This window comes from Mesorhizobium sp. M1396 (assembly GCF_040317725.1).
GTDB lineage: Bacteria > Pseudomonadota > Alphaproteobacteria > Rhizobiales > Rhizobiaceae > Mesorhizobium.
Genome location: NZ_JAMYLA010000029.1, coordinates 1 through 84,673, shown reverse-complemented (window position 1 = coordinate 84,673; position 84,673 = coordinate 1). Strand labels below are relative to the sequence as shown.

Genomic DNA, 84,673 nt, shown 5'->3' with positions numbered 1-84,673 from the left:
CACGAACAGGATGGAAACGAATCTCCATCCTGCTCGATAGGTCTTACCAGATCCTCATCCAGCCCAACTTAAGTGAACTGCATTAGGCCTCGCGCCCGGCTTTTTTTGTGTCCGGATGATCACGCGGGAGATCGAATCGATCACCCGGGAGATCGGGGGATCAAGCGGATCACCCGGGTGATCAAGTGGATCACCCGGGAATGCAGGGCTTCAGTTCTGGAAATTTCTCGTCGAAGCGTGCCGCCCAGCGCGTCAGCCGGGCGCGGCCCTTCTCCCATTTTCCGGCAAAGCGCAATGAGAGATAGCCAAGGCAGGCGCGCAACGCCATCTGGCCGGCAGTGATCTTCTTCGGCAGCTTCGGCGGGTTGGCGTTGAGCAGATCGAGTGCCGCCGTGATCTTTCCCCATTGGCGGTCGAGCCAGGGCTGGTAGACCATCTCCTCAGGCCGCGTGCGCCGTTCATAGACCATCGACAGCGCACAGTCGCAAATGCCGTCCGCCAACGCCTCCAGCACTTCCGCCTCGAGCCGCTTGTCGGGATTGCGCGGAAACAACGCGTTCTTCGACAAACGGTTGAGGTGCTGGGTAATGGCGCGGCTGTCATGGATGGAGCGGCCGTCATCGAGCACCAGAACCGGGATCTTGCCGAGTGGGTTGGCGATCATCAAGTCGGCTGGCTTCTCGTCGGTCTTGATCGGCACCAGATCGACCGCGATGCCGGCATAGGCTGCCGCCATCCGTACCTTGGAACTGTAGGGAGAAGACGACGCGTAGAGCAGCTTCGGCATGGATCGGTTTCCTGTTTTGCAGGCGGGCAGTGTTGACCGATCGGGCGCGATGGAGCAATGGCCAGAAACGGAAAACCCGGCCGCCAGCGAGCCACGGGCAAGTCATTGGACTGTCGCAGAACTGCTGGGATTACGTGGCTCACGGCTTCCGCGCCGTCCTCGTCCGCTCTGCGAATCGTGAGATCCAAAGTCACTTCATCACCCAGGCAGCCGACCGGAATTCCGTACGGGGGCAGAAGATGACGGCACGCGGATCAGCCGGTCAACAACCAAGACTGAAAAGCCTCACGCCGACATTTGATCCGCCATCGATGATACAAAAAAACCCCACCGGACTTCGCCCTATGGCGAAGTCCTGGGAGCTGCGAAAAGATATCCTCCGTCCGCCTCTGTTCTCGCCTTCCGAATGCCGAAGCAACGAGCGGGGCGCCTGTCAGGCACCGCCCTTGACTGTTTCGACACTGCCCCCGGCGAGGGAGGACGCGATTACTTCTTGCCGGACTTCGCGGGTGCTGCCTTCGGCTTGGCCGCGGGTGCCGCTTTCTTCACCGGGGCTGAAGACTTCGCTGCCGCCGCCTTCTTTGCCGGCGCAGCCTTCGCTGCCGGTTTCTTGGCAGGCGCAGCCTTCGCAGCCGGCTTCTTGGCAGGTGCTGCTGCCTTCTTCACCGCGGGTTTTGCCGCAGCCTTCGCGGCCGGCTTCTTGGCCGGTGCCGCCTTCGCAGCCGGCTTTGCCGCTGCCTTGGCAGGTGCTGCCTTCTTCACTGCCGGTTTTGCCGCTGCCTTTGCCGCCGGCTTCTTGGCCGGCGCTGCTTTTGCCTTGGCCGCCGCGGCCTTCGGCTTGGCAGCAGGTGCTGCTTTCTTCACTGCAGCCGCGACCTTCGCCGTCGCTGCTTTTGCGGGTGCTTTCTTTGCCGGTGCCTTGGACGCCGGCGCTTTGGATGACTGCTTAGCCATGCGATGCCCCTTCCGTTGTGCCGACGGTCGTAATGACCTGGCGCGCTCATGCATATCTGACTCGCGGCTTGCTAGCCAGCGAAGCAATAGACTGATTTTCGCAGCTTAAGTTTTGGTTACGAATGGCACACGATCGCGCTGACCATCGTAAAAATCCGCTGCTGATCTTCGATCACTGCCTAGAGTGTGCAGCTGACATTCTCCACACCCTGCGACGGCGAAGCTGTGAAGATCAGCCGCCAGCTTTGCGCATCGATCTCCGGCTGCTGACATCATGACCTGCTGCTTTAACGGCGCGATCATCTCGTGCGAGCTGGCGATCTACACTTCAATGAGATGACCGATCGCTGCTTGACCTTGTCAAGCACGATCCCATCGCCCGGCCTGTTCGTGAATTGACAGACTACTCTACATCGCAGAGTATTCTGCAAGAGGAAAGGGGAGTGCTTCAATGTCGATCACGCAGGAGCGAGCGGCGGTGTCACTGTTCGAGATTGCCGAGACGGCGCCTCATGGCGGCAGCGTCGTTGGAGGTCTCCGGCGACGCCGCATCGGAGCTGACCGATGAGTGCCGACGAAATCATCCACCAGAGCACTCGGCTCAGGATCATGGCCGCCCTGAATATGCTGGAAAGGCGAGAAACGCTGGACTTCAGCCAGTTGAAGGCCATCATGGACGTCACCGACGGCAATCTCGGCGCGCATCTCGATACGCTGGCCAGGGCCGGCTATGTCGATATCGAAAAACTGTTCGTCGGGCGCCGGCCGCAAACGCGCATCAGGGCGACGACGAGCGGACGGCGCGCGTTCCGCGGCCACGCCGCGTTCTTGCGCAAAATTCTCGATCGGGCCGAGGCGGCGCCGCGCGGAAGATAGCGTGGCGATCGCACGTATCTCTCAGCGCGTGCGACCACGGCGACGCCGGCGCCGATCATTCACACCGCCCGCCGCGCGGTTCACCCGACGCATGATCTTCGGCGTGTGCAACAGGGAGCGGGCGCGACCAGCGAGGATGACATGGCCGCCGATCACCACGACCTCGACGGCCAGGACTATCATGATCAACACACCGAGATGATCCGCGTTGAGCGATGCGCCGACCACGTTGAGCAGCGGTGCCACGTAGAACAGCGGCATTTTCGGATTGGCAAGATTGAGCGCGATGCCGGTGGCAAAAATCGTCAGCAGCCCGTGTCGTCCGGAGACGGTTGCAGTTCTGCACGACGGGCACGGCGGTCCACAGCCTGATGCCCATCCAGATCAGATAGGCCGCTCCGCCTTAACGAAGCACCATCATGACGATCGCCATCTTCGCCGCGATGATCGACAGGCCAAAGGCGGCGAGGATCAGGAAGATGAGAACGCCAACCACCGTGCGTGCACCATAGGCGACACCCGAGGCGGCGCCGCTGGAGATGGTGCGCGCGACGATTGTCATGTTGTCCGGTCCGGGGCTGGCAGCGAAGACGAAGAAGGCAGTAGCGAAAGCAAGGATGGTGGCAAGGTCCATTAAGACCCCGAAAGCGACTGTTGCTCTCGGGCGTTCTGATTAGCCAGTTTGCCTGTCGGCGACATCAGGAAAATTCAGGATCGTCGCGATGCGGATTTTCCTCACGGCTGATAGCCAAGACAGATGGCGCCGAGGGCGACAATGGCACAGGCGCCGACCCGCCGCGGCGTCAGCATCTCGCCGAGGAACAGGCGCCCGATGAAGGCCGCGAAGACGACGCTGGTTTCGCGGATCGCGGTGATCGGGCCGGCCGGCCCGAGCGCGAAGGCCGCGACCACGACGCCATAGGCCAGAAGTGCGAACAGGCCGCCGCCCAGCGCCTTCCAGGTTTCCGGTGCCCGCGGGTCGACAGTAAGGCGGCCACGGCAGGCGACGAAGGTCGCCGATAGCAAGGCGCCGTAGATCAGCAGGACCCAGGCGGTATAGGCGCCGGCATTTCCCGCCGCGCGAACGCCGATCGCATCGACTGTCGCATAGGCGGCGATGATCGCGCCCGTTGCCAGCGCATAAAGGATCGATGTCGTGGCGGCCCTGCCCCTTCCGAGTGAAAGACACATTATGCCGCCGGCGACCAGCGCGACGCCGGCTGTTTGCGGCATGGTGAGCTGCTGGCTGGCCAGGAAAAATCCGCCGAGCGTGACAAGCAGCGGCACGCTGCCGCGAACGATCGGATAGACCTGTCCCAGCTCGCCATATCTGTAGGCGGCCACCAGAAACACGCTGTAGCCGACCTGCAGGCAGGCCGAGAGCACGATATAGAACCAGGCCGGCGCGGCCGGAAGGGCGTTGAAGACGGCGAAGGGAATGGCAAGCGCCGTGCTGGAAAGGCTCATGACGGTGACGGTCCACAACCTGTCGGTCCCGGTTCGCAGAAAGGCGTTCCAGGTCGCGTGCAGGATCGCGGCAAACAGCGCGAGCCCGATGACCAATGGGCTCATTGCGGCCTGCGCGAAGCAGCGATGATGCCCAGGGCCGCCTTGCGGGCGTCGCGAATGGCGGTGTCCGCCTGCCCCATCTGCGCCAGCAAGGTCGCCCCTTCGATCAGCATCAGCAGTGTCGCCGCCACACTCTCGGCGCGGCCGCGCGGCATTACCTCCTCGAGGATCGACCGCATGCGCCGCTTGAGGCCGTTCTTCTGCCTGGCGGCAGCCTTGAATACCGGATGCCCCGGATCGCCGAACTCGGCCAGCGCATGTGCAAACAGGCAACCATGAAAATCCGGGCTGCGGAACCAACGTTCATGCCAGCTGAAGATTTTTCCGATTTTCTGCTCTGGCGTGATGCCCTCCTGGGCGAGCCGGTCGAGCTGGCGGTCGAAACGCACGGCGCGGTAGTCGAGCACCTCGACGACCAACTCGTCCTTGCTCGGGAAGTGCCGATACATCGTCATCTTGGCCACCTCGGCTTCGGCGATGATCCGGTCGATGCCAGTGGCGTGAAAGCCGGCGCGCTTGAACAGCGCGTAGGCGGTTTCAATGACGTGCTGGCGTTTGTCGGAAGCAGGCGATGACGTCATGACGCTTACCAGTGATGAGACAGGTCTGTCTCATCGCTATGCGGCGGATCGCATCTTCTGTCAACACAGCACGGAAAAACGCCCGCGGCCGATCGGGCCGCGGGCGCGAAAAGTGATTGGAGACAGAAAGCGCCGCGTTCAGCGCAGGACGCGGCAGCGGCCGTTGTAAACCATCCAGCGGTCGAAGCCCGAGACGCAGAATTCGACATTGTCGCCGATCGAGGCGAAACCCTGGCCTTCCTCGATCAGGTACCAGATGGTGCGGTCACGGCCGTCGGAGAGACTGACGGTGGCGCCGCAGTAGCGGCGACCGATCGGCCAGGTATCGTTGGCCGGCAGATAGCGGTGCTGGTGGATGCGCTGGAAATCGGTGATCCGCACATCCGGCAGATGCGGCACGTGGTGCACCTGGTAGGAGAAGCGGCTGGTGATCTTGTTCAGCACCCAGGCTTCGCCGCAGATGCCGCCATCGTCGTCGGAATAGACGCCAAGGTCGGCCGCCTGCACGGCCTGGGTGACACCGAGAGGCGCGGCCAGCGGTGTGCAGAGCGAAATCAGGACAGCAAGTGCGGATTTGGCGAAGCGAGTCATGACAGCCTCTCAAGGTCGATTGCGCGCACTGTGCGGATTCGCTTGGCGGCGGTCAAGCGGTTGCGGAAACAATGGTTTCCCAGGTTGAAACCGCGTTGGCCAAAGCCGGATTAGCGCGAGCCCGGGTTGTTAAGGAGCCCGCCTTCTCAACCCTGCCGGAACGCGGGCATTTTCGCACCTGGCGCCGAATGGCGAGATCTGAAGCCCTTCACCGTCAAGCCTGCTCGCCTGCCAGCCATTCCAGCGACCAGTGCGCCGGCTTTCCCACGGCGAGCAGCCTGTGCAAAGCCGGCAGCAGCGTCCGCAGTTCGCCCTCCAGCGTGAAAGGCGGGTTGACCACCAGCAGGCCGCTGCCGTCGAGGCTGGGCTCCGAAGTGGCCGGCCTGATCTCGAATTCAATGTCGAGCAGCTTCGGGATGCCGGATTGCTTCAGCGCCTTGCGGAAGGCGATGATCGCCTTGCGGTCCTTGACCGGATACCACAGCGCATAGATGCCGCCGGGCCACCGCTTGTGCGCCCTTATGAGCCCGTCGACGAGGCGCTCGAACTCACCCGTTTCCTCGAATGGCGGATCGATGAGCACCAGGCCGCGCTTTTCCTTCGGGGGCAGATGCGCGCCAAGCGCCAGCCAGCCATCGAGCTCGATGATCCGGGCCTGGAAATCACCGGCAAAAAGCGTCCTCAGCTTCGCGACATCCTTGGGGTGCAGCTCGATCGCCGTCAGCCGGTCCTGCTTGCGCATGAGGTGACGCGCGATCAGCGGCGAGCCCGGATATTTCTGGATGCCGCCCTCGGGGTTGAGCGACCGCACCGTCTCCAGATACGGCGCAAGCAGTGCCGCCACCGGCGCGGCAAACTGGGCATCGATCAGCCTGCCGATGCCGCCTTGCCACTCACCGGTCCTCTGCGCTTCGACCGACGACAGATCGTAGCGGCCGATGCCGGCATGGGTGTCGATGACCCGAAACGCCTTGTCCTTCTGCTTCAGATACTCGAGCAATCGCGTCAGCACGACATGCTTGACGACGTCGGCAAAATTCCCGGCGTGATAGGCATGGCGGTAGTTCATGGTTCGGTGCCGTTATGCATGTCGTTGTCCCAAAACCGCTGCACACTTTGGGCGACTTGCATCAGCCCCTGCCCCAGCGCGGCGGTGGCGGCTGCGAGTTCGGATTTTCCGGCCGGCCGCCACGAGTGCGCAAAGTCAGCAAAAACCCGATCAAGCCGACCGCCACCAGCGAGAAGCCGACCGGCCGCGCACGGCTGTCGATCTCGCCGACACCGGAGCGCAAAATGAGATCGACCGCTCGCATCGGTATGTCGTCGGCATCACCCAGTCCAACGGTGAAGATATAAGGGCCTGGGCTGATGGTCTCGATCACGCCGGCCTCGTCGCGAAAGATCTTGTCTGGCAGCTGGGGGCTGGCCTGGCGCGGATTGTCGGAATGGTTGAACTGGAGCGTCGAGGCGAGCACCGTGCGGCCACTGCTGGCGGCGGTCAGCGTCAGCACGGTGCGCTGCTGCGAGACGATGCGTTCGGCTCTTGCGGTCAGGTCGACCAGCACCCGCACCGGCGCGTCGCGGCTGCCGAGCGGCACCGTCCGCGGCTTGAAGCGGCCCTGCTCATAGACCCGCCAGGTGCCGATCTCATGGCCGGAGAAATTGCTCATCGCCCAGGGATAGATGACACCGATGCCGGTGCCAGCGAGCAGGATCAGGACAAACAGAGAGCGCATTCATATCACCACAGGCTATCGTGACCTTGCCAATAGCGCCCCGACGATCAAAAGGCGATGGCCAGATGCCCCGGCTTTCGGGCCGCTGGAGCGCGCGACCGAGAAGACCCCAGAAGCGGATCACACGGGGCAGCAACCAGATCGGCGGCATGGCCGCACAACAAGGCAGACAAGGTTCTACCTATGCGCTCAAACGCAATTGCGATAATGACCGGCATTCTCCAATGAAATGAATGCGCGTGGACACTTTCTGGCAAGATGGGACCACTGGCTCGGGCGCGCGCCCCAGATCGTCTCACCGGTTCTTTTTTGGAATTCCTCGCTGCCAAGCTCTGAGTCTGCCTTAAAACGAGCATGCCTCGTCCGACTATCTAATTTGCGATGGTCGAGCCAATACGCTGATTTACAAAGAGAATCGTCCTTGGACGCCTATGGCTCGGCCTGGAGAAGCCGACATCGGCTTTATGATTAACCATTCGTAAACAGACATGATTAAGGAATTGCTAATTTAGTTGACTATAATTTCCACAGGTATATTTTTGATGCGTTGGGATGTGCAATTTGGGCGAGCAATCGACGATGATGGCACCAGACGTGTGATCGCGATTTCGGGGCACGGAGAATGCTGAGCGGCGGCACATAGATCGTGTAGCGGCACCAGCTTCGCGAACCCCAAAGGACAATTAAAGCACATCAGTGATGGCGATTCCGCGGATGCGGAGGTTTGCCGCGTTCTCATGGAAGTGGCTGGGCAATGCTTTGTCCGGCTGGGCGATAGCGTGTGCGATGCGTGCGGGGAAAGCATGAGTAAGCTCATCAAGGTTCTGAAACTGGAATCCGGCAGCCAAAGGGGCGCCAACCAAAACCGAAGTCGCGCCCTGGTCGCCGGAGGTGCTGGATTTCTAGGATCGCATTTATGCGAACGCCTTTTGCGGGACGGATACGACGTCGTCGCGCTGGACAATTTCCACACCGGCAAGAGATACAATCTCAATACCCTTCTGCGTAATCCGAGATTCATGTGTATCGAGCACGATATCGTCGATACACTGCCTTCGGGTCTTCAGTTCGATGAGATCTACAATCTCGCCTGCCCAGCCTCTCCGCCGCACTACCAGGCAGACCCGATTCATACCTTCAAGACGAGCGTGCTTGGTTCGCTGAACCTTCTGGAGCTCGCGCGCCAGAACAATGCCAAGATATTCCAGGCCTCGACCTCGGAAATCTATGGCGACCCCTTTGTGCACCCACAGCCCGAGAGCTACTTCGGCAACGTCAATACGCACGGACCGCGGTCCTGTTACGATGAAGGCAAGCGCTCGGCCGAAACCCTGTTCTTCGACTATTCGAGAACGTATGGCCTCGATATCCGCGTCGCGCGCATTTTCAACACCTACGGCCGCCGCATGCAGCCCGATGATGGACGCGTGGTTTCGAACTTCATCGTCCAGGCGCTGCAGGGCAAAGACCTGACCGTCTATGGCCACGGCCTGCAGACGCGTTCGTTCTGCTATGCCGATGACCTGATCGAGGGCTTTGTCCGGCTGATGAATACGCCGAGTGCGCCCACGCACCCGGTCAACCTCGGCAACCCCAGCGAATTCACCATCATGGAATTGGCGACACTGGTCATTGATTACACCAACTCCCAATCGAAGATCGTGCATCGGCCACTGCCGATCGACGATCCCAGACAGCGCAAGCCGGACATTTCCTTTGCCAGGGCCAATCTCGGCTGGGAGCCGAAAGTCGGCCTGCGCCAGGGGCTCGCACGTACCGTCGAGTATTTTGATACCCTGCTTTACGGAAGCCAGCTGGCCAAAGGAGCCACGGCTTCATGACCCGTGCGGCAATCCTGGTGACAGGTGGGGCCGGCTTCATCGGCAGCCACACCTGCAAGCTGCTGGCCGCCGCCGGCTATTTGCCGGTGGTTTTCGACAATCTGAGCCGCGGCAACGAGAAATCCGTCGCCTGGGGTCCGCTTGTCGTCGGCGACATCCGCAGCCAGACCGCGCTGCGGGCCGCGATGAAGACATATCAACCGACGGCGGTCATCCACTTTGCGGCGCTGGCCTATGTCGGAGAATCCGTTCACCAGCCGGCCGAATACTATTCGACCAATGTGACAGGCACCATCGCGGTGCTCGATGCGGCGCGTGCGAACTCAATCGAGAACATCATCTTCTCCAGCAGCTGCGCAACCTACGGCGTGCCGGAAGCGTTGCCCGTTTGCGAGACCTCCGCGCAAAATCCGATCAGCCCTTACGGGCGCACCAAGCTGATGGGCGAACAGATCATCTCCGACTATGCGTCCGCATACGGAATGAAATTCGTGATCCTGCGCTATTTCAACGCTTGCGGCGCCGATCCCGACGGCGAACTTGGTGAGTGGCATTCGCCGGAAACGCACCTTGTTCCCAGAGTGCTCATGGCCGCATCAGGCATCATCGACGAGATCGAGGTTTTCGGCACGGACTATGACACGTCGGACGGCACCTGCGTACGCGATTATATCCACGTCAGCGATCTGGCCCGCGCCCATCTGAAGGCCCTTATTTATCTCGAGGGCGGCGGACAAAGCCTGGCGGTCAACCTCGGCACAGGGCGGGGCGTATCCATCAAGGAGATTGTCCAGGCGGTCGGCCGTATGACGTCAAGATCCGTCCCGGCCGTGTTCAGGAACCGGCGCCCGGGAGATCCGGCGGAGCTTTACGCCGATCCGGGAAGCGCACGCGAACATCTCGGCTTCGTGCCGGAGCTCTCCGACATCGACACGATCGTCAGAACGGCTGCCCCATTTTTTGGGCTGGAGACAAAGCCGATGAAGCTGCCGCCGATCAAGGCGGCAGCTTCGGCCGCGGCTCGATAGATCAGAGATAGCGGGGGCGGCAGCTCGCGCGTTGGCCAAACCCGCTAGGGCTGCAGATATAAGGCGAACCGCTCAGGAACCTGCCGCCACTGCCCGGATTGAAAGAGACCTTCACCGGCGCCGGCGTGCGGACTTTGATCGGCGATGCAAAGGCGTAATCTCTTTCGGTCGTTCGAACTGTGCTGGTCATCAGGATCTGAGGCTCGGCTCTGAGCGAACGTACGAAGTATCCAGCTTGGACCGGCTGGACCGCGGGCTCGCTGCGGACCGCATGGACCACAGGCTTGATGAGAACCGAATTGGTTTCGGTCGCATCCATCCCCTGGCAACCCGCAACCATAAAGCTCATCACTGCAGCCGTAACAATAGATACGATATTTTTGCTTGGGCGAAACGCGCCCATTGCCGAATTGTTCATCATTTGTCCCTTGCTATCAAGTGTAATCCAAGAGCGCGTCGCGACATACCTATGCCTTCGCCGCTTTCACGCCGTATGAGTGACCCTTCGCACATCACACCTGAACATTAGACATCACTAATTATTAAATTTCATCAAAACCGTATGGTAGGCCCCACCATCTTGTCGTTCTGTCATATACGATTGGATGATATCAAGCGGCGGTCGGCGTGCCGACCGCACCCGCCGAACCGCGTGATGCTTCACCATAAGCGATTCGCCAGTTCCTTGACAGGCACTCCGGCATGAGCCGTCTGGATTGTCGGAAGCGGGTTGCGAGAGTCATTGGCGTCATGGCTCTTGCCGGCCATGCTGAACGGTACCACCAGGGACCAAGACTGGGGGAGCCTCCGGGGCGGGTCCGGCCGTGTCTCAGCGCGGCTGAACACCGCCTAATTCTTGGAATCGACCAGCTTGCGGGCCTCTTCGAACCGCGCGCCCTTCGTGTCGCCTGTTTCGAACTTCCGGTCTTCGTCGGAAAGACCCTCGGGGGATCGCTTAAAACTGTACCATTCCCCATCCGGATCCTTGCGTTTCTCGATGTTCCCGCCCTGGATCCGGTGGCTGTAGCAGGTGCGATGCTGCTTGCCGGTGTAGCCCTTCGACCGCCAGGCGAGCTCCATGCACATCTTGCCGCCGCTGGTCACCAGCCATCTGCCCTCCGCGACAGATGCCGTGTCCTGCCCGGATGTCCAGGCCTTGAGGTGTCGATCGCCCTGCGCGAAATAGGCCGCTCCGTTCTTCCATACCCATGTGCGGTCGGCATATAGAAGCTGCAGTTCGTAGGCTGTCGGAACAGTTGCGCTATTCGCTTGCGCGGGTGCGCTGTCCTTGGCGGCAGCCGCGTGCGCCGTTCCCGAAAGAACCGTCTGGCCGAAGAGGGCCAGGAGAAACAGAAACTGCGCGCAACTTGCGAACCGACGACGTTCCTTGTGTCGCCGACGGTCGACACCTGGCGGCGGCGATCTGGTCGGAGCTATCTGCACAATTGGCATTCGCATGTCTGTTTGACCCACGGCGGCGCTATCGGCGCGACAGCCATGCGAACTATTTAACAGCCGCGAGAACCGCGATGTCAACGTTCGCGAAGCCGACGACAACAACTATTCGAGACACGCATAGCCGCTGTCGTCAAAATTAGGGATTGCGTCGTATACTGCCGCACCTTTGACAATCGCGCGCAAAAACAAAATCCGCGGACATCAGAGAGGACGCGGTTTCAAATGACGGACGACCCGGAATTGGATCAGGCCGAAGTTCAGCAATACCTGCGGCAGTCGGCCGGCCGGGATACGGCTGCTCGCGACTACCTGAACCCCAACACGGCGATCTTGCTGGGGATCCTGTTCATTGCGGTCGTGTTCAGGTTCCACAACATAACCTTGCCGCTGGTCGACGCCTTCAGCTGGCGCGAGACGAGCACGGCAATGATGGCCGACAATTTCCAGCAGCACAGCTGGAACATTTTCTTCCCCGAGATCAGCTGGACCGGGCCCGGGCCAAGTTATCAGGGCCGCGAGTTCCAGATCGTCAGCTATCTGACTGCCCTGCTCTACCAACTCTTTGGCTGGCACGACTGGTTCGGGCGCATGGTCGCGGCCTTCTTCGGTCTGGTGACGGTGTTTTCGCTACACAGACTAACGGCGCTGTTCTGGGGCGAGACGCACGCCCACGCCGCGGCACTTGCCTACGCGCTGATGCCGGCGGCGATCATGATCGACAGCTCGTTTCTTCCCGACCCCGCGATGCTGGCCCTGGTGACGCTCGGCGTCTGGCTTTTCGCGAAATACTGGGCCGGCGGCAGCGGCTGGCTGTTGCCGCTCGCCACGGCCAGCTTCTCGCTCGGCGTGCTGTCGAAGCCGCCAGGCCTCGCCGCCGGCGCCGTCATCTTCTACCTGATGGTCTGCTGGATGCTGGAGAAGAAGTGGAAGCAGGCGACCAGGGTCTTCCTGTCGGGGCTTTTGAGCCTGGCCATCATCGGCGCCTATTTCAGCTGGGCGATCTATCTCGGCCGCAGCTATCCGCCGTTTCATGTCGCCGGCAGCGGCTATATCTGGGATTCCGGCTTCTGGACATTCTTCAGGAACAGCTTCTACTTCAAATCCGTATGGAACACGTCGGTCTGGTGGTTCTACGGCTATCCGTTCATGGTGCTGATCGCGATCGGCTTCTGGATGCCGCCCAGACCCGCCGAAGATCCAAAGCGACGCACCCTTTCGGCCATTCCCTATGTTTGGCTGGCCGCGGCCATGGCCGTCTACCTGGCGGCGGCGCGCGAGATCACCAGCAATCCCTGGAACTACCACATTTTCCATGTGCCGTTCGCGATGTTCTGCGGCCGCGGCGCGCTTCTCCTGGCAGCTCTTGCATCGGGAACCGTTCTGTCGCCGGCGGTCGTGCTGCGCTCGATCTGCATCGCGGCCATCGCACTCGTGTGGTCGACCTTTCCCCTCGTCAGGACAATGAAGACGCCGATCGCCATGAAAGGCAAGCTGCTTGGCGAGGAATTGGCGCGGTTGGCGCGCCCGGGCGACCTCGTCGTCGCTATCGCGCCCGAGGCCGGCGATCCCGTCGCCGTCTACTACAGCAGGGCGCGCGGCTGGGTGTTCCCGCCTGGCGGAGGCGATGTCGAATGGTCGAAATTCGTCGCCGACGACGCTACCGCGATCGCGCAGCTCGAGGAGTTGCGCGCGCAAGGCGCGGACCTGTTCGGCACGGCCAAGAACGCAGCCGACAAACAGGACCGGTTGTTCGTCGAGCATCATGACGGGGTCATCGACTATCTGGACAAGACCGCAACCAAGCTTGTGGATTCGGATGATTTGCTGGTCTATAGGATCACCCGTCCATGAGAGCCGCGACAGTCTGGGGCCGCGGGCCTCGGACAGGATATGGTCCCGACGTGTCAGCGGCCCCGCATTCGCCCGCGGAAGGCGGGCAAGGCGGTGGGCCAGGCAAACCGATCCCCGATGACGCCAGGGATATTCGGGCGCCACGCGATGCCGCCGCTGGAACTCGGCGGTGAAAACCGGCGGAGAATTGGTTGAAACGGGCAATCTCGATAGTCGTGACGTTGGCCCTGCTGGCCTGGCTGGCCAGCGACTCGCGCTGGCGCATGGTCGGCGACGCCTTCGACCGCATCACGCCCGGCACGTTCGCGGTGGCGACGATCGCGTTTTTCGTCACCTATGTCTTGCGTGCGCTGCGCGTCTGCGACGAGTTCCGCGACGAAGTGCATGGCCGCTTCGGCGCCTGCCTGCGCATTATCCTGATCCACAATGCGATGATCAACGTCGTCCCTTTCCGTGGCGGCGAGACAGCCTTTCCGCTCCTCCTGCGCCAGGTCTTCGGCGTACCGATCATGCGTGCCAGCGCCTCGCTGCTGTGGTTCAGGCTGCAGGATGCCTTCGTCGTCGGCGTGCTGGCCCTGGCGGTGTGGCCCGGCCTGCATCCGGCGATAAGGATTGCTGGCGTGGCCGCCTTGATCGCCGCGGCCTGGTACCTGCCGCGCTGGGCGCGCGCGCCGCATGACTGGGCCGGGCGCGGCAGGATCGTGGCCAAGCTCGGCCTGCTTCGCGACACCTTCACCGAGGCGACCGGGCGCTCCCGCTACGGCTGGTGGTGGACGATCGCCAACTGGTCGCTGAAGCTCACCGTGCAGGGATGGCTGCTGGCGCTGATATTGGGGACATCTTTCACCACCGCCTTTCCCGGCGTCGTCGGAGCCGAAGGCGCCGCCATATTGCCAGTGCAAGGCGTCGCCGGCTTCGGCACCTATGAAGCGGGTGCGGCGGCGGCGCTGCTCACATCCGGAATCGCGATGAAGAGCGGCCTGCAGGCGGCCCTGGCGCTGCACCTGTTCATCTTCTGCTCGGCTATCGCTACGGGCGCGATCGCCTGGCTGTTTCCCTCGAAATCGACGCTGCCGGGGAACCCGGCTGTCGGACCTGCAAGGAAGCCATCCCAATGAACGTATTGCCCATCCCAGCTTCGGGACTGCCTGACGGCGCGGTAATGCCGGACCATACGCTGTCCATCGTCGTACCCATGTACAACGAGGCCGACAACGTCGAGCCGTTGCTGGCACGGATTCACCAGGCGATGGAGCGCTACGACCAGCCGTGGGAGGTCGTGCTGGTCGATGACGGCAGCACCGACGCGACGGTGAGCGAGATCAGGCGCCTGGCAATGCATTACGGCCCGCATGTGCATGCGGTCGAGTTGGTGCGCAACTACAAGCAGACCGCCGCGATGCAGGCCGGCATCGACGCGGCGCGCGGCGACGTCATCGCCACGATCGACGGCGACCTGCAAAATGATCCCTTCGACATCCCGCGCATGGTCTACCGCCTGCTGAGCGAGGATCTCGACCTGGTGGTCGGCTGGCGCAAGGACCGCCAGGAAGGTTTTTTCATGCGCAGACTGCCCTCGCGCATCGCCAACGCACTGATCGCGCGTGTCACCGGCGTGCGCCTCAAGGACTATGGCTGCAGCCTCAAGGTCTATCGCGGCAACGTGATCCGCAGCGTCAAGCTCTATGGTGAGATGCACCGCTTCATCCCGGCCTGGCTGGCCACGGTGACGACCCCCAGACGCATCGCGCAGGAGGTGGTGACGCACCATGCCCGCATCCACGGCCAATCCAAATACGGCATTTCGCGCACCTTCAGGGTCGTGCTCGATCTGGTGTTCATGTATTTCTTCATGCGCTATCGCACACGGCCCGGGCATTTCTTCGGCGGCATCGGCATTGTGCTTGGCGCGCTGGGTTCGCTGATCCTCGCCTACCTGCTTTGCCTCAAGTTGCTTTTCGCGGAGGACATCGGAACACGCCCGATGCTGTTCACCGGCTTCTTCCTGCTCATCGCCGGGGTGCAGATGGTGACGTCGGGCGTCCTGGCGGAAATGCTGGCACGTGTCTATCACGAGGCGAATGGAGCATCGGCCTATGTCGCGCGGCCGCGGCCGGCATCCGGTGACAATGACGGCTGGCAACGCCCTAGCCGGCCATCGTGACCTGATCGGAACACCCTGGAGGTTCCATGCCGATTGTGATGACCGGCTCAGCCGGCTGCCAGGAAGGTGCCGACCGAGGAAGGGCTGGCAAGGTTCGTCGACTGGTGTCGCCAAGAATGGCGGTCGAGGGCAAGAGGCAAGGCGCAACGCATGCGCCAACCTCTCGCCCTCGACTTTCGCCCCCCGGCGAAGACCAGAGCGGCCGACTCTTCAGTCAAATCGCGCCGCCACTTTTGGGTTCGATTCTAGTAACGCGAACGGCAGCTGGCGCGCTGGCCGAAACCGCTCGGGCCGCAAATCCAGGGCGAATGACCCAGGAACGGGCCGCCATTGCCCGGCCTATAGGAAATCTTCACCGGCGCCGGCCTGCCGACCCGCTGCGGCCGCACGAAGGCCGCATAGGCCTCCTGCCTCGTGCGCGTCACGGTGGTCATTTGTGTGAGCGGTTTGCGGTTGATCAGATGCAGCCGCTTGTTCTTGATGTAGTGCACCTTCTTGCCGAGCGTATGAACCACGGGCTTGGTGCCGATCGAGCTGGTCGCATCCATGCCCTGGCAACCGGACACCATCGAGATCAATGCAACAGCGGCAAATGCACAGGCATATTTCTTGCCGATCCTTGCCCCGCTTTCCATAAATTTTTTCATCGCCTTCCCCTGCCACGAATACAAGTTGCTGGAGCGCGGAGATCTATTCTCTCTTATTTGCTTTTCCGCGCCACGTGAGCAGCCCATCGCCGCTCACATCGTGGCCAAATATTAGAGGAAGCTTATTAAAATTCGTGCAAGCGACATGATGAGCGCGGTCTTTCAGCGCTCGATCGGATATTATTAAAATTTGATCTTTTGAGCTCGCGCCCGCCACTGCCGCGGTCGCCGGCAGCCATCAAGCCAAATGCAATTCAGGAAGCTGCTTGCGCGCGTACGCCTCACGGCGTCAGCGGGGCGATCCCCAAGCTGGATCGAAGTAGAAATTGCGGGCACCGATGTCGCCCTGGCCGGCGCCGGAAACCACATAGGCGATCCTGACAATGCGGAGGCCGCCGGCGCCCTGCTGCAGGCCATAGACGCCTTCCATGCCGCGATCGTAGAAGCTCACGGCCGGAACGGCGAGCGCCAGCGTGGCAAGCGACGCCTGTAAGGCGACTTTCGCGGCATTGGCACGCAACGGGATCCTGTTCTCGATGACGTGCCTTACGACGATGACCACCACCAGAAGCCCGTAGAGGAAGGCGTTGAAGGCGGCGAACCAGTAGAAGCCGGTGGCGTCGAAGGGGTGATCCACGAGCAGCACGGGCAGCGCCGCGCCGATCGCCAGCGCCACATAGGGAGCGAGGGCGCGGGCCGGCAGCAGGTTCTTTGGGCCGCTGCCCTTTGGCGTGACCCGGAAATCGACGAACGATTTGGTCAGATAGTCGCGGATCGACGACAGCGTGCCGGCGAGCACCCAGGGCCAGCGCGCGAAGAAGAGGAACAGCGTGCCTTCCCAGCTGATCGTCTTGGCCGTCATCGGGCGCGAGAGGCCGAAAGCCTTCAGCATCATAACCAAGCCAACCAGGGCGACGGCGTTGGGCACATAGTGGACGAGGAAGTCGGCGTACATGACATTGGCGAAGTTACGCCCGGTGAACAGCGCATACATCGGCGTGACGTACATCAGCAGCGCAAAGACGGCGAACAGCGGATACCAGAGCTGGCAGAACAGGAACTGGAACTTCAGCCGCGGCGGAAGCTTGGGAAAATATGTGGGAGAATATTCGAGCAGGATCGTCACCAGGCTTCGCGACCACTGGAATTCCTGGGTGACGAGATCGGCAAAGGTCTGTGGCCCGTCGCCATGGGCGATGGCGTCGAGCGCGTGCACCCCGCGCCATCCGGCCGCGTTGATCAGCATGGAGGTGGAGTGATCCTCCGCCAGTTCCGGACCGAGACCGCCCGCCTGCTTCAGCGCCTTGGTCCGCACGGCATAATGCGAGCCGATGCAGAGCGGAGCTCCACCGCCCGTATGGCCGGACTGCAGGGGGCCGTGAAACATCCCTTCCGGAAACAGCCGGCCGCGCGCCGACCAGCTCTCGGCGGCATTGTTGTCGCAAATGCTCGGCGCCGAGACATAGCCAACCGAGGGATCGGCGAAGGGATAAAGGATTTCCCTGAGATAAGTCGGCGTCGGTACGTGATCCGCGTCCATCTGAGCAACGAAATCGTAACGCTCATAGCCATAGTGGTCATAGAAGAACGCCAGGTTGCCTTCCTTGCAGCGGGTGCGGCGCGGCCATGTCGTGCGGTGATAGTCTTCCCTGCCGCGCCGCGTCGAAATCAGCACGCCGTGAGCCTCGCACCAGCGAACCGTCTCCCCGGAAGGGTCCTCGTCCGCCAGCCAGGTGTCATGTGGGTAATCCTGCGCCAGCATCGCTTCGAGCGTGCGCGCAACCACGGCAAACGGTTCGGACGGGGCCTTGGTGACCACCATCGCGACCCGAGAACGCTTCGGGATCGTGTGAAGCTTGGACGGTTTCTTCGACGCATGCACATTCAAGAGGAAGTACAGCGGCATGAGCGTGAGCCAGAGCAGAATGAGCGTCGCGAATGTGTATGGCCCGACACGCTCGACATGCTCGGGCTTCAGCCACCAGATCCAGAAAAACCCGAGTGTGACGAACCAGAAGGCCAGCGCGAGTCTCAATATCCATTGCTGAGTGGCCGACAGAACGGGCACCAGAAAGGGCCCCTTCCGCGCAGTGGCGGCCAGAGCCGCTTCAGACCGATGCGCCCGTCTGCTCGTATGGCCGATGATGCGTGCCTGTACGGAAGCACTCATAACTTACTCGCCGCCACTTGGGCTTCCGCCGACAGAAGGCTGAAAGCTCTCAAACCCCGGCGGCAGAATCAGCCCGCACTTGCTTAGAGTCAACTAAATTAAGTATTCGTTAACTACGATCCCTGAGGCTTGGTTACCTGACGCCTTTGAATCGGGGCAGAATAATCGCAACCGACCAGCCCTGTCGGGACAAGCCGGCAAATTTTTCAGTGCCGGCTGACGGGGGCGAGGCTGCTCGGAGGGAACCGGTCCGCTAGCAGCGTTAACCATGTCGCGCGTGTTAAGGTTAAGCAACCGTTAATTGCACTTGACTCTTGGCCCTGACCGGCTCTTAAATTAGCTAGTGATGATATATCGGGATATTGACGCGAATTTGTGAGTATCGCGGCGAACTTCTCTCAGTAGCTCCTCGGTGTTGGTGCCGTGAGAGATAATTTGGGTGGGCTCTGTGCGAAGGCTCGCACACCCGCCGATGGTCGCTCCGAAATCCCGCAGATTGCGCCATTAGGGCTTATTGGTTTTGGATAGTCGTGTCGATCAAACATCGATGCGCACGGGCGAAGCTTTACTTCCGCGGGAAGTTGAAGCCATGGGAGGTCAGACATGAAACGCTCTGCAGCAAATGCACTTGCAATCGCGCTGGTATTGGGCGGGAGCGCCGCGTTCCCCACCGCAGGAGGCGCCGGCTCCGTCGCAGGGACGGACCCCGTTCAGACGAGCAGCGCCGCCTCCGCATTCGGATCTTATGATCCCTATGGGGACTTCAGCACCGACAAGAGTGCCAGCATCGAGGAGCTGTTCCTACCCTGGGAGGACGTCGATCTGGCGACGCTGCCACAGGCCGACGCCTATGCGCTGCAACGCGGCCGTTCGCTGCTGATCACGATTGAGCCGTGGACCTGGTCGAAGGACTGGCGCATCACCCCGCCCGAATTGCGCGACGGCATACTGGGCGGCAAATATGACGCCAACATGCAGGCGATCTGCGACCTGGTGGGACAGATGAAGAGCCCGGTGACCATTCGCTGGGCGCAGGAGATGGAAGACAAGAACGGCCGCTTCACCTGGGCCAACTGGGCGCCCAAGGACTGGATTTCCGCCTACAAGCGCGAAGTCGATCTTTGCCGCAAAGCCGCGCCGGCCGCCAAGTACATGTGGTCACCCAAAGGCGAAGAGGGCTTGGAAAAATACTACCCTGGCGACGGTTACGTCGATGTCATCGGCCTGTCGGTGTTCGGTCTGCAGAAAAAGGACAATAACGAGGCCGGTCATGACCGTACGTTCGCCGAGATGCTGAAGCCCGGCTATGACCGCGTGGCAGGGTTCAACAAGCCGATCGTGGTGGCGGAACTCGGCTATGTCGGAAAGCAGGACTATGTCTCGAAGTGGCAGGAAGATACCCGTAAATCCTATGCGGAGTTCCCAGCGTTGACCTCGGTCGTCTACTTCAACCAGAAGGAAGTGTGGCCGTGGCTGGATGGCTACGGTCTGCCCGACTGGCGGGTGACCCAGCACGTCCTGCCGTAGACGCATCGTGCCTACCCATCCCGACGTGATCGGGATGGGTCTCCATCTCCTTGTTTGATCGTGATCCTTCCCGAACCAGCGGTTCGGGAAGATGGTTGAGGCATGGCATAAATCAATCCGTGGAGGGGGTTTCGTGAAACGAATACTAGGAAATCGTCTCGGAGCGGCCTTCGCCTGCTCCGTTCTTGTTCTTGCCTTCCAGATCCCCGCGACAGCCAAAACGGCGACGAAAATCGCCGAGCAGGCGCAAAAAGCCACCGCGGTTCCCGACGAAGGCGTCTACCAGATCTATCAGAACCATTCGTGGCTGTGGGCCAAGAAGGGCGCCGGGTTCTTTGCCGTCAAACAGCGGCAGTTCGACGCCTGGACCCACGACAAAGGCAAGTCGGGCTATGGCGATGGCATGTGGTTCATTCCCGGCGGCGGCAAGTTGTGCTACCGCGCGCAATGGCACGGCTCGTGGGGTGTGAAGGGCTCGATGACCTGCTTCGAGCATCGCCAGGCAGGCAACGTGATCTACAAGCGTAAATCACCTGATGGCGAGTGGTATGTTTTCAGGAGTTCGCATCACAACCGGTCGGACGAGGCGATGAAATTGAAATACGGCGACTACGTCACCAGGGAAATGGACCGGATCAAGGCAAAGCAGTAGATACTGTCTTCCGCGACAGGCCACTGGTAAAGCGGGCCGACTTAACGGTCCAGGCGACTTGCTTTACTTTAGATCTTTGTTTTTATGCAGCCGCTCTCCCAAAACCGAGGCCATTTTTGGGCGGCATGTATATTAGGCCTTGCGCTCCCAGCGGCGGTCTGGCGTCTGTTGCCAGTAGGTGACGGCATGGCCGGCGTCCTTCATCATCTTCCAGTGTCCCCGCGCCGCTTCGACCTGGGCGGCATCGTGGCCGTCGAACAGGAACACCGCGCGCTCGTAGCCGCCAAGGTCGGGCGGCATCGCGCCGTCAACGAGGAACCTTATTTTGGCCTGATTGGGATTGCCGTCGCCGGTGGTCAGCAGGATCGGCTGTTCGCCGGGATGGACCTCCCGATCGGTTGCGTGGGCGAGGAACGTATCGTCACGGAAGGTCCAAAGATGCTGGTCGAGCGCATCGCGGCGTTCCTCGGTGCCGGTCTGCACCACGGCGCGCCAGCCACGATCGATGCTGCGCTCCAGGAGGCCTGGCAGCGCATCCTCGAGCGTCGATTCGGTCAGGTGGTAGAACAGGACGTCGGCCATCGCTTCGTTCTATAGTGATTGAATCCGCTCACTGCTCATAATTGTCGCGCACCAGCCGGTCGAGCAGCCTGACGCCGAACCCCGACGCCCAGGACTGGTTGATCTCGTTGGACGGCGAGCCCATTGCCGTGCCGGCAATGTCGAGATGCGCCCACGGCGTATCCTTGACGAAGCGCTGCAGGAATTGCGCCGCGATGATGGCGCCGCCATAGCGGCCGCCGATGTTCTTCATGTCGGCGTTCTTGGAATCGATCAGCTTGTCGTATTCGGCGCCGAGCGGCATGCGCCACAGCCGCTCTTGTGTAGCCTGCCCCGCCGCCGTCAGCCTTTCGGCCAGTTCGTCATTGTTGGAAAACAGGCCGGCATGGTGCTGGCCGAGCGCGACCATGACGGCGCCGGTCAGCGTCGCCAGATTGACCATGAATTTCGGCTGGAAGCGGTCGTTGCAGTACCACAGCGCATCGGCCAACACGAGGCGGCCTTCCGCGTCGGTGTTGAGCACTTCGATGGTCTGGCCCGACATCGAGGTGACGATGTCGCCGGGACGCTGGGCATGGCCGTCGACGGCGTTTTCGACCAGACCGATGACGCCAACGACATTGGCCTTCGCCTTGCGCGCGGCCAGCGCGTGCATCAAGCCGGTGACAGCGGCGGCACCGCCCATGTCGCCCTTCATGTCCTCCATGCCGGACGCCGGCTTCATTGAATTGCCGCCGGTGTCGAAGGTGACGCCCTTGCCGACGAAGGCAACCGGACTGTCCTTTGGCTTGCCGCCGTTCCACTGCATGATCGCCATGCGGGCGCCGCGCGGCGAGCCCTGCGCGACACCGAGCAGCGAGCCCATGCCGAGCTTCTTCATCTCCTTCTCGCCCAGGATCTCGACCTTGACGCCGAGCGCCTCGAGTTCCTTGGCGCGGGCGGCGAATTCGACCGGCCCGAGCACGTTTGCCGGTTCGTTGACGAGGTCGCGCGCCAGAAGCACCCCTTCGATCACCGCCTCGGCATCGGTGAAAGCCTTTTTCGCCGCGGCCGGATCGGCGGTGTGGATGGTCACCTTGACCGGCTTTTTTGGCTCGGCCTTGCCGTCGTCCTTGTCCTTCCTGGTCTTGTATTTGTCGAAGGAATAGCTGCGCAGGAGAATGCCCGCCGCAAGGCTTGCCGCATCCTTGCCACTTGGCGACGCGCCGGCGAGGTCGAGCACCACGGCCACGTCGGTCGCCTTGCGCAGCGACGCGGCAATGGTGCCACCAAGCTTTAGCCACGCATAGTCGTCGAGTCCCGACACCTTGCCGGCGCCTACCGCCACCAGCCTGTCGATGGACGCCCCCTGCGGCGCCAGAACTTCCACCACGTTGGCGAACTTGCCAGTGAACTCGGCCACCGGAAAGGCCCGCTCCAGTGTCTTGCCGGGATCGCAAGCCTTGGCTGCGTCGCTCAGGCCGCCCTCATCCGCCGAGAGCACGAAGACCGTGCCCTTCTTGTTCGACGCGGTCTGGGGTGCGGAGAATTTGGCGAAGGCGATCGACGGTCTTTGGCTCATCATGTCCTGCTTTCGGGGAATGCGCGGCTTTTGGGGAAGCGGTTCGAGACGATGCGCGACATTTGGTCGTTTTCCGGCATTTGGCAAGACTTTGCCGAATTCCCGTCCCATATGACCTACGGAATCGATAATGATTCTTCGCGGCACGGCCCCGCTTTTTGCCGCAACCTGTTGTTAACCATCGATGTTCTCCCTTTCTTATCCATTCCCGCCGACACTCCGGCCCGCCGGGGCGGCTGACTTGGGACGGGAACCGGGTCGAGCCTCTGTTGGAGCCAGTTGTGCGGGCGCCGCCGGACAGCTACCCTTGTGCGGTGGCATGATGCCGTTCGAGAAAATCGAGAAAAGCCTTCATGAAGGTCGTTGAACGCTACATCATGCGCCGCGCTTTCGTGGTCTTCTTGGCCGCGCTTGTCTGGACGCTGGCCATCGTGTGGACGACGCAGGTGCTGGCAAAGATCGATCTGGTCACCGACAGCGGCCAATCGGCGCTGACCTTCTTCGAGGTCGCCGCCCTCATTCTTCCGTCCATCATCCCGATCGTGGTGCCTTTTGCGCTGGTGGTGGCGGTCGCACAGACACTCAGTGTCATGAATTCGGATTCCGAGCTCGCCGTCGTCAACGCCGCGGGCGCCTCGCGCTGGACGATCGTGCGACCAATCATGCTTTTGGCGCTCGCGGCCGCCGTCTTTTCCTTTGCCGTCGACAACGGCATCGACCCCTATGCACGGCAGAAAAACCGCGCCCTGGTGGCGTCATCACGCGCGGATCTGTTGTCGCTGATCATCCAGGAAGGCACCTTCCGCAAGATCGAGGACGGGTTGTTCCTGCAGGTCGGCGAGCGGCTTCCCGACAATCGGCTGGGCGGCATCTTCGTCGCCGATTCACGCGAAGAAGGCGTCAACCTCGTCTATTACGCCAAGACCGGCAGCATCGTCGAACGCGGCGGCGAAAAGGTGCTGATGATGAATGACGGCGTCATCCATCGCAAAACGCTGACCGGGGATCTCTCCGTTATCCGGTTCACCTCTTATGCCTTCGATATGTCGGCCTTCATGGCGGCGGCTTCGGCGGTGACGCTCCTGCCGAAGGACCAGACGACCCAGTACCTGCTCAACCCAAGTGCCAACGACAAGAGCTATCAGCAGAACCCCTACGAATACCTGGCCGAGGTCAACCAGCGGTTTTCGGAATGGACGTATTCCATGGTCTTCGCGCTCATCGCGCTCGCGGTCGCCGGAGACGCCCGCTCGCACCGCGAGGCGCGTGTCAATCCGCTCATCACGGCCATAGGGATATCACTGTTCGTGCGCTGGCTGGGCTTTTTTGCCGCCAGCAAGGCCGATGACATCCCGCAATATGCCTATATGGTCTATGGCGTGCCGATCGTGGCTTCCGCGGTGGCGATCTGGTTCATCGTCTCCAACCGGACCATGGAACTGCCGGTGGCGTGGGCGGACTGGATGACAAACTTCGCCACCCACATCGGTGACAGCTGGAACGCTCTCAAGCTGCGTTTGTCCAGGCGCCGCACTTCAGGGCAAGGGGTCGGCTGATGGGCTGGACGCTGGGCCGCTATTTCTTCTTCCGCTATGTGACGATCACCATCTGGTTCTTCATCGGCCTCTTGGCGCTGGTGTTCCTGATCGATTTCACCGAGCTCTCCGGCCGCACCACCGGCCTGCCCGGCTTCACCTACGGGACGGCAGTGGCCATCTCAGGCCTCCGCATGCCGATGATCATGCTGCAGACAGTGCCGTTTGTCGGTCTCTTCTCGGCGATGGCGACGCTGGTGTCGCTCAACCGGCGCTACGAACTGGTCATCGCGCGTTCCGCCGGCGTTTCCGCCTGGCAATTCCTCTTGCCATGCTGCATCGGAGCCTTGCTGTTCGGCGTCCTGTCGGTGGGCGTCATCAATCCGCTCGCCGCACACGCATTCTCCTGGTCCGAGCAGATCGAAACCCAGCTGCGTTCCGGCAAATCGAACACGGTTTCGGCCGATGCCGCACCCTGGATCCGGCAGAAAACCGGTTCGGGGGACACCATCATCGGTGCGCGGGCCATCCTCAACCAGGGCATGGAGATGGCCGATGTCGTCTTTTTCATTCTCGACCCGCAAGGCAATATCGTCGAGCGCAAGGACGCCGCGCGCGCCTTCCTGCGCGACGGCTATTGGGACTTGCAGGACGTCAAGACGCTCAAGAGCGGCACGATCCAGGCATCGGCAAGCGATCGCGTGCCGACCAATCTGAGGCCCGAATTCGTGCAAGAGCGGCTGGCGCGGCCCGAAACCATCCCGTTCTATGAACTGCCCGGAAAGATCGAGGTTGCCCGCTCCTTCGGCCTCAAGGCAAATGCCTTTGCCATGCAGTTTGATTCGCTGGTGGCGTTGCCGTTCCTTCTCGTCGCCATGACGCTGATTGCGGCAACGGTTTCAATGCGATTTGCTAGGATGGGGCAATCGGCGACGATGATTCTGGGTGGCATCATCGCCGGCTTTCTGCTTTATGTCGTTTCGGTGCTGGTGAAGGCATTCGGCGTGGCGGGATTCGTGCCGACTGTCGTAGCCGCATGGGTGCCGGTCGTGGTGGCTATGTTCTTCGGGGTGACTTTCCTGCTATACAAGGAAGACGGCTAGTGAGGGAAGCGTTTTTGCCCAGCAACAGGCAGGCCCGTTTGGCGCGCCTCTATGCGGCGACCGCCTTGGCGTGCCTGTTTGCCAGCGCCGTCCCGATGCCGGCGTTCGCGCAGGATGTCGGCGACATGGCGACATCGGTTCCGTCCGGCTCGCAGATGCTGCTGGCGGCCGATACGCTGGTCTACAACAACGACAACCAGACGGTGACCGCCGTCGGTGGCGTCCAGATCGACTATGGTGGCAATCGCCTTGTCGCCCAGCGGGTCGAATACAACCGCAACACCAAGCGGATGGTCGCGATCGGCAATGTCGAAGTCATCAACAGCGACGGCACCAAGATCAATTCGGAACACATCGACATCACCGATGACTTCGCCGACGGCTTCGTCAACGCGTTGCGCGTCGAAACCATCGACAAGGCCTATTTCGCCGCCGAAAGCGCCGAGCGCATGGGCGGCGTGCTGACCACGTTCCACAATGGCGTCTACACCGCCTGCGAACCGTGCGAGGACAAGCCCGACAAAGCGCCGACCTGGCGCGTCAAGGCCAGGAAGATCATCTGGAACGGCGAGAAGAAGACGGTTCGCTTCGAGAATGCGAATTTCGAGTTCTTCGGTTTTCCGCTCGCCTATCTGCCTGCATTCGAGATTGCCGACCCGACGGTGAAGCGCAAGAGCGGCTTCCTGATCCCCGGCATCGTCTACAAGAGCGATCTCGGCGTCGGCGTAAAAGTTCCCTATTACTTCGCCTTGTCACCGACCTATGACCTGACCGTCACCGGCACCGGCTATACCAAGCAGGGCTTCCTCGGTGAGGCCGAGTGGCGCCAGCGTTTCAACAATGGCCAGTACAGTTTGAAGATCGCCGGAATCCACCAGCAGGATCCCGATGCCTTCCTCGACACGACTGCTTTCCCCAGCACCGCTGGCCACAATGTCGATTCGGGCTCAGCGGGCGATCCCAATAAATTCCGTGGCATGATGGGCACGCAGGGCCAGTTCGCCATCAATCCGCGCTGGAATTTCGGCTGGGATGTGCTGCTGCAGACCGACAAGAACTTCGCGAACACCTACAACATCGACAAGTATAGTGCCTCCGTCCATCAGTCGACGGTCTATCTGACGGGTCTTAACGGCCGCAACTATTTCGACGTGCGCGCAATGCACTTCGACGTGCAGGAAGATACACCCAACGACAACATCTCTGCGCGAAGCGGCCAGCAGCCATGGGTGCTGCCGTCGCTCGACTACGCCTATATTCCCGACGTGTCGGTCGCCGGCGGCCAGCTGTCGCTCAATGTCAACGCCCGCGTCATCAGCCGCGACGATCTCGACAAGACCTTCTACATCCCCACGCAGCGTGTTCCTGGCATCGAAGGCGAATCCGGACGGCTCACAGCCGAGGCCGAGTGGAAGCGGAGCTTCGTCACCGATGACGGACTGGTGCTGACGCCGTTGCTCGCGCTGCAGGGCGACGTGGACTACCTCAACGCGTCGTCGGCTTCGCTCGACGCCATCAATCAGATGGCAACAAATTTGGGCCAGCAGGACGACATGCGCTCGTCGTTTGCCCGCTTCATGGCAACCGCAGGCCTCGAGATGCGTTGGCCGGTGCTGTTTTCCATGGCCAGCGGATCCAATCACGTGATCGAGCCGATGGCGCAGGTCTTCATGCGCCCGAACGAGCAGTATGTCGGCGGTCTCGCCGTCCCCAACGAAGACGCTCAAAGCATGGTCTTCGACGCGACCACTTTGTTCGAACGCGACAAGTTCTCAGGTTACGATCGTGTCGAAGGCGGTTCGCGCGCCAATGTCGGCTTCCGCTATTCCGGCTCATACAACAATGGCTGGGGTACCAATGCGATTTTCGGCCAATCCTACCAGATCGGCGGCGAGAACTCCTTCGCCGCGCCGGATCTGGTCAATGTCGGCGCCAATTCCGGCCTCGACACGACCAAGTCCGACTATGTCGGTCTGTTCGGCATCAGCAGTCCCAACGGATTCGCTGCCTCGATCAGCGGCCGTTTCGACGAACAGACCTTCGAGAACCGTCGCACCGAGGTGAAGGCCGCCTATTCCGGCCTGCCGGTGTCGCTGAGCGCCAAATACGCTTTCATCCAGGCCCAGCCGCTATACGGGTTCACGACCGACCGCCACGAGGTCACGCTCGGTGCCTCGACGCATCTCGCCGAGAACTGGCGCGTCTTCGGCACCGGAACGTACGACCTGCAGGAAAGCGTGCTGGTCAAGGACGGCGTCGGCTTCGCCTACAACGATTCCTGCTTCACCTATCTGATGACCTACTCGCAGTCGCGCGACATAAATACCAAGGCGGTGTCGCAGAGCATCGGCTTCAATCTGTCGTTCCGCACCCTCGGCGACTTCGGCACGTCGACCAGTGCCATCGACACGATCCAGTAACAATCGGCGACATCGTTTCGCCGCATAGGGCTGGCACGGATTCGCGCACCTGGAGACGATAAAATTGGGCGGAACCGGGATAGGATTGGGATGCCAACGATGAGGAAATACCTCTTTTCAGCGGGTTTCGCGTTGCTTGTGGCGGCGACATCCGTGTCGATCACCATGATGACGCCACCGGCTTTCGCCAGCGAGATCAAATACGTCGTCAACGACATTCCGGTCACCACCGGCGACATCGCCCATCGCGCCGCCTTCCTGAAGCTGCAGCGCAAGAAGGGCGACGCCGGCCAGGAAATGATCGACCAGACGCTGCGCATGGCCGAGGCCAAGCGGCTTGGCATCCGCATCAGCGACGCACAGGTCGAGGCGGCGTATCAACGCTTTGCTTCGAGCAACAAGATGCAGCTCAGCCAACTCGACGGCGTCATGGAGAAGTCAGGCGTCGGCAAGAGCCACTTCAAGGAATTCATCCGCGCCCAGATGGCCTGGAACCAAGCCTTGAGCGCGCGCTACCGTTCCGGCGATGGCACTGGTGCCGTCAGTGAACAAGACCTGGTCAGGAAGATGCTCGAGAAAGGCGGCGCCAAACCGAGCGCTACCGAGTACATGCTGCAGCAAGTCATCTTCGTGGTGCCGGCGGCCGAACGCAGCGCTACGCTGGCCAAGCGCAAGCGCGAGGCCGACGCCATGCGTGCCCGCTTCAGCGGCTGCGACACGACGCGCGAATTCGCCAAGGGTCTGATCGATGTCACCGTTCGCGATCTGGGCCGGGTGCTGGCGCCGCAACTGCCACCGGACTGGGCCGAACAGATCAAGGCCACCAAGGTCGGCGGCGCCACCGTCACACGCGCGACCGAACGCGGTGTCGAATTCATCGGCATCTGCTCATCGCGCGAAGTGTCCGACGACAAGGTCGCCCAGATGGTATTCCAGAACGAAGGCTCCGGCGACAAGAACGCCGACGAGCTCAGCAAGAAATATGTCGACGAGCTGAAGGCGAAAGCCCGCATCGTCAAGCGCTGACGTGAGCAGCACAATGGTTGCGCTCGCGTTGAGCGCCGGCGATCCGTCCGGCATCGGGCCGGAGATCGCCATCGCCGCCTTCATGGCGCGCGAGGCTGCCGCCCTGCCCCCCTTCTATCTGCTCGCCGATCCGGCGCTGATCGCCTCCCGGGCGCGCCTCCTCGGCATTTCGCTGCCAATGGTCGAAACGACACCAGCACAAGCGGCGCAAGTCTTTGCCCGCGCCCTGCCGATCGTACCGCTGACTGCCCGCGGTATCGACAGCCCCGGCCGGCCGGACCCGGCCAATGCGGCCGCCACCATCGAGGCCATCGACCGTGCCGTCGCCGACTGCCTTGCCGGCGAAGCCTTGGCTGTCGTTACCTGTCCCATCGCCAAGAAGCCGCTCTACGATGCCGGCTTCCGCTTTCCCGGCCATACCGAATATCTGGCGCATCTGGCAGCCCGGCACAGCGGCGTCGAGGCGATGCCGGTGATGATGCTGGCAGGCCCGGACCTGCGCACCGTTCCCGTCACCATCCACATCGCGCTGGCGGAAGTGCCCAAGGCACTGACCACCGGGTTGATCGTCGCCACCGCGCGCATCACCGCCGCCGACCTCGCCAGCCGCTTCGGCATCGCAAGGCCGAGGCTCGCCATTGCCGGGCTCAATCCGCATGCCGGTGAAGGCGGCGCCATGGGCCTCGAGGACGAGCGGATCGTGCGTCCGGCGGTCGATATCCTTCGAGCCGAAGGTATCGACGCTTTCGGCCCGCTGCCGGCCGACACGTTGTTCCACGCCCGGGCACGGGCAAGCTATGACGTCGCCCTTTGCATGTATCACGACCAGGCGCTGATCCCGGCCAAGGCGCTGGCCTTCGACGAGGCGGTCAATGTCACGCTCGGCCTGCCCTTCATCCGCACCTCGCCCGACCACGGCACCGCCTTCGACATCGCCGGCAAGGGCGTGGCGCGGCCCGATAGCCTGATGGCGGCATTGAAGCTTGCCAGGCAATTGGCTGACACGAACACGAGGCCGGTTGCCGCATGAGACCGCAGGGATGAGCATCGACGGGCTGCCGCCGCTGCGCGAGGTGATCGAACGTCATGGGTTACAAGCCAAGAAGGCGCTCGGCCAGAATTTCCTGCTCGACCTCAACCTCACCGGCAAGATCGCCCGCACCGCCGGCGACTTGTCCGATGCAACCGTGATCGAGGTTGGTCCCGGTCCCGGCGGGCTGACCCGCGCCTTGCTCTCCAATGGAGCGCGCCACGTGATCGCCATCGAGCGTGACGAACGCTGCCTGGCAGCCCTTGCCGAAGTGTCCGATCATTATCCCGGCCGGCTCGAGATTGTGTCCGGCGATGCGCTGAAGACGGATTTCGCGGCACTTGCCAGTCGAGCGGCCGGGAGCGGCAGCCCGGTAAAGATCGTGGCCAACCTGCCCTACAATATCGGCACGGAGCTGCTGGTGCGCTGGTTGACGGTCAGCGATTGGCCGCCATTCTACACCTCGATGACCTTGATGTTCCAGCGCGAGGTGGCCGAGCGCATCGTCGCGCCCGCCGGCAGCGACAGCTATGGCCGGCTCGGCGTTCTTGCCGGCTGGCGAACGGAGGCGAGGATCGCCTTCGACGTGCCGCCACAGGCATTCACGCCGTCGCCGAAGGTCACGTCCTCGGTGGTGCATCTGGTGCCGCGCGTGGCTCCGCTGGCCGCCGAGGTGAAAAAACTCGGCCGCGTCACCGAAGCCGCCTTCGGCCAACGCCGCAAGATGCTGCGGCAAAGCGTGAAAAGCTTGGGGGGCGAGGCGCTGCTCACCCGTGCAGGCATCGATCCGACACGCCGGGCAGAGACGCTCAGCGTCGAGGAATTCGTGCGGCTGACCAACGCGGTGTAGTGCCGGCGGGTCTGGAAGCGCTTTGGTCGAGGCATAGATAATCTGGCCAACATGCCGGAGGATCAAAATGCCCGCCTATGTCATTTCCGATGTCACGATCCGCGACGAAGAGGCGATCGAGACCTACCGATCCCGCGCCGCAGCCTCCATCGCCCAGCATGGCGGGCGCTATCTGGTGCGTGGCGGGCGGGTAGAGACGCTGGAAGGCATGTGGCATCCCGAACCGCTGATCGTCGTCGAATTTCCAGACATGGAACGGGCCAGGCGTTGGTACGCCTCCGCCGAGTACGCGGCGGCACTGGACGTGCGCGATGCAGCGCTCAGCCGCAATCTGATCCTGGTCGATGGCATAGCGCCCTAAAGCCGGTCAGCCCGTCTTCTCGTCCAACAGTCCCGAGACGAAATCGAACAGGCCTGGCCGGCGATCGCGTCTTAGCCGCTCGGCGACGACGATGCCGCGCACTTCGGCGAAGGCGCGGTCGAGGTCGTCATTGACGATGACGAAATCATATTCCTTCCAGTGCTCGATCTCGTTGCGGGCGTTTTTCAGCCGCGTTTCGATCACAGCCTCCTGGTCTTCGGCGCGGCGCTTCAGCCGCGCCTTCAATTCCTTCATCGACGGTGGCAGGATGAAGATCGAGACAATGTCGGCGCGCATCTTCTCCTTGAGCTGCTGGGCACCTTGCCAGTCGATGTCGAACAGCATGTCGCGCCCTTCAGACAGCGCCAGTTCGGCTGGCTCGCGCGGTGTCGCGTAGCAATTGCCGTGCACCTCGGCCCATTCCAGCAGCGCGTCGGAATCGCGCAGCCGCTCGAACTCGCGCATCGTCCGGAAATGATAGTGGACGCCCTCGATCTCGCTGCCGCGGCGCGGCCTGGTGGTGACCGAGACCGACAGTTCCAGGCTGGAATCGCTTTCCAGAAGGTTGCGCGCGATCGTCGACTTGCCGGCGCCGGACGGCGACGACAGGACGAGCATCAGGCCCCGGCGGCGAATGCGGGACCCCAAATCCTTGGCAACCATCGGCTACTCCAGATTCTGGATCTGTTCACGAAACTGGTCTACCACCGCCTTCAGCTCCAGCCCGATCGCGGTGACGGCGGCGGCATTCGACTTCGAACACAACGTATTCGATTCGCGGTTAAATTCCTGTGCCAGAAAATCGAGCTTGCGGCCGACCGCGCCGCCGCCTTCAATCAGTGCCCGACCTGATAAAACATGCGTCTTCAGCCGGTCGATCTCTTCGCGAATATCGGCTTTGGTGGCGAGGAATGCCGCCTCCATGTGCAGCCGGGTGGCGTCCAGGTTGGCGGAAGCATCCATCAGCAGCCTGACCTGCTCGGCGATGCGTTCGCGGATCGCCGCCGTCTCGCGCGACGGGTCAGCCTCTGCCCGCAGCGTCAGCGCCTCGATTGTGTCGATATGGCCCGACAGCAGCAAAGCCAGCGCGGCGCCCTCGCTTTGTCGTGCCTGTTCGAGCCCAGCCAGGGCGATCTCGAGCGCGACCATGATCACGGCATCGAGCGCGGCCCTCGCCTCTTCGGTTTCGACAGTTTCGGGAATATCGAGCACGCCGCGCAGCGAAAGCAATCCGTCCGATGTCGCGGGAGCAACGCCGAATTGCTCCTGCAGCCGCTTGGCGAGCCCGGCCAGGTCCTTCAGGAAGGCTTCGTTGACAACCGGCTGCGCCTGCGCGCCGGCGGCGCGGCCGATGGTCAGCGTCGCCTGGAAATTGCCGCGTGCAAAACGCTTCTGAAGTGTCTGCCTGACGGCCGGTTCCAGCCGCTCGAAGCCTTGCGGCAGTCGCAGCCGGACTTCGACGCTCTTGCCGTTGACGGACTTGACCTCCCAGGCGATCGAGGTGCCTTCATGCTCGGCGACGGCACGTGCAAAACCGGTCATGCTCTGCAAATTCATATCGTCCACAAGTCCCTGGCGCATCACCCCGAGACCGGCTTTCCGGAGAGGAGCAAGTGCTGCTTGAAAATGACTGCGCCGCGGACACGTCGAAATCGGACGCGCGGCGCTCTTGCAAATGTCGGGGCGTCGCCCGGTGAGCAACGCCTTTCTTTATTCTACTGGGCAGCGCCCGCGTCGCCGCTATCGTCGGCACTGTCAGCGGGGCCGCCGTCAGCGGGCTTGTCGACATTGCTGTCGACGGCGCCGGTGGTGTTGGCGGCCTTGGCGGCGTCATCGGCCTGCTTCTTCTGCAAGGCGCGATAGCGGGCGACATTCTCGTTGTGCTCTTCCAGAGTCGCGGCAAAGACGTGCCCGCCTGTGCCATCGGCGACGAAATAGAGGTCGTCGGTCTTCGACGGATTGGCTACCGCCTCCAGCGCCGCACGACCCGGGTTGGCGATCGGCGTCGGCGGCAAGCCGTTGATCAAATAGGTGTTGTAGGGCGTCTGCTTCTGGATATCCGACTGGTAGATAGGCCGGTCCGCCGGCTTGCCCTTGCCGCCGAACAGACCGTAGATGATGGTTGGATCGGATTGCAGGCGCATGCCCTTGGCAAGCCGGTTCAAGAAGACGGCGGCAACCCGTGAACGCTCGTCACCCTTGCCCGTCTCCTTCTCGACGATCGAGGCCAGCGTAACGAACTCCTCGACGTTGGCCAGCGGCAGGTCCGGCGCGCGCCGCTGCCAGACATCGTCAACCAGCTTCTTTTGATCTGCCAGCAGCTTGTCGACCATCTGCTGGCGCGTCGCGCCGCGCGTGAATCGCAGCGTGTCGGTGGCGAGGCTGCCCTCCGGAGGAATGGTCGCCGGCATATCGCCACTCAAGGCAGTCTCGCCGGCGATGCGCTGCAGCGCCTGCTCGACCGTCAGCCCCTCTGGAACGGTCAGCGAATACATCACCGACTTGCCACTCTTCAAAAGCTCCATGATGTCGCGCATGGAAGCCCTGGGCTTGATCTCGTACTCTCCGGCCTTCAGCGCGGAATCATTGCCGAAGGCGCGCACGCCAAGGCGGAAGATCCGAGCGTCGCTGACCAGTCCGCGGCGTTCGAGTTGGTCGGCGATATCCTGGACACCGGTGTTCGGCTTGACCAGGAAGGTGTCGCCATTGGCCGAGGGGCCGGGTTCGGTGAATTCCTGCTTGCCGAAATAGACCGCGACGCCGGCCGCCAGAACCATCAGCATCACCGAGGAGATGACGAAGTTCATGAACACGACGACCTGGCTGCGTGATGCACGCGAGCGCTTCGGCGGCGGCGTGCCGGCCTCCGGCCGCAACGCCTCGCTGGCTGTTTTCGGCACGATCGGTCCGGATGTCGCCGGCCGCTGCCCGAATTCTCCGTTGCCTGCCGGATTTGTGTTCATTTCGCCCTACCGTTTGATCGCCCAACGAATCCCCAGCGGCAGAGTAGAGGCGAATATGGCAAAATTGACGGCACGCCAAAGCATCGTCCGGCAGCCGGACGATCAGCCATTGTAGCGCTGGAAGACCAGCGACGCGTTGGTACCGCCAAAGCCGAAGGAATTGGACAGCGCCACGTCGATCTGGCGGGCACGCGGCTTGTTCGGAACCAGGTCGATCGCGGTTTCTCGCTCCGGGTTGTCGAGGTTGATGGTCGGCGGCGCGACATTGTCTCTGATGGCGAGGATCGAAAAGATCGCTTCGGCGGCACCCGCTGCCCCAAGCAGATGGCCGATCGAAGACTTGGTGGACGACATCGAAATCTTCGACGCGGCATTGCCGACAAGCCGCTCGACGGCGCCGAGCTCAATCGTGTCGGCCATGGTCGAGGTGCCGTGGGCGTTGATGTAGTCGACATCGGCAGGAGTCAGCTTGGCACGGTTCAGTGCCGCCATCATGCAACGGAAGGCACCATCGCCATCCTCGGCGGGCGCGGTGATGTGATGCGCGTCGCCGGTGAGACCATAACCCGTCACCTCGGCATAGATCTTGGAGCCGCGCGCCTTGGCATGCTCGAGCTCCTCGAGCACGACAACGCCGGCACCCTCGCCCATAACGAAGCCGTCACGGTCCCGATCATAGGGGCGCGACGCCGTTTGCGGCGAATCATTGCGCTCTGTCGACAGTGCCCGGCACGCGGCGAAGCCGGCGATCGACAGCCGCGTCACCGGCGCTTCGGCGCCGCCTGCGAGCATCACGTCGGCATCGCCCCACATGATCAACCGGGCGGCATCGCCAATGGCGTGGGCGCCGGTCGAGCAGGCCGTGACGACGGCATGGTTCGGGCCCTTCAGCCCGTGCCGGATCGAAACCTGCCCGGAGACAAGATTGATGATCTGGCCCGGGATGAAGAAAGGGCTGATGCGGCGGGGGCCGCGTTCCTTGAGGATCATCGCGTTCTCGGCGATGCCCTCGATGCCGCCAATGCCGGAGCCGATCAGGACGCCGGTGGCGCATTGCTCGGCGTGCGTCTTCGGCTCCCAGCCGGAATCCTTCAGCGCTTCGTCGGCGGCGGCAATCCCGTACAGGATGAAGTCGCCGACCTTGCGCAATTCCTTCGGCTCGAGCACGGCCTCGGGATTGAAGGTGGCATTGCTGCCGTCGCCACGCGGAATAACGTGGGCGATCTTGCAGGCAAGATCTTCCACCTCGAACTCGGTGACGCGCTTGGCAGCGCTGCGGCCGGTCAGCAATTCCTTCCAGCTGTGCTCGAAGCCCATGCCGAACGGTGACAGCAGCCCAAGGCCCGTGACGACGACACGCCTCATCGCAGGTCCTCCCCGGTGATGACTGCGGAAAATGTCAGGCCGAAGCCTTGTCGATGTATTTCACCGCATCGCCGACGGTCAGGATCGTCTCGGCCGCGTCGTCGGGAATCTCGACGCCGAATTCTTCTTCGAACGCCATGACGAGTTCGACCGTGTCGAGGCTGTCGGCGCCCAGATCATCGATGAAGCTCGCCTGCTCCGTCACTTTGTCGGCATCGACGCCAAGGTGCTCGATGACGATCTTCTTGACGCGCTCTGCGGTGTCACTCATTTGGGCATCCTCGTCTTTTGTTTGTCTGTCTTCGTTAGCGGGCAGAATGCCGCTAATCAAGCTGAAAGATGGTCCTGCCGGAAACGCAACGGCTACGACCGGTTTTTGCCCGAACCGCCGGGGTGCGGGCCGCATTACACGAAAATCGGCTGAGGTCCAAGCCGAAATGGGCCTTCTCCGATGACTTTGAGCGGGTTCTGTCGCGACCCCCGCTCCATCCCCTCCGTCGCATGCGTGCCTGGCGTCCTGCAAAGGAAATTCCGCGAGAATGGTCCAGCAGGACGACCGACGCGGGTCGATTAGAGTCATTGTTCCAGACGCGAACCGGTCCGAAAACGGGCTTCCTGCGCATGCCAACGACAGCCAGATGAAAATCGACATTGGAGATAGGCCGCTAACTGAAAAGTTACTCGGCCATGATAGCGTTAATGATTCCGTCAAGAAATGGTGCCTCGGCGACGGTGGCGCTTTCTTGCGATAATAAGAAAAGGAGTGGACGCATGTCATCCTTGCTCAATAAAAGACGCCTGACGATCAAGCGCTGCCTAATCATCCTGGCGGTTTTCGCACTTGGCACTCTGCCTGCGCGGGCATTGGAATCCATAAAGCTCCCAGAACCGCCGGACACGGTTGCATTCAATATCCAGAAGGACGGTGAATCGACTCCGATCACGTTGAGGCAACTGGAGAAGCTCGGCCTCTATAGGATCACTACCCCAAGCCCTTTCGAAAGCGGCCAGCTTACATTTGAAGGCGTCCTGTTCAGCGATGTGCTCAAGCTGGTTGGATTGGAGGGCAAGGATTCCGTTGTTCTGCGAGCCGTCGACGACTATGTGCAGATAATTCCGAGAGAGGACTGGACCGACGGTCCTCTCCTGCTCGCCACGCGACAGGACGGAAAGTTACTGACCCGACGCACCCAGGGTCCTACCCGGCTCGTATACCCCCTCAACGACTATCCTGGTTTCGATACGCCGATTCGCAAACCACGATGGGTCTGGCTGATCAAGGCGATTGAATCCGGCAGCTAGTTGAGCTTCCGCGTGACCTTGATGGCAAGGCTTGGAAAGAGGGGCTGGCGAGTTCCGGTTACATACGGGACAGCCATAGCCGCGGCCGTGGCCTGTTCGGGCATCTTGATCACGATGTTGTTTCTCAGCATCAGCAAGATAGAGTCCTCGCTGCCCCGGTTCGGGTTTTTCGCCATCCGCGAATTCCACATCGCCATACGCGACGTGACGCATTTGCGAGATATGATTTCGCTCGCTCAAGCTGCTCCCACGTCCGCAGCAAGCCTCGATCAGTTACTGGCGGCAAATGACCTGGTTTATGTCCGCTTCGAGCGGGTCGACGGCAGTGGAACGAGTCGCGAAATTCCGGCCTACGCGGGGATCGTGCCGCGCGTCAACGACTCGGTGACGCGGATTGATGCGCTGATTGCGGCCGGGCTACCTCTCGATGGAATTAGATTGAAGGAAATGGGGCTGGAACTTGATCAGATCGTAGCCCGAATGAATGATGAGTATTATAAATTCGGCGAACAGGTAAACGCCGATCTCTACGCCTCGGAAATCAGCCTGAATAGATTTAATTATCAGATAGCCTTCGCGTTGGCGATTTTGTCGCTACTTGCAATCGGAACCGCCGTATTGCTTATTGGCCGTCGTGAGACCATAAAAAAACTGGAATTTCTGGCTTGGCGTGACGCGACCACTGGTTTGAAGAACCGTGCCTGGATGTCGGCCAATAGAGACGATTTGCTGGATCACGCAAAGCTAGCTGGCAAGCAACTCCATCTTTACCTGATCGACCTCGATCATTTCAAGAATGTGAACGATACGTTCGGCCATCACGTTGGCGATCTCCTACTGAAAGCCGTCGCCGAAATCCTGCAGTTGATCGAACGCCCCGACGATGTGTTTGCGGTTCGATTGGGTGGAGACGAGTTCGCCGTCATCGAGATTGGCGCAACGCATTCGGCCGAAAAAGGTCTCGGCAATCGTCTTCGGGAGCGATTGAATGGGTTTGCCGAGTTGGAAGGCCATCAAGTTCGAGTTGGCGCAAGCATCGGCATGGCCAGTTTTCCGGAGCATGGTGCGGACATTTCAACCTTGATGCGCAACGCGGATAGCGCTCTCTATGCCGCAAAAGCCCAGGGGCGGGCTGGCCTGGTGACGTTTTCGCCTGCAATCCTCAGTCAAATCGATGTGCAGCTTGGCGAAGAGGCCGCAATCAAGCGAGCGCTTAATTGCGACGAATTCTTCCTGGTCTGGCAACCACAATTTGAGTTGGCAACCGGCCGCATGACCGGCGCCGAGGCCTTGGTACGCTGGCGTGACCCGATCTCAGGGGCGATTCGGTCGCCGATGTCGTTTATTCCAACAGCCGAACGAAGTGACCTGATATTGGAACTCGACAAATTGGTCTTGAGCAAGGCTTGCCGGCAGGCAGCACAGTGGCTGCCCATTTGCTCGGAGGACTTTGTCTGCTCGGTAAATGTCTCAGGCAAGAGTCTTCAGAACGACGTGTACTTCACCCACCTGGTTGAAGTGTTGCGACAAACGGGACTGCCGACGTCACGTCTGCAACTGGAAATCACTGAAGGGGTGTTTGTCCAGAACAGCCGAAGCGCTTTGGATATCCTGACCGAAATTCGAAACATCGGAATCAGCTTGGCACTCGACGATTTTGGCTCTGGCTATGCGAGTTTCGGCTATCTCGCCGATTTCAACCTGGATCAATTGAAGATCGACCGGTCCTTCCTGAGCGATTTGGCATCGTCCCCGAAAAAGCAGAATGTCGTGCGAGGGATCATAGCGCTGGCCAATTCGCTCAGTCTGACAGTCGTGGCGGAAGGGGTGGAAAACGAAGCGCAGCTAGATTTTCTGATCGCCGAACAATGTCACCGCGCTCAAGGGTTCTTTATGTCGAAGCCCATCGAAGAAACCTTGCTGACAAACCATATGATTGCCCGGCGAGGCAGGACGAGAAGCGCGGGAAAATTCAAGCTGAGCCTCTCCGCCTAGTCATCGTGCCATGTCTGGTCAGATCATCGCCATGCCGCCATTTACATGGATGGTCTGGCCGGTGACGTAGGCGGCTTCGTTGGACGCGAGATAGGCGACGGCGGACGCGACTTCAACGCTGGTGCCCATGCGGCGCGTCGGGATCGCCGCCATGATCGCCTCTTTCTGCTTGTCGTTGAGCTTGCCGGTCATCGCCGATTCGATGAAGCCCGGGGCGACGCAGTTGACGGTGATGTTGCGGGTGGCGATCTCCTGCGCCAGCGATTTGGAAAAGCCGATCATGCCGGCCTTGGAGGCGCAGTAGTTGGTCTGGCCGGGATTGCCGGTGACGCCGACGACCGAGGTTATGTTGATGATGCGGCCGTGGCGGCGGCGCATCATCGGATGAGTGAGTTCGCGGGTCAGCCGGAACACGGCGGTCAGGTTGACCTCGAGCACGGTGTCCCAGTCGGCATCCGACATGCGCACGAACAGCCCGTCCTTGGTGATGCCGGCGTTGTTGACCAGGATGTCGACGCCTTCGAGATCGGCCTCCGCCTTCTGGCCGAGCGCCTTGACCTCGTCGCGGTTCGACAGATTGGCCGGGAAGAGCTTGACCCGGTCGCCAAGCTCGGTGGCTAGCGCTTCCAATTTCTCGACGCGGGTGCCATGCAGGCCAACGATCGCGCCTTGCGCATGCAGCACCCTGGCGATGGCCTCACCGATGCCGCCCGATGCACCGGTGACGAGCGCCTTGCGGCCAGTCAATTCGAACATGTCTCAATCCTCCTCTCAAATCGGACAGCCCGCGAATTGGCTATCTGTAAACGTCGCCGCGATGGCCTATCGTCACCACCAGAATTACGAGCCGGCTGGCCTGCACATCACAGATAATTCGACAATCCCCAACCCGATACCTCCAAAAGGTTGCAAGCGGACCCTTCAGCGGTTTGCCAGCCTCCCGTGGATTGTCGAGAGCGGCGATATGGTTCTCGATGAAGTCGCGAATTCGTTTGCGTGTCTGCGGATCCAACTTTTCGACGAATTTGCGCGCCGAGCGGGCATATTCAAGCGTCCAGGCCACGCCAGAAGTCCTCAGGCTTCACTACATCCTCCTCACCGCTTCTGATCCGTTCCAGGACCTCGGCCGCGAGATAATAGTCCTCTATGTCCTCAAGACCGCGTTCGATAAGCTCACGTAGATAGTAAGCTTTGCTCCGGCCGGTCTTGGTCGCGAGAAAATCCAAGCGTTCTTCGATTTCGGGAGCAAGTCGGATCGAGGTCGGCATACCGCTCTCCTTGTGAATACATGTATTCATGTATCGTCATGACGTCGGGATTTCAAGTCCGGTGTGTGTAGGTCAACTCAACGCTGCCAGCGCCGCGTCGACCTCGGCCGCCGAGCCGACCGACGCGGTGGCGATGTCGCGGTTGATGCGCCGCGCCAATCCTGAAAGCACCTTGCCGGCGCCGATCTCGTAAAGCGTGGTGACGCCGTTTGCGCCGAGCCATTCCACCGTTTCGCGCCAGCGCACGCGGGCGACCACCTGCTCGACCAGACGCCGCGCGATCTCGTCGGGGTCATTGGTCGGGGTGACGGTGACGTTGGAGACGATGGGCACCACCGGCGCGGCCTTCGTCACGCTGGCCAGTGCCTCGCGCATGATCTCGGCCGCGGGCGTCATCAGCGCAGAGTGGAAGGGCGCGGACACTTGCAGCATCAGCGCGCGCTTGGCGCCTTTCTCGGTGCAAAGTTTCGCCGCCAGTTCGACCGCGGCTCTTGCACCGGAAATGACCAGTTGGCCACCGCCATTGTCGTTCGCCACCTGGCAGACAGAGCCCTTCCCGGCCGCTTCGGCGGCCTCGGCGCAGGCAGCTTCGACATCGGCCTGTTCCAGTCCGATGATCGCCGCCATCGCGCCCTCGCCGGCCGGCACCGCCGCCTGCATGGCGTTGCCACGGATGCGCAAGAGCCGGGCGGCATCGGCAATCGAAACGAAGCCAGCAGCGGCTAACGCCGAATATTCGCCCAGCGAATGGCCGGCGACATAGGCGACCTTGCCTTTCAGCGACAAACCACGCGATTCCAGCGCCCGGATCGCGGCGAGCGACACCGCCATCAGCGCCGGTTGCGCGTTTGCGGTCAGCGTCAACGTCTCTTCCGGCCCTTCCCAGATCAGCTTCGACAGGTTTTCGCCGAGCGCGTCATCGACTTCCTGGAAAATCCCGCGCGCCTCCGGAAAGGCGTCGGCGAGATCCTTGCCCATGCCGACAGCCTGGCTGCCTTGTCCAGGAAAGGTGAATGCAACGGCCATGCGAGGGCTCCCAAGGGTTGGTTTTGCTTGCCTGGTAGACGAGTTTTGCTTGCCTGTGACGCAAGGCGGGCCGCCAAGTCAAGCCACTTCAACCCTTCCTGACGGCAGTGTCACACGCCGAGTGCCTGTTCCGAAAAGCTTTTTGGCGATCACTCCTGATGAAAACCGCTCACGATTCGTTTGCTGGCTCTTCTTATTTTGGCCACAGGCGCTAGCATTGGGTGACAGTTCCATGACAACCGAGTGACGTGTTTGTCGCTGGGTGGGGAAATCAAAAGTGGCAAAGAGTTCGAAACGCGCCGGTAAGGCCGCGCCGCAGTTCCTGGAAGACGACCCCTCCACCGGCTACCTGCCGGGCAGGAGATGGCCGGTCGTGCGCTATGGGCTGGTCAGCCTGGCGATCGCTGCAATCCTGGTGTTTGCCATCGAGCTGATCGTGCGCGGCGACTTTGCCGGCACGATCTCCTTCTTCCTGCAGCCACTCAAGCCGGGCTGGACCACCATTGTCGTGTTTGCGCTGATCCTGATCGGCCTCGATGCGGTGCTTGGGCGCAGCCACCAGAGCCTGATGATCGTCGCGCCGCTGACGCTTTCCCTTGCTTTCGTCGGTCACCAGAAGTCGCACTATCTCGGCGATCCGCTCTATCCGACCGATTTCCTCTATGCCCGCCAGATCTTCGCGCTGTTGCCGCTCCTGGTGCGCGACCGGCCGATGACCGCGCTCGCCATGGTCGCAGGCATCGTCGCCGGCCTGTCGCTGCTCGTCTACGGCTGGCGGCTGTGGCGCCGCAAGGTGCCGGCGCTCAGCCGCAAGGGACGCCTTGCCCGGCTGACGCTGGCAGTGCCGCTGCTCGCCTTCTTCGTCTCGATCATGGACTACGCCACCTTCTCCTGGACCAGGGACAGGCTGCAGATCATCCCGATCATGTGGGACCAGAAAGAGAACTATGCCTCCAACGGCTTTGCGCTGGCCTTTGCCCTCAATGTGCCGATGGCGCATGTCTCGGCCCCGCCGGGCTATTCCGACAAGGCGATCGCGGCGATCGGCAGGCCTGATGTGACCGCCTCGGTGCCGGCCGAGAAGCCCGACATCATCATCGTCATGAGCGAATCCTTCTGGGATCCGACCAAGTTGCCCGGCGTCACCATCAAGCCCGATCCGATCCCCAATGTGCGGGCGCTGCGCTCGGGCTCGATGTTCTCTCCGGAATTCGGCGGCATGACCGCCAACATCGAGTTCGAGGCGCTGACTGGCTTCTCCAACGCGTTCCTGCCGGCCGGCAGCATCCCCTATCAGCAATATGTGCGCACGCCGACGCCTTCGCTGGCAACCTTCCTCAAGAGCCAGGGTTACCGGGCGCGCGCCATCCACCCCGGCACGAACTGGTTCTGGAACCGTGGCGCGGTCTACGCTGATTTCGGCTTCAACGACTTCAAGTCGGAAGAGACGCTGCCGCCGATGCAAAAGCGCGGGCCGTTGGCATCGGACGCGGCGATGACCGACGAGATCATCGGCGAGGCCGACGCCAGCGACGAGCCGGTGTTCTTCTTTGCGGTCAGCCTGCAAAACCACGGCCCCTACGAGCCGAACCGCTACTACAATCCGACGCATACGGTGCAGGCGCCGATCAGCCAGTGGGCGCGCGAATCGCTGCTCAGCTACGCCGAGGGCTCGGCCGACGCCGATCGCGGCCTTGAACGCCTGGTCGAATGGGCAAAGAAACGCTCTCGCCCGACCGTGATCGCCTTCTTCGGCGACCATCTGCCGCCGCTAGGGCCGGTCTATGTCGAAACCGGCTTCCTCAAGGACAATGTCGCGCCGCGCAAGGAAGCGTCGCCCGAGGCGGCCCTCGAACACCACGAGACGCCGCTGGTCATCTGGTCGAACCGCACCGGGCCGGCTGAAGACATCGGCGCCGTCAGCCCGGCCTTCCTGCCCTATCATATCCTGAAGACGGCCGGCATCACTCATTCCTACTACACTGGCTTCCTGGGCGAGATGAGCGAGCGCTACCGCGTCGTCGACCGCAACCTGTTGCTGACGCCGGCTGGCGAGGCCACGCCCGATTGGGCGCGGCAGAAAGAGATCGATCCAGCGATCCGCGATTTCCGCCTGTTGCAGTACGACATGATGTTCGGCAAACGCCACGCGGCGCCCGACTTCTTCCCCGAAACGGTCGACAAGGTTGTCGCTCATACGAGTTGAACAGACTGGCGAGTTGAACAGACTGGCGAGTTGAACAGACTTGTCCTTCCGGACCCGGTTCGACCGTTCGGTCGGGCGTTCATTTCGTCAATTGCAGCTTCGTGAACTTGTTGGCGATCCAAGGAACACGTTCGGCAATTTGGTCGGATCGTTTACGGCATAATAGTCGCTCGGATTCGAAGCACAGGCGCTGTAAAGCGTGCGGCTGCCGGTGGGGGCTCAACTCCGCACAACCTGATAGTGCGGTTAAGCCGTGGTTTGCCGCCACAAACCTTGCCGTTGTTGCTGCTTGATTTTTTCGCCGCCTGCGACACGGAGGACGTCGTCTGCCCTTGCTTTGCCGCCGGATTGCTATATAGACGCCCGCAATCTGCCGGTCCTAGCTGGGGGCTGAACGGAGGGCCGGAGGTTTTTTCGAAAACCTCCGTGTGATGCCAGAAGTGCTTCCGCCTCCCGTGTCTCCGCTCTCGACCGTCTCGTCATGCTCCTTTCTTCCCCGATTTTGCGGGTCAGAGAAGTTGCAGAGGCTTTTGCCGCCGGGAACCGGGAGAGAAACGAAGAAAGGCATAAGACATAATGGCTCTTTACGAACATGTGTTTCTTGCCCGGCAGGACCTCTCGCAGCAGCAGGTCGATGCGCTTGTCGAACAGTACAAGGGTGTCATCTCCGCGAATGGCGGGTCCGTCGGCCGGGTCGAGAACTGGGGACTGAAGTCCCTCACCTACCGGGTCAACAAGAACCGGAAGGCTTACTACACGCTGATGGACCTGAATTGCCCGCCGGCCGCGCTCAACGAGATGGAGCGCCAGATGGGCCTGTCCGAAGACGTGCTGCGTTTCCTGACCATCAAGGTCGAGGCGCATGAGGAAGGCCCGTCAGCCATGATGCAGAAGCGCGAAGAGCGCTCGGAACGCGGCGGCTTCGGCGATCGCGACCGTGGCGATCGTGGTCCACGCTCGTTCGGCGACCGTGATCGTGGCGACCGTCCGCCGCGCTCGTTCGGCGACGCCGGTGCCGATCGTGGTCCGCGCCGTCCGCGCGAAGGCTTTGAAGGGGGTGCAGAATAATGGTCGACATCAATCAGATCCCGACCCGGCGCCCGTTCCATCGCCGTCGCAAGACCTGCCCGTTCTCCGGCGCCAACGCGCCCAAGATCGACTACAAGGACGTGCGTCTCCTGCAGCGCTACATTTCCGAGCGCGGCAAGATCGTGCCGTCGCGCATCACCGCGGTCAGCCAGAAGAAGCAGCGCGAACTCGCCAAGGCGATCAAGCGCGCCCGTTTCCTCGGCCTGCTGCCCTACGTGGTTCGCTAAGACTTTTAGTTTGACCATGATCTCTGGACAAACGGTTTCCGTTTGTCCGAGAAAACCGGTATCCACTTTTCGGGATCATGATCTAGCATGCGGGCGGTTCGCCGCCCGCTCTTCTCCCACGGCGACGGGCGCCGCAGGGTTGAACGTCAAATCCCGGGTTGAGGTCAAAAACCTCTAACTGCCGCGACAGGCAGGACAGCGACACCAGCGCCCCAGGCGCTCAAGCTTCCTGACCTGTTCCAGATACATTCGGCGTCGACCTCATCGATCGATTGGCGCCCAACCAAAGGAACAAAACCATGGAAGTCATTCTTCTCGAACGCGTTTCCCGCCTCGGCCAGATGGGCGATACCGTCAAGGTCAAGGACGGCTTTGCCCGTAACTTCCTGCTGCCGCAGGGCAAGGCGCTGCGCGCCAACGAAGGCAACAAGAAGAAGTTCGAAGGCCAGCGCGCCCAGCTCGAAGCCCGCAACCTCGAGCGCAAGTCGGAAGCTGCCCAAGTCGCCGAAAAGCTCGACGGCAAGAGCTTCATCGCCGTTCGCTCCGCTGGTGAAACCGGACAGCTTTACGGTTCAGTGTCGACCCGCGACATCGCCGATCTGCTGACGGCGGAAGGTTTTTCGATCAACCGCAACCAGATCCTGCTCAACCAGCCGATCAAGACCATCGGCGTCACCAATGTGGCAATCGCGCTGCATCCGGAAGTCGAAGTCACGATCACGCTCAACATCGCCCGCACGGCCGACGAAGCCGAACGCCAGGCCAAGGGCGAGACGCTGACCACCGCCGAGGCCATCTATGGCGAGGACATCAACGACAATGCCCGGCCGGAAAACTTCTTCGACCCGAACACCGAATTCGAGGGTGGCGAAGACAACGCCTGATCATACGTCGCGGAGGTTTGGAGCTGTGCTCTGATCACGATCGGAGCTGTGCTCCGATCACTTTGCCGGCATCCAGCCATACTGGACCAATGCCCGGGCCTCTTGCCCGGGCATTTTTGTGCCAAATGGAACTTTTCGAACCCCTATATATTGTTGCAGACTATAGCGTCGCGCGTCCTTTGGTCGCGCAAGTGACGTTGTGAACTTTGGCTCGGCGCAAGGCTCCTCGAAATCGATTCTGATTTTCGCGGTTACGCGCCAAGACAGCCTGTCTGGCCGAGAGGGGACATTTGGTCATGAATATTCTGTTGAAGCGCGTTCTCGACCGCCTGGTGCGCACCGGCAATCTCAAGGTAACCGGCGCCAAGGGCGCGACGGTGGTTTTCGGCGACGGCAGCGGCGAACCGGTGCACATGCACATCAAGACCGCGCATGCCGAGCGCGCCATCACCTTAGATCCGATGCTGGCGGTTCCGGAATCCTACATGGACGGCGAACTCGACATTCTCGAAGGTGGCGTGCTGGGCGTGATGCGCATCGCCTTCCAGAATATGGGCAGCGGCGGCATCGACGCCACCTGGTCGAAAGCCATAGAAGGCCTGCGCCACGCCTTCCGCCGCCTGCAGCAGATCAACACCGCTTCGCGCTCGCGCCGCAACGTCCAGCGCCACTACGATCTGTCAGGCGATCTCTACCGGCTCTTCCTCGACGACGACATGCAGTATTCCTGCGCCTATTTCGAACAACCGGACATGACGCTCGACGAAGCGCAGGCCGCCAAGAAACGCCATATCGCCGCCAAGCTCAGGCTGAAAGCCGGCCAGACGGTGCTCGACATCGGCTCCGGTTGGGGCGGGCTCGGTCTCTACCTCGCCAAGGCGTTCGACGTCGACGTGCAGGGCGTGACATTGTCGACCGAGCAGCACGGCGTCGCAACGGACCGGGCGCACGCGCAAGGGCTGGAAAGCCGCGTACATTTCGAGCTCAAGGACTACCGCGAGCTCAACGAGCGTTTCGACCGCATCGTCTCGGTCGGCATGTTCGAACATGTCGGCGTCAACCACTACCGCACCTTCTTCGACAAGAGCGCGACGCTGCTCAAGCCGGACGGCGTCATGCTGTTGCACACGATCGGCCGTTCCGGCGTGCCGTGGGCGACCAGCGCCTTCATCCGCAAATACATCTTCCCGGGCGGCTATATACCCGCGCTTTCGGAAGTCATGCCGGCGATCGAGAAATCGGGCCTGGTCGTCACCGACGTCGAAATCCTGCGGCTCCATTATGCCGACACGCTGAAGCACTGGGGCCAGCGCTTCGCCGCCAACCGCGACAAGGCCAAGGCGATTTATGACGAACGCTTCTGCCGTATGTGGGAATTCTACCTGGCGGCCTCGGAAGCAGCCTTCCGCTGGCAGGATCTGGTCATCTTTCAGATCCAGATCACCAAGAAGAACGACACGCTGCCGATGACACGCGATTACATGGCCAAGTGCGAAAAGGCGCTTGAGATGCGCGATATGGGGCATCGCGAAACGGCGCCGGTCAAAAAGAGCCCCGCCGCCAAGCCAGCTCGCCGCCGCAAGGTTGCGGATCCGGAATAAGCATTGCCGCTTGCCATTGTCGGCGCCTGCACTGAAAAAGGTCCCGTGATCGTCTCGGGACCTTTTTCATGACCTATGTCCTCTATGCCGCTGCCGCCCTGGCCGAGATCGCCGGCTGCTTTTCGTTCTGGGCCTGGTGGCGATTGGAAAAGTCGCCGCTTTGGCTGCTCTCCGGTCTCGCCTCGCTCGCGCTGTTCGGCCTCCTGCTGGCGCTGGTCGACACGAACGCCGCCGGCCGCGCCTACGCCGCCTATGGCGGCATCTACATCGCGGCGTCGCTTGGCTGGCTGTGGCTGGTGGAGGGTGTGCGCCCCGACCGCTGGGATTTTACCGGAGCGGCGCCCTGCATTGCAGGCGCTTCGGTGATCCTTCTCGCCCCGCGGGGCGCGTGAGATGGAACTGCCGGCCCAACTTCGCCAAGGTGTCGAGCGTCTGCTCGAAAACATTCCGCTGGCGGTGCTCAAGCAAGCGGCAAAGATGCTGTCCGACCGCTACCGTGCCGAGTTGCGCGACGGCCGCCTGCATATGGCCGAGGATCTGGCGGTGAAGGCCTATCTGGCGACGCGGCTTCCGGCGACCTATGCCGCGATCCGTGCCAGCCTCGACGCGCTGAGCGACGCCAGGCCCGACTTTCAGCCCAGGAGCCTGCTCGATGTCGGCGCCGGCCCTGGTACGGTGCTTTGGGCCACGACCGACCAGTGGCCCGATCTCGAACAGGCGGTGCTGCTGGAAGCGAGCGCGGCGGTGCGCAAGGTGGGCGAGGCGCTAGCGGGCGACGCGATTTTCGCCCAGACCAGTTGGCTGGCCGGCGACGTCACCATCGATCTTGCCGGCCTCGAGCCAGCGGATCTGGTGACGTGCGCCTATGTGCTGGATGAAATTGCCCCGGCCTCGCTGCAGAAGCTCATCGACCGGCTCTGGCAGCTCACCGCCGACACGCTGCTGATCGTCGAGCCGGGCACCCCTGCCGGATGGCAACGAATACTTGCCGTGCGCCGACAGCTGATCGAGGCGGGCGCGCATGTGCTTGCCCCTTGCCCGCATCAGGCGCCCTGCCCGCTCGCCCAGCCCGACTGGTGCCATTTCTCCCGCCGCGTCGCCCGCTCGCGCCTGCACCGGCTGGCCAAGGACGCCGACGTGCCTTGGGAAGACGAGAAGTTCATCTATGTCGCGGCTTCCCGAGACGCGCCCACTTCACACCAGGCACGCGTTCTTGCGCCGCCGAAATCCGGCTCCGGCAAGGTTCTGCTCAAGCTTTGCAGGGAAGACGGCACTGCCGCCGAGCGCTTGTTCACCAAGCGCGACGGCGCCGACTTCAAGCTCGCCCGGCGGCTTGGCTGGGGCGACAGGCTGGACAAAGCGGCAACATGAACGGCGAAATCGTTCTTGCTTCGTTCTGACGAGTCGGATACGAATCATCGCCTTGTCGAGTCAATCGGAATCGGGGCGCGGGCATACTCTCCTGTGGACGATTGGTCGTTCCTGTGAACAACGGGCATCGAGGCTCTTTGGTCGCGCAGTGATGCAGAAAGGTCAGCATCGACTCGTCTCGTTCTGATATCGAAGGTCGGGATCAAAATCGGGGATATCATGGCAGAGGCAGCGCGAAAATTCGGCGTCGCGGAAACACCGCTTTATCGTGAAGCGCCAAACAATATCGAGGCCGAGCAGGCGCTGCTCGGCGCCATCCTCGTCAACAACGACGCCTTCTACCGCGTCTCGGACTTCCTCAAGGCCAGCCATTTCTACGAGCCGCTGCACCGCAAAATCTATGAGGTGGCGTCCGAGTTCATCCGCATGGGCAAGGTCGCGACGCCGATAACGCTAAAAACCTTCCTGCCGGCCGATGAGAAGGTCGGCGACATGACGATGGCGCAATATGTCGTGCGGCTGGCGGTGGAGGCGGTGACCGTCGTCAACGCCACCGATTATGGCCGCGCCATCTATGACCTTGCCACGCGCCGCGCGCTGATCACCGTCGGCGAGGACATGGTCAACATCGCCTATGACGCGCCGGTCGACATGGCGCCCGGCGAACAGATCGAAGACGCCGAACGCCGCCTGTTCGAGCTGGCCGAAAACGGTCGCTACGATGGCGGGTTCGAAAGTTTTTCCGATGCGTTGAAGAATGCCGTCGACATGGCCAGCGCGGCCTATATGCGCGACGGCCACCTGTCCGGCATTGCCACCGGCCTGCGCGATCTCGACCACCGCATGGGCGGCTTGCAGCCATCGGATTTGATCATCATCGCCGGCCGCCCGGGCATGGGCAAGACGTCGCTGGCCACCAACATCGCCTACAACATCGCTGCCGCTTATGAGCCGGCCCAGCAGGCCGACGGTTCCGTCAAGGCGGCCAATGGCGGCGTCGTCGGCTTCTTCTCGCTCGAAATGTCGTCCGAGCAGCTGGCCACCCGCATCATTTCCGAGCAGACCGAGATCCCGTCGTCGAAGATCAGGCGCGGCGATTTGACGGAAGCCGATTTCGGCAAGCTCGTCGCCTACACTCAAGAGAACCACAAGCGGCCGCTTTATATCGACCAGACGGGCGGTATTTCGATCGCCCAGCTCGCGGCCCGCGCCCGCCGCCTCAAGCGCCAGCGCGGGCTGGATCTGATGGTCATCGACTATATCCAGCTGATGCAGGGTTCATCCGCCAAGGCGTCGCAGAACCGCGTCCAGGAAATCACGGAGATCACCACCGGACTGAAAGCGCTCGGCAAGGAGCTTGGCGTGCCGATCATCGCCCTCTCGCAGCTCTCGCGTCAGGTCGAAAGCCGCGACGACAAGCATCCGCAGCTGTCGGACCTGCGCGAATCGGGCTCGATCGAGCAGGACGCCGACGTGGTGCTGTTCGTGTACCGCGAGGAATATTACATCAAGAACAAGGAACCGGAGAAAGGCACGCCCGAGCACCTCGCCTGGGAGGCGAAGATGATCGAGGTCCAGGGTAAGGCCGAAGTGATCATCGCCAAGCAGCGCCACGGACCGACCGGCACCGTCAGCCTTGCCTTCCAGGGCGAGTTCACCCGCTTCTCCGACCTTGCCGAGGAGCATCATCTGCCGGAAAGGTTCGAGTGACCTATTGAGACAGGCCTCGTTCCTTCGCGCCCCCCTGTGTCCTGCCAGACATCGGGGGGCATAAATCTGATGGCCAAGTCGCGCGTACAATTCATCTGCCAGAGTTGCGGATCGGTGCATCAGCGCTGGGCCGGCAAATGCGATGCCTGCGGCGAGTGGAACACGCTGGTCGAGGAAGGTACGTCCGGCGGCATCGGCTCGGGTCCGGCCAATACACGCAACGCCCGCAAGGGCCGCGCGGTGGTGCTGACCACGCTGTCCGGCGACATCGAGGACGCGCCGCGCATCATTTCGGGCATCGGCGAACTCGATCGCGCCACCGGCGGTGGTTTCGTGCGCGGTTCGGCGCTTCTGGTCGGCGGCGACCCCGGCATCGGCAAATCGACGCTGCTCACCCAAGCGGCGGCCGCTCTGGCGTCAAAAGGCCACCGCATCGTCTATGTCTCGGGCGAAGAGGCGGTCGCGCAGATCAGGCTGCGGGCGCAGCGGCTTGGCGTTGCCTCCTCTCCGGTGGAACTTGCCGCCGAGACCAATGTCGAGGACATCCTCGCCACAATAGCCGACGGCAAACGGCCGGATCTCGTCATCCTGGATTCGATCCAGACGCTGTGGACCGACCTTGCCGATTCGGCGCCCGGCACCGTCACCCAGGTGCGCGCCGCCGCCCAGGCGATGATCCGTTATGCGAAATCCACGGGGGCGGCGATCGTGCTGGTCGGCCATGTCACCAAGGAAGGCCAGATCGCCGGGCCGCGCGTCGTCGAGCATATGGTCGACGCCGTGCTCTACTTCGAAGGCGAAGGCGGCCATCATTACCGCATCCTGCGCACGGTGAAGAACCGTTTTGGACCGACCGACGAAATCGGCGTCTTCGAAATGTCGGACAAGGGCCTGCGCGAGGTTGCCAACCCATCCGAGCTTTTCCTTGGCGAACGCCATGCCAAATCGCCGGGCGCGGCGGTTTTCGCCGGCATGGAGGGGACAAGGCCGGTGCTGGTCGAGATCCAGGCGCTGGTGGCGTCCTCCTCGCTCGGCACGCCCCGCCGCGCCGTCGTCGGGTGGGATGGCGCCCGGCTGTCGATGATCCTGGCGGTTCTCGAAGCCCATTGCGGCGTGCGCTTCGGCAGCCACGATGTCTATCTCAACGTCGCCGGCGGCTATCGCATTTCGGAGCCCGCGGCGGATCTGGCGGTGGCGGCGGCCCTGGTTTCCTCGCTCACCGGCCTTGCCCTTCCCGCCGATTGCGTCTATTTCGGCGAAATCAGTCTTTCGGGCGCAGTGAGGCCGGTCGCGCATGCGCAACAGCGCCTCAAGGAAGCCGAAAAGCTGGGTTTTGGAAGCGCGGTCCTGCCTTCGGGCAGCGGGGAATTGGCCGGGGGGATCGGGGCCGGTTCTTTCCAGCCGACCGAGCTTGCCGACCTCGTCGCGCGCATAGCCGGCTCACGCCGAAGCCGCGCGGACGAGGAAGATTAGGGCATCGGACCCGAAGGCGGGAACCGGTTTGGGAAAATCCGATGCTCCGCGCTATAATGCAGCTCATGGAGTGGGGCGAAAGACATGCCGATTACGCTGCTTGACGGAATTCTCGTCGGCTTCACTCTGGTCTCGGCGATGCTCGCCATGGTTCGCGGCTTCTCGCGCGAAATCCTGTCCGTCGTCTCTTGGGCAGCAGCGGCGGCGGCGGCGTTCTTCTTCTACAAGCCGGTTGTGCCTTACCTCGCGCCCTACATCGAGAATGAAAAGATCGCCATGGCGGCCGCCGCCAGCGTTGTCTTCGTCATCGCGCTGATCGTCGTCTCGGTCATCACCATGAAGCTTGCCGACTGGATCATCGATTCCAGGATCGGCGCGCTCGACCGCACGCTTGGTTTCCTTTACGGCGCCGCGCGCGGCATCCTGGTCGTCGCCGTCGCACTTCTGTTCTTCAACTGGCTGGCCGGCGCCAAGGCACCGGCCTGGGTCACGGAGGCCAAGTCGCGGCCGCTGCTCGAGCAGATCGGCGCCAAGCTCGAAAGCCTGCTGCCCGAGGATCCGGAAAACGCCATCCTGAAGAAGCTCAATCCGAATCAGCCGGCTACCGAGACGCCCGCTGCTCCGGACGCACCGGCAGCGGATGCTCCGGCGGGTGGGGACGATGCCAACACGCCGGCGCCTGATGATGATTCTGCAACACCGCCGGCGGACAACACCCCGGCCAATCCAGCACCGGCTGCACCGGCAAACTGACGCCGGAAATGGGCGCTGGGACTTGACGATGGTGTGAATGGCTGCGCGGCGCGCGTTGCTTTCGACGCGAACCCGCATTATATGGCGATTTTAGCGGAGCTTAAGATGGCAGACGCAGACGACGTGCTTTCCGCCGAGGCCGACGACCATTTCCACGACGAATGCGGTGTGTTCGGCATTTTCGGCCGGCAGGATGCCGCGGCCATCGTCACATTGGGCCTGCATGCGCTCCAGCATCGCGGCCAGGAAGCGGCCGGCATCGTTTCCTATGACGGCAGCCAGTTCCATGTCGAACGCCATGTCGGCCTGATCGGCGACACCTTCACCAAGCAGCGCGTCATCGACAGTCTGCAAGGCAACCGCGCCATCGGCCACACACGCTACGCCACCACCGGCGGCGCCGGCATGCGCAACATCCAGCCTTTCTTCGCCGAGTTGGCCGATGGCGGCTTCGCCGTTGCCCACAACGGCAATCTGACCAACGCCATGACCGTGCAGCGGGCGCTGCAGAAGCAAGGCGCGATCTTCTCCTCCACCTCCGATACCGAGACGCTGTTGCACCTCGTCGCCACCAGCAAGGAGCGCGATTTGAACTCGCGTTTCATCGATGCGGTGCGGCAGGTCGAAGGCGCCTTCTCGCTGGTGGCGATGACGGCCAAGAAGATGATCGGCTGCCGCGACCCGCTCGGCATCCGGCCGCTGGTGCTCGGCGATCTCGACGGCGCCTGGATCCTGGCCTCCGAAACCTGTGCGCTCGACATCATCGGCGCGCGTTTCGTGCGCGACCTGAAGCCCGGTGAGATGGTCGTCGTCACGTCCAAGGGCATCGAAAGCCTGTTCCCCTTCGAGCCGCAGAAGACCCGCTTCTGCATCTTCGAATATGTCTATTTCGCGCGGCCGGATTCCTCGGTCGAAGGCCGCAATGTCTATGAGGTACGCAAGCGCATCGGCGCCGAGTTGGCGGTCGAAAGCCCAGTCGAGGCCGACATTGTCGTGCCGGTGCCGGATTCGGGCACGCCGGCGGCGATCGGCTTCAGCCAGGCGGCCGGCATTCCCTTCGAGCTCGGCATCATCCGCAACCATTATGTCGGCCGCACCTTCATCCAGCCCGGCGATTCGATCCGCCACATGGGCGTCAAGCTGAAGCACAATGCCAACCGCCGCATGATCGAGGGCAAGCGCGTCGTGCTGGTCGACGACAGTATCGTGCGCGGCACCACCAGCCAGAAGATCGTGCAGATGGTGCGCGACGCCGGTGCCAAGGAAGTGCATATGCGCATCGCATCGCCGCCGACACGCGCCTCCTGCTTCTACGGCGTCGACACACCGGAGAAGTCGAAGCTTCTGGCATCGCGCATGTCTGTGGAAGAAATGGCCGAGTTCATCCGTGTCGATTCGCTCGGCTTCCTGACCATCGACGGACTTTACCGCGCCGTCGGCGAGGCCAGCCGCGACAACGACCAGCCGCAATTCTGCGACGCCTGCTTCACCGGCCAGTACCCGACCCGCCTGCTCGACTTCGAAGGCCACGACAATGTGCGCACGCTGTCGCTGCTGGCGACGAGCGGGACGTAGGGCCTTGCTGCAACCGTGAATTTCGCCGGTTTGCAAATTTCGCCGCGATCACTTTGTTGCGGCCTCCTCGAAGCAGCCGATCTCCCCCCTTGCGGGGGAGATGCCCGGCAGGGCAGAGGGGGGTGCTGTCCCTCCATCCTGTCGATCAATTCCAGCCGCGCGCTTGGCCGGGTTCTCTCTCGGGGTCGGATCATTTCGAAAATTGGCGATCCTTCACACCCCCTTCTGTCCCGCCGGACATCTCCCCCGCAAGGGGGGAGATTGCGCTCCCACCTCCGCTTTCGCCAAATATGCAGGCTGACGAGGCAGAGCCAAGTCCGAGTTAGAACGCTAGCCCTCGGAGTTGCCCGTTGACCCGTCCCCTCGACCTTACCGGCCGCGTTGCGGTCGTCACCGGCGCCTCGCGCGGCATCGGCTATTTCATCGCCAAGGAATTGGCCGCCGCCGGCGCGCATGTCATCGCGGTAGCGCGCACTGTCGGCGGTCTGGAAGAGCTTGACGATCAGATCAAGGCGGCCGGCGGCCAGGCGACACTGGTGCCGCTCGACCTCGCCGACATGGCAGGCATCGACCGGCTGGGCGGCGCCATCCATGAGCGCTGGGGCAAGCTCGACATTCTCGTCGCCAATGCCGGCGTGCTCGGCGTCATCTCGCCGATCGGTCATGTCGAAGCAAAAACCTTCGAGAAGGTGATGACCATCAACGTCACCTCGACATGGCGGCTGATCCGCTCGGTCGACCCGCTGCTGCGGCTCTCCGACGCCGGGCGAGCGATCATCCTGTCATCCAACGCGGCACACTCGGCCCGCGCGTTCTGGGCGCCCTACGCAGCGTCCAAGGCGGCGGTCGAGACCATGATGCGTTCCTGGGCACATGAGACGCAAAGCCTGCCGCTGCGCGTCAACGCCGCCGATCCCGGCGCCACCCGCACCGCCATGCGGGCGCAGGCGGTGCCCGGCGAGGATCCGGCGACGCTGCCGCACCCCTCGGAGATCGCCAAGCTCATCGTGCCGCTGGCGAGCCCCGACTTGAAGGAGACCGGGCTGATTTTCCAGGCCAAGCACAACCGCTTCGTCGCCTATCGGCAGCCGGAATAGCCGCACTCGCGCGAGCGGCAGCGTGACAAACCCGCCGCCTCATCACGCGGCTGTGATGTGACGGCTGGAGGCTGCGCGGCGGCCATGCTTTCGTCACTTCCGTGGAGTTGGTAGGATCATAGCGACTCCCACAACAACCGCCCAACTGGCAGAACGAGGAAATCCCATGGCAACGACCGCAGCGTTGGTCTGGTATCTGGTAATCGCCGGCCCGCAAGGCGGCATGGTCGTCCTGCCCAGCACCTTCGACAAGCGCGAACAGTGCACCGCCGCCATCGCTGAGTATCAGAAACAGCCGACACCGGCCGGCTGGTCGGTGCAATGCGTGCCGAGCGCCTCGCCCTTCACCGACGAGGGCGACGCCGAAGAACCGTCAGCGCAGTAATGAGCGTAATCTCGCCCCTTGAGGGGGTTGAGGAGTGGTCCGCACAGCGGACGGAAAGCCAATTGCTTGGCTTTCCGAACGACGAACGGCCGGCAGGCCAGAGGGGGTCGCCGCGCGTCGAGCGCTAACCTCCTCTGCCGGCGGAAGAAGGTCGCGTCCCGTCGTTCCGACCCGCTCTGTCGCCTTCGGCGACATCTCCCCTCAAGGGGGAGATCCTCAGCGTCGAGCTGAAACCGTCAGTTCCGGCTTCTGGTTGATGGTCTGGAATACCACGCAATAGCGCTCGGTCAGCTTCAGCAGTGACTCTACCCGCTCCCGCGGCTCATCGGTGTCGAGGTTGAAATTGAGCCGAATGGCGCGAAAGCCGACCGGCGCATCTTTTGCCACACCGAGCGTGCCGCGAAAATCGAGGTCGCCTTCCGCTTCCACCGTGGCGGCGCCGAGCTTGAACTCGAGCGCCGTCGCCACCGCCTTCAGCGTCACACTGGCGCAGGCCACCAATGCCTCCAGCAACATGTCGCCCGAGCAGAGCTCAAGGCCCGAGCCACCTGTTGCCGGATGCAGCCCGGCGATGGCGAGCGCCCTGCCCGTCTCCACCTTGCAGGCGACCGACTGGTCGTCGATCGAGCCCTTGGCGCGAAGCGTGATCAGGGCCTGCGAAGCATCGTCACGATAGGCCTGCTTCAACGGCGCCTGCATGGCCTTCAGTTCGGTCGCATCCATCCGCTCTCCCCTTTCGTCGGCTATTTCGTGCGGTCGAGATTTGCGCCGATCACTACGGGAAGGCAATGCTGTTCATCGCCACCGCATACGGGCGAGCCGCCAAGACGCGGTTGGAGCCAGCAGCCCGCTCGCAGGAAGAAGGGAGAAGGAACGGCAGCGGCAGTTGTTCAACCATACAGCCATTTCCTTTGACTTCGATCATCTCGGCCATACCTATGCGGGAGTCGTTCTCGCGGAGCCATCATGCCGGTCAAGCTGAAACTGATCTTCCTTATCCTGCCGATGCTTGCCGCCCTGGCGCAGCCCCTCCTGGCTGAAACGGTGGAGCGGCCGGGCCCCTCGGGCGGCGTGCTGTCCCTGCTGCCGCCGCCGCGGACCACCAACCATTCGATCACCCTCGCCGGGCGCAAGCTGGATTATCAGGCAAAGGCCGCCACCCTGTCGCTGCTTTCCGGCAAGGGCGACGTCACGGCGGAGATCTTCTATGTCGCCTACACGCTGGAGCCACCGGCAAGCATGGCCAAAGACCCGCAGCGGCCGATTACCTTCGTGTTCAACGGCGGCCCTGGAGCAGCGTCCGCCTATCTGCATATCGGCGCACTCGGTCCGCGTATAATCGCAACGGGAGCCGACGGCGAATTCCTGCCCTCACCGCAAAGACTTATCGACAATCCGGATAGCTGGCTCGACATGACCGATCTCGTCTTCGTCGATCCGGTCGGAACCGGATATAGCCGCGAGGCACCCGGCCAGGACACGCACGACTTCTGGGGCGTCAATCAGGATGCCAGCTCGATAGGCGCCTTCATCCGGCTCTATCTCGCGCAGAACGGCCGCACCGGATCGCCGTTGTTCCTCGCCGGCGAAAGCTATGGCGGGTTCCGCGCGGCGCTGCTCGCCAGGACATTGCAGGAAGACATCGGCATCAGTCCGAACGGCATCGTGCTGATCTCGCCGGCGCTGGAGTTCACGCTGGTGCAACCCGACGAATTCGAGCCGCTGCACTGGGCGCTTGAACTGCCTTCACTGGCGGCGGTGCGCCTGCGCGCCGAAGGCGTCAGCGGCGATGCGTTACGGGAGAAGCTGGCCGAAGTCGAACATTATGCGATGGGCGATTACCTTACGGCGCTCACCAGCGGACTGGAGCAAGGCAGGCGGCTGGCGAGCCAACGCGTGGCTGACATCACCGGCCTGCCGCTCGACCTCGTGCAGCGGAACTCCGCCCGCATCCCGACCGGCCTGTTCGCAAGGGAGTTCGCCCGTGCCAGCGGCAAAGTGCTCAGCCCATATGACGCCATGATCGGTACGGCCGACATCGCGCCCGAGAGCGCCCGCATCGCCGGCCCGGATCCAGTGCTCGACCGCAGCGTACCGGCGTTGACGTCGGCTTTCGTCGGCTATATCAGCGACGAACTGAATTTCCGCACCGACGTCAGCTATCGGCTGCTCAATGGCGAAGTCAGCCACAATTGGGATTACGGCACCAGCGCCTCGCGGCAAGGCTATGCCGGTGTGATGGACGATCTGCAGCGAGCACGCTCGCTGAACCCGTCGCTCGGCGTCGTGATCGTCAACGGCTACACCGATCTGGTCACGCCTTACCTCGCCTCGCGCTACCTGGTGAGCCAGATCTCGTCGCTCGCCAACGCCAAGCCTATCCGTCTCGATGTCGTCGAGGGCGGCCACATGATGTACTTCAGATCCGATGGTCGGCGTGCCCTGAAAGAGGCCGCTTCGGAGCTTTACCAAGCGACGCAATAAGCTTTGCGAGAGCGCAGATCGCCATGGGAACTGGGGCGGCGTGCCGCGCCGCGAAGTCTTCCCGGGTGCTGCCTGATCATTGCTGCCGGCCTGCTGATCGTCGGCGGCGAGCATTTTCGCAAACGGCTATGACTGGCGCGGCTTTGTCGGCGCGATCCTGATCAGCCTCTACGTGCTGTGGCGCCGCCGCCGCTCCGGCAACCGCGAAACGCCGCGCCTTGGCTGGCGCGGCTGGCTGCTGGCGGTGGAAGGCGCGCTGGCCAGCATAGCCTTCATCTCGGCGTTCAAGTTCACCTTCGTCGCCAATGTCGCCGTCATCTATGCCACAGCGCCTTTCGTCACCGCGCTGCTGGCCTGGGTTCTGACGCGCGAGCCGCTTCGACTGCAGACGATGGTCGCCGCCGCCGTATCGCTGTGCGGCGTGGCGATCATGGTCTGGTCCGGCTTCGGCAGCGGCAATCTGTTCGGCGACGGGCTGGCATTGCTGATGACCGTCGGCAGCGGCCTCTACATGATCATGGTGCGCGCCTTCCGCGACACGCCGGTGGTATGGGCCGGTGCGGTTTCAGCGTTCCTGCTGTTCGTGCTCGGCTGGTTCGTCACCGATCCGCTAGCGGTTTCGCCAAGGGATGCCGTTCTGCTCGCCACTTTCGGCGCGTCCTTCGCGCTGTCCTCGATCCTGTGGACGGAAGGCGCACGGCTCATTCCGCCCGCCGAATCCGGGCTGCTCGGCTCGGCCGAAGTGCCGTTCGCGATCCTGTTTGCCTCCCTGTTCCTGGGCGAGATTGCACCGGTCGCCAGCATGATCGGCGGCGCTATCGTGCTGTGTGCGGTGTTTGCCCATGCGGGGCGGGATTGGCTGATGGTCCGCTCGCAACGCGTGGCGTCAAATATTTCTTAAAAAAGTGACGCAGTCACGGAACCATCATCGTGGTCAGACATTATTGGTGTGACGGGCCATCCCCAAGTCCCCCCAAACCCCTCGGCCCGTCCTACTCTCAAGCCGACCGTAAGGTCGGCTTTTTCTTTGGCATTCAGCCAGCCGACAAGGCAAGGTTGCCGCTGAGCAGTGTCGCGAGGTCGCTCGCCGGACCATCGGCGCCGACGCGCAGCCGGATCGCGAACTCAGCCATTGGAACTTGCGGCAGACCAAGCTCGCGCGGCGCCTCGACGATGCCGGAATGGGCAAAGCGGGCCGTTCGCAACGTGAGCGCGACACCGGCGTTCACCGCCGTGCGCAGGCCGGCCAGACTGGCACTGCCGGCAGCGATGCGGTAGCGGCGACCGGCAGCATCGAGTGCGGCAAGTGCCGCTTCGCGAAAACCGCAATACGGATCGAGCAGAGCCAGCGGCACTTCCTCCTGCCGCGAGGCCAATCCTTTTTGCGAGCACAGCCATATCATCGGCTCACGCAGCACGCCGACTTCGTCCGGCACCGCGGCCTGGCGCATGACGATCGCCAGATCGAGGCCGCCGGACTGCAGCGCCTGCGCCAGTTCGGCGGAGCGGCCGACCCGCAGTTCTATCCTGACGCGCGGATGACTGACGGCGAAGGCACGCAGCAGGTCCGGCAGGCCGCTGTCGGCGAAATCCTGGGTCGTGCCGATGGCGACGCGCCCGGCAGCCCGTGCGCCCTTCAGTGCCAGCCAGGCCTCGCGGTGGGCAGCAAGGATGCGCCTGGCATGACCGACGAGATCCCCGCCTGCAGGGGTCAAACCTCGGCCCCGGCCTTGCGGCGCCAGCAGCGGCTCGCCGACGATTTCCTCCAGCCGCTGCATCTGGGCGGTCACCGCCGAGGGCGAACGGCCGACGCTTGAAGCCGCCTGGGCCAGCGAGCCGCTGTCGACGAAAGCAAGGAAAGTCCTGAGCAAATCGGGATCGAGAGTTTGCATAATTCGACAATATCGAACCTTCAATTTAAAACAATTCGATTTTTTGATTTAATGGTGATGGTATGGTTCTTTCGACGACGATTAGACGCCGCTCAAACCAAGGAGAAGCGAAATGCCCATCATCACCGTAAGCGTCACCGGCAGGCCTGACGCGGCTCTTTCCGCTCGCATCGCAAAAGAGGTCACCGAAATCACCGCGACGCAGTTGCGCAAGGATCCGACGATCACAGCCGTCGCCGTATTCTACATCGATCCGCAGCACTGGTTCGCCGGCGGCAAGTCGCTGGCCGAGCATGGCACCAATACGTTCTGGCTGGATATCAAGGTGGTCGACGGCACCAACACCAAGCTCGAACTGGAAGCCTATCTGAAAGCGATATTCGCTGCCTTCGGCCGTCTGCTGGGCAGCGTGCACGAGGAAAGCTATGCCTTCGTGCACGAAGTGCCGGCAGCAGCCTATGGCTATGGCGGCAAGACGCAGGAATTCCGTTTCATCAGCGGACGGTTGAAGGCGGCGTGAACACAGACCTTACCTTCTGGCTCGGGGCAAGAAGGTAAGCTTGCCCTCATCCGCATTGACGTTGCTCCCACATGGTCTAGGTTCTGGCCGAAGCGGCCGCAAAAGAGCCGAGATGATAAAATCGTTGGGAGAGACGCGGCATGGTCCTGACACTGGCGCTGCTTGCGGGTCTTGTTCTGGCCTGGCTGCTGATCGGCGTGGCGGAAAAATTCCGCCTCGGCCTGCGCTTCACCCAGGCGCTGCTCTATGTGCCGTTCAAACTCGCCTACCGAATCGCCGACACCCGGGTCAAGATCGCCCGCAAGGCGCGGGCCCCGGTCATCTACGTCATCTCGCATCAATCGCGTTTCGAACCGGCTCTGATGCTGTCGCTGCTGCCGGACGACACGCTGCATATCCTCGACGAGGTCTCGGCGCGGTCGCCTTGGCTCGAACCGTGGCGCGAGCTCGGCCGCACCATCGCCTTCAACGCCGAACATGTCTTCGTCAGCCGCCGGCTGGTGCGCGTCCTCAAAGGCAAAGGCCGGCTCGCCGTCTATCTGCCGGATGCGGTCGAGCCTGACGTCAAGACGTTCCGGCTGTTTCGTGCCGTCACGCGCATCGCCATGCAGGCCGAGGCCAGCATCGTGCCGATCTTCGTCAGCGGCGCGCGCAGCCTGCCGGTGTCGTTGACGCCCGCGGACAAGGCACCACGGCACTGGTTTCCACAGCTGTCGATCAGCGTTCTGGAGCCGATGACCATCGCCGAACTGGTGGCGCGCAACCCCGACCAGGCCTCGAACACCAATGCGTTGTTCGACCGTGTCGCCGAGGCCCGGCTTTTCGGTACCAACCTCGATCGCGGCCTGTTCCTGGCCATGCGCGATGCCGCCGACCGAGTCGGCGCTTCGCACACGATCATCGAGGACGTCATCTCCGGCGCGCTGAGCTACCGCAAGATGTTCATCGGCGCTCGCGTCCTGGGCAGGCGCTTCGAGGCGGTCACTGCGCCGGGCGAAGCGGTCGGGCTGATGCTGCCGAACGCCAATGGCGTCGTGCTGTCGCTCACTGGCCTTCTGTCGGCCGGCCGGGTGGCGGCGATGATCAACTACACGGCCGGGCCGGCAAGCGTCACCGCCGCCGTGCGCACCGCGGTGATAAGGACCGTGATTTCCTCCCGCGCGTTCGTCGAGAAGGCCAGCCTTGCCGATATCGTCGAGGCGGTCGAGAAGGGCGGTGCCAGGCTGCTTTGGCTGGAGGATGTGCGGGAAGGCGTCACGGCGCTGGACAAGCTTGCCGCCGCCTTGCTGTGGCGCTGGCCGCTGCAACGGCAGGATGCGGCCAAGCCAGCGGTGATCCTGTTCACCTCGGGTTCGGAAGGCACGCCCAAGGCGGTGATCCTTTCGCACAAAAACCTGCTGGCCAACGCCATGCAGGCCGAGGCACGCATCACCATCTCGCCCGCCGACATCCTTCTCAACGTGCTGCCGGTGTTCCACTCGTTCGGGCTGACGGGTGGCACCATCCTGCCGCTGGTCACTGGGGTAAAACTGTTCCTCTACCCCTCGCCTCTCCACTACAAGATCATCCCCGAGGTCGCACGCAAGGTGAAACCGACCATCATGTTCGGCACCGACACGTTCCTCGCCAACTATGCGCGCACCGCCAAGGACGGCGATTTTTCCAGCCTGCGCTTCGTCGTCGCCGGCGCCGAGGCGGTGAAGCCGGAAACCCGCCGCGTCTATCGCGAGCGCTTCCAGGCGGAGATCATCGAAGGGTTCGGACTGACCGAGGCAGCACCCGTGGTTGCCGTCAACACCGCCATCCATGGCCGCGACGGCACCGTCGGCCGGCTGCTGCCGGCCATGCGCATGAAGCTGGAGCCGGTCGAGGGCATCTCCGACGCCGGCCAATTGTGGCTCGACGGACCGAACCTGATGATGGGCTACATGACCGCGGAGCGTCCCGGTGAGTTACAGCCGCTGACCGGCTGGCACGACACCGGCGACATCGTTGCCGTCGACCGTGAAGGTTTCATCACCATTCGCGGCCGCGCCAAACGCTTCGCCAAGATCGCCGGCGAAATGGTGTCGCTCGGTGCGGTCGAGATGCTGGTGCAATCGCTGTGGCCGGAGGAACGGCACGCGGCGGTGGCGGTGCCCGACAAGCGGCGCGGCGAGCGCATCGTGCTGGTCACCACCGCCGACGACGCCAATCCCGACGAGTTGCGCAAATTCGGCAAACAGGCGGGTGCCGCCGAACTGATGGTGCCGAACGACATCGTCAAGGTGGAGGAAATCCCGGTGCTAGGTTCCGGCAAGACCGACTATGTCTCGACCCGCAAGCTGGCGATCGACAGGCTGGGGCTCGGCGTCGCGGCGTGAGTCAGATCAAGGACTTCGGCGTATCTTCTAACCTATATCCGAAGGTGGCACCTTCTCACCCTCCAGCTTGGCGCGCTTCGAATAGGCGCGCACGCTGAACGGCAGGAAGATCAGATAGCCGGCGACCGAAGCCGTCAGCGTGTACCAGGGATAGGTCATCAGCAGGAGCACGTAGAGCACGACGCCAAGGATGATCGGCAGCACCTTGTCGCCCGGGATTCTCAGGCTCTTGCCGGAATAGACCGGCAGCCGGCTGACCAGCAGGAAGGCGACCAGGATGGTGAAGCCGGTGGCGACGAAGGCGGCTGGACGACTGGGCTCCAGCCCTGTGCGCAGGAAATAAAGATAGAGCGGCAGCATCACCAGCACGGCGCCCGCCGGCGCCGGCACGCCGACGAAATATTCGGACTGCCATATGGGGCGATCGGTCTTCTCGTCGTCAAGCACGTTGAAACGGGCGAGCCGCAGGCCGCAGGCGATGGCAAACAGGAGTGCGGCGATCCATCCCGGCGAGCCGGCGCGGTCGAGCAGGAAGGCATAGAGCACCAGAGCCGGTGCGACGCCGAAATTGACGATGTCGGCCAGCGAATCCATCTGCGCGCCGAATTTCGAGGTCGCCTTCAGCATCCGCGCCAGGCGGCCGTCGATGCCGTCGAGGAACGCCGCGAGCAGCACCATCACCACCGCCGGCTCGAAGCGGCCTTCGAAGCCGAAGCGGATGCCGGACAGGCCGGCGCAGATGGCCAGCACGGTGACGAGGTTGGGCAGTACCATGCGCATAGGAATTTCGCGGATGCGCGGGCCGCCGCTGGCATGGGCCTCGAACTTTTTGTATTGCGTGCCCACGGGTCAGGAAATCCGAACAAGTGGCGTGCCGGCGACACCGCCGAATTCAGCCAGCACGGTTTCGCCCCCGACCGCCGTCTGGCCAACGGCAACACGCGGCGTGGCGGTCAAAGGCAGGAACACATCGACGCGCGAGCCGAAGCGGATCAGGCCGAAGCGCTCGCCGATGGCGATCGAGCCGCCGGCCTCGGCCCAGCAGACGATGCGCCGCGCGACCAGGCCGGCGATCTGGACGGCGGCAACCGTGCCGTTGGGGCTCTCGATGACCAGGCCGTTGCGCTCGTTCTCGGTGCTTGCCTTGTCGAGTTCGGCATTGAGGAATTTTCCCGGCCGATGTTCTATCCTGGCAATACGGCCGCGCACCGGCGCGCGGTTCACGTGGCAGGAGAAGACGTTCATGAACACCGAGATGCGGGTCATCTCGACGTTGCCTAGGCCAAGCTCGCGCGGCGGCACGGCCGGTCCGACCGCCGAGATGATGCCGTCTGCGGGGCTGACCACGAGGTGGTCGTCGACCGGCGTGACGCGCTCGGGATCACGGAAGAAATAGACGCACCAGGCCGTCAGGATAAGGCCGATCCAGAACAGGATCGAGGAGAAATAGCCGAGGAAAAGCGTCGCCGCGCCAAAAGCCGCGATGAAGGGATAGCCTTCGCGATGGATCGGTACGAACGCGTTCTTGACCGTATCGACAAGGCTCATCGGGTATAAACTGGCTCCGTTTCAAGTCCGGCCTCAATAGCCGAAAGCCCCCCTCGCCGCAACGCAACAATCGGCAAGGCCACATTGGGCGCGACCGGCGTGCTTGCTTGTCGGCGTCATTGTCGACAGAATTTGGGGTAGCACCGGTTTTAGGCGCGGGAAAGGCCGACCGCCCATGATCCGAAACCCCGACAAGGCGCAGCTCATTGCCTGGTCCGCCATCGGTACAGTTATGGTCGCATGGCTGGCAGCGAACGGCAGCGCATTCGCGCAAGCAAAGCCGTCCTTCGACTGCGCCAAGGCGACAAGCGTGGCGGAAAAGGCCATCTGCGCCGATCCTGCCCTGGCGCAAGCCGACGCCGATGTGGCGAGGAGCTATGCGGCATTGCTGAAGACGCTTGATCCTCGCGCCGGCAAGGCCTTGCGAGGCGACCAAGGCGATTTCATCTTGTATCGCGACCAGATCGCCGGCTTCAACGAGAACACGCCCAAGGACCAGCAGACTTTCGATCTCAGCGAGTTTCTGCGCTACCGCGCGACCTTCCTCGCCGCCATCCGCAAGCCCGCGGACAGCGGCCTCATCGGCACATGGAGCAGCAGCCGCGGCTCGGTCGAGATCAAGGCGGCAGGCGCCGGCAAGCTCGAAGTGTCGGAAGATGTCGCCAACCCTGTCTCCGGCGGTGCGGAGTGCGACATCGGCGGCACGGTCAAGGCCGGCGAGGAGTTGCGGCTGGTCGATACCCGATGACAACGACAAGCCGACCGGCTTTGTCTTCATCTTCCACCGCGATGGCGATGCGCTCGTCGTCGAGCAGAGCGGCACCGGCACGGATGACCGTTCGGAACCGCCATCATGCGGCGCCAGCGGCCATGCCGATGGCTATTTTTTTCTGAGCGAAAAGCAGTAGGGCTGTTATCGGGAACAGCGCTAGTCGCCAGTTCCGTCCGAGCGGACATCTTATTCGCCGGCGGCTGCGGTCAAGTCGAAATATTCCTCAAGCTCAGTTCGATGAGCCTCCACCAGACTTTCCTCATTGTCACCACGCAACAGTGCACAGCGATCTCGGGATGACTGGAAGAGAAATGCGTGACCGCCGGCCATTACCACCCAGCTGACAACCGGCCCTCCCTCGCGCTGCACGATCGAGTTCGCCGAAACGATAGCTTTGGTTGGATCGATTCCGGCCTTGCGCAGCAGAAGGTCGACGGCGACCGGCGCGTGATGTTCCTCAGCCAGTTCGATCACCTTTGCTATTGTTTGAGCATCGACTTGCCCGAGCTTGCGGCCGACGCGAGGCACGCCAGCGGCCAATGGATTTTCACCCGCGCGCGCAATCGGCGGGTCCTCCGGAGCAATGGATTCATAGACCGCCGCATGGGTGTCTGTGGCGACGCAGAGACGAACCTCCCCTGCATTGGTGCGCAGTTGAAAAGCCAATTGCTTTTCGCCCTCGACATCCAACATCCTCGCCATACCGAGCGATAGTTTAACTTCGGGCGGCAGCGCGTCCGCACAGGCAAGACCAACCCCGACGTCGCGCCGGCGAAACATCTGGCCGACCAGCTCGGCGACCGATCGGTGGAGAAGCCGGGATTCGCGCCGGGGATTGGCCATTGCCAATTGGCGGATGGCTTCATCGCAGTCATCGTCGTCGACAATTTGCAGATCGGGCCATGACGCGACCCAGCGCGCCAACAGGTCGAGCATCGGCGCCGCCTCGTCAGTGTCGTAGAAAGCATCATCAAGCGTGTCGAGAAAATCGTCCCGACCACCCTCAAAGCCGGTCTGTTCTTCGGCTTCGGCGGGATGCTCCGTGACCCAGACGGACATCTTTTCCAGAGTCGCTAGCTGCCCATTCGCACCAGCCGCAGTGAGACCAGCACGGGCGTTGGCGACCATAGTATCGAACTCCCTGCCGGCATTGTGGACGAACTGACTATGGCCGCCATTTTTCACCTCAGCGGAATACAAATCGGCGTGGAAGACCTGCATGGCCTTCGGACTGATCTCCGGATAGTAGTAGAGCCCTTGGGAAACCATAGCGTGGATGAATTTGTCGACAGCGAAGACGAGCTCAAAGGGCCGTTTGACCGCATCTTCCACGGTTGAGCGAGGCACGATTACCGGCACTAGCAGCCCGGTTTTCGATAAGTGCCCTGTGGCAGGAGGCGAAGCACCAACCGGCTTCTCGGAGATTTTCTTGGACTTGCGCGAAAAGAATCCGAACATCCAAAATACTTCCCTGCATCGTACAAGAACTGGTGCGAGTTAGTGCCGACGAAGCAATATCATCGATGCAAGGCGATAAAAAGCGTCCTAGCTTGATCTGTCGCCGGCTCCTCGAGAGAAAATTGCCAATGACCATGTCGGCGTGTCATCCCTTCATTCGTCCTTGGGATAGTGCTTCGCTGGGCAAAGGGCCGGTGGAGCGACTAATCCGGGAGCCAAGCATGCAGTCGTCGAAGTCAGCATCGCGCATCGCCAACGTCGTAACCAGCGGCCTCGCCTTCGGGGAATCGCCCCGCTGGCATGACGGACGCCTGTGGCTCTGCAACTGGGGTGCGGGCGAGGTCATCGCCGTCGATGCCGATGGCAACAAGGAGATCGTGCTGACCGTGCCAGCCGTCCTGCCCTACTCCATCGACTGGCTGCCGGATGGCCGCCTGCTCGTCGTCTCGGGCCGCGACGGCTTGCTGCTGCGGCAGGAAGCCGATGGGCGGCTCGTCACACACGCCGATCTGCGCGACCTGTCGAAAAGTCCGTGGAACGAGATTGTCGTCGATGGGCGCGGCAACATCTATGTCAATGGCGGCGGACCGGCGCCGGTGCCCGGTGAGCATTTCGGTCCCGGCACCATCGTGTTGATCACGCCTGACAGTGCGGTCCGGCAAGTTGCGGAAAACATCGCCTTTGCCAATGGCATGGCGGTGACCCCGGACAACAAGACGCTGATCGTCGCCGAATCGCATGCCAACCGGCTGACCGCCTTCGACATCGCAGCCGACGGCACCCTGTCCAATCGACGCGTCTGGGCCGATCTCGACGGCTATCCCGACGGCATCAGTCTCGATGCCGAAGGGGCCGCCTGGTACGCGGATGTGCCCAACAAGCATTGCGTGCGGGTGCGCGAAGGCGGTGAGGTGTTGCAGACGGTCACCGTCGATCGCGGCTGCTTTGCCTGTATGCTGGGAGGTGCGGGCCGGCAAACCTTGTTCATCGTCGCCGCCGAATGGCGCGGCTTCGAGCATATGGTCAGCGATGCCCGCACCGGCCAGGTGCTCAGCGTTGAAGCGCCGGCACCTGGCGTCGGCTGGCCAGGCTAGAGCCCGGGGATCCGCTGATAGTTGGCGATGTCGGCTCGCACGCCAAGCCGGGCGATCGTCTCCTGCCGATTGAAACCGGCACGCGCATGCTCGGCCGTGACGATCGGCACGACCCGGTCGATAGCCGCCTGGTTCTCCCATTCGACGATGGTGACGAGGTTGAATTCGCCCGGCCCCGAGAATTGCTCGAGCACGAAATCCTGCACGAAGCCTTGCTGCAGGCGCAGCAATTCATGTGTTGTCCTGACCTTGGCCAGTATCTCCTCGCGGGCGGCGGCGGGGACGACGAACTTGTCCACCCTGAACACGCTGCCACCATTAACATTCTGACTTGTCTTGCTCATTTCGATAATTCCGTTCTTGGACCATGTTGCTTCCGGGCTCCAAAAACGGCGTACGATCTCAACTTAAGTTGAGGTCAAGCGGTTTTTCCTTCTCCCTCGTATCCCCTTGTGAGAGCAGCAAAGCGGCGTCAATTCACCTCGGACATCCGGCGGCGAACGATGACGCCAAGTTCGTCGCCCTCGCGGGCGATCCGCAGCCGCTCCTCGGCCTCGGTTGCCTCGCGCTGGCGATCCCACATCGATGCGTAGAGGCCACGCTTGTGCATCAGTTCGGCATGCGTGCCGCGCTCGGCGATCTGGCCGTCCTGCAGTACGATGATCTCGTCGGCCGTAATCACCGTCGACAGCCGGTGGGCGATGACGATGGTGGTGCGGCCACGGCTGACCAGATCGAGTGCCGCCTGGATCTCCTGCTCGGTGTGGCTGTCGAGCGCCGAGGTTGCTTCGTCCAGCATCAGGATCGGCGGCGCCTTCAGGATGGTGCGGGCGATCGCCACGCGCTGCTTTTCGCCGCCCGAAAGCTTCAGCCCGCGTTCGCCGACCATCGATTTGTAACCATCGGGCAGCCGCTCGATGAAGGGGCCGATCTGGGCAAGTTCGGCAGCCTTGCGCATATCCTCCTCGCTGGCGCCGATGCGGCCGTAGCGGATGTTGTAGGCGATGGTGTCGTTGAACAGCACGGTGTCCTGCGGCACCATGCCGATCGCTCCGCGCAGGCTTTCCTGCGTCACGTCCCTGATATCCTGGCCGTCGATCAGCACCTCGCCGTCCTGCACGTCGTAGAAGCGGAACAGAAGGCGCGAGATGGTCGATTTGCCGGCGCCCGATGGCCCGACAATGGCGACCGTCTTGCCGGCCGGCACCTCGAAGCTGATGCCCTTCAGGATCTTGCGGTTCGGGTCATAGGAGAAATGCACGTCGCGGAACTCGACCTTGCCGGCGCTGACAGTAAGTGGTTTCGCGTTCGGCTTGTCGACGATCTCCTGCGGCACATCCAAAAGGTCGAACATCTGCTCGATATCGGTCAGCCCCTGGCGGATTTCGCGGTAGATGAAGCCGATGAAATTCAGAGGCACCGACAGCTGCATCAGCATGGCGTTGATGAAGACGAAATCGCCGACCGTCTGCGTGCCGGCCTGCACTTCCAGCGCCGACATGCACATGACGATGACGGTGCCGAGGCCGAAGATGATGCCCTGGCCGAAGTTCAGCCAGCCGAGCGAGGTCCAGATGCGCGTCGCGGCGATTTCGTAGCGCGCCATCGAACGGTCGAAGCGCTCGGCCTCCATGCCTTCGTTGTTGAAATACTTGACCGTCTCGTAATTGAGCAGCGAGTCGATCGCCTTGGTGTTGGCGTCGGTGTCGCTGTCGTTCATGTCGCGGCGGATCGAGATGCGCCAGTCGCTGGCGCGCACCGTGAACCAGACATAGACCCAGACGGTGACCGCGACGACGGCCACATATTTCCAGCCATAGGTGTAGGCGAAGATGCCGGTGGTCAGCCCGAATTCGAGGATGGTCGGCGCCGTGTTGAGCATGATGAAGCGCACGATCGTCTCGATGCCCTTGGTGCCGCGCTCGATGATGCGCGACAGGCCGCCGGTGCGCCGCTCCAAGTGGAAGCGCAGCGACAGTTGGTGCATGTGGACGAAGGTGCGGAAGGCGAGCTGGCGAACGGCATATTGGCCGACGCGGGCAAACAGCGCGTCGCGCAGCTGATTGAAGCCAAGCTGCACCAGCCGCACGACATTGTAGGCGACGACCAGCATGACGGGCGCCAGCAGAAAGGTCGGCAGCGGCGGCACCGATTTGGCGTCGCCGGCCAGCGCGTCGGTCGCCCATTTGAAGAAATAGGGACCGGCGACCAGCGTCAGCTTGGCCAGGACCAGCAACAGCGTCGCCCAGGTGACCCGGGCTCTCAGATCAGCACGATCCGTCGGCCACATGTAGGGCCACAGGTTGAGCAGGGTCTTGAAGGTCGAGGAATCGGAGACGGTTTTTTCGGCCATTTCTTGTGCCTTCTTCTTATGTCTTTTTGACAATGATCTTGTCCGAAAACCGGGCTCCACTTTTCGGGATCATGGTTCTAGCGGCCGGAGCAGCAGGAATTGACGAGGGCGGTCAGCGACGCCGAAACGTCGGCGAGCGCGGCGTGGTCGATCGCATAGCGCGAGCGCTGGCGATCAGGCTCGAACCGGACCAGCCCGGCTTCGACCAGTATCTTCAGGTGTTGTGACACGGTGGACTGCGCCAGATCGAAACGATCGACGACTTCGCGGCAGCAACAGGAGCTGCTGGCCGACAGGTATTTCAGGATTTCGATCCGCGCCGGGTGCGAAAGCGCTGCCAACCGGGCGGCCACGGCGCGGCTGTCCGGGGCTTCCGACGTGGAGCGGAGTCTATGGATTTCGAAGGGGCTGTCGCTCATCGTCCATCGGCGATAAACGATGGCTGGCGCCGCCGCAAGCTACTCTTCTGGGCAGACCAGATAGCGGCTAACGCTGTGAGCTGGACTTCTCGATCCCCGGGATGTCGGCAATCCGTTCGGCCAGGAAGTCGACCAGCAGGCGGACCCTTGCAACGCCCGAGCGCTCCGGGACAATCAGCATGTTCAATGGGGCGGACGGCAGCGAATAATCATCCAGTATCGTCTCGAGCAGTCCCGCCGCCAAAAGATCGTCGACAAGCCATCGGTGGGCCGGTGCGACCCCTCGACCCGCGACCAAGGCCTCGCGCGCGGCAAGCCCATGGTCGACACGCAGTCGCCCCGCGAAAGGCACCATATGGCGCTCGCCCCCGACACCCTGCAAAGCAAGAGTTTCACTGCCCGCCACGTTCGACATCCGGATGCCCTCATGTCCAGACAGGTCCGACGGGACAGCCGGTCTGCCTCGCGCCGCCAGATAATCCGGCGATGCCACGAGCAGGCGCCGTGATAGGCCGAGGGCCCGCAACCTCAATGAGCTGTCCGTTAGCGGACCCAAGCGAAGCGCGATATCGACGCCTTCCCGGACGAGATCGACACGCTCATCGGTGAGGCTGAGGTCAATTCCGATGTCGGGATATCGGTCCTGAAAGGCGAAGATGAGCCGGCTGGTGTGCAAGACCCCGAAAGCGGCCGTACAGGATATCCGCACGGTGCCGGCCGGCGCGCCACGTGCGCCCCGCGCTTCGTCGCCGGCCTGCTCGACAAGGCGCAGGATCTGGACGCTGTTAGCATAGTACCGGCTGCCCTCATCGGTCAGCGTGACCCGCCGGGTGGTCCTGCTGAGCAAAGGCACACCCACTGCCTCTTCAAGCTCTTGCAAATGCCGCGTAACCGTCGATTGCCCGATGCCCAGTTCGCCGGCAACCAACGACAGACTGCCCCGTTCCGCAACGCGAATGAAGGTGCGCATGCGTTCGAGGGTGATATCTGATTTATCCATTATTCGGCACAATCTTATGCATTACGAATGCGTAGCGGATTATGTCGATATTGCCTAGCTAAGGGACCAGTTTTTCAATCCAAGGAGTCCCCGCATGAAAATTCTACTTGTCTTCGCTCATCCCGAATCGCGCTCGCTCAACGGCGCGCTCCGCGACGTCGCCATTAGAGAACTCGAGGCACAAGGCCACGAAGTGCGGGTGACGGACCTTTATGCCCAAGGTTGGAAATCAGCGGTTGATCGGGCCGACTTTCCGGTTTTGGCGTCTGATGCGCGGCTGATGCCTGCCGCGGCTTCCAAAAAGTCTTTCGAGGCCGACGCGCTGACAGAGGACGTCAAGGCCGAGATCGCAAAGCTGCTGTGGGCGGATGCCCTCATTCTCCAGTTTCCGCTCTGGTGGTTTGCCATGCCGGCGATCCTCAAGGGCTGGGTCGACAGGGTCTTTGCCTACGGCTTCGCTTACGGTGTGGGCGAACATAGTGACAAACGATGGGGCGACCGCTACGGCGAGGGAACCTTGATGGGCAAGCGCGCAATGTTGATCGTGACCGCCGGCGGCTGGGAGGAGCACTATGCCCCTCGCGGCGTCAACGGACCAATCGATGATCTGCTGTTCCCGATCAACCACGGGATTCTCTACTACCCGGGCTACGACGTCCTTCCGCCGTTCGTAGCCTATAGCGTCGACCGCTTCGGCGAAGCCGACTTCGAGCCCACTGCCGAGCGCTTGCGCGAGAGGATGAGGACGTTCGCGACCACGCAACCCATCCCCTATCGCCGGCAGAATGGCGGCGACTATTTGATTCCGAGCATGAAGCTACGCCCCGACCTGAGCGATCCGAACTTGATCGGATTCAAACTGCACCTGAGCGGCTCAACAAACTAGCTGACGTCGACCTTTGGAGGGCCTTGGACTCTAATTGGTCTTGGCCGGCGCTGTCGTTGCCTGCTCGCCCATCGCCTTGAGGTCGGCGGCTTCGCCTTCCTTGGACTTTTCCGGGACCTTGAACACCTGCCCCGGCCAGATGCGATCAGGATCGCTGATCTGATCCTGGTTGGCGAGGTAGATGGTCGAGAAGCGCACGCCATGGCCATAGACGCGTCGTGAAATCCGCCACAGCGTGTCGTTGCGGCGGATGATGATAGCACCGTCGGCATGCTCGAGCTTGGGCGCAACGGTCTCCGGCACATTGCCTGGCGGCGGGGCCGCTGCCACAACGGCCGGCGCCTCGGTGGCGGGAGCGGGCGCGGTGGCCGGTGCCGTTTCAGCCGGTACCCCGGCAATGGCCGGCGCCTCGGTTGCCGGTATGGCAGGAGCCGGTGCCGGTTCCGCTGGGGCAGCCGCGACAGCAGCGGGCGCGGCCGGCTTCGGGTCGGCAGGCTTGGGCTCCGCGGGCGCCACGGCGGCGATCGATTCACCCGGCTCGCGCTCGAATGGCACGGCGGCGCGGGCCACCACTTTCACGCCGTCGGCATCGAGACCGTCGACATGGATGGTATAGCTGCCGACCGGGATGTCGCGCATCGCCTCGACCAGGAAATGGCCGTCCGGCGATGTCCGCGCGTCACCGAGCAGGATATCGTTGGCATAGGCGCGCACCTTGCGGCCCGGATCGGCGAGGCCGGCGACAAAGATCTTGTTGCCGTCGATCTCGACCGCCTCGACGACGATCTTGGGTTCGGCCACGGCTGCGGCGGGCGGCGTCGCCGGCGCTGCTGGAGCCGGTGCTGCTTCAACCACGGCTGGTGCCGGTGCGGCTGGTGCCGGAGCAGCGGTTGCGGGCGCTTCGGGGGCCGGAGCGGCAGCCTGGTCGCCGGCAACCGGTGCGGCTGGCTTTGTCTCGGGTGCGGGAACGGCAAGCAGTTCCGCCGGCTTGCCCGGCTCCTCGACCATGGCAAGCACCTGGCCGGCCGCATCCTTGGGAACCGAGACGACAGCGGTCTGCACCGAGGGTGTCACGACATCGCCGGTCGTCGCACGCAGCGCGATCGTGTAGTCGCCGGGCTTCAGCGGATCATCGAGAATAATAACAAAGGCGCCATCGGGACCGGCGACCGTCGAACCGAGCACGGCCGTGCCGTTGAGTATTTCGACCTTTGAATTGGGCGCCGCATTGCCGGCGATAACGATGGAGCCATTGCTCTCGACGCGCACGACATCGAAGGACGGTGCGATCGGACCTGCCGGAGCCGCCGCATCCGTTGCCGGTGCGGCCGGTGCCGTTGCCTGGGGCACCGCGGCGGGAGCGGCTGGGACCTCAGCTTGAGGCAGCCGCGCTTCCGTATCGGGATCAGCCGGTTTCGGCGCCGCGGGCGGCGTCAAGGCAGCCACCTGCGCCGGCGGCGTCGGATTAAGATACGGGTCGAGTGCGCCCGATACATAGGCGGTTCCCGCGACCGCAACGGTCCCACCCGCCGCGAACAGGAACGCCTTCAATGGATTAATTGCCATATTTCCCTACCCCTTAGCCACCTAACGCCGGTCTAACCTGTTTTGCCAAAGCCGACAAGAAAAAGCCCGGGCTTGTTCACCCTTGGGGCTTGACCCAGCTTTCAGACCCAATCACCAATCATCGGCATGAACACGATTCGATCCGTCTGCGTCTATTGCGGCTCGTCTCCGGGCCGCGATGAAATCTATATCAAGGCCGGACACCTGCTCGGGCGCTCGATTGCCAAAGCGGGCCTGCGGCTGATCTATGGCGGCGGCACCAAAGGAATCATGGGCGCCGTCGCCGAAGGCGCCTTGCGCGCTGGCGGCAAGGTGACGGGCATCATTCCGCGCTTCCTGATCAACAAGGAAGCGACCGAAACCGCGCTTGGCCGGCTCGACGAGCTCTTGATCACCGACAACATGCATGAGCGCAAGCACAAGATGTTCGAGAAATCCGACGCCTTTGTGGCGCTGCCGGGCGGCATCGGCACGGTCGAGGAGATCGTCGAGGTCATGACCTGGGCGCAGCTCGGCCATCACCGCAAGCCGATCGTCTTCGGCAATGTCGGTGGTTTCTGGGATCCGATGCTGGCATTGCTCGATCACATGGCCGCCGAGGGCTTCATCCACACCGCGCAACGGGTCAAGCCGCTGGTCGTCGACGACCCCGAAGCGATCGTCGCCGCCATCATGGTGGCTGGATCCTCCGTCGACGCCCCGACCGAGGGCGTGCAGTCGGTGATAGACAAGATGTGAGGCAGTAGGGAATAGGGCGGTAGGCAGTGTGAATGCCGGGGGACGGCAACCCTACTGCCTACTGCCAGGGCAACGAACTCGGCTTAACGGGTTCCTTCGCTGCCTTCGCCTGCGCATTGGCTGACGGAGCATCAAACGAAAAACCCGCCTGTGCGGCGGGTCACTGGCGCAAATCAGCACCATGGACGAATATGTACCATAGCTGAGATCACGGAATCAAGAAAAAATTCCTATTACCGGCACAAAAGCCGACACCGCCGAACTGTCGTCAGGTCTTTGTTAACCTGAGTGCGGAGCCCTAGCCTACTGCCTACTGCAGCTGCCTGCCGCAAGCCGGCGATCACCGCGCGGCGGTCAGGGACGACGCCAGGCAAGATAGATGGAAACCGTGCGCTCGAACCATGGCAGATCGCGAAACACTATCCGCGAGGAAGCGCCGGCACGCAGACTGGCCTGCACCGTTGCCAGGCCGAGACCGGCGCTAACCAGACCGAGCGAGGTCAGCGGGTCCGCCGTCTCATAGGCGATGTCGGGCAGAAAACCGGCTTTGGCGCAGGCGGCAAGGAATTGCCCGCGGTTGGTGTCATCGGGCTGGCGCACGACCGTGATCCAAATGCGGCCGTCAAGGTGATGCGGCCCGATCTCCGATATTTGGACAAGCGGATCATCTTCGGGGATCGCCAGCACCAGCGGCTCGTCCCCTGGTCAAGGCCGGCATGATGGATATAGCCGCAATCGTGCTCGCTTAACCCTTACCCTGGGTTCGGCCCGAAGCGTTGAGAGGGCGCAATCCGGTGGCGGCGAAAGCGTCACCACCGGATTGACGTCAGTGATCGACAGACTGTGATCGGCCGTCAAGAAACCGTCACACGAAACCGGGTTCGCCCGTGCTAGACATCAAGGGTCAGGCGGCCGCCATGCGGCGCCATGTTCGAAACCTGCATCTGGCACCGCGCCCATGGATATCGCTCTCGCCCCGGATGGCACCGACCTGTCGCCTTACCTGCCCGACGAGCACGGGTTGTTCTTCATCTATCACTTCACCGCAGAGGGCGTGCGAGCCAGGGACGCAGCCGCCGCGCACTGGACATGGCGCAGCTATCAGATCACCGACCTGCACGCACGCCAGGAGATCGGCGCCGAAAGGGCTTTGCCGGGGCCGGTGCGCGAAGCTTTCCTCTCCGCCACCCATGGCTGTCACATCGACCTCGAGGATGACTGGCTCTACGGCGACCTGCCGGACCTGCGACATGACTATTCGGCGGAAGCAGGCGGGCTTGGCCATTTCCGCTTCGCCCTCAACGACACCATGCTGATCGGCGCCCGCAAGCAGCCGCTGCAGTCGGTCGACAACATCCGCAAGGCGATCGAGAACGGATCGCGCAAGTTCCGCTCGCCGGCCGAGTTGATCGAGGCGGTCGTCGGCCAATCGTTCGACGGCATGGTGGCCGAACTCGCGGCACTCGGCGACAGTCTCGACGGCATCGAGGATCGCATCGTCTGCGACGCATGGCACAATGAGCGGCAATCCCTCGTCGATGCTCGGCGGCACCTGGTGGTGATCCACCGGCAAATGGCGACGCTGACCAATCTGTTTCGCCATCTCGATCATTCGCACCGCAACGACCTGCCTGACACAATCAACGACATGGCGGCGCGGCTGTCGCACCGTGCGCAGACGCTGCACTATGACGGCGAACAGTTGCAGGCGCGCGCCCGGCTGCTGCAGGACGAGCTGATGGCCAAGCTGACGACGCAGTCGAACCAGTTGCTTTATGTGCTGTCGGTGATGACGGCGGTGCTGTTGCCGATGACCATCATCTCCGGCCTGTTCGGCATGAATGTCGGCGGGCTGCCCCTGGTCAACACGCCGATGGGGTTCTGGGTGGTGTCGGGCGTGTCGATGGTTGTCGCGGCGGGTACCTATTTGTTCGTACGGCGCCTCGGGCGGATGTAAGCGCTCAAACCGCGCGAAAATCCTCGATGATGGTGCCGGCGGCGGCGACTTCCGCTTCGTGGTCGGGCTCGCGCCAGGTCTCGGCAAGGCCAGCCGCATACCATTCGCGCATCGCCGGCAGGGCAAACAACTGCGCCGGATAGGCTGTAGCCGCACCGTCGAAAGAGAGCCCATAGGACTGTGCGCGAAACGCCACCGGGGCAAAGAAAGCGTCGACGGCGGTGAAATGAGCGCCGGCCAGAAACGGCCCGCCGAAACGAGCAAGGCCATCGTTCCAGAGGTCGCCGAGGCGAAAGAGGTCCTGCTTCAGCGCATCGGACATCGGAAACGGTTTCGCGCGCAGGCCGCAGCTCATCGGACAGGCGCCACGCAGTGCGGTGAAACTCGAATGCATCTCGGCGGCGGCCGAACGCGCCCAGGCGCGTGCCTTGGCCTCGACAGGCCACACACCATGGTGGCGCTCGGCGAGATATTCGGCGATCGCCAGCGAATCCCAGACCGCCCAACCGTCGTCGATCAGGCACGGCACCCGGCCGCTGGGCGAGAACGACCGATAGAGGCTCCAGCTCGAGCCGGTCGGGAATGGCGTCAGCCGCTCCTCGAATGGGATATCCAGCTCTCGCATCAACACCCAGGGCCGCAACGACCATGAGGAATAGTTCTTGTTGGCGATATGCAGCAAGTACATCGAAACTCCTTACCGGGCAGAAGCCTTGCGCGCTGTCGTCAACATCGACCAGGAATACACCGCCAGTGCCGCCCAGATCAGTGCAAAGGCGACGGCCTGGGTGGTGCCGAAAGGCTCATCGAAGATCAGCACGGCGATCAGGAACACCATGGTCGGCGCGATGTATTGCATGATGCCGATGGTGGAGAGGCGCAGCAGCTTGGCGCCGAAGGCGAACAGCAAGAGCGGCACCGACGTGACCGGACCGCAGCCAATCAGCAGCGCCGTATCGGTACCGCTACTGGATACGATGTGGTCCTGTCCGGTCGCGATCAGGTAGACGATGTAGCCAAGGGCCGGCACCGACAGCAAAAGCACTTCGAGCAGAAACCCTTGGCTCGGGCCGATCGGCAGCGTCTTGCGGAAGAAGCCGTAGGCGGCGAAGGAAAACGCCAAGGCCAGCGACACCCAGGGCAGCTTGCCGCCCTCGATGGTCAGCACGGCGACGGCGACGGCCGCCAGCACCACGGCCGCAATCTGCAGACGGTCGAGCCGCTCGCCCAGCAACAGCGCGCCGACGACGACGCTGACCAGCGGGTTGATGTAATAGCCGAGCGCGGTCTCGACGGTGCGGTCGACGGCGATCGCCCAGACATAGATGCCCCAGTTGACCGAGATCAGCGCCGCCGTCAGCGCGGCCATGGCGATGGTGCGCGGCGAACGCAACGCCGCCTTGAAGTCCGCCGTGCGGCCAGCCCAGATCAGGACGGCGGCGGCGATCGGCACCGACCAGACGATGCGATGGGCTATCACTTCAGCAAGCGGCAGATGCGCCACGGCCTTCATGTAGAAGGGCAGCATTCCCCACAAGAGATAGGCGCCAAGCGCCAGCAAAAAGCCGCGCCGTGCCTTCGAGTCCGCGTCCAGGGTAATCGCTTCAGTGGCCATGGCCCAACGCTATGGCCCAGCCATCTTGCCAAGACCATCGCAAAGTTCTGATGGATCAATGGACTTTCGCTGATGGTTCAACCCTATTCGGCCGCCACAAGGCCGGCCATCTCGCGGTTCTTCATCAGCTTGTAGACGATGGAATCCATCAGCGCCTGGAACGAGGCGTCGATGATGTTTTCGGAAACGCCGACTGTCCACCAGCGCGCGCCGGTGCCGTCATGCGATTCGATCAGAACGCGGGTGATCGCCTCGCTGCCGCCATTGAGGATACGCACCTTGAAGTCGGCAAGCTCCATATCGGCGATCTCGCCCTGGAATTTGCCAAGATCCTTGCGCAGCGCGATGTCGAGTGCGTTGACCGGGCCGTGCCCCTCGGCCACCGACATCTTCTCCTCGCCGTCGACCAGCACTTTCACGATCGCTTCGGACACCGTCTTCAACTGGCCGTTGGCGTCGAAGCGGCGCTCGACCATGCAGCGGAACGAGGTGACGTTGAAGAACTCCGGCAGGCCGTGCAGCATCTTGCGCGCCAGAAGCTCGAAGCTGGCGTCGGCACCCTCATAGGCATAGCCCTCGGCCTCGCGTTCCTTGACCACTGATATCAGCGCGTCGAGCCGGTGATCGTCCTTCGGCACGTCGATGCCGCGCCGCTTCAGCTCGGCGAGGAAATTGGCCTTGCCGCCCTGATCCGAAACCATGACGCGGCGGCGGTTGCCGACCGTTTCCGGAGGCACATGCTCATAGGTCGCCGGCTCCTTGGCCAGCGCCGAAGCATGGATGCCGGCCTTGGTCGCGAAGGCTGATGCGCCGACATAGGGCGCCTGCGCTTCCGGGGCGCGGTTCAAGAGTTCATCAAAGGCGCGCGACAGGCGCGAAATACCGGTCAGCGCCTCAGTCGAAATGCCCGTCTCGAAACGATCGGCGAAAGCCGGCTTCAGAGCCAGCGTCGGCATGATCGAGATCAGGTTGGCGTTGCCGCAGCGCTCGCCGATACCGTTGAGCGTGCCCTGTATCTGGCGCACGCCGGCCTCGACCGCGGCCAGCGAATTGGCCACGGCCTGGCCAGTGTCGTCATGGGCATGGATGCCGAGATGATCGCCTGACATACCGAAGGCGATGACGCTCTCGACAATGGCGCGGACTTCCGACGGCTGCGTGCCGCCATTGGTGTCGCACAGCACCACCCAGCGCGCGCCGGCATCATAAGCGGTCCTGGCACAGGCCAGTGCATAGTCGGGATTGGCCTTGAAGCCGTCGAAGAAATGCTCGCAGTCGACCAATGTCTCCTTGCCGGCGGCGATCGCCGCCTCGACGGAGGCCTTGATGGCGTCGAGGTTCTCCTCATTGGTGCAGCCGAGCGCGACGCGGACATGGTAGTCCCAGCTCTTGGCGACGAAGCAGATGGCGTCCGATTTCGACTGCACCAGTGATGCAAGGCCGGGATCGTTGGACGCCGATACCCCTGCCCGCTTGGTCATGCCGAAGGCGACGAATTTGGCGCGTGCCGTGCGCTTCTCCTGGAAGAAGGCCGTGTCGGTCGGGTTGGCGCCGGGATAGCCGCCCTCGACATAGTCGAGGCCGAAGGCGTCAAGCAGTTTGGCGATGGCGATCTTGTCCTCGACGGAAAAGTCGATGCCCGGCGTCTGCTGGCCATCGCGCAACGTGGTGTCGAAGAGATAGAGGCGCTCGCGGCTCATGGTCATTTGCCTGCAAACTTGTCCGTCGCGCGGATCAGCCGGTCAAGGATGCCCGGCTCCGAATACGCATGACCGGCGCCCTCGATCAGATGGAAATCCGCCTTCGGCCAGGCCTTGTGCAGCGCCCAGGCATAGCGCGCCGGGCACGGCATGTCGTAGCGGCCATGGACGATGGTGCCGGGAATATCCGCAAGTTTGTGCGTATCGCGCAACAGCTGACCTTCCTCCAGCCAGCCGGCATGGACGAAATAGTGGTTCTCGATGCGGGCGAAGGCGACGGCATAGTCGTCTTCACCAAACGGACCGCTGGTTTCGGGCTCCGGCAACAGCGTGATGGTTTCGCCTTCCCACAGACTCCAGGCGCGGGCGGCTTCGATCCGCGCCTTGCGATCGCTGCCGACCAGCCGCTTGCGGTAGGCGGCCATCATGTCGCCGCGCTCGGCCTCGGGGATCGGCGCCAGGAAACGCTCCCATTTGTCCGGGAACATCTCCGAAACGCCGAACTGGTAGTACCATTCGAGTTCGGCGCGCGTCAGTGTGTAGATGCCGCGCACCACCAGTTCGCTGACGCGTTCGGGGTGCGTCTCGGCATAGGCGAGCGCAAGCGTGGAGCCCCAGGAGCCGCCGAACACCAGCCATTTGTCGAAGCCGACCATTTCGCGCAAACGTTCGATATCGGCGACCAGATGCCATGTCGTGTTGGCTTCGAGCGAGGCGTTGGGCGTCGATTTTCCGCAGCCGCGCTGGTCGAACAGGATGACGTCGTAAAGCTTCGGGTCAAACAGCCGCCGATGTTTTGGCGAGATGGTGCCACCTGGCCCGCCATGCATGAACACGGCCGGCTTGGCGCCCTTGGTGCCGGAACGCTCCCAGTAGACCTGATGGCCGTCGCCGACATCGAGCATGCCGGAATCGAACGCCTCGATCTCGGGGTAGAGCGTACGCAATTGACTGCTCATAGTTGCAAACCTTTGGTCGGCCAGTCCGCTGTTTCATGGTCGGGATGCTGGAAGGAGATGATCTGCTCCTGCCTCGCGTAGTAGTCGGGGTCCTGATGAACGGGCTGATCGAAGATCGTCTCCACCCAGGGCAGCCGCGCTGCGTAATTGATTTGGATCTGCGGGGCGAGATCGGAACGGTCGTCGAAGGCGCCGATGGCGATCTCAAGTCCGCCGGGCTGCCGATAGGTCAGCGGCGTCCCGCATCTGGCGCAGAAACCACGATCGATGTTGACCGACGATTGGAAATAGCTCGGCTCTTCATGGGTCCACTCGACGCCATCCCTGGGCACCGTCACCAGCGCACCGAAAAACGAGCCGAATTGCTTCTGGCACATGCGGCAATGGCAGATGGAGGGGCGGCCGAGCGCCCCATGAATGCGGAAACGCACGGCGCCGCATTGGCAGCCACCGGTTCTAACTGTCTCGGTCATGGCTTTTCCTCTGGCGGCCATTGTTCGGTGTCGTGGTCTGGATGCTGATAGGAGACGAGATCGGCCAGGTAGGGGGCCGACGACATGTCGGCCATGGTCTCCTCGCCCGGCAATTGCGGGATCGTATCGACATAGGGCAGCTTTGCCTCCGTGCCCCACTGGATCAGCGGCGCGATCTCCGCCGGATTGTCGAACGCACCGATCGCCAGCCCGACACCATCCGGCGCGGTGAAGGTCAGCGGCGTGCCGCAATTGCCGCAAAAACCACGATCGACATGGTTGGATGAGCGAAAATATTTCGGCTCGCCACGCGTCCAGTCGAGCTTCGCCTCGCGCACTGAAACCAGCGGCGCGTAGAACGAGCCGAACGCCTTCTGGCACATGCGGCAATGGCAGATCGAAGCGTCCCCCAACGCGCCTTCGACGCGAAAGCGCACCGCGCCGCACTGGCAGCCGCCGGTGTAGATCGGCCGGTTGTCGAGGCTCATCGCCGCTCACTCCGGGGCATGGCAGACGGCCTCGACATTGTTGCCGTCGGGATCGAAGACGAAGGCGGCATAGTAGTCCGGGTGATAGTGCGGACGCAGGCCCGGCCCGCCATTGTCCTTGCCGCCGGCGGCAAGGGCCGCGGCATGGAAGGCATTGACCTCGGCGCGGCTGCGCGCGGTGAAGGCGACGTGCTGGTGGTCATTGGGTTTGTCCTTGCCGGTACTCAGCCAGAACACCGGCCGGTCGCGGCCATAGCCACCGACCTTGGCGCCGCCGGTGTATTCCAGGGGCACCATGTACAGCAGCGCGGCACCAAGGGGCGCCATCGCCTTGTCGTAGAAACCCTTCGAAGCGTCGAAATCGGCAACGGTGATGCCGAGATGGTCGATCATGAAACGGACTCCCTTGCTGGTTCGGGTACTGGCTTTTCAGCGCCGGCCAGGCCAGCTTCGATAACGATGTGCTGGCAGACATTGTCGATATCGCGAATGACGTCGTCGTTCCAGAAGCGCAGGATGGTCCAGCCGAGCGCTTCAAATATGCGCTGCGTGTCTCGTCATGTTGTAGATTTTCGCTATCCGCATGTTGGCTACCGTCGACCTCGACAACGAGATGATAGGCTGAGCAAGCAAAGTCGACGATGTAAGGTCCAATCGGCACCTGCCGCCGAAAGCTCATTCCCATCAGCCGATGAGCGCGCAACTCATTCCAAAGTTTCAACTCCGCATCGGTCATAACGCGACGCATGGATTTTGCATTCCGGCGGTGTCGTTGCGGAACAAGATCGTGTCCCATCAAACACCCCTTCGCCGGCAACTAGCGAAATCGGCGACTAGGGCCGATCTCCCTCCTTGCGGGGGAGATGTCCGGCAGGACAGAGGGGGGTGCTGTCCCGCCCGCTTATCAACTGGAGACCGCTGCCTTTTCGGAAAACGGTCGAAACGAGAGTGGGCAAACAGAAACGCTGGCGTTCCTTCACACCCCCCTCTGTCCTGCCGGACATCTCCCCCGCAAGGGGGGAGATCGGCTGTCGCCAGCGTCTTCGCCAACCTTGCAAAAGTGTTTCGCGCCACCCTCACCGCTTCACCTCCCAAGTGGTGATGCGTTCGCCGGTGACCGGATCCTTGCCGTCCTTCAACTGTATACCTTGTGCCAACAGTTCGTCGCGGATGCGGTCGGCTTCGACCCAGTTCTTGGCGGCGATGAATGCGAGGCGCTTGGCGATGGCCTTGGCGACGTGGTCTTCATCAACCTTCGCCGAGGCGACATCGAAGCCGAAGAACAGCAGCGACGCCTTCAGTGCGGCCGCCGCATCGTTGCCGTCCGCTGACTCGCCGGCCAACTGGGTCAAAAGCTGGAAGGCGGCATAGGTGGCGAGATCGTCCGACAAGGCATCTATAACCTCCGCGGGCAACTGACCTGCCGCAGCCGGCGCCAGGTCGGCCGCCCGCTTCCATTTGCGCAGCGTGTTCTCGGCCTCTTCCAGCTTGCGCACGGAAAAGTCGATGGGCTCGCGATAGTGCGTCATCAGCATCGCCAGCCGCAGCACCTCACCCGGCCATTTGCGGCCACCGAAGGTCTCGGTCTCCAAGAGTTCGTTGATCGAGTAGAAATTGCCGAGGCTCTTCGACATTTTCTGGCCTTCGACCTGCAGGAAGCCATTGTGCATCCAGATGTTGGCCATGACATCGGTGCCGTGGGCGCAGCGCGACTGGGCGATCTCGTTCTCATGATGCGGGAAGATCAGGTCGAGACCTCCGCCGTGGATGTCGAACACCTCGCCGAGATAGGCGGCCGACATCGCCGAACATTCGATGTGCCAGCCGGGCCGGCCCCTGCCCCATGGCGAATTCCAGCCGGGCTCCTCCGGTGACGACAGCTTCCAGAGGACAAAATCGCCGGGGTTTTTCTTGTGCGCGTCGACGGCGACGCGAGCGCCGGCCTGCTGCTCGTCGAGATTGCGTTTCGACAGCTGGCCGTAGTCAGGCATCGACGCTGTGTCGAACAGCACTTCGCCCGCGGCAACATAGGCATGGCCGCGTTCGATCAGGCTTTGAATCAGGGTGATCATGTCCACCTTGCCATCAGCGCGGGGCTCGACGAATTCGGTGGCGCGCGGCTCGACCGTCGGCTCCAGGCAGCCAAGAACCGCCACGTCGCGGTGAAACTGATCGGCGGTCTTTTCGGTGACCCGCCGGATCGCTTCGTTGAGCGAAAGCGTGCCTGAAGCGACCTCGCCGCCAAAATCCCGCAAGGCGCGCGCGTTGATCTTGTCGTCGACGTCGGTGATGTTGCGCACATAGGTGACGTGCGTCTGCCCATAGACATGACGCAGCAAGCGAAACAGCACGTCGAAGACGATCACCGGCCTGGCATTGCCGATATGGGCAAAGTCATAGACGGTCGGGCCGCAGACATACATGCGCACATTGCGCCCATCGATCGGGACGAAATCCTCCTTCGCTCGCGTCAGCGTGTTGTAGAGGCGCAGGCCCTGCGATGCGTCAGACATTCGTGCCTTCCCGGTTCAGAACTTTTTGTTTGGATGGAACCTGTCTTGCGCCGAGGCGCAAATCGGATTCCAGCCTGCTGGCCGGGGCGTTTGTCCAATCTGGGGAAGATGAGGCGAAAACGTCCGGACCAGCGCGAGGCTAGCCAATAATGCAAATGCCACAAATGGCGAAAGACGTTTTCATGGGCGGCTTTATCGCCTTGGCTTGTGTTGCCGTCAAGTCGCTAGTTTCGGCAAAAACATCGCTGGATCACAGGTAATGATGCACTGAAACATTTTATTAAACATGTCGGCACAGTCATGAAACATTCGTCGGCTAGATCAGCGGGCGTCACGATTTGGTCAGAATCGGCCATCAAACGCGGACACGAAAATGTTACCTGGGAAGAGAGACATGCCTCGCAGCAAGCAGGAATCCAACCGCGCCAAGCAACCGGCGCTGGCCAACCACTACCGCGCAATCGGTCCGGCCGCGATCGTCGCCGCCCTTCTCCACACCGCGAAGAAGAAGAAGCCGGCACAGAAGATCGTATCGCCCCGCGCTGCCTGAAGGCGGTGTGCGGCGGGCGCAAAAGGCGCCTGGCATGAGGGCGCTGACATGCACCTATGAAGAACAGCTGAGCTAGGGCCTGTTGAGATTCAGGATTCCACTTTGAGCCTGATTGTGATTCAAGCTTTGAATGGCGCGATTTGTACTGACGGACGC

82 protein-coding genes and 3 pseudogenes are annotated in these 84,673 nt (G+C 62.4%); 41 read left to right on the top strand and 44 right to left on the bottom strand.

Annotated features, from left to right (window positions below):
* Positions 1-190 precede the first annotated feature (190 nt).
* On the bottom strand, positions 191-787 hold the full coding sequence (locus NKH02_RS19850; protein ID WP_352880873.1) for a glutathione S-transferase family protein: 597 nt from the start codon (positions 785-787) through the stop codon (positions 191-193).
* A 486-nt stretch (positions 788-1,273) separates the two neighbouring features.
* On the bottom strand, positions 1,274-1,741 hold the full coding sequence (locus tag NKH02_RS19845; protein ID WP_352868093.1) for a hypothetical protein: 468 nt from the start codon (positions 1,739-1,741) through the stop codon (positions 1,274-1,276).
* A gap of 564 nt (positions 1,742-2,305) precedes the next feature.
* On the opposite strand from NKH02_RS19845, the gene NKH02_RS19840 reads away from it, so the two are divergent.
* Positions 2,306-2,617, top strand: coding sequence for a transcriptional regulator (locus tag NKH02_RS19840; RefSeq protein ID WP_352868094.1), 312 nt, complete (start codon positions 2,306-2,308; stop codon positions 2,615-2,617).
* A gap of 29 nt (positions 2,618-2,646) precedes the next feature.
* Here the strand turns inward: NKH02_RS19840 and NKH02_RS19835 are convergent.
* From NKH02_RS19835 to NKH02_RS19810, 6 genes and pseudogenes are all read right to left on the bottom strand, one after another.
* Positions 2,647-3,251 (bottom strand): annotated as a pseudogene (locus NKH02_RS19835) (LysE family translocator); the annotation flags it as partial.
* A 101-nt stretch (positions 3,252-3,352) separates the two neighbouring features.
* The gene (locus NKH02_RS19830; RefSeq protein ID WP_352880871.1) at positions 3,353-4,189 is read right to left on the bottom strand and encodes an EamA family transporter; all 837 of its coding nucleotides are present in this window, start codon (positions 4,187-4,189) and stop codon (positions 3,353-3,355) included.
* Complete coding sequence (locus NKH02_RS19825; RefSeq protein WP_352880869.1) at positions 4,186-4,767, bottom strand: TetR/AcrR family transcriptional regulator; 582 nt, start codon at positions 4,765-4,767, stop codon at positions 4,186-4,188. Before NKH02_RS19825 ends, NKH02_RS19830 begins: the two co-directional genes overlap by 4 nt.
* Positions 4,768-4,905: 138 nt before the next feature.
* Positions 4,906-5,358: a hypothetical protein gene (locus NKH02_RS19820; RefSeq protein WP_352868102.1), complete on the bottom strand. Its 453-nt coding sequence runs from the start codon at positions 5,356-5,358 to the stop codon at positions 4,906-4,908.
* Between the two features lie 214 nt (positions 5,359-5,572).
* The gene (locus NKH02_RS19815; protein ID WP_352880867.1) at positions 5,573-6,427 is read right to left on the bottom strand and encodes a 23S rRNA (adenine(2030)-N(6))-methyltransferase RlmJ; all 855 of its coding nucleotides are present in this window, start codon (positions 6,425-6,427) and stop codon (positions 5,573-5,575) included.
* Positions 6,428-6,488: 61 nt separating this feature from the next.
* Positions 6,489-7,094 carry a hypothetical protein gene (locus NKH02_RS19810; RefSeq protein WP_352880865.1) on the bottom strand — a complete coding sequence of 202 codons (606 nt, stop codon included), beginning with the start codon at positions 7,092-7,094 and terminating at the stop codon, positions 6,489-6,491.
* A gap of 803 nt (positions 7,095-7,897) precedes the next feature.
* Between NKH02_RS19810 and NKH02_RS19805 the strand changes: the two genes are divergently transcribed.
* Positions 7,898-8,935, top strand: coding sequence for a UDP-glucuronic acid decarboxylase family protein (locus NKH02_RS19805; protein WP_352880881.1), 1,038 nt, complete (start codon positions 7,898-7,900; stop codon positions 8,933-8,935).
* The gene (gene galE / locus NKH02_RS19800) at positions 8,932-9,963 is read left to right on the top strand and encodes a UDP-glucose 4-epimerase GalE (RefSeq protein WP_352880863.1); all 1,032 of its coding nucleotides are present in this window, start codon (positions 8,932-8,934) and stop codon (positions 9,961-9,963) included. The genes NKH02_RS19805 and galE overlap by 4 nt, the downstream gene beginning before the upstream one ends.
* A 1-nt stretch (position 9,964) precedes the next feature.
* Here galE and NKH02_RS19795 read toward each other — a convergent pair whose 3' ends face one another.
* On the bottom strand, positions 9,965-10,384 hold the full coding sequence (locus NKH02_RS19795; RefSeq protein WP_352868113.1) for a hypothetical protein: 420 nt from the start codon (positions 10,382-10,384) through the stop codon (positions 9,965-9,967).
* 428 nt (positions 10,385-10,812) lie between these two features.
* Positions 10,813-11,499, bottom strand: coding sequence for a DUF995 domain-containing protein (locus NKH02_RS19790; protein ID WP_352880861.1), 687 nt, complete (start codon positions 11,497-11,499; stop codon positions 10,813-10,815).
* 144 nt (positions 11,500-11,643) lie between these two features.
* Here NKH02_RS19790 and NKH02_RS19785 point away from each other — a divergent pair, with 144 nt between their 5' ends.
* From NKH02_RS19785 to NKH02_RS19775, 3 genes are all read left to right on the top strand, one after another.
* Positions 11,644-13,272: an ArnT family glycosyltransferase gene (locus NKH02_RS19785; protein WP_352880859.1), complete on the top strand. Its 1,629-nt coding sequence runs from the start codon at positions 11,644-11,646 to the stop codon at positions 13,270-13,272.
* 191 nt (positions 13,273-13,463) lie between these two features.
* Positions 13,464-14,390: a lysylphosphatidylglycerol synthase domain-containing protein gene (locus tag NKH02_RS19780; RefSeq protein ID WP_352868119.1), complete on the top strand. Its 927-nt coding sequence runs from the start codon at positions 13,464-13,466 to the stop codon at positions 14,388-14,390.
* A 44-nt stretch (positions 14,391-14,434) separates the two neighbouring features.
* Entirely contained in the window at positions 14,435-15,436 is a 1,002-nt protein-coding gene (locus NKH02_RS19775; protein WP_352880880.1) for a glycosyltransferase family 2 protein, read from the top strand.
* Positions 15,437-15,681: 245 nt separating this feature from the next.
* Here the strand turns inward: NKH02_RS19775 and NKH02_RS19770 are convergent, their stop codons facing one another.
* Positions 15,682-16,083, bottom strand: a complete 402-nt coding sequence (locus NKH02_RS19770) for a hypothetical protein (protein WP_352880857.1) — start codon at positions 16,081-16,083, stop codon at positions 15,682-15,684.
* Positions 16,084-16,372: 289 nt separating this feature from the next.
* Positions 16,373-18,253 (bottom strand): glycosyltransferase family 2 protein, encoded by a 1,881-nt coding sequence (locus NKH02_RS19765; protein WP_352880855.1) that lies wholly within the window; start codon positions 18,251-18,253, stop codon positions 16,373-16,375.
* A gap of 603 nt (positions 18,254-18,856) precedes the next feature.
* Between NKH02_RS19765 and NKH02_RS19760 the strand changes: the two genes are divergently transcribed.
* Both NKH02_RS19760 and NKH02_RS19755 read left to right on the top strand, forming a co-directional pair.
* Entirely contained in the window at positions 18,857-19,780 is a 924-nt protein-coding gene (locus tag NKH02_RS19760; RefSeq protein ID WP_352880853.1) for a glycoside hydrolase family 26 protein, read from the top strand.
* 133 nt (positions 19,781-19,913) lie between these two features.
* Positions 19,914-20,432 (top strand): DUF995 domain-containing protein, encoded by a 519-nt coding sequence (locus NKH02_RS19755; RefSeq protein ID WP_352880851.1) that lies wholly within the window; start codon positions 19,914-19,916, stop codon positions 20,430-20,432.
* A gap of 132 nt (positions 20,433-20,564) precedes the next feature.
* Here the strand turns inward: NKH02_RS19755 and NKH02_RS19750 are convergent, their stop codons facing one another.
* Positions 20,565-21,014, bottom strand: a complete 450-nt coding sequence (locus tag NKH02_RS19750) for a DNA polymerase III subunit chi (RefSeq protein WP_352880849.1) — start codon at positions 21,012-21,014, stop codon at positions 20,565-20,567.
* 28 nt (positions 21,015-21,042) lie between these two features.
* Positions 21,043-22,554 (bottom strand): leucyl aminopeptidase, encoded by a 1,512-nt coding sequence (locus NKH02_RS19745; RefSeq protein ID WP_352880847.1) that lies wholly within the window; start codon positions 22,552-22,554, stop codon positions 21,043-21,045.
* Between NKH02_RS19745 and NKH02_RS19740 the strand changes: the two genes are divergently transcribed.
* The 8 genes from NKH02_RS19740 (at position 22,546) to NKH02_RS19705 (ending at position 30,879) form a co-directional block, all read left to right on the top strand.
* Complete coding sequence (locus NKH02_RS19740; protein ID WP_352880845.1) at positions 22,546-22,794, top strand: hypothetical protein; 249 nt, start codon at positions 22,546-22,548, stop codon at positions 22,792-22,794. The two genes, NKH02_RS19745 and NKH02_RS19740, sit on opposite strands and share 9 nt — an antisense overlap.
* A gap of 113 nt (positions 22,795-22,907) precedes the next feature.
* The gene (lptF, locus tag NKH02_RS19735; protein ID WP_352880843.1) at positions 22,908-24,110 is read left to right on the top strand and encodes an LPS export ABC transporter permease LptF; all 1,203 of its coding nucleotides are present in this window, start codon (positions 22,908-22,910) and stop codon (positions 24,108-24,110) included.
* The gene (lptG, locus tag NKH02_RS19730) at positions 24,107-25,192 is read left to right on the top strand and encodes an LPS export ABC transporter permease LptG (RefSeq protein WP_352880879.1); all 1,086 of its coding nucleotides are present in this window, start codon (positions 24,107-24,109) and stop codon (positions 25,190-25,192) included. The genes lptF and lptG overlap by 4 nt, the downstream gene beginning before the upstream one ends.
* A complete protein-coding gene (locus NKH02_RS19725; protein ID WP_352880841.1) occupies positions 25,192-27,612 on the top strand; it encodes an LPS-assembly protein LptD in 2,421 nt (806 codons plus the stop codon). Before lptG ends, NKH02_RS19725 begins: the two co-directional genes overlap by 1 nt.
* A 90-nt stretch (positions 27,613-27,702) precedes the next feature.
* The gene (locus NKH02_RS19720; RefSeq protein WP_352868144.1) at positions 27,703-28,638 is read left to right on the top strand and encodes a SurA N-terminal domain-containing protein; all 936 of its coding nucleotides are present in this window, start codon (positions 27,703-27,705) and stop codon (positions 28,636-28,638) included.
* A gap of 13 nt (positions 28,639-28,651) precedes the next feature.
* Positions 28,652-29,668, top strand: coding sequence for a 4-hydroxythreonine-4-phosphate dehydrogenase PdxA (pdxA, locus tag NKH02_RS19715; protein WP_352880839.1), 1,017 nt, complete (start codon positions 28,652-28,654; stop codon positions 29,666-29,668).
* 10 nt (positions 29,669-29,678) lie between these two features.
* The gene (gene rsmA, locus NKH02_RS19710; protein ID WP_352880837.1) at positions 29,679-30,518 is read left to right on the top strand and encodes a 16S rRNA (adenine(1518)-N(6)/adenine(1519)-N(6))-dimethyltransferase RsmA; all 840 of its coding nucleotides are present in this window, start codon (positions 29,679-29,681) and stop codon (positions 30,516-30,518) included.
* A gap of 67 nt (positions 30,519-30,585) precedes the next feature.
* A complete protein-coding gene (locus tag NKH02_RS19705) occupies positions 30,586-30,879 on the top strand; it encodes a DUF1330 domain-containing protein (protein WP_352880836.1) in 294 nt (97 codons plus the stop codon).
* A gap of 6 nt (positions 30,880-30,885) precedes the next feature.
* On the opposite strand, the gene gmk is transcribed toward NKH02_RS19705, so the two are convergent.
* The 5 genes from gmk to NKH02_RS19680 all read right to left on the bottom strand — a co-directional run bounded on the left by gmk (position 30,886) and on the right by NKH02_RS19680 (position 35,478).
* Complete coding sequence (gmk, locus tag NKH02_RS19700; protein WP_013532512.1) at positions 30,886-31,542, bottom strand: guanylate kinase; 657 nt, start codon at positions 31,540-31,542, stop codon at positions 30,886-30,888.
* 3 nt (positions 31,543-31,545) lie between these two features.
* Positions 31,546-32,436, bottom strand: a complete 891-nt coding sequence (locus NKH02_RS19695) for a YicC/YloC family endoribonuclease (protein ID WP_352880834.1) — start codon at positions 32,434-32,436, stop codon at positions 31,546-31,548.
* A gap of 158 nt (positions 32,437-32,594) precedes the next feature.
* The gene (gene mltG / locus NKH02_RS19690) at positions 32,595-33,842 is read right to left on the bottom strand and encodes an endolytic transglycosylase MltG (protein ID WP_352880832.1); all 1,248 of its coding nucleotides are present in this window, start codon (positions 33,840-33,842) and stop codon (positions 32,595-32,597) included.
* Positions 33,843-33,944: 102 nt separating this feature from the next.
* The gene (fabF, locus tag NKH02_RS19685) at positions 33,945-35,207 is read right to left on the bottom strand and encodes a beta-ketoacyl-ACP synthase II (protein WP_352868162.1); all 1,263 of its coding nucleotides are present in this window, start codon (positions 35,205-35,207) and stop codon (positions 33,945-33,947) included.
* A 34-nt stretch (positions 35,208-35,241) separates the two neighbouring features.
* Positions 35,242-35,478, bottom strand: coding sequence for an acyl carrier protein (locus NKH02_RS19680; RefSeq protein WP_006203723.1), 237 nt, complete (start codon positions 35,476-35,478; stop codon positions 35,242-35,244).
* A gap of 500 nt (positions 35,479-35,978) precedes the next feature.
* Here NKH02_RS19680 and NKH02_RS19675 point away from each other — a divergent pair, with 500 nt between their 5' ends.
* Positions 35,979-36,509: a putative pterin-binding protein gene (locus NKH02_RS19675; protein WP_352880830.1), complete on the top strand. Its 531-nt coding sequence runs from the start codon at positions 35,979-35,981 to the stop codon at positions 36,507-36,509.
* Positions 36,510-36,530: 21 nt separating this feature from the next.
* Complete coding sequence (locus NKH02_RS19670; protein WP_352880877.1) at positions 36,531-38,504, top strand: putative bifunctional diguanylate cyclase/phosphodiesterase; 1,974 nt, start codon at positions 36,531-36,533, stop codon at positions 38,502-38,504.
* A gap of 18 nt (positions 38,505-38,522) precedes the next feature.
* Here NKH02_RS19670 and fabG read toward each other — a convergent pair whose 3' ends face one another.
* The 4 genes from fabG to fabD form a co-directional block, all read right to left on the bottom strand.
* Positions 38,523-39,260: a 3-oxoacyl-[acyl-carrier-protein] reductase gene (gene fabG, locus NKH02_RS19665; RefSeq protein WP_352599135.1), complete on the bottom strand. Its 738-nt coding sequence runs from the start codon at positions 39,258-39,260 to the stop codon at positions 38,523-38,525.
* A 40-nt stretch (positions 39,261-39,300) separates the two neighbouring features.
* On the bottom strand, positions 39,301-39,567 hold the full coding sequence (locus NKH02_RS19660; protein ID WP_352880828.1) for a type II toxin-antitoxin system RelE family toxin: 267 nt from the start codon (positions 39,565-39,567) through the stop codon (positions 39,301-39,303).
* Positions 39,551-39,772, bottom strand: a complete 222-nt coding sequence (gene relB / locus NKH02_RS19655; RefSeq protein ID WP_352880827.1) for a type II toxin-antitoxin system RelB family antitoxin — start codon at positions 39,770-39,772, stop codon at positions 39,551-39,553. Before relB ends, NKH02_RS19660 begins: the two co-directional genes overlap by 17 nt.
* 72 nt (positions 39,773-39,844) lie before the next feature.
* Positions 39,845-40,798: an ACP S-malonyltransferase gene (gene fabD / locus NKH02_RS19650; protein ID WP_352868176.1), complete on the bottom strand. Its 954-nt coding sequence runs from the start codon at positions 40,796-40,798 to the stop codon at positions 39,845-39,847.
* Positions 40,799-41,075: 277 nt separating this feature from the next.
* Between fabD and NKH02_RS19645 the strand changes: the two genes are divergently transcribed.
* From NKH02_RS19645 to NKH02_RS19585, 13 genes are all read left to right on the top strand, one after another.
* Positions 41,076-43,004: an LTA synthase family protein gene (locus tag NKH02_RS19645; RefSeq protein ID WP_352880826.1), complete on the top strand. Its 1,929-nt coding sequence runs from the start codon at positions 41,076-41,078 to the stop codon at positions 43,002-43,004.
* Between the two features lie 576 nt (positions 43,005-43,580).
* Complete coding sequence (rpsF, locus tag NKH02_RS19640) at positions 43,581-44,072, top strand: 30S ribosomal protein S6 (protein ID WP_352868182.1); 492 nt, start codon at positions 43,581-43,583, stop codon at positions 44,070-44,072.
* Positions 44,072-44,320: a 30S ribosomal protein S18 gene (gene rpsR, locus NKH02_RS19635; RefSeq protein WP_006203718.1), complete on the top strand. Its 249-nt coding sequence runs from the start codon at positions 44,072-44,074 to the stop codon at positions 44,318-44,320. Before rpsF ends, rpsR begins: the two co-directional genes overlap by 1 nt.
* A 299-nt stretch (positions 44,321-44,619) precedes the next feature.
* On the top strand, positions 44,620-45,204 hold the full coding sequence (gene rplI, locus NKH02_RS19630; protein ID WP_352868186.1) for a 50S ribosomal protein L9: 585 nt from the start codon (positions 44,620-44,622) through the stop codon (positions 45,202-45,204).
* A 296-nt stretch (positions 45,205-45,500) separates the two neighbouring features.
* Positions 45,501-46,805: a cyclopropane fatty acid synthase gene (locus NKH02_RS19625; protein WP_352880825.1), complete on the top strand. Its 1,305-nt coding sequence runs from the start codon at positions 45,501-45,503 to the stop codon at positions 46,803-46,805.
* A gap of 68 nt (positions 46,806-46,873) precedes the next feature.
* Entirely contained in the window at positions 46,874-47,197 is a 324-nt protein-coding gene (locus tag NKH02_RS19620; protein WP_352880823.1) for a YnfA family protein, read from the top strand.
* A 1-nt stretch (position 47,198) separates the two neighbouring features.
* Positions 47,199-48,176: a small ribosomal subunit Rsm22 family protein gene (locus NKH02_RS19615; protein ID WP_352880822.1), complete on the top strand. Its 978-nt coding sequence runs from the start codon at positions 47,199-47,201 to the stop codon at positions 48,174-48,176.
* A gap of 219 nt (positions 48,177-48,395) precedes the next feature.
* Positions 48,396-49,886 (top strand): replicative DNA helicase, encoded by a 1,491-nt coding sequence (locus tag NKH02_RS19610; protein ID WP_352868197.1) that lies wholly within the window; start codon positions 48,396-48,398, stop codon positions 49,884-49,886.
* 69 nt (positions 49,887-49,955) lie between these two features.
* Positions 49,956-51,359 (top strand): DNA repair protein RadA, encoded by a 1,404-nt coding sequence (radA, locus tag NKH02_RS19605; protein ID WP_352880820.1) that lies wholly within the window; start codon positions 49,956-49,958, stop codon positions 51,357-51,359.
* A gap of 84 nt (positions 51,360-51,443) precedes the next feature.
* Positions 51,444-52,112 carry a CvpA family protein gene (locus NKH02_RS19600; RefSeq protein WP_352880818.1) on the top strand — a complete coding sequence of 223 codons (669 nt, stop codon included), beginning with the start codon at positions 51,444-51,446 and terminating at the stop codon, positions 52,110-52,112.
* Positions 52,113-52,217: 105 nt separating this feature from the next.
* Positions 52,218-53,687 (top strand): amidophosphoribosyltransferase, encoded by a 1,470-nt coding sequence (purF, locus tag NKH02_RS19595; RefSeq protein ID WP_183453881.1) that lies wholly within the window; start codon positions 52,218-52,220, stop codon positions 53,685-53,687.
* Positions 53,688-54,037: 350 nt separating this feature from the next.
* Entirely contained in the window at positions 54,038-54,784 is a 747-nt protein-coding gene (locus tag NKH02_RS19590) for an SDR family NAD(P)-dependent oxidoreductase (protein ID WP_352880816.1), read from the top strand.
* A 166-nt stretch (positions 54,785-54,950) separates the two neighbouring features.
* Positions 54,951-55,169: a hypothetical protein gene (locus tag NKH02_RS19585; RefSeq protein ID WP_023761619.1), complete on the top strand. Its 219-nt coding sequence runs from the start codon at positions 54,951-54,953 to the stop codon at positions 55,167-55,169.
* 216 nt (positions 55,170-55,385) lie between these two features.
* Here NKH02_RS19585 and NKH02_RS19580 read toward each other — a convergent pair whose 3' ends face one another.
* Positions 55,386-55,892: an OsmC family protein gene (locus tag NKH02_RS19580; RefSeq protein ID WP_352880815.1), complete on the bottom strand. Its 507-nt coding sequence runs from the start codon at positions 55,890-55,892 to the stop codon at positions 55,386-55,388.
* Positions 55,893-55,944: 52 nt separating this feature from the next.
* Positions 55,945-56,094 (bottom strand): hypothetical protein, encoded by a 150-nt coding sequence (locus tag NKH02_RS19575; protein WP_352880813.1) that lies wholly within the window; start codon positions 56,092-56,094, stop codon positions 55,945-55,947.
* 41 nt (positions 56,095-56,135) lie between these two features.
* On the opposite strand from NKH02_RS19575, the gene NKH02_RS19570 reads away from it, so the two are divergent.
* Entirely contained in the window at positions 56,136-57,653 is a 1,518-nt protein-coding gene (locus NKH02_RS19570) for a S10 family peptidase (RefSeq protein ID WP_352880811.1), read from the top strand.
* Between the two features lie 133 nt (positions 57,654-57,786).
* A pseudogene (locus NKH02_RS19565) lies at positions 57,787-58,554 on the top strand (DMT family transporter); the annotation flags it as partial.
* A 133-nt stretch (positions 58,555-58,687) separates the two neighbouring features.
* On the opposite strand, the gene NKH02_RS19560 reads toward NKH02_RS19565, so the two are convergent.
* Positions 58,688-59,545, bottom strand: coding sequence for a LysR substrate-binding domain-containing protein (locus NKH02_RS19560; protein ID WP_352880809.1), 858 nt, complete (start codon positions 59,543-59,545; stop codon positions 58,688-58,690).
* A 112-nt stretch (positions 59,546-59,657) separates the two neighbouring features.
* Here NKH02_RS19560 and NKH02_RS19555 point away from each other — a divergent pair, with 112 nt between their 5' ends.
* Together NKH02_RS19555 and NKH02_RS19550 are read left to right on the top strand one after the other, a co-directional pair.
* Positions 59,658-60,065, top strand: a complete 408-nt coding sequence (locus NKH02_RS19555; RefSeq protein ID WP_352880807.1) for a tautomerase family protein — start codon at positions 59,658-59,660, stop codon at positions 60,063-60,065.
* Between the two features lie 140 nt (positions 60,066-60,205).
* Entirely contained in the window at positions 60,206-62,428 is a 2,223-nt protein-coding gene (locus tag NKH02_RS19550) for an AMP-binding protein (protein WP_352880805.1), read from the top strand.
* A gap of 27 nt (positions 62,429-62,455) precedes the next feature.
* On the opposite strand, the gene NKH02_RS19545 is transcribed toward NKH02_RS19550, so the two are convergent.
* Both NKH02_RS19545 and NKH02_RS19540 read right to left on the bottom strand, forming a co-directional pair.
* Complete coding sequence (locus NKH02_RS19545; protein ID WP_502913483.1) at positions 62,456-63,274, bottom strand: CDP-alcohol phosphatidyltransferase family protein; 819 nt, start codon at positions 63,272-63,274, stop codon at positions 62,456-62,458.
* 3 nt (positions 63,275-63,277) lie between these two features.
* Positions 63,278-63,976, bottom strand: coding sequence for a phosphatidylserine decarboxylase (locus NKH02_RS19540; RefSeq protein ID WP_352868224.1), 699 nt, complete (start codon positions 63,974-63,976; stop codon positions 63,278-63,280).
* Between the two features lie 175 nt (positions 63,977-64,151).
* On the opposite strand from NKH02_RS19540, the gene NKH02_RS19535 reads away from it, so the two are divergent.
* Positions 64,152-64,724: a lysozyme inhibitor LprI family protein gene (locus NKH02_RS19535; protein ID WP_352880804.1), complete on the top strand. Its 573-nt coding sequence runs from the start codon at positions 64,152-64,154 to the stop codon at positions 64,722-64,724.
* A 210-nt stretch (positions 64,725-64,934) separates the two neighbouring features.
* On the opposite strand, the gene NKH02_RS19530 is transcribed toward NKH02_RS19535, so the two are convergent.
* Entirely contained in the window at positions 64,935-66,206 is a 1,272-nt protein-coding gene (locus tag NKH02_RS19530; protein ID WP_352868229.1) for a DMP19 family protein, read from the bottom strand.
* Positions 66,207-66,427: 221 nt separating this feature from the next.
* Here NKH02_RS19530 and NKH02_RS19525 point away from each other — a divergent pair, with 221 nt between their 5' ends.
* Positions 66,428-67,300 (top strand): SMP-30/gluconolactonase/LRE family protein, encoded by an 873-nt coding sequence (locus NKH02_RS19525; protein WP_352880802.1) that lies wholly within the window; start codon positions 66,428-66,430, stop codon positions 67,298-67,300.
* Here NKH02_RS19525 and NKH02_RS19520 read toward each other — a convergent pair.
* The 4 genes from NKH02_RS19520 to NKH02_RS19505 form a co-directional block, all read right to left on the bottom strand.
* Positions 67,297-67,644 carry an antibiotic biosynthesis monooxygenase family protein gene (locus NKH02_RS19520; protein WP_352880801.1) on the bottom strand — a complete coding sequence of 116 codons (348 nt, stop codon included), beginning with the start codon at positions 67,642-67,644 and terminating at the stop codon, positions 67,297-67,299. The genes NKH02_RS19525 and NKH02_RS19520 overlap by 4 nt on opposite strands.
* Positions 67,645-67,772: 128 nt before the next feature.
* A complete protein-coding gene (locus tag NKH02_RS19515; RefSeq protein ID WP_352880800.1) occupies positions 67,773-69,653 on the bottom strand; it encodes an ABCB family ABC transporter ATP-binding protein/permease in 1,881 nt (626 codons plus the stop codon).
* A 77-nt stretch (positions 69,654-69,730) separates the two neighbouring features.
* Positions 69,731-70,072: an ArsR/SmtB family transcription factor gene (locus tag NKH02_RS19510; RefSeq protein WP_352880798.1), complete on the bottom strand. Its 342-nt coding sequence runs from the start codon at positions 70,070-70,072 to the stop codon at positions 69,731-69,733.
* Positions 70,073-70,139: 67 nt separating this feature from the next.
* Positions 70,140-71,072, bottom strand: a complete 933-nt coding sequence (locus NKH02_RS19505) for a LysR family transcriptional regulator (RefSeq protein WP_352868289.1) — start codon at positions 71,070-71,072, stop codon at positions 70,140-70,142.
* 94 nt (positions 71,073-71,166) lie between these two features.
* Between NKH02_RS19505 and NKH02_RS19500 the strand changes: the two genes are divergently transcribed.
* On the top strand, positions 71,167-71,958 hold the full coding sequence (locus NKH02_RS19500; protein ID WP_352880797.1) for an NAD(P)H-dependent oxidoreductase: 792 nt from the start codon (positions 71,167-71,169) through the stop codon (positions 71,956-71,958).
* 30 nt (positions 71,959-71,988) lie between these two features.
* Here NKH02_RS19500 and NKH02_RS19495 read toward each other — a convergent pair whose 3' ends face one another.
* The gene (locus NKH02_RS19495; RefSeq protein WP_352880795.1) at positions 71,989-73,524 is read right to left on the bottom strand and encodes a LysM peptidoglycan-binding domain-containing protein; all 1,536 of its coding nucleotides are present in this window, start codon (positions 73,522-73,524) and stop codon (positions 71,989-71,991) included.
* 126 nt (positions 73,525-73,650) lie between these two features.
* On the opposite strand from NKH02_RS19495, the gene NKH02_RS19490 reads away from it, so the two are divergent.
* On the top strand, positions 73,651-74,262 hold the full coding sequence (locus NKH02_RS19490) for an LOG family protein (RefSeq protein ID WP_352880793.1): 612 nt from the start codon (positions 73,651-73,653) through the stop codon (positions 74,260-74,262).
* A 354-nt stretch (positions 74,263-74,616) separates the two neighbouring features.
* Here NKH02_RS19490 and NKH02_RS19485 read toward each other — a convergent pair whose 3' ends face one another.
* Positions 74,617-74,949, bottom strand: a complete 333-nt coding sequence (locus NKH02_RS19485; RefSeq protein ID WP_352880791.1) for a LysR substrate-binding domain-containing protein — start codon at positions 74,947-74,949, stop codon at positions 74,617-74,619.
* Positions 74,950-75,220: 271 nt separating this feature from the next.
* Here NKH02_RS19485 and NKH02_RS19480 point away from each other — a divergent pair, with 271 nt between their 5' ends.
* Positions 75,221-76,219 carry a transporter gene (locus tag NKH02_RS19480; protein WP_352880789.1) on the top strand — a complete coding sequence of 333 codons (999 nt, stop codon included), beginning with the start codon at positions 75,221-75,223 and terminating at the stop codon, positions 76,217-76,219.
* 4 nt (positions 76,220-76,223) lie between these two features.
* On the opposite strand, the gene NKH02_RS19475 is transcribed toward NKH02_RS19480, so the two are convergent.
* The 9 genes and pseudogenes from NKH02_RS19475 to cysS all read right to left on the bottom strand — a co-directional run bounded on the left by NKH02_RS19475 (position 76,224) and on the right by cysS (position 83,967).
* On the bottom strand, positions 76,224-76,907 hold the full coding sequence (locus NKH02_RS19475) for a glutathione S-transferase family protein (protein ID WP_352868253.1): 684 nt from the start codon (positions 76,905-76,907) through the stop codon (positions 76,224-76,226).
* Between the two features lie 9 nt (positions 76,908-76,916).
* Positions 76,917-77,834, bottom strand: a complete 918-nt coding sequence (gene rarD / locus NKH02_RS19470; RefSeq protein WP_352868255.1) for an EamA family transporter RarD — start codon at positions 77,832-77,834, stop codon at positions 76,917-76,919.
* A gap of 83 nt (positions 77,835-77,917) precedes the next feature.
* On the bottom strand, positions 77,918-79,540 hold the full coding sequence (gene cimA / locus NKH02_RS19465) for a citramalate synthase (protein WP_352880787.1): 1,623 nt from the start codon (positions 79,538-79,540) through the stop codon (positions 77,918-77,920).
* The gene (gene pip, locus NKH02_RS19460) at positions 79,537-80,493 is read right to left on the bottom strand and encodes a prolyl aminopeptidase (RefSeq protein WP_352880785.1); all 957 of its coding nucleotides are present in this window, start codon (positions 80,491-80,493) and stop codon (positions 79,537-79,539) included. The genes cimA and pip overlap by 4 nt, the downstream gene beginning before the upstream one ends.
* Positions 80,490-80,966, bottom strand: coding sequence for a GFA family protein (locus tag NKH02_RS19455; RefSeq protein WP_352868262.1), 477 nt, complete (start codon positions 80,964-80,966; stop codon positions 80,490-80,492). Before NKH02_RS19455 ends, pip begins: the two co-directional genes overlap by 4 nt.
* Positions 80,963-81,454 carry a GFA family protein gene (locus NKH02_RS19450; protein ID WP_352868264.1) on the bottom strand — a complete coding sequence of 164 codons (492 nt, stop codon included), beginning with the start codon at positions 81,452-81,454 and terminating at the stop codon, positions 80,963-80,965. The genes NKH02_RS19455 and NKH02_RS19450 overlap by 4 nt, the downstream gene beginning before the upstream one ends.
* A 6-nt stretch (positions 81,455-81,460) precedes the next feature.
* A complete protein-coding gene (locus NKH02_RS19445) occupies positions 81,461-81,847 on the bottom strand; it encodes a VOC family protein (protein WP_352880784.1) in 387 nt (128 codons plus the stop codon).
* Positions 81,844-82,250, bottom strand: a pseudogene (locus tag NKH02_RS19440) (endonuclease domain-containing protein). The gene NKH02_RS19445 and the pseudogene NKH02_RS19440 overlap by 4 nt, the downstream one beginning before the upstream one ends.
* A 280-nt stretch (positions 82,251-82,530) precedes the next feature.
* Positions 82,531-83,967 (bottom strand): cysteine--tRNA ligase, encoded by a 1,437-nt coding sequence (gene cysS, locus NKH02_RS19435; RefSeq protein ID WP_352880782.1) that lies wholly within the window; start codon positions 83,965-83,967, stop codon positions 82,531-82,533.
* Between the two features lie 394 nt (positions 83,968-84,361).
* On the opposite strand from cysS, the gene NKH02_RS19430 reads away from it, so the two are divergent.
* Entirely contained in the window at positions 84,362-84,517 is a 156-nt protein-coding gene (locus tag NKH02_RS19430; RefSeq protein WP_109662740.1) for a hypothetical protein, read from the top strand.
* Positions 84,518-84,673 lie beyond the last annotated feature (156 nt).

Coding starts and splice junctions, on each gene's coding strand:
- NKH02_RS19850 (WP_352880873.1), bottom strand. CDS start 787: ATGCCGAAGCTGCTCTACGCGTCGTCTTCTCCCTACAGTTCCAAGGTA.
- NKH02_RS19845 (WP_352868093.1), bottom strand. CDS start 1,741: ATGGCTAAGCAGTCATCCAAAGCGCCGGCGTCCAAGGCACCGGCAAAG.
- NKH02_RS19840 (WP_352868094.1), top strand. CDS start 2,306: ATGAGTGCCGACGAAATCATCCACCAGAGCACTCGGCTCAGGATCATG.
- NKH02_RS19830 (WP_352880871.1), bottom strand. CDS start 4,189: ATGAGCCCATTGGTCATCGGGCTCGCGCTGTTTGCCGCGATCCTGCAC.
- NKH02_RS19825 (WP_352880869.1), bottom strand. CDS start 4,767: ATGACGTCATCGCCTGCTTCCGACAAACGCCAGCACGTCATTGAAACC.
- NKH02_RS19820 (WP_352868102.1), bottom strand. CDS start 5,358: ATGACTCGCTTCGCCAAATCCGCACTTGCTGTCCTGATTTCGCTCTGC.
- NKH02_RS19815 (WP_352880867.1), bottom strand. CDS start 6,427: ATGAACTACCGCCATGCCTATCACGCCGGGAATTTTGCCGACGTCGTC.
- NKH02_RS19810 (WP_352880865.1), bottom strand. CDS start 7,094: ATGCGCTCTCTGTTTGTCCTGATCCTGCTCGCTGGCACCGGCATCGGT.
- NKH02_RS19805 (WP_352880881.1), top strand. CDS start 7,898: ATGAGTAAGCTCATCAAGGTTCTGAAACTGGAATCCGGCAGCCAAAGG.
- galE (WP_352880863.1), top strand. CDS start 8,932: ATGACCCGTGCGGCAATCCTGGTGACAGGTGGGGCCGGCTTCATCGGC.
- NKH02_RS19795 (WP_352868113.1), bottom strand. CDS start 10,384: ATGATGAACAATTCGGCAATGGGCGCGTTTCGCCCAAGCAAAAATATC.
- NKH02_RS19785 (WP_352880859.1), top strand. CDS start 11,644: ATGACGGACGACCCGGAATTGGATCAGGCCGAAGTTCAGCAATACCTG.
- NKH02_RS19775 (WP_352880880.1), top strand. CDS start 14,435: ATGCCGGACCATACGCTGTCCATCGTCGTACCCATGTACAACGAGGCC.
- NKH02_RS19770 (WP_352880857.1), bottom strand. CDS start 16,083: ATGAAAAAATTTATGGAAAGCGGGGCAAGGATCGGCAAGAAATATGCC.
- NKH02_RS19765 (WP_352880855.1), bottom strand. CDS start 18,253: ATGAGTGCTTCCGTACAGGCACGCATCATCGGCCATACGAGCAGACGG.
- NKH02_RS19760 (WP_352880853.1), top strand. CDS start 18,857: ATGAAACGCTCTGCAGCAAATGCACTTGCAATCGCGCTGGTATTGGGC.
- NKH02_RS19750 (WP_352880849.1), bottom strand. CDS start 21,014: ATGGCCGACGTCCTGTTCTACCACCTGACCGAATCGACGCTCGAGGAT.
- NKH02_RS19745 (WP_352880847.1), bottom strand. CDS start 22,554: ATGAGCCAAAGACCGTCGATCGCCTTCGCCAAATTCTCCGCACCCCAG.
- lptF (WP_352880843.1), top strand. CDS start 22,908: ATGAAGGTCGTTGAACGCTACATCATGCGCCGCGCTTTCGTGGTCTTC.
- NKH02_RS19720 (WP_352868144.1), top strand. CDS start 27,703: ATGCCAACGATGAGGAAATACCTCTTTTCAGCGGGTTTCGCGTTGCTT.
- pdxA (WP_352880839.1), top strand. CDS start 28,652: ATGGTTGCGCTCGCGTTGAGCGCCGGCGATCCGTCCGGCATCGGGCCG.
- rsmA (WP_352880837.1), top strand. CDS start 29,679: ATGAGCATCGACGGGCTGCCGCCGCTGCGCGAGGTGATCGAACGTCAT.
- NKH02_RS19705 (WP_352880836.1), top strand. CDS start 30,586: ATGCCCGCCTATGTCATTTCCGATGTCACGATCCGCGACGAAGAGGCG.
- gmk (WP_013532512.1), bottom strand. CDS start 31,542: ATGGTTGCCAAGGATTTGGGGTCCCGCATTCGCCGCCGGGGCCTGATG.
- NKH02_RS19695 (WP_352880834.1), bottom strand. CDS start 32,436: ATGAATTTGCAGAGCATGACCGGTTTTGCACGTGCCGTCGCCGAGCAT.
- mltG (WP_352880832.1), bottom strand. CDS start 33,842: ATGAACACAAATCCGGCAGGCAACGGAGAATTCGGGCAGCGGCCGGCG.
- fabF (WP_352868162.1), bottom strand. CDS start 35,207: ATGAGGCGTGTCGTCGTCACGGGCCTTGGGCTGCTGTCACCGTTCGGC.
- NKH02_RS19680 (WP_006203723.1), bottom strand. CDS start 35,478: ATGAGTGACACCGCAGAGCGCGTCAAGAAGATCGTCATCGAGCACCTT.
- NKH02_RS19675 (WP_352880830.1), top strand. CDS start 35,979: ATGTCATCCTTGCTCAATAAAAGACGCCTGACGATCAAGCGCTGCCTA.
- NKH02_RS19670 (WP_352880877.1), top strand. CDS start 36,531: ATGGCAAGGCTTGGAAAGAGGGGCTGGCGAGTTCCGGTTACATACGGG.
- fabG (WP_352599135.1), bottom strand. CDS start 39,260: ATGTTCGAATTGACTGGCCGCAAGGCGCTCGTCACCGGTGCATCGGGC.
- relB (WP_352880827.1), bottom strand. CDS start 39,772: ATGCCGACCTCGATCCGACTTGCTCCCGAAATCGAAGAACGCTTGGAT.
- fabD (WP_352868176.1), bottom strand. CDS start 40,798: ATGGCCGTTGCATTCACCTTTCCTGGACAAGGCAGCCAGGCTGTCGGC.
- rpsF (WP_352868182.1), top strand. CDS start 43,581: ATGGCTCTTTACGAACATGTGTTTCTTGCCCGGCAGGACCTCTCGCAG.
- rpsR (WP_006203718.1), top strand. CDS start 44,072: ATGGTCGACATCAATCAGATCCCGACCCGGCGCCCGTTCCATCGCCGT.
- rplI (WP_352868186.1), top strand. CDS start 44,620: ATGGAAGTCATTCTTCTCGAACGCGTTTCCCGCCTCGGCCAGATGGGC.
- NKH02_RS19625 (WP_352880825.1), top strand. CDS start 45,501: ATGAATATTCTGTTGAAGCGCGTTCTCGACCGCCTGGTGCGCACCGGC.
- NKH02_RS19620 (WP_352880823.1), top strand. CDS start 46,874: ATGACCTATGTCCTCTATGCCGCTGCCGCCCTGGCCGAGATCGCCGGC.
- NKH02_RS19615 (WP_352880822.1), top strand. CDS start 47,199: ATGGAACTGCCGGCCCAACTTCGCCAAGGTGTCGAGCGTCTGCTCGAA.
- NKH02_RS19610 (WP_352868197.1), top strand. CDS start 48,396: ATGGCAGAGGCAGCGCGAAAATTCGGCGTCGCGGAAACACCGCTTTAT.
- radA (WP_352880820.1), top strand. CDS start 49,956: ATGGCCAAGTCGCGCGTACAATTCATCTGCCAGAGTTGCGGATCGGTG.
- NKH02_RS19600 (WP_352880818.1), top strand. CDS start 51,444: ATGCCGATTACGCTGCTTGACGGAATTCTCGTCGGCTTCACTCTGGTC.
- purF (WP_183453881.1), top strand. CDS start 52,218: ATGGCAGACGCAGACGACGTGCTTTCCGCCGAGGCCGACGACCATTTC.
- NKH02_RS19585 (WP_023761619.1), top strand. CDS start 54,951: ATGGCAACGACCGCAGCGTTGGTCTGGTATCTGGTAATCGCCGGCCCG.
- NKH02_RS19580 (WP_352880815.1), bottom strand. CDS start 55,892: ATGGATGCGACCGAACTGAAGGCCATGCAGGCGCCGTTGAAGCAGGCC.
- NKH02_RS19575 (WP_352880813.1), bottom strand. CDS start 56,094: ATGATCGAAGTCAAAGGAAATGGCTGTATGGTTGAACAACTGCCGCTG.
- NKH02_RS19570 (WP_352880811.1), top strand. CDS start 56,136: ATGCCGGTCAAGCTGAAACTGATCTTCCTTATCCTGCCGATGCTTGCC.
- NKH02_RS19560 (WP_352880809.1), bottom strand. CDS start 59,545: ATGCAAACTCTCGATCCCGATTTGCTCAGGACTTTCCTTGCTTTCGTC.
- NKH02_RS19555 (WP_352880807.1), top strand. CDS start 59,658: ATGCCCATCATCACCGTAAGCGTCACCGGCAGGCCTGACGCGGCTCTT.
- NKH02_RS19550 (WP_352880805.1), top strand. CDS start 60,206: ATGGTCCTGACACTGGCGCTGCTTGCGGGTCTTGTTCTGGCCTGGCTG.
- NKH02_RS19540 (WP_352868224.1), bottom strand. CDS start 63,976: ATGAGCCTTGTCGATACGGTCAAGAACGCGTTCGTACCGATCCATCGC.
- NKH02_RS19535 (WP_352880804.1), top strand. CDS start 64,152: ATGATCCGAAACCCCGACAAGGCGCAGCTCATTGCCTGGTCCGCCATC.
- NKH02_RS19530 (WP_352868229.1), bottom strand. CDS start 66,206: ATGTTCGGATTCTTTTCGCGCAAGTCCAAGAAAATCTCCGAGAAGCCG.
- NKH02_RS19525 (WP_352880802.1), top strand. CDS start 66,428: ATGCAGTCGTCGAAGTCAGCATCGCGCATCGCCAACGTCGTAACCAGC.
- NKH02_RS19520 (WP_352880801.1), bottom strand. CDS start 67,644: ATGAGCAAGACAAGTCAGAATGTTAATGGTGGCAGCGTGTTCAGGGTG.
- NKH02_RS19515 (WP_352880800.1), bottom strand. CDS start 69,653: ATGGCCGAAAAAACCGTCTCCGATTCCTCGACCTTCAAGACCCTGCTC.
- NKH02_RS19510 (WP_352880798.1), bottom strand. CDS start 70,072: ATGAGCGACAGCCCCTTCGAAATCCATAGACTCCGCTCCACGTCGGAA.
- NKH02_RS19505 (WP_352868289.1), bottom strand. CDS start 71,072: ATGGATAAATCAGATATCACCCTCGAACGCATGCGCACCTTCATTCGC.
- NKH02_RS19500 (WP_352880797.1), top strand. CDS start 71,167: ATGAAAATTCTACTTGTCTTCGCTCATCCCGAATCGCGCTCGCTCAAC.
- NKH02_RS19495 (WP_352880795.1), bottom strand. CDS start 73,524: ATGGCAATTAATCCATTGAAGGCGTTCCTGTTCGCGGCGGGTGGGACC.
- NKH02_RS19490 (WP_352880793.1), top strand. CDS start 73,651: ATGAACACGATTCGATCCGTCTGCGTCTATTGCGGCTCGTCTCCGGGC.
- NKH02_RS19480 (WP_352880789.1), top strand. CDS start 75,221: ATGGATATCGCTCTCGCCCCGGATGGCACCGACCTGTCGCCTTACCTG.
- NKH02_RS19475 (WP_352868253.1), bottom strand. CDS start 76,907: ATGTACTTGCTGCATATCGCCAACAAGAACTATTCCTCATGGTCGTTG.
- rarD (WP_352868255.1), bottom strand. CDS start 77,834: ATGGCCACTGAAGCGATTACCCTGGACGCGGACTCGAAGGCACGGCGC.
- cimA (WP_352880787.1), bottom strand. CDS start 79,540: ATGACCATGAGCCGCGAGCGCCTCTATCTCTTCGACACCACGTTGCGC.
- pip (WP_352880785.1), bottom strand. CDS start 80,493: ATGAGCAGTCAATTGCGTACGCTCTACCCCGAGATCGAGGCGTTCGAT.
- NKH02_RS19455 (WP_352868262.1), bottom strand. CDS start 80,966: ATGACCGAGACAGTTAGAACCGGTGGCTGCCAATGCGGCGCCGTGCGT.
- NKH02_RS19450 (WP_352868264.1), bottom strand. CDS start 81,454: ATGAGCCTCGACAACCGGCCGATCTACACCGGCGGCTGCCAGTGCGGC.
- NKH02_RS19445 (WP_352880784.1), bottom strand. CDS start 81,847: ATGATCGACCATCTCGGCATCACCGTTGCCGATTTCGACGCTTCGAAG.
- cysS (WP_352880782.1), bottom strand. CDS start 83,967: ATGTCTGACGCATCGCAGGGCCTGCGCCTCTACAACACGCTGACGCGA.
- NKH02_RS19430 (WP_109662740.1), top strand. CDS start 84,362: ATGCCTCGCAGCAAGCAGGAATCCAACCGCGCCAAGCAACCGGCGCTG.